The organism is Microbacterium sp. MTN4-26, assembly GCF_042846595.1.
GTDB classification, from domain to species: domain Bacteria; phylum Actinomycetota; class Actinomycetes; order Actinomycetales; family Microbacteriaceae; genus Microbacterium; species Microbacterium luteum.
In genome coordinates this window covers 1-113,090 of record NZ_BTGO01000005.1, presented here as the reverse complement: position 1 = coordinate 113,090, position 113,090 = coordinate 1, and the positions used below count along the sequence as shown (strand labels likewise).

The window sequence follows — 113,090 nt, the reverse complement described above, 5'->3', positions numbered from 1 at the left end:
CCAGCTGCCTCCGCACCTGCGACGAATTGCCGTCATCGAGCGGGACCACGGGATGGAGGCGCTGGGGCTGTTCGTCGGTCGAGGCGGTTTGCCGATCAGCCGCAGGCAATGGCACGCGACGTTCGAGGCTGCAAGCGGGCGTGCTCTGAGGCTCGCTCAGGACGAGATGGGCGGTCGCCGTGCACGGATCACTCCGCACGATCTGCGCCACACTTTCGCTGTCGTGCTCCTGAAATCGCTGACCGATGTGGCGCTGGCCCGCGAGGCGGAGCGACGGGCAGGCAACGTGGGACCAGCCACGATCTCCGAGCACATCGCCATCAACCCGCGACTTACAGTGCAGCGGCTGCTGGGGCACTCGAACCCGGCGACGACCATGGTCTACCTGCGCTACATCGAGGACACCGATGCGCTCATCCAGGACGTATTCGAGAGCTGGAGCGACGAGGGCATGACATACGCGGACGCAGTCCTCGCTGATCGGAACGTCGCGTGACGAACATCGACCTCACCCCGCGGCAGATGCTGTTCGTTCTTCCGACCGCGAACGTCGATGGAACACTCGCCCCGCTCGACTTCGCACACCCCGTCCTTGCGGCTGAGCTCGCGGACGCGCTGATCGACATGCGTCGAGCCATGGGTCACACCGACGGCACCGCGTATCAGTACCGCCGGGCGCTGATGAGCCTTCTGCGCGGTCTACCTGACGCTTGCCCGCGAACTGTGAGTCTCGCAACGCCGGGACTCGCCCTCATCGACGCGTTGCACGCGTGGGAATCCGCGTTGGCCGGCAACTACCCGCCAGAGAGCGCGATCCCGTACAAGTACGGCAGACAGATCCGCGCTCTCGTCCGCGTCCACGCAGCGAACGGTCGTGACGTCAGCGACGCCACGCTCCGTTGGGCGCAGGCGCACGTGCTGCACCAGGGCGGCGACTCCACGCCGCTCGATGAGTTCTCGAACGCGGAGCGACTCGCGATTCGCAACGCCTGCCGCGCCCGAATCCGCGAATTGGAGGCTCGTCTGGCAGTCGGACGTCGGCTGCTCGCCAGCGCAGACGATCCCCGAAGCACAGGGTGGGAACGAAGCGCCGATGTCCTGTGGGGCATTCGCCATCTCGGACGACGTCCCGGAGCATCGATCGAGGCTGATGTCCTCCGCGCGTGCGCATCGGGTGTGCTCGACGACCTCCACGACGACTTCGCGCTCGAACAGTCACCGGTCCGCGCCAATGCCGGCCGGATCACGCGACGACTACTGACCCACCTCTATCCGTCCAGCGAGGACCTCGTTGCGTTTCGCACACTCCTGCAGTTGGAGAGTGGTGCGGCGCCGGAAGAGTGGTCGGACGTTCGACTCACAGACATCGAGCACACGACAGACTCGGTCCGCGTACGGCTCCACAAGGCGCGAGCCCACCGAACTCGAACCGTGCGATGCGCGATCACCGGGTCTCGCGATGGCACCGGGTGGAGAGCAGGGGATCTCATACTTCGCCTGATCGCTGTCACCGAGGCAGCTCGGGAGGAGGCAAAGGAGGTGGGCGGCTCCGACGCGGACGCCTTGTTCATCACCGTGCAGCGCACCGCGTCCAGGCATCTCGTCGCGCGCCAGGAGTCATTCTCGCGCCGCCCCTTCACGTCGCTTCTGATGGCGATCTCGCCCGAGATATCAAAGCCATACGATTCCCGCCGGCTACGCAAGACAGTGAAGAGTGTTCGTGCAGCAGTGCTCCGCAGCGCTGACGCCGCGGCGGGAGACGACCACAGCATCGCTGTCTACCAACGCCATTACGCGCAGTCGACAACCGTGCATGTTCTGGCCGGCAACGCAGTCAACGCGGCGCAGAGTCAGGTGTTCGATCGAGTACGAGGGCCGGTCTTCGTTCGTGCTGCGGCCAGCACCGTCGACGACGCAGCAGGCGACCTGGGTGCTGCCGCAGCCGCCGAGTTGGCCTCGAGCGCCACTGACCAGGGAATCAACGTGACTCAGTGCACGTCACCGTACGAATCGCCCTTCACGCCGGCGGGGCGGCTCTGCGAGCATCGGCCATCGATGTGCTTCGCGTGCCCGAACGCGATCGTGTTCGCAGATCACCTGCCGCGAGTCCTCGCGTACCGAGAGATTCTCCGCGGTCACGAGAACGAGATGCCCCCGGCCCAGTTCGCGGCGGTACACGGTCAGCAGTTGGTCAACGTCGAACGCATCCTCCACGAGTTCTCCCCGACGGAGATCGAGAACGCGCGGACGGCGTGCGAGACCGCCTCTGTCCATGTGCCGCTCACCCAGAGAGGAGTCCACCTGTGAGCGTCGATCGCGAGTACTCTGCCGAGCCGGTGTCGCTGTTCGCGAGCGACTACTGGGCGAGCGACACGGCGGTCATCTCAGATCGACACCTCGAACATGACTTCCCCATCCCCTTCTTCGGAGATGAGGATCGCTGGGACCTCAGCGCCCTGGGGTGGAACCCTGCTGCGGGCCGCCATTCCGCGGTGCTGTTGTTCGACTCGTTCATCGGTGAGTGGAACCTTCGTGCTCGCGAACTCGCAATGGCACTTCTCAACCCTGTGCATCCCGTGCTGCGCGGGCAGATGATCTATCTGCGAGCAACGCCCGCCCATGTGAAGACGATCCGTTCCAAGCTCGAGGGCCTGAAGCGGTTCGCCGCGTGGTACGCCGACAACCTCCCTGACACTCCACTCCGTGATCTCCATCAGTCGCACCTCGACGGCTTCCTCACTGAGGTCAAGACGATGGGGATCCCCTCCAGAACGCGACAAGCAGTCGATGCTGTTCGCGAACTGCACACCTACGCGGCAGTCCTCTCTGGCGGAGGCATCCCATTCCGTCCATGGGGAGATCTCCACACGATCGCGCTCAGCGGGCAGAAGTCCAGCGCCGAGCTGAGCACGCCGGTGATTCCACCGCAGGTGTGGTGGCCGCTCCTGCGGGCGTGTTGGCAGTACATCAACGTGTTCTCGCACGACATCTTTGCGGCCGCCGCGGAATGGTCGGCGCTCGACCGCCCCAAAGCCGAGCGCGTGAAGGTACGACACCCCGAGGACACGCTCGCGCGATGGATCGTAACGCCCGGAAATCGGGTGCCCCTGCATCGGATGACGTACGGCAGATTCCGCGAGGGCGAGATCCACTGGACACTTCTTTCCTTGCTCGTCTCCGATGGGCACAGCAAGCAGATGTTCTCCGAGTTGGACCGTCCTGACGTCCTCCGCCGACGTCAGGACATCGTCGACGCGATCGGCTCCGGCACGCTCGCGACCGCGCGCGGTGGGCTCGCCACAAAAGCGACGGCGATCGAACGCGCCGATGGATCCGTCGGTCCGTGGATCGACGGATTCGACCCGGCGACGATCCGAGTCCAACTGAAGCTCCTCCGCAACGCGTGCTACGTCTTCTGCGCGGCTCTCACGATGATGCGCGACTCGGAACTGCTGAGCATCAAGAAGGGAGCGCTCACCACTTCGTACGGGGCGCCCGCCGTCACCTCCCAGCTCCGGAAGGGTCGGCGTGGGACCCAGCGACGCAACTGGTGGATCATCGAACCCGTTGCGCAAGCAATCGCCGTCGCGGAACGACTTGCTCTCGGCGACGACGTCTTCAGCTCTGTTCGACGTGAACATCGAGCGCACGACGGAGCAGGTCGGTTCGATCGTCACAGCGAGCTGAAGCAGTTCATCTCTCAGCTCAATGGTCAATCCGCGGATGCCGGTCTCGAACCGATCCCCGCGTTCCAGCTTGCACCGCACATGTTCCGGCGGACGATGGCCGTGATCACCGCGCAACAGCCAGACGGCGAGATCGCCCTCGGCATCCAGCTCAAGCACGCAGCGCGACGCGCCGTCGCGAACGGCACGACCTCCGGGTACGCGAGCGAGACGCCGGAGTGGGCCGCGGAGTTCGAGCATGAGCTTCAGGAAGCTGTCGCGTCACGGTTGGTCGGCGCCTGGTCTTCTCACCAAGACCACGAGATGAGGCTCGCAGGCGCAGGCGCACAGCGCTTCCGAGACGAGCTCGAGAAGGTCGAGGCCGTCGCAAGCAACGAGGTCAAAGTCGGCGACGAGCGCACACTGCGCGCACTCCTGCGCGATCGCTTCAGCACGCTCCGATGGGGAACCGTCAACCACTGCCTCGGCATCCCTGAGCAGGCGGCGTGCTTGAAGGGGCTGCCCGCCGAAGCGGCCGCAGGAGGCGTCATGCCTAATCGCTGCCAACCCACCGCCTGCGGCAATTCCGTCGTCACCGAGGAGCACGCGCCGATCTGGATCGCGGAGGAACGCGACCTCGTCGCGAAGCTGCGCGACCGAAAGATGGCACCACACAATCGCGAACAACTCGAGACAGAACTTGAAGACGTTCGCCGTATCACGAGGAAGTTCACGGATGCCTGAGATCTCTGCCGCGACCGAACGCCGACTGCGCGACGCGATGGAGCGCCTGCTCACCGGCGCGGCGATCCGCACCGACGGACGCCTCATCAAGGAGAACCTCTATCGCGAAGCTGGCGTCAGCCGCGCCACCATGAACCGTGCGACTGCGGTCATGGATGAGTGGGCACGTCGCGTCGACGGGTCCCAGCCGCGAGATCGTGAGATCGAGTCGTTGCGAAGCTCGCTGGCCGATCGTGCAGCCCAGATCAAACAGCTCCGCGAGCGAGTGAGCAGCCTCGAAGCACAGCTGACGATCGCCGCGACCGCCATCGCCGAGCTGCACGTCGAGAACCAGTTGCTGCGTGGCGATGACCCGAGCCACAACGTCACTCCGATGAAGCGCCCGAACGCGGACTCACGCCGGGGATGACGGGCGCTGCTGCTGCTCGTGTCATCGCCACTTCGGAGGTCGGGTGTACGTGGTCGCGCCGACGGTGAAGCTCTCGGGCAGAAGAGCCTGGCGGATCTTGTCGCGACCGATCTGCGACGACGCGGGCATCAGCTGCTTGAGTTCGCTCGAGAACCGCTTGGGTGGGAAGGCGGCGCCGATGAACATGTGCGGGCGGAATTGTTTGGCCGCCCTGACCGCGGGCGCAAGATCGCTGTCGGCGCTGATGATCAGTGCCGAGTCCATCGCGTTCGCAGCGGCGTCGCCCACAAGAGCAACGGCGATGTTGACGTCGGTCTCCTTCTCCTCGTGCACCGTACGCGTTGCGCGACAGTTGAAGCACGTCACGGTCTTCGCTTGATATCGGCCCTGCGTGACGCTGAAGACGTTGGTGTGACGCGCAGCGACGGCTGCCTGATGGTAGGCCTGACGACTGGCCGCGCCCGCATCGCCCAGCACAGGTGCGGTGAAGTACTTCACCGCGACGATGTGGCTGCGTGGGCGCAGGCTCTGCGCGAGTGCGACGAAGTCGATCCAGAGCGTCGAGCGTCCGAACTTGTCGTGCATGCCGTGATAGAAGTTGAAGCCGTCGATGTAGACGATGAGGCGCTCGTGCGGCGGTCCAGGAACGGGTGAGGCTGACAACAGACGACTCCAAATCGGTGCACGAGGTGATCACCTTCCTACCAGCGATCGTGTGTATAGTGTGGATACACCCCGCCCGGTTGTTCATCCCAACCGTGGCCCGACGCCCTCCCTCGTGGAGGGCGTCTTTGTGTCCGAGCCGGGTTGTCGAGCCATCGAGATTGCCATACAGATTAGGCCTTACTGCAGAGGCCTACTCGTGACGCTTGATGGGTGCCTTCCCCCGCGACCTCGCCTGATGCGTGGGACCACTACGCTCGCGAGCTCGGCCAGAACATCCAGCGGGAACGAGCGCGTGTCGGATACAGCCAGGACCGTGTGGCGTACGAGTCCAACCTGAGCCGCTACACGTACCAGAAGCTCGAGAAGGGTGAGTCGAAGCCCGGAACTCCCGCGAATCCGACCGTCAAGACTCTGCTGGCGGTAGCTCAGGTGCTCGACGTTCAGCTCACCGACCTCTTGCCCAGCGTGACGCCCGACCTCACGATCCGCTGAGGCACTTCGGCGTTGCGGGTGACAGCCCGCGACTACCAGGAGAGGCCTAATCTGTATGGCATTCTGCACTGTATGGGCGCTGCGGAACTCAACCAGGAGTCGTTCGTCATGGCGGTGGAAGATCCCTACCTCACCGCCCTGATCGGAACGATCGAGGAGCCCGCCGGATCCAGCACCGCAGCCCAAGCCGGCAGGCTGACGATCGCATGGTGGGACACACATGGCACTGGGCCGTCGTGCGCCGAACTCTTGAACGCGATGTTCACGAGCATCGCGTGGGACGACGTCATCGAAGACCCGGGACGGACACTCCTCGAACGCCGTGAACAGACCGAGCTCATCCAGCGCTGGCTGATCAGCTACTGGACCCGACTGGGCGCGATCGCCTTCATCCCCGGACACGACGACGTCGTACGGCCGGGACGAATCTATCCCGAGCCGGAGACTGACTGATCCATCACCGCCTGATAGGTTGGCCGGTTCTACGTCGAGGAGGAAGCATGCGCGAGATCTCAATCGCAGGCCGTACGGTCACGGTCTCGCTCGTCGCGACCACGCACGGCGAGGATGGCGATATCCAGCGCTACCTCGTCGAGGTGTCGGGCTCGGACGCCGCGACCCACCTCTCGATTCTCCGCATGACCAGCGCAGTCGATGCACGCGCAATGGCGTCGGCGATCGAGACCGAGCTCCTGCTCGACTATCCGGGCAGTCGTGACGACGGAGTCCTCCGCGATCCGAGCGTTCGCGCCTGGCGCGACGAGCATCGGACCGCAATCGAGGCCGCTCTCGGTCAGCTGCGTGACGAGATCGCTGGGATGCCGCCGGAGCCGGTCAGCGACCTCGAACGAACGCTGCTTCGCGCCTTCGAGATGGATCCCGACGCCCCGGATCCTGGCGATGCGTGAGTACCCCTGGTTCGACTTCGACCAAGTCGACTTCGTGACCTCTGACACCCACTTCAGTCATGCCCGCATCAGCGAGCTCGCCGACCGTCCCTTCTCAACCGTCGCGGAGATGGATGCCGCGCTGATTGGCCGGTGGAACGACGTTGTCGCTCCTGACTCCGTCGTGCTGCACCTGGGAGATCTCGCGCTCGGAGCGATCGCTGAATCCCTTCCGCTCACCGCACACCTGCACGGACGCCGACTCCTCGTCCCCGGCAACCACGATCGTGTCTCGCCCGCGACGCAGTCGAAACGGGCGATCGAGCGATTCCTGCCCATGTACGAAGCGGCGGGCTGGGAGATCCTCCCAGAGGTCGTCGAGGGCACCCGCCGCGGGTACCGGATCATCGCTTCGCACTACCCCTACGCCGGCGACAGCCAGGAACAGGATCGACACACTTCGCATCGCCCGCGCTGGGACGACGGCATCCCGCTCATCCACGGGCACACCCACGCACGGGACCATGGCCCGAATGGGCATCAGTTCCACGTCGGCGTCGACGCCCACGACTTCTCACCAGTCCCGTTCAGCGTGATCGACGGCTGGATCCTGAGCCTGCCGGGAATCGAGACTCGGCTGCAGACAGCGGTCCGCGAGGCTCGAGAGGTCCTCGCCGACCTGGACGATACGCCCCCACTCAACATGGACTTGATGTTCTTCATGCAGGCGTACGACGAAATTCACATGCACCTCGAAGAGCTGCTGGCGGCCGTTGACGAAGTCGGGCACCTTAATGGCGACGAGGGCAAGGGGTCCCGATAGGATCGGCCATACCCGGATAAATCCGGTTCAATCCGCATGGGGGCGTGAATGTCCGAGCCGTGGCTCTCTGCCGACGACATCGCTGAGCACTTGGGCGTGACCAAGGACACGATCTACGCCTGGATCTCCGACAAGGGGATGCCGGCGCACAAGGTCGGGCGTCTGTGGAAGTTCCAGGCGAGCGAGGTCGACGACTGGGTACGCAGAGGGGACGCAGGATCTCCGGACTGACCCAGTCGGCCGCGATGTCGGCGGCACGACGTATCCTGATCGACTTGCCATTTTCCAGGGGAGGAACCACGTGGACGCACCTGCGGTGACGCTGGCATCGCTGCGCGCCGGGCAACGCCTGCGCGGTGTCCTGCCCGGGCAGCCGGTGACACTCGTCGGCGTGACACCGCTGGACGACGCGCTCGTCGAGATCTTCTTCCGCGATGACTCGGGTCGGACCGGCGAACGCACCATCACCGAGCTCGATGCCGGCAAGCTCGAACTAGTCACGGAGCTGGGTAACGCGCCCGCGTTCGACGGCGACCCTGATGAGTTCCGCCTCGCGGCCGAGGCGCTCCGCATCAAGTACGCCGCGCTCTACGACCCGATGGCGGCGGTGAATAGCTCGGACGTCGATCCGTTGCCGCATCAGATCCGCGCAGTGTACGAGGAACTCCTCCCGCGAATCCCGCTGCGGTTCCTCCTCGCTGATGACCCCGGCGCGGGCAAGACGATCATGGCCGGCCTCTACCTCAAGGAGCTCATCCTCCGCGCCGACTGCGAACGAGCGCTCATCGTCGCGCCCGGCGGCCTCGTGGAGCAGTGGCGGGAAGAGCTGTCGCAGAAATTCGACCTCTCGTTCGAGATCTTCAACCGTCAGATGGTCGACGACGCGCAGGGCCGCAATGTGTTCGACGAGCACCCGTTCCTCATCGCACGGATGGACCAACTCTCCCGCAGCGATGACCTGATCGAGCAGCTCTCCGACGTCACCTGGGACGCTGTCGTCGTCGATGAGGCGCATCGCATGTCCGCGCACTACTCGTCATGGGCGGGTCAAGTCGACGAGACGAAGCGGTTCCGGCTGGGGCGGCTGCTCGCCGAGACCGCGCACAACTTCCTCCTCATGACCGCGACCCCGCACGCAGGCAAGGAAGAAGACTTCCAGCTGTTCATGTCCTTGCTGGACCGCGACCGGTTCGAGGGCCAGTTCCGCGCCGGCGTGCACCGCACTGACACGCGCGGCCTGATGCGGCGCATGGTGAAGGAAGAGCTCCTCACCTTCGAGGGCAAGCCTCTGTTCCCCGAGCGTCGCGCGTACACGGTCGAGTACGAGCTGAGCGACCCCGAGCGTGAGCTATATGAGCTGGTGACCGGCTACGTGCGCACCGAGATGGGTCGTGCGGAACGGCTCGCGCAGGCGGGCGACAAGAAGCGCGGCAACAACGTGGGGTTCGCGCTCACCGTGCTGCAGCGACGCCTCGCCTCAAGTCCGGAGGCGATCCTCCGATCGCTCGAGCGACGCCAAGTGCGACTCGAGACCCGTCTGCGGGAATGGCAGCGCGCGACCGACGAGGCCCGCTACAGCACCTCCATGACTGCGTCTATTGACGAGTGGTCAACCGGCCGCGTCGCACTCGACTTCGAGGACGCCTCCGCTTCGGCGCCAAGCTTCAACCCCGACGAGTTCGATGACCTCGATGAAGAAATCTCCGAAGAAGAACGAGCACAGTTCGAGGCCCGTGTCGACCAGGTGGTCGACCTTGCCACTGCGGCCGAGTCGATCGGTGAACTCCGCGCTGAGATCGCGATCCTCGAAGACCTCATCCGCGTCGCGCGCCGCGTCCGGTTGCTGGATGACGACAAGAAGTGGGTGGAGCTGCGCACGATCCTCGACGACCAGCTAGCCGAGGTTCTGCAAACGCACTCGCCTGTGAACATGCGCGTGCGCGCGGTTTCAGTCTACTCCCATCTGTGGACGGTGACCTTGCCGACTGTGCGGCCGTTCTCGACCAACTCGTGCGCCTCGCGGAGTGTGGTCGGTGAGATCGGCGCGAGTGTCGTTGTGGCCGTGGTGCGGATGCGGCCCTGATCTACAAGGTCAGCGACAGTGTTCAGGAGCTGGTGCTGTTCAATCATGTCCGGGGTCTGCCTGAGCGGGCGGGTGAACATCAGTTCCCAGTGCCAAGCGATGCTCTTGCCCTTGAGCGGGAACACGTCGCGCGGACCGTCGTCAATGGCGACAATATGCCCGAACGCTCGAACGATCCGCGCATAGGTTTCGATCTGCCCCGCGGAATGCGCGGTGAACAGCCAGTCCACGCCATCCTGCGCGACGGCGAGCACCTGCTCAGCCAGGTCGTCGCGGTGGTTCACCACATGCTCCGCGCCCAGGTTGCGCACCCAGGCGGAGCGTTCATCGTCGGAGGCGGTGGCGATCACGGTGACGTTCGGCAGGAGCGCGTCGGCCAGTGCCAGCATGATCGATCCGACTCCGCCGGTCGCGCCGATCACCAGCAGGGTGCCGGTCGAGTCCTCGGTAAGGGCGAGCCGCTCGAACAGGGTCTCCCAGGCGGTGATCGCCGTCAGCGGCAGCGCAGCAGCGTCGGCAAACGACAGCACCTGCGGCTTGCGCCCCGTAATCCGCTCATCCACAACATGCAGGCGCTGGTTCGTACCTGGCCGGTCGATGCTGCCCGCGTAGTACACCTCGTCACCCGGAGCGAACAGCGTCACCGCTGAGCCGACCTCGCGCACCGTACCGGCGGCGTCGAAGCCGAGCACCTTGAACCCGTTCGCAGGAGCGCCTTCCCGCAGTTTCACATCGACCGGGTTCACCGAGACCGCCTCGACCTCGACCAACAAGTCATGCGGTCCAAGTTCGGGCACCTCGACCTCGCGGGCGGTCAGCGCCTCGGGGTCGGTGGCGGGGAGGTTCTTCTCGTATCCGATCGCAGTCGTAGCCGTCATGCCAATTATGGTTCCCCAGACCTACTGGTTACCGTCAAGGCAACCTAGTACCCATCGGATACCATGAACGTATGAGTCAGACCGTGGATGAGTGCGACCGGAACGACGTGTACGCGGCCATGTGTCCGTGCCGCGACATGCTCGACCTGCTCGCCAACAAGTGGAGCGCCCTGGCCATCGGTGCGCTCGAAGACGGGCCGCAACGCAACGGGCAACTCAAACGACGCTTGGAAGGCGTCAGCCCCAAGGTGCTGTCCCAGACCCTCAAGCGTCTCGAAGACCACGGCCTGCTCACTCGCACCGTCTACCCCGAGGTTCCCGCTCGCGTGGAGTACGAACTTACTGACCTCGGACACAGCGCAGCCGCCCCGTTGAAGCATCTGCGCGACTGGGTTGAACACAACGTCGGAACCGACCAGTAGCGACCCCCTCGGCGCTACATCGAGCCAGGAGTCCCGGCCTCCGCGTAATACCGCGTCAACACAGACGAGGCGTCGCGGTCGCCGTCACCGGACACGACAGAGTTCAGCAGGTACCGGTACCCGTCACCGGTCGTCATCACCCTAATTGATAACGTCACACCTAGAAGGTGCGAAGTAACCGACGCGCGAGCACAGGAGCGCTTCTGTCATTTCGAAGGCGAGACTTCGCGCGATTGGGATTCGCCGGGCCATCCTTCTTCTCTTTCGTCGAACGTCACCGCAACACCGTGTCGCTGGGGTTCGTGAAATCTTCTTCCGGAAGCGAAACCCAGGTACTGCGCCATGAGGAACTCGCCGCAGCGATGCACAGGCGTTCGACAGTTCGGTCGCACGAACCGATCGTTTGTTAACGGACGGCACTGTACGTCGATCGAAAGTCGCGCCGACACCCCCTGCGAATTCGCGTCGCGGGATAGTTTGCCAGGATCCGGCGATCAGCGTGGTGCGCATCAAGGAGGTGCGCAGCGGCCTCAGCACGAGGAGCCTGCCCGCGAGGCCGACCACCCCGCCCCTAGGAACGGTAGGAGTGCGACGTCGGGGCGAGCTGGGGGCCACCCCCCGAGACCGAAAGTAGCACCGCAGCGACGATAAGCGCCACGCCAACCAGGGTGGTCGTCAGCTCCCCGACCAACGAACCGATCCATCCGCGTTCCTGGAGGTCTCGGAACATCCTTATGCTCAGCCCGAACGTTCCGTTCGAGCTGCGAACCGATCGTCTCGATGCGTCGTGGCAGACGCCTCAGCTGTCCACCGATGACCTGGAGTTGCACGCGGCCGTCGGCGAACATCTCCCTTGAGTCCATCGCCAGACGTATGAAATGAGGAGTTCGAGCAAGGGCCCGATCGACCAAGTCGTAGTCGGCAACGAGCTGGCACAGCGTTCCCTCGAGTGACACGAAGGAAACGACTGGCGTTCTCCTCCGCTGTTGGGGACGTCGGGTCGGCTGAAATAATGGCCGGGACGATACGGTGGCGAGTCAGAGCGCCGTGATCCACCGCGCGATCTCGTCAGCGAGCTCGTCGCTATTGTCTTCGACCATCAGCATGTGGCCGTTCCCAGCGAGAACAGGCAGTTCGGACGACCAGAAGGTGACGGCGGCGCCCTGATCGGTGAGCCAGGCCACGATGTCCTGATCCAGCTGCGAGGGGTGGTCGGTATCGGCTCCACCCGTGAAGACGAGAATCGGCTTGTTCGTGAACGCGTCGGTCGGCCCGATCCTCATTTGGCTCCCACCGATGTTCTGACGCTGATAAAGCATCCGGGCCGGGATCGGCCGAAGGGTGCGGCGGAACACCTCGATGCACTCGCGGGGGAACCGCCGGCTGGGTCCGATGGCCTTGTCGTTCACGAAGGCGCTTGTGGGTTCCCAGAAACCCATCTTCGGGATGGTCCAGTCGATGGCCGCTCCACGGATGGAGACCTCCTGGTCGGACTCCCTCACGATCTCGGGCACCGCCTGTACATTTCCAGGCGGGCCCGGAGCGACGGCTACGAGCCCGTCGATGAGATCGCCATGCGTCTCTAGGAGGCGGAAGCCAATCGGACCTGCCATCGAGTGCACGACCAGCACGACGTTCCGGCCGAGACCAGAGAGGAACACGCCCATCCCTCGGCACACGCTCTCATAGTCCAGCCGCGCAGACGCCGCACGATCATCGACGTGTTGGGCCGCCTCATAGGACAACCCCAGCCAGTCCACCACCAGCACACCGTAGCCAAGCGATACCAATCGTGCCGCCCAGCCCTGTCGGCCGTCGGGCGTCTCGAGATAGCACTCCTTCGAGACACCACCCCCGTGCACGAGGACGATCCACCGAGCAGGCGCACCCGACGGCGCCAGTTCGGTGTACGAGATCGGCGCGACGTCGTCTGGGCGTGAAATCGAATCCATAGCTTCCCCAGGCCTGTTAGGCAATGACGGCGTCGAGGGCCCGTGCGAGCCTCTCCGGATGCGTGAGCATCACCAAATGGCTTCCGTCGATCTCGATCGTGCGCGGACTATCAAGCCGCCCGGCCGCGGCCTGGTAGATCTCAGCGGGAACGGCCTGGTCCTGAGCGAGGAACACATAACTTGACGGGATGCTGCTCGCCCAGAACTGGTCGAGGCGGATCGGCTCATTGGACCAGCCTGCCGGCGTTGGGACGAGCCTCGGCTCGAGCGCGGCGAGCTGCTGCTGCTCGAACGGGGACATGTCCTGCATAGACGCGGCCCAGAGCTCAGGCGGCATGACGATGGTGTTGTCGTCGGACTGACTCGCAAGCGCCTTCATCGCTGCGACCAACGGATCGGGGAGCACGTCGTTAATGGTCTCGCCGTCGCGCAGCACCCAGGCGTCGACGAAGACGACCCGGCCGATGCGCTCGGGCATCGCCTCAGCGACGAGTTGGATGAGCGGACCTCCGCCGCTATGACCGACGAGCACGATGTCGAGCTGGGTGAGCTCTCTTACCTGATCGATCAGATCGCGCGCCATCATGCTCATCGTGACGCCGGAGCGGTCCACGTCACCGTCTTCGAGACCGCGCAGCGTCGGCGCGATCACCTCGTGCCCCATTCTGCGCAATTCGTCGGCGACGCCGTCCCACGCCCAGCCGCCTACCCATCCGCCGTGCACCAGTACGATCTGCATTGATCATCCTCTTCGCATATTTATCTGCTGAGCAGAACTTGTTCCTAACTAGAAGACACAATAGCTTGCGCGGCGCCAACAGTCCAGCATGGCTCGAGCTCTCTTCAGAACGCGCCGAACGACCCCTGCACCAGGTCGCAGGGGAAAGAGACGACGAGCCTTCAGGAGGTCAGGTCGGCCAGACGTACGGCTGCCTCATCGAGGAGTGCGACGAGGGTCTTCACCTTGCGGGGAGGCAAGCGGAACACCGGGGCAGATGCGTTGATCGCCAACCGCAGCCCGCTCGCCGAGGGAACGGCCACGGCCACCGAGGCCACGCCCTCCTCGCTCTCCTCCCGGTTCGTTGCATAGCCCTGCTTCGCGACAAGATCCAGTTGTGCGAGGAGCTCGGTCTTGGTACGGATCGACTGCGGAGTCACCTGTGAGAGTTGCTCGTCGGGGTAGAGACGGTCCAATTGTTCTCGCGGGAGCTGCGCCAGGAGAACCTTTCCCGTGGAGGTGCAATGGGCCGGCATCTCCTTGCCCAACCGTGAAGCGACTCGCACCGCCGTCGTCGGTTCCGCGACCGGGGTCGTGCCCGACGTGAACCAGATCCAGCTCAGCCCCGACATCGCCCGTACCGTTCCTCGACGCGCGCACGAGGTGCTCGGTATCGTGACCGAGAGCTGGAGCCCGCTCGGCCGCGGGCCCGAGCTGCGGGAGAACCCGACGATCGTGCAGATCGCGGCGGACGTCGGACGAACGGCGGCACAGGTGGTGCTCCGCTGGCACGTGCAGCAGGGCCTCGTGCCGGTGCCGAGATCGTCAGACCCCAAACGCCTGGTCGAGAACCTCTCGGTCTTCGACTTCCGCCTTAGCACCGACCAGATGGCCACGCTTGCGTCCCTCGACAACGGCGAAGCCGCCGCGCGGGACTCTGACCTGCCCGAGAACGGTCATTAGTCCACCAAGAACACCAAAATCGTCACCGATCTGGTAAATTCAGCGCGCTCTGGAGACGCAGCAGAACGCCTCGCGCGGCTCCTGGACATTCGACTACACGCAGGACCGGCTCTCCGCCATCATGCGCTGCACACACGACCGCTGCCTCGAGACCGCCGACGAATACGGCTCGCCAGGCTTGCCCGGTGGACTTCGGCGACTGCGCGAAGCAACTGACCGGCGGCGAAGGTGATGGCTCGAACGTAGGCGCGATCTGCCTTGCTCGCCTCACCTTCGGCTCGCTCGACAGCCGCGTCCAAACCATCGCGAAGTCGCGTGCACTGCAGATGGCGGCGAGGGAGAGAGTAAGTTCTGCAGTGTGCCCGATCGGGAACAGGGGGTGGGCTTTAGTACCCCTGCCCGAATTCGCGAAGTCTGGGCCACAGATCGCCGCCGACGACGCCGAAGACCCCTACGTCCGCCAGCATGCCGCCGAAGCCCTGCTTGAGATCAACGAAGACCGGAAAGTCAACGGCCGCTACCTCGCCGTCAAGACCCGACAGAACCTCGCCCGCCTCACCGACTTCGCCGAACACACCCGTCGGTTTCCCTGCCTCTTCCGCCTCGATCAACGCCACCTGTGCACCCCTATCAGCGGGAGCGAGGGTCTCGGGAAGCTTCTCAAGCCGACGGGCAACTCGCTCGGCAGTGCTTGCGAATCGGCGGTACGGACGACCCAACTGTTCGCTCGTGTTGGGGTCCTGGCCGTGCCCCATGAGACGGCGGAGCTGCTCCTCGCTGACCTCACCACCGGGTTCGACGGCGCCAGAAATGTACGCGAGACCCGATCCGAGCCATGAGCCCGGCGGCGTGCTGTTCAGTCGTTCAGCCGGTGGAGCCAGTAGCCGGGTTCGCGGCGCTCGTGGGCGTAGGCGAGGATCAGGATCGTGTCCGGCTCCACCGTGTAGACGATGCGGTACGGGTATCCGCGAACGGCCTTGCTGCGGATCACGGTGCCATCGTCAGCGGTCGTGAATGGTGGGGCGGCGTTCGGCCATTGGTCGAGGTCTTTCCGGGCTTGCCTTGCTCGGTCGATGAGCGCAAGGCCGATCCCTGGCTCCTGGTCTTCGTACCAGCGCACGGCGGCGTCGAACTCCGCGACGGCCTCGGGGTGCTCTCGCTGGGCCAAGGTCATGCGGTGAGCAAGGCGCGCAAACGCTCGTAGTGCTCGTCGGCATCCACCAGATCGACCGCACCCTCACGCACCTCGGCCAGTCGCCGGGTAGCCTCGGCACGCCAGGCTGCATCGACCTCGCTCTCGTCGTCTGCATCATGGAGGCTTTCGAGCAGGGCGTTAGCGACGACCGCGCGCTGATCGGCGTCGAGCGCGAGGCCGTCTCGGATCAGAGTTGCGGTGTCGGGTGTCATGTATTCAAGTGTACGTCGAACGGCCGACAATCGCGCTGGGCGTCTGTGGCTCGGGTTGCGGGGCTGCTGTGAACGTCACGCCGACGCGACGTGCTGCTGATGCTCATAGGCCGCGTGCTGGCCCGTCATGTCGCGGGTCGTTGCGCCGCGGGTCGCGTTCGGTCGGCTCGCGGAGTTGCCGTTCGCGTTCGGCGAGTGCTTGCTGCCTTGCTTCGTGCTCGGCGCGGGTGGTTTCGATCCGTGCGGCGGCGTCGCGGATCGGTAGCGCGCGGAGGTAGTCGGCCTCGGCTCGGAGCGCGGTGGCTTGCTGGTGCGCCTGTCCTGCTTGCTGTGCTGGGTTCGGCAGTCGCATCCCGACCCGGTGGCGCATCACCGCCTGCGGCCCGTACTCGCTGACCAGCAACGCCCGGCGTTCCTGCTCGTGCCGCTGCCGCAACTCGTCACGGTCGGCTCGCGCGGCCTCGACGTGCTGGGCGGCGTCGATCACGCGGGGATCGGCCTCGGCGCGACGCTCGGCCTGTCGTGCCGCCCACTCGGGCAGGGTGTCGGTGGTGCGGGGTGGTTCGCCCCATGTTTCGCGCACCCGTGCCCGAACCGTCCGGGTGTGCTCGCTCGTCTGGCGGTGCTCCGCGCGGGCCTTGCGCCTGCCGAGCCTGCCGACGGTGGCGAGTCGGCTGCTTGCGGCGGCCTCGCGCTCGACAGCATCGAGATAGGTGGTGCCGTCTGCCTCGGCCTGCACCGTCAACGGTTCCGCGATTTCGGCACGGATGCGCGCCGCCTCGTCCTCGGCGTGGCGGAGCACGTCGGCGTGCTCGTCGTCCTCGGTCTTGTGTGTTGCGCGCTGGGCGTCGAACCTGGCAGCGGTCTGCTCCCAGCGTTCCGCCGCACGTTCGGCTCGTTCGGCTTCGGCGGTGAGGCGGGCGAGTTCTTCGGTGATGAGCTGCACGGGGCCATCGCTGACGAGGCCTTGCACGGCGTCGATGGCTTGGGCGGTGGCGTGGTCGAGGCCACGGTCTGCCGGGTCGCGTTCCATCGCCTCAACGAACCGCGCCCGCGCATCCGCCATATCAGCGGCGACGACGTGGAGTTGGTTCTGTTGGCGGCCTCTCGTCATGCCGACGTAGACGCCTGCCGCGCTCGTCGCCTCCGACAAGGCCGTGTGGGAGGCATCGACGGTTGCGCCTTGGACGCCGTAGGCGGTCGCGGCATACGACAGGTGCGCCCACTCGCTCACGTACTCGGCGGGGAGGGCGACGGTGCGGCTGTGCTTGCCTCCGCCGCTGACTTCGCGGGCGTAGACGCTGCCCTCGTCGGTCACATGCTGCACGATCCATTGCTGCCGGTTTGCCACGCCGAGGTCGCTGCTGTTCTTCCGGGTCTGGATCAGGTCGCCAGCGCCGATGCTCAGCCCGTCGCTGCCGGTCGTCGTCATAGTGTCGTCGACCTCGCCGCGCTCGACCCGCCCGGCGCGGATGTGCTCGTTCAGCTCGGTGGCCTCGTCGTTGGTGGCGACGGTGATCGCTTCGCCGTCGTGGGCGTGGGCGGTGATGTGCTCGCGGGCCGCTTCCTCGTCGGCATGCAAGGTCACGAGGCCCATCGTGGCGAGTCGGTCGAACACGTCGCCGGGGTGCTCCCGGTCACGCATGACCAACGTCAACGCCGCATACTCGGCATCGGTGAACCTGTGGAGTTCGGTCATGTCGTAGGTACGGCCACGAATCTGGGCGGCCATGTCGAGCACCCCGCCGCGCCCGACCGCCGGGAGCTGCGCCCGGTCGCCCACGAACGCGACCGACGCGCCTGCCTCGGCGGTGACGGTCAGCAGAGCGAGGGCGGTGTCCTGGTCGAGCATCCCCGCTTCGTCCACGATCACCCGCTCACCCCGCGACAGCACGGCGTCGTTTGGTGGGCCGGTGTAGATGTTCCCGGTTGCAGGGTCGGTGTCGCCGGGTGCGAGGCGTGTCCATACGCCGTCCTCGTTCCACCGCCACCCATGCGCATACACGAGCGCCGCGACGGAGGTTGCGGGCACGCCGAGTTCTTCGTGGGCGACCTGCGCCGCACGCAACGTCGGCGCAACCACCCGCGAGGATCGCCCGTGCTCGGCTGCAACCTCGATGGCGACGCCGAGCATGGTGGTCTTGCCTGCGCCCGCCGCGCCCTCGACAATCACGAGCGGGTTGGTCGAGGCGACGGCAGCGGCGGCCACGGTCTGCCCGGTGTCGAGTCCGGCGGCTTGCGCAGCGTCGGTCACGTCGGGGTGCTTCGGCTCCCGTTCCGGCGTCGCGGCGGTGAGTTGGTCGCGGAGTGCGGTCTCGGCGGCGACGACGCCAAGGCTGGTGAGGTGGGCGACGTGCTCGGGTTGCACCATGCCCGGCGGCAGCACCGAGAAACAATCCGAGGCGGCGAGTCCGGTGGCGAGGTCGATGAACTCGCGCAACTCCGCCGGGGTCGCTTGCACGCCTGCCTCGGTGGTGATGCGGGTGACGTGCTCTCGCACGGTGTGCGGTGTCCAGGTCGATGCAGCCGCCGCGCAGCGATCCAGCGCACGACTGGCGACCTGTTGCACGCTGAGGTCATCCAGCGATGCCGGCGCAACGGTGTCGGGGTGCTGCAAGCTCTCGGGGTGGTAGCCGGCGTCTCGGAGTTCCTGCTGCCACCACTGCTCGTTCTTCAAGTCCGCCGGTTTCTTGCCGGGCCGCTGGAACGCCCACGCCGCGTCCTGCATCCGAGCGGTCAACACCGGGCCGGGCGTCTCGCCGGGATGCTTCGCTTGCCACTCGGCCTCCATGCGTTCCAGGTTGCGTCTGATCTGCGCCGACCGCTTCGACATGACGGCGTTGAACGGCTCCAACTCCACAACCTCACCGCTTACGGGGTCGAGGGTCAGGCCATGCTCGGAGAGCGTGGCGGCGAGCTGGGGGTGCGCGGCGATCACCGCCGTACCGAGAGCACGGATCGCGCCCTGCTGCTGGAACAACGCCGCCGTGGTCAGCGCCCGCCACTTCCCGCCCGCCCACACCCTCGTGCCAATCTGGAAATGGATATGCCGGTGCGGATCACCCGCACGACTCGTCTTGTGCGTGATCGCGACGGTCTGCATGTGCTCGACCGGCAGCACCTCCTGCGCGCCGCGCGGCCCCGCCAACGTGACCGAATGCTGACCAAGGAAGTGCTGAATCTCCCGCGCCGCATCCCGCTGCGTCGCGTCCAACGCCTCGGACACGTCCGGGTGGAGTGCGGCGGCGACCGACAGGCTCTTCGGCGCGTTGATCGTCATCTCCGCGAACAACGGCGACCCCCGACGCACCTTGCCCGGCTTGCGCGGGGTACCCATCGACTCCCCGGTGTCCGGGTTCACCCAATCGACCCAGGCTTCGTACTCATCCGCCGACAGCGACCGAGCAGCGGTGACCTCGCCGGTCGCGTCGATCACGGCGTACTCGGCCACGGCCTGGTCTGCGCCGAGGTAGTACTCGTCAGCGCGGGAGCGGTCGGCCTCGACATAGGCGCGCGCGGCAGCACCGCTGCCGTGGAACAGCTTCACTCCACCCTTCACTCTGGCCTCCCTCACGAGTCGTCTCGTGAGAGAGGTGCGCACTACGGCCCCGCCGTAAAATACGTGCCTCACTGAGATAGGGGGCAGATGACTGATGGAGCCGAGCGTCAGCGCGAGAGCGTCGCACAGAGTGTCGCTGGCAAGAGTTGGCGTCACAAAGTTCGAGGGAACTTTCGGAGTTCGGTTCGATGAAGTGACTAGTCTTCTCGGCGAACTTCGTGACCTGATTACTGCCCGATGAGTCTTCGGGCAGCGGTGACGACGGAGGCACGGCGGCGTGCGTGTTCGGCGTCGCTCTCGGCTCCGGTGATCATGCGGGCGACCTGCGGTACCGCTGACCACCATCCGGCGAGTGAGAGCACGAGGAACATCAGGTGGTCGGCGTCGAGGTCGCTCGTTACTGTGCCCTTGGCCTGTCCGTCGGTCATGGCGGCGACTTTGTATCCGTAGTATTCGCGCCGCTCGGCCTCGTCGGGTACTTCGGTGTCGAAGACGAGCCCTTCCCAGCGCATGAGCCTGCCGAGTTCGGGGTGCTCGCGGTGGTAGTCGTAGACGCGCCCGGCGTAGTCGCCCACGTCCTCGGTTGCGAATGATTCGACGGGCACGTCGCGGGCTACCTTCGCCAGTTCCTCGCGCAGTACGGTGGCGAAAAGTCTGTCCTTGCCCCCGAAGTGCGTGTAGACGCGCTCCTTGTTCACCCCGGCGGCCTTGGCGATGCGCTCGATGGTCGTGCCGTGCGGCCCGTGCGCGGCGAACTCGGCCACCGCCGCGTCGAGGATGCGGCGCTTCCTGCCCTCAACATCCCAGCCCATCGTTCCCACCTCCCGTCTCGTGCGGTAAACCCAACGCTCACGTTGCGTCTTCGCGGTTAGCCTACTACAGTCAAATCCAACGGAAACGTTGGATTTGGAGTGGTGGTGTCTGCGAACTCGACGGAACAGATAGCGGGAGCAGGCGAGGCGCGCGAGCACCCGGCAGGGAACGGCGTGGTCGTGCTGCTCGTGGTCACGGCGCTGCTGGTGCTCACGCAGTTGTACGCGGCAATCCCGCTGATCGCCCCGATCGGTGCGGAACTCGGCTCTGATGTGACGTTCGCGCTCTCGACGGTGTTCAGCGTGTGCTATGCGGTCGGGTTCCTGATCTGGGGGCCGTTGGCCGATCAGTACGGGCGGAAGCGGATCATGCTCATCGGCCTGGTGTATCTCACCGTCGCGACCATCGCCTGCGGCTTCGCCTCCACGGTGCCGATGCTTGCTGCGCTGCGCGGGGTGCAGGGGGTGATGGCGTCGAGTTTCGCGCCGGTTGCGCTCGCGTATCTGGCCGAAGCGACCCCGCTGAAGCGTCGGGCAACGGCGATCGGGGCCATGTCGACGGCATTCCTCGTTGCCGGGATCGCAGGCCAAGTACTCGCCTCCGCGCTCAGCCTGACGTTGGGCTGGCAGTGGGTGTTCATCCTCTCCGGCATCATGCTCGGCCTCGGCATGATCGGCGTCGCCGTGCTCGTCACCGAGCCGCACAGTCGCAGAGACGATGCGAGCCTGGTGCGTCGCTTCGCCGTAGTCGGGAGGGTCGCCACACGCCCCTCGGTGCTGCTACTGAGCCTCGCGCACCTAACGCTGCTGTTGTCGTTCGTCGGCATGTACACCGGCCTCGGCCCGCACCTGACCGACCTCTGCCTGGACTCATCGCAGGTGATCTGGCTCCGCCTCGTCGGGCTGCCGGGCATGTTCGCCTCCCTCTTCGCGGGCGCTATTGCGAAGCGTCTCGGCGGCGCGGGGGTTGCACGTGCCGGGTTCGCCCTCGCCGCGATTGGGCTGCTGATCGAAGCCGCACTCTCGGCATCCCTCGCGGGCACGGCGCTGGCGAGTCTCGTGTGAGTCACTGGGGTCGCGCTCGCGGTGCCCGCGATGATCACCCTGTTCGGCGAGACCGCCGCCCCGAACCGGGCCGGTGGGATGGCGCTCAACGGATTCGTGCTGTTCCTCGGTGCCAGCGTCGGCCCACTCACTGCCTACCTGGGCTTGGACTTCCCGATCCTGCTCGTCAGTCTCGCCGCGCTCATGGTGCTCGCCGTCGCCAGCCTCACCGGGTTCGCCCGACTCACCCGCACGCCCGCTTCGGAGGTACCTGTATGACTCGCATCCTGATTCTCGGCGCGACCGGGCGCACCGGAGCCGCCATCCTCGCTCATCTCCCCGCAGGCATCGAGGCGACCGCTGCGCTGCGCGATCCGGCAGACACCACGCGGCTCGCCAAGACTGCTGCATCGCTGACCTCCACGGTCGTGAACATCGCTGAGAACGCCAGTCTCACGCAAGCAATGCACGGCATCGACGTCGTCATGAACGCGATCCGACTGCGTGAGGACATCGCCCCGACCGAACTCGTGGCCGTACATGATCGACTCATCGAGGCAAGCACCAAGGCCAACGGCGCTCCGGCCCGGATCGTCACGGTCGGCGGAGCAGGAGCACTCCGACTCCCTGGAGACAGACGGTTCTGGCAAGACCCCCGGTTCCCAGAACCCACACTGCCGCGCGGGAGAGCACACGCCATGCTGCGCGACCACCTCGAAGCGGGCAACGCAGGATCAGAATGGGCGTATCTGATCCCGCCGCCCGTCTACGAACCGGAGGGGCCGACGACAGCACGCTGGGAACGAGTCTCCCCTTCCACAGACGAGACTGCGTTCACCCGACAAGCGATCAGTTATGCCGACTTCGGAGCGGCAGTCGCGGAGACTTCCACCAAGGACGACACTCGCACGCAACTCATCGCATGGCCCAGTGAACTGACAGAAAAGCACCCGATGAGTGGATAGGCGCATCTCCCCGCCGTTGTCGGCTCGGACACGGACGACGCATCGACCTGTGGGCCTGGCGGCGTACAACGTTGTCCGGCTCGTTGTGATCCGTGACGGCACGGCCATCGTGTTCAGCGAGTTCGGACAGCAACCCGTCAGCTTTGGCGACGCGGTGCTGCTGGGGCCGAGCGTGCTGTTCGGCGTCGAACCCGAGGGGCGGGTCACCTATACGACGGTCTACATCGACACCGACATGGCGCTGGATCAGTTCTTCTGGCAACACTCCGCGATCTTGCACGACCGCCTCGACGCCCACGACTTCGCGGGAAAGGTGTACACCGAACCTGCCCAGGTACTGCACCTGGGCCGGGATCGAGCCGGGCGGTTGTTGCCGTGGCTGGACGAGCTGGTCGCCCTCACCGTCGAGGGCAAGTACCTGGAACGGTTCCATCGGATGCAGGCGCTCTGGTTCCTCATCACCGATGTGATCGCGCCGTGCATCCGCGTCTCGACGGTGCGGCTGACCCGGCTGCAACGTGCCCGCGCTCGCCCGTTCTCCGCTCGAAGTCGGGTGCCTGAACCGTTGCGTCGTGAGGCGATGCTGGTGCGCGACGCGCTGCACAGCCGGATCACGCACCCGTGGACGCTCGCGGAACTGGCAGCCCTGGTGCGGCTCTCTCCGAAGCACCTGGTGCGCGTGTTCACGGACACGTTCGGGAAGACCCCGACCGCCTACCTGGTGATGCTCCGCGTGCAAGAGATGGCGCGGCTCCTACGCGAGACGAACATCACCGTCACCGCCACCGGGCAGCGGGTGGGGTGGCGGAGCCGGTCGCGCGCGGTAGAAGCATCCACAGCGCACACCGGAGTGACACCGAGCCGCTACCGAGACATGCGCCCGCTCATGACCGACCTCCCATGACCGAGCCGGTCGCGCTGCCCGGCAAAGTGCCGGAGTGACCGGGAAACGCCCGGCCTGCTCGTCTCCTGCTTCGCCGCGACCGCCGGTGCTTGGTAGGCCGGTTCTTCCCCCTGGTTGCTCGGGGGTGGTCAGAGAAGGGAGGTCGTCATGTCGCTGCTACTCGAACGCCCGGCGACCACGCCGACCGGTCATGAGCCTACAAGGACGCCGCAGTCGCCGCACCCCGCGATAGTGCAGCCGGTCGAGCCGTGGAGTTGCGTCTATGTCACCAGCATCCGTCACCGTCGCATATTGGCGGCGACCGCCTATGACTGTGTGCGCTTCGTGGTCGTGCGCGACGGCTCGATCATCCTCACCGATGCCGATGCCGATGCCGATGCGGGCGGGTCGGCGTCGGTGGGTGATGTGGTGCTGGTCGCCCCGAACGTCGAGTTCGGGTACGAACCCGAGGGCACCGTCACGGTGAGGACAGTGGCAGTGGATACCGATTACTGGTCGAGCAGTTGTTCTGGCAGCACCTCGACGTGCTCGCGGACGGCGAAGCCGCACGCGACCTCGCAACTCACCTGTATCCCGATCCGGTGCAGGTGCTGCGCGTCGGAGAATCGCAGGCCGAACGGCTCGGGCCGATCCTCGATGAACTCGCCACACTCACCGGCGAAGACCAATCGCCGCGCGGCTACTTCCGTGCGTATGCGCTGCTGTTCACGGTGCTCGCCGCCATCGCGCCGCTGGTTCGTCACGCGCCGGTGGAGGTGCCGCCGCTGACCTCTCGGCAGCGGGCCGTGCGGGTCGCGCCTCCCCGGTGGCGGGAGTTCAAGCCGGTGCGCCGCGAGATTATGCGCACGGCGGCGCTCATGCAGAGCAACATCGCCAGGCAGTGGCCGCTCACCGAACTGGACGCGCACGCCTGCCTGTCGCCGAGTCAGCTCAATCGGGTGTTCAAGGACTCGTTCGGGGTGACGCCGCCGGTGTACCTGTCGATCCTGCGCGTACAGGAGATGGCGCGCCTGATCCGCGAAACCGATCTGCTCATCGGCACGATCACCGAACGGGTCGGCTGGTGCCACCACTGCGGGCAAGCCTCGCGCATCTTCCGCCGCTACATGGGCGTGACCCCCATCGAGTACCGGCGCTACGGCCCACCGTCCGCGAGCCGGGCGGGGCCGGGCGTCGGCATCGCCACCGCACGCGCCGACGACTCCCGTGGGAACGGGTGCGCACCTACCTACTGACACCTGCCCACACGACCGGAGGAACCCGACGATGAGCACCGCCACCACGCGACCGCGATACGCTCCGGCGCGCCTGCATGTCGGGGTGGGGGTGACGGTTCCGGCAAATTGCCGGAACCGTGCGACCAGGGCTTTTACTCCCGGCCGGGGTGGTTCCGTCGAATCGGCGGCACCACACTCGCGGGGCGACGGTCGGGGAAAATTTCCCACACCGTCCAGCCTGCGACCTCGGCCCGCTGTGCTGCTCGTTGTGGTTCTCGTGACGGTGGTGGCAAATTGGCACCACCGTCCGACCAGGAGTTTCGCCGTTGCCCCCGCGAACCAAGCCGCATCCGCTGCGACCTCACCGCGACCGTTCACGGTGGTGTCGAATCGCCACCACCGTCGGACCTGCGCTTTCGCTCCGCTCGGCTGGCCGTCACGGGCGCGAACGGTGCCGCAAAATTTGCGGCACCGTTGAGCCGGTTCACGAGGGTACCGAATCGGCACCCCCGTGACATACCCCGTTTGGGGTCGGTCGCAGGTAGCTCCCTGTGGATAAGTCTGCATATAGTACCTCAACTCGATGCCAGGTACTAGATGTACCCGGCCATGAGGTTGGTGGCGTTTCCGGTCTTGTGAAAGGGGAGAACCTCCGGGCTTAGTGGAGATGTCTGACGTCTTCACGAACTCGGAGGTTCTCGTGTCCCACCGTAATGCCCGCTTGACCGTGCACGGCAGGCTGCTCATCGTCCATCGTGCCGGTGCCGGGTGGAAGCAGGCGCATATCGCCGCGGCAATGGGCGTGTCCCGACGCTGCGTGAAGCGGTGGCTGGACCGCTACCGCGCCGAGGGTGAAGCCGGTCTCTACGATCGCTCCTCGCGGCCTCACCACGTCGCCAACCGCACCCCCGATGCCAGGGCCGCGGCGGTGGTCGCGATCCGGAAGAAGGAACGAGTCGGCCGTGACGAGGTCGCGGCCCGCACCGGGGTGCCGGCGCGGACGGTGTCGCGCATCATCGCCCGGTCCGGGCTGCCTCGTCTGGTCGATCTGGACCCGATGACCGGGGAGCGGATCCGCGCGTCGAAGACCACAGCGGTCCGCTATGAACGCGAGCAGCCCGGCGAGCTGGTGCACATGGACGTGAAGAAGCTCGGTCGCATCCCCGACGGCGGCGGGTGGAAGGCGCACGGCAGAGCGATGGGCTCCACAGCCGCCCGGAAACAGACCGTCGTCGGCTACGACTACGTGCACTCCGTCGTCGACGACCACTCCCGGCTCGCATACTCCGAGGTCCTCCCCGACGAGAAGGGCCCGACCTGCGCCGCGTTCCTCGAACGCGCCATCGGCTACTTCGCCGCGCACGGCATCCCCCGCATCGAGCGGCTGATCACCGACAACGCCTGGGCCTACCGATGGTCGCTGCGCGGCGTCTGCGGCGCGCACGGCATCCGGCAGAAGTTCATCAAACCGCACTGCCCGTGGCAGAACGGCAAGGTGGAGAGGTTCAACCGGACCCTGCAAACCGAATGGGCCTACCGGCAACCGTTCACCTCGAACGACGACCGCACCGCAGCACTTGACCCCTGGCTCGAGCACTACAACACTGGACGACGCCACTCAGCCCTCGGAGGCAACCCCCCGATCAGCCGACTGCAACCAACGTCCTGACCCCGTACAACTAGATGTTGTGGTTTGCCTGTCGTACCTGTCTACATGGATACCTCGACGCAGACCACCACAACCACGCCCGAACCAGCCTCGACCGATGCCCCCGAACCACTCGGCGCACGCCTCGCGCGGGAGAGCCGCGCAGCGCAGGGCCTGCCTCCGGTCATCGCTGACCCACGGGTGCGTGAGCAACTGCAAGCCCTCTGCGGCCTGCCGAAGGCGCGGGGGCGTTAGGCGCGCCAGACGAACTCGACCCGATGTGCGAGAATCCCCGCCCGGTACACCTCACGGCGGGCATGAAACGCTTCGACGGTCTCATTGCGCCGCCTCGCCGGTGTCGCGCCGTTCATCCCCCTGGGCAGGGCGTGAACGAGGACGGCTTCAAGGACGAGACTGGCGGCCTGGTGCTGCCACATCGGGGTACGGTCGGCCCACTCCTGTGCGACGGTCGTCATATCAATCGACGGGCCAGTGTGCTCCGGCACCGTGGCGGCGTACTCGCGGCGGGTGCGTTCGATGCGTTCGGCGATCCGTGAGCGTTGCCGCACCCACATCGACTTGTCGATCAACCCGTCGTAGTAGTCATCATCGAGCCGGGCGAGGCGTTCCCGGTCGGCATCGAGCGTCGCGGCAAGCCCCACTCGTGCGGCCTGATCCGCGCCCGGAGACTGGCGCTTGGCGGGGTTGAGGGTGATCTGCTCGAACGTCGCGAGCACGGCTTCCTCCACGAGTTTGGTGAGGTCGCCGGAACGGATCGAGCGGTTGCACCCGCCCGGCACCTGTTGCACACACTGATACACCTGGCCGCGATGCAGCATGGCGCGTCCGCAGGTCGAGCAGCGGATCAGACCCGAGAACGGATACAGCCGTTTCGCCGCCCCACTGCCGGGCTGATGGAAGTTTCGGGCCTGCTTGCGGGCATCGAGCACATCGGAGACCTGCTGCCAGGTGTCCTCGTCCAAGATCGCGGGCCACGCGGCGGTCGTCTGCATCAGGGAGGTTTTCGACCGGGTGCCGTCCGGCAACAACGGTCGATACTCCCGTACCCCCTTGATCGAGGGGTTGCGCAGCACCAGTTTGAGTGTCCGATCCGACCACCGGCACCCGTGCGTCGTACGGATACCCCGCCGGTTCCAGTCGGTGAGAATCCGGTACAACGTCTCTCCGGCCAGCACCCGCCGCGCGGCTTCCCGCACCAACTCGGCAGCCTCGGGGTCGATCACGAGCGTGTGGTTCTCGGCGCGGTAGCCGAACGGCACCTGCCCACCATGCCAAGTGCCCTCGATGGCCTGCTGCTTCGCCGCCCGAGCGACACGGCGGGCGGTGTCGGCTGAGGACTTGTTCGCCATCGCGACCAGCACCCGCGCCATCGCCACATCAGAATCCGTATCCAACCTCAGCGAGCCGGTCACGGAGCGGACGCTGAAGCCGTTGAGTACCTTGGCGTCGATCAGGTCTTCCAAGTCTCTCGGGTCGCGCACCGCCCGATCCAGGTCGTAGGCGATCATCACCCCGGCGCGCTGCTCGCTGAGGTGCTTCAACATCGCGCGGAACTCCGGGCGCACCACGCGCCGCACCCGCTCACCCGTCGGGAGTGTGATCGTGCGCTGCTTGAACGCCGACGTGTCGTTCTCCCGGTACACCTGGGCGACTTCCCACCCGTGCGCTGCCGCATACGCCCGGCAGTCAGCTTCCTGCCGGTCAACACCGCGCTCGGTGCCCTCGGGATCATCACTGATCCGCACATACACCACCGCCCGCAACGACGGCGACGCCTGCGCCGTCGCCTGGTCGTTCGGCTCATTGCCTGCGGTTCGTTCCTGCTGATCGTGGCTCATCTCAGCCACCGCCTTCCTAGCTCTCATCGAGAGGTAGGTGCGTTTACAGAACCTCGGCTACTCGTGCACGACGACTCGGGCGAACCGCGCAAGATCATCATCTTCACCGAGCACAAGGACACCCTTGACTACCTGCGGCAGAAGATCACGACGCAGCTGGGTCGCCCGGAGTCGGTCATCACGATTCACGGCGGCACGCGCCGCGAAGACCGCAAGGCGGCGCGCGAGCAGTTCACCTACGACCGCAACACCGTCGTGCTCCTGGCGACGGATGCCGCGGGCGAAGGCCTCAACCTGCAGCGGGCGCACCTCATGGTCAATTACGACCTGCCGTGGAACCCGAACCGGATCGAGCAGCGTTTCGGCCGCATCCACCGCATCGGCCAGCGGGAAGTGTGCCACTTGTGGAACATGGTCGCGAAGGACACACGCGAGGGGGACGTGTTCACGCGGTTGCTGTCGAAGATCGACCAGATGTCGATCGCGTACAACGGCAACCTGTTCAACGTTCTCGGCGACGCGGATGCTTTCCAGGAGAAGTCGCTCCGTGAACTGCTGATCGAGGCGATCCGGTACGGCGACGAGCCGGAACGCAAGGCCGAGCTCGACCGAGTCATCGACGCGAGCGTCGCCCACGGGCTCGACACCATGGTCGCTGAACGAGCCTTGCACCCCGAGATGTACTCCTCGCTCAATCTCGAAGAGATCCGTGAGCGGATGGAGAAGGCCCGCGAGCGACGCCTGCAGCCCGGATACATCGCGGCGTTCTTCCTCCCCGCCTTCGAACGCCTCGGTGGCCGTATCCGTCGGCGCGAGAAGGGCCGATACGAGATCACGCGGATACCACAGCGCGTCATCGACACGGCACGCCGACTCAACCGGTGGGCACCTGTGCCGGAGCGGTACGAACGAGCCACGTTCGAGACTGCACACGTTCGCCCCGAGAATCAGACACAGGCGGCACTTCTCGCCCCCGGCCACCCGCTCCTCCAAGCGGTCATCGAACTCACGATCGAAGACCTCGGGCCCGTGCTCAAACGAGGAACCGTGTTCGTCGATCGCCGTGAACAGCAATCCGAGCACACTGCACTGCTGTATGCCGTCGAGCAGCGCATCCAGAACGCCACCACCGATGCCGACACCGTGTCGCACCACTTCGACTACCCCGTCCTCGACACCACGGGGGCTGTCACGCTCGCTGCTGCGCCGCCCTACCTCGACTACGACGCACCACACGCGGGTGAGGCTGCGGCAATCGCCGAGGTCCTCGCGGACGAGTGGGCAAACAGCGACCATGAACGCTCTATCCGGACGTGGGCGTATCGAGACGGACTCGCACCTCGCATGGACGAACTCGCCGCGCGGATAGCCGTGGATGTCGACCGCACCCGCGTGCAGGTCAAGGAACGCCTCCTGGCCGAGATCAACCATTGGGACCGCGAGCACAATCGCCTCGAAGCGCTCGAACGCTCCGGCACCATAGGCCGCCTCCGCGCCGACGCCGCGCTCCAGCGAGCCCGCCAGCTCGACGAACGACTCGACAAGCGGCTCCGCGCCCTCGACGAGAGCACGCAACTCGTCGCACTTCCCGCCGTTGTCCGCGGGTCAGCACTCGTCGTGCCGAGCAAACGACTGTCGCCTGGCGACGAGGATGCCGCGCCTCAGACCTTCGCGCGCAACACCGAGCTCGTCGAACGCCGAGCCGTCGAAGCCGTTCTCGCTACCGAACGCGCACTCGGCCGCACGCCCCACGAGATGCCCAGGAACAATCCCGGATACGACATCCAGTCCTTCGATCCCGACGGGCGCATTCACTACATCGAGGTGAAGGGGCGGATCGAGGGGTCCGACACCTTCACCATCACGACGAACGAGGTCACGTTCGCGCAGACGCAGGGCGACCGTCACCGACTCGCCCTCGTCCTCGTGTCGCCGGACGGCGAGAAGCGGGACCGACTTCGCTATGTCATGGACGCGTTTACCCACATTGAGCCGTCCGCGACAACACGGTCGTACAACGAGGAATGGCACGACTACTGGGATCGCGGAGGCCCACCGCGATGACAGATTCAGGCGACACGACTAACGGACCCACGAGAGATGCATCAGTGAACGCAGCACCCAAGAAGAAGCTCATCGAGACGTCTCTGCCGCTCGAAGCCATCAACTTCGCCGCCGCTCGTGAGAAAAAGTCGATCCGCAAAGGGCTACCTCTGATGGTGCACCTTTACTGGGCGCGCCGCCCTATTTCGGTCGCACGCGCCGTTCTCTTCGCCCAGCTGGTCGACGACCCTGCGTCTCGTCCGGAAGAGTTCCCCACAGTCGATGCGCAGGACGCGGAGCGTGCACGACTGCATCGACTGCTCGAGCGGCTGATCATCTGGGAGAACAGCAATGATGATGCGCTTCTTGCCCAGGCGAGAGCGGAAATCCGCAAGAGCAACGATGGCAAGCTACCCTCCGTCCTGGACCCGTTCGCCGGCGGTGGGGCCATTCCACTCGAAGCGCAGCGGCTGGGGCTCGAAGCGCACGCGAGCGACCTAAACCCCGTCGCGGTCCTCATCAACAAGGCGCTCATCGAGATTCCGCCGACCTTCGCCGGCCGACCACCTGTCCATCCAGGCGCTGCTGGGACCCGCAATGCGTGGGGCCGCTCCGAGGGATTGGCGGAGGATGTTCGCGCGTACGGCAACTGGATGCGAGACCAAGCCGAGCGGACCATCGGGCATCTTTACCCCAAGGTCACCGGACCAGACGGTACGCAGCACACTGTCATTGCCTGGATCTGGGCCCGCACCGTCAATAGCCCGAATCCGGCAAACCCAATCGAGGTTCCGTTGGTTCGCTCCTGGTGGCTGAACAAGAAGAAGGGTAGCGAGGCGTGGATCGAAGCCCGGGTTGTCGGCAGAAAGATCCACTACGAGGTGCACAATGACGCCAACGGCCCGAAGGGTGATGACGACGGCACCATCAAGCACGGGAAAGGCGCCCGCTCGGTTGCTGATGGCACACCCTTCACGTATGACTACGTCCGCGAAGCGGGGAAGCGGGGCGAGCTTGGAGCACACCTCATAGCCGTAGTGGCGGAGGGCGCGCGCGGCCGACTCTACCTATCGCCCACTGCAGAGCAGGCCGCGGCCGCGGCGGTCGATCGTCCGGATTCATCTATCGATGCCGACGTACCAACGAACCCCCGTTGGTTTTCGCCACCGGCCTATGGATTGACGAAGTTCTCCGACCTCTTCACCAATAGGCAGCTCGTTGCGCTGACCACGCTGAGTGATCTCGTCGCGGACGCCCGCGAGAAGGTCCGCGACGACGCGCTTGCCGCGGGTCTCCCGAAGGGCGACCGACTCGAGAATGGAGGGACTGGCGCGGAGGCTTATGCAGATGCCGTCGCAACGTATCTCGCGCTGGCGGTCAGCCGAGAAACCAACGCCTCGTCATCAAGTTGCGGCTGGGACAGCAGTCTCCAGAAGATCCGAAACGTGTTCTCTCGTCAGGCCATTCCCATGGCGTGGGACTACGCAGAGGCGAATGTGTTTTCGACATGGTCTGGAGGGTTCATAACCCAGATCGATGGAATGGCCGACGCCATCGACCGTCTCCCGGCGGGACGTCGAAGCACCGCACGTCAGGCGGATGCCTCGACACGTGACTACTCGGGCGCCGTCATCTCCACCGACCCGCCCTACTACGACAACATCGGTTACTCGGACCTATCGGACTTCTTTTACGTCTGGCTGCGACGATCTCTTTCAACGATCCACTCGAAGACGGTTGGGACTATGCTCACTCCGAAGTTCGAGGAGCTTGTCGCTAATCCGTACCGACATGATGGCAAAGCAGGAGCGGAGAAGTTCTTCATCGAGGGCTTCAACTCGGTCTTTGCCCGAGTCCGCGAGGGCGCAGACCCGAATGTCCCGCTGACTGTCTATTACGCGTACAAGCAACAGGAGGCCAACGCCGAGGGGACCTCCTCTACCGGCTGGCACACGCTACTGGACGGTCTCATTGACTCTGGGTGGGAGATAACCGCGACGTGGCCCATGCGAACCGAGATGAGCGGAAGGCTAATCGGTTCAAATGCCAACGCCCTGGCCTCTTCGATTGTCCTGGCTTGTCGCCCCCGCCCGAGCGATGCGCCTACGACGACCCGACGAGCGTTCGTGGCCGCACTGAAGGCGGAGCTCCCAGAGGCGCTACGCACGTTGATGCAGGGCGCGATTGCACCCGTCGATCTCGCGCAGGCGGCAATTGGACCCGGCATATCCGTGTTCTCCCGGTACTCGCGGGTGCGGGAGGCGGATGGCTCCGACATGAGTGTGAAGGACGCACTCCTGCTCGTAAACGCCACGCTGGACGAAGTAATCGGCGAGCAAGAGTCGGACTTCGATCCCGACACTCGGTTCGCAGTCAAGTGGTATCGCCAATACGGCTGGACCCAGGAGAACTCCGGCATTGCTGACCAGCTTGCGCGCTCTTCCGATACGTCGATCGGAGCGCTTGAGCGCGGGGGCATCTTCGAGGCAAAGGGCGGGAAGGCGCGACTTCTCTCGCCGACCCAGCTTGAAGGCGCATGGGACGTGAGCGCCGACGAGCGCGTCAGCGTGTGGGAGGCGACGGTTCGCCTTGCGGCGGTGATGGCAAAGCACGGAGCCGATCAGGTCGCTTCCCTGCTTCCTTCAGTTCAGACGCGGGTGAATCTCGACGCGGTGAAGGAGTTGGGATTCCTGCTATTCCACGAGGCCGAGAAGAAGCGCGACACCAAAGACGCGATTCTCTTCAACGGGCTGGTGAGTGCGTGGGGTGACGTGAACGAGCAGGCGCGAAAGCACGCCGGTACGCCGCGGGCCGTTCAGCAGGCGTTCGACTTCGATGAGGATGGGGACTGAGCTCGATGGCGATGAACAACCGTGATCGCGTGGGAAAGGCCTTCGACCTGTTGTCGGAGGGTCTGCTCGATTCCGTCGATGAAGTGATGACCGCAGCCTACGGTACGTCGGATTGGCCTGCCGCGTGGGCACAAGAAGACGCGCAGCGCCGGGGTGGACTAGCCCGAACGCTGACTAAGCATGATGTGCAGGTGCAGCTTCGCGCGATCACCGAGCAGGGCTACCGGTTCAAGGACGTGCTGTCGCGTGCGCAGCAGGGTTTCGGCTCAGAGCTCCGCGAGACGCGAAATCTGTGGGCGCACAACGAGCCGTTCAGTTCTGATGACGCGGCGCGCGCGCTCGACACGATCGAGCGACTGCTTCATGCCGTTGGAGCGGTGGACTCGGCCGAGGACGTCCGTAAGCTCCGGGTCGACCTACAGCGCACGGTCTTCGAGGATCAGACGCGTAAGCAGGTCAAGCGGACGGCAGTGACGCTCGACCCGGGTTCGGGGTTGCGGCCGTGGCGCGAGGTTATCCGCCCGCACGATGATGTGGCACGCGGCGAGTTCACGGCATCCGAGTTCGCTGCCGACCTGCATCTCGTGCGAACCGGTCAGGCGACGAGCCCCGAGTATGGCGACCCGGTCGAGTTCTTTACCCGCACCTACCTCACAGAGGGTCTGCGGGATCTGCTGTCGCGCGCGCTCCGACGCGTGGGCGGCGGGGACGGCAACGCGAGTCCGGTCGTCAACCTGCAGACCAACTTCGGTGGTGGCAAGACGCACTCGATGCTCGCTCTCTACCACCTCTTCAGCGGCACCCCCGCAAAGGACTTCCCGCAGGAGCTGCAGGAGCTCATCGCCGAGACCGGAAACCCGGATCTTGCGGCGCTGGGCGTGAAGCGCGTCGCGCTCGTCGGCACGTACTTGAAGGCGGGATCACCTCTCATTAAGGACGACGGGACCGAGGTGCGCACGCTCTGGGGCGAGCTCGCGTGGCAGCTCGGCGGCCGCGCGGCGTACGACCTCATCGCAGACGATGACCGTGCTGGGACGAACCCCGGTGAAGCGCTGCGGACGCTGATCGCGAAGTACTCGCCGGCGCTGATCCTGATCGACGAGTGGGTCGCGTACGCCCGGCAGCTCGTCACGGACAAGGAGCTTCCGTCAGGCTCGTTCGAGACACAGTTCACGTTCGCGCAGTCGTTGACGGAGGTCGTGCGGTCAGTGCCCGGCGCGATGCTCGTCGTCTCGATCCCGGCATCTGATACCGGTGATGCGGGTAGCGGTAGCGACATCGAGATCGGTGGCGCCAACGGCCAGCTTGCGCTGGAGCGCCTGCAGAACGTGATCCGCCGGGTCGCCGACCAGTGGCGACCGTCGAGCAAGGACGAGTCGTTCGAGATCGTCCGCCGCCGGATCTTCCAGGCGCCGAACGCTGAGGGCTTGACCACGATCTCCGCCGTAGCTCGCAGCTTCGTCACTCTTTATCGGAGCAACACCGCCTTATTCCCCCGGGATGCCGCGGCACCGAGTGACGACTACGAGCAGCGCATTCGCGCGTCGTACCCGCTGCACCCCGAGCTGCTGGATCGCCTCTACGAGGACTGGTCAACGTTGGAACGGTTCCAGCGCACCCGCGGCGTGCTCAAGCTCGTGTCGTCCATCGTGCACGAGCTGTGGGCTTCGAACGACACGTCCCCGCTGATCCTCCCCGGCAACGTGCCGCTGGAAGCGACGACGGTCAACACCGACCTCACTCAGTATCTCGAGGACCAGTGGAAGCCGATCATCGACTCGGACATCGACGGTCCGGGGTCGATGGCGCAACAGATCGACCTCGACCGCCCCAATCTGGGCCAGCGGTTCGTGACGCAGCGGATCGCGCGAACGATCTTCATGGGAGCTGCCCCGAGGATCAAGGCGTCGCGGAAAGGCTTGGATAAGCAGTACGTCTGGCTCGGAACCGCGGCGCCCGGTGACACGCTCGGCAACTTCGGCAGTGCGATCGAGCTGCTCGCGCAGCGGTCGACGTACTTCTACGAGGAACAGGGCCACTATTGGTTCGACACTCAGCCGTCGGTGACGAAGACTGCGAACGACTATGCCGAGCGACTCCGCGAAGACGTCGAGACCGTGTGGAACGAGATCACCGAGCGACTTCGCAGCGAGGAACGTGCGCGCGGTGTCTTCGATCGAGTTCACGTCGCGCCGGCATCCAGCGCCGACATCCCCGACCTCGAAGACGCGCGCCTGGTGATCGTCCACCCGCGCCACTCGCGGCGGAAGTCCGACGGTGCCAACTCCTCAGCCCACCAGTGGGTGCGCGAGGCGATCGAGACCAAGGGCGCCAGCCAGCGCGTGCACCGCAACACTCTCGTGTTCCTGGTGGCCGATAAGAGCGAGCTGGAGAGCCTGGAGGCCGCTGCTCGCAGCTATCTCGCGTGGAAGCGCGTGCAGGCGACCAGCGAGAGCCTCAACCTGTCGGTACAGCAGCGCAAGCAGACCGACGACTGGGTCACGCGCCTGGATCGGACCGTCTCGGATCGAATCCGCGACACCTTCGTGTGGGCGGTCTACCCCGAGCAGTTCGACGCCACCAAGCCGTTCGAGCTGATCACCGACAAGGTGCCGGACTCGAGCGGCCGCTCGCTTGCCGAGCGCGTCGCCGCAAAGCTGTCCCGCGACGATCAGCTTGTGACCGAGCTGGGTGCGCCGATCCTCGGAGCGACCCTCCATCAGGAGCTTGGGCAGCTGTGGCGCGACAAGGGCGAGATCAGCGTTGGCGAGTTGTGGGGCTACTTCACGCGCTACGTCTACCTGCCGCGCCTCGTCAAGAGGGAGACGCTCGACTCCGCGATCGAACGCTCGCTCAACTCGGTCCTCGTCGACGGCGAGAAGTTCGCGATCGCGTCAGCGAAGGACACTGAGGCCAGTCGCTACCGCGGACTGATCGTGCCGCCTGCGCAGAACGCCGCGCTCCAGGTGACCGACAGCACGCTCCTCGTGGACTGGAACAAGGCCGACGAACAGGCCTCTGCAGATCGTGCCGCCGCCGCTCGAGAAGCCGCCCGGCGCGCAGCAGAGGACGGCGCCGCCGAGGTCGGCCCGGTGGACGTCGTCTTGATCGATGACGAAGCAGACGAGGAGGGATCGAACGAAGAGAGCTCCGCGCCGCGACGCCCGAGCCGCTACTTCGGCTCCGTGAAGGTCGACCCCGACCGGTACTCGCGCGACATCGGAAACGTGACTCGCGAAATCATCGACCGCCTCGCCGGCGCCGGCGCCAAGCTCGAGATCACCATCGACATCCAGGCCAGCAAGAGCGACGGATTCGACGAAGGCGAAGTGCGCACGATCTCCGAGAACGCGCGCGTTCTCAAGTTCGACCCGAGCTCCGGTTTCGAGAACTGACCAGAGTCTGGACACGATCAATGACCCGATTCCTCGTGTCGGCGGTAGCGCCGAATGGTGGCAGTATCGACCGTCAGCAGGTTGACGCGGGCAGTGAGCGGGAAGCTGCAGATCAGTTCCTCGCCATCCACACCTGGGACCCTCCGCTCAAGGTGACGTCCATCAGTCGAATGCCGACTGATGGTGACAAGTTCCCCGACTCGGTCACCATCAGACGAGCTGGCGTCTTTGGGATCGACTCGGTTGGCTCTGAGCACGAATTCATCGAGATCTCGGACTGGTCGCACCCAGTCCAGTACTTCGTCGGGCGAAATGGCAGCGGAAAGTCAAAGGCCGCTCGCGCGATCGCCTTGGCCACAGGCGAGCGGATCCTGACAACCGATCGCCTGGTCGGGTTGATGAACGTTGTTAACCACGGCTGGGGTTCAACACCCACCGAGTACCGCGGCGTCCCAATCGGCGAGGAAGAACGCCGACAGATCCTCGAGATGGCAAGGCTCGCTGGTCTCGCGACCACTGAGCTCTATGCGCTTCGTGAGGAGCCAGAGGTCCTGCTACGCGTTGCAGCTTTCACCCGTCGCGCTCTCGGGCGATCCATCGAACTGCGCGAAACAGCCGGATTCCTAGACCCGTACGTGCGCATGGGATCAGTCGAGTACTCGTTGCTTCGAGACGAGGGTCACGGTCTTCGCGAGCTGGTGGTCCTCCTCGCCGCGGTCTATCGAGATGACTGGCGGTTGCTTGTTGTCGATGAGGCGGAACTCCACCTGCACCCCTCCATGGCCAGGCTGTGGCTCGCCGAGCTGAACAGAGAATGCGAGCAGTCGGGACGATCCGCGATCGTAGTCACACACGAGCCGAGCTTCTTGCGGCCACGACTCGCCAGCGACTTGGCGTCGATTTGGGTCTTCGGCGCCGGATCGCCGCCGCGCCGGATGAGCGAGAGCGTCTTGGATGTGCAAGCGGACCGCGTGGAGGCTTCGCTCGCACAGAATCCACAACTGGTAAGCGACATCGTGTTCTCGCCCCGACCTGTTCTGCTCGAGGGTGTGACGGATGTCGCCGCGATGTCTACAACTCTTACACGCGTCGCGTCGGCGGAAGTGGTCGCGCAGACAGATCTCGTCGACTGCGGCGGGAGCGGCGGTGTGGCGTTATGGCTGGAGATCTGCACGAAGCTGGGCTTGGACGTACGCGCGGTGTGTGATCTTGACGCGCTGTTCGACCCCGAGATGCAGCGCACCCTCGACTCACTGCCGGGGCTCTCAAGTGCAATCACGGAGACGTTCGCCGAGAGCCCCGGTCGGATCTCAACGGTGCTGCGTCCCCTAATCCGCAAAGCGGATGAGGCTAAGGTTCCGAGCGATCCCGCATCGAGGGGAGCTTGGTTGGCCGGTCTCGATGACGAGTCGACTGCGGAGGGCATCCGAAAGGCGCGGCTCCTCACTTTGCTTGCGGACCACGGGGTGTGGGCGCATCCGCAAGGCACGTTGGAGCAGGTTCTAGCTATCGATCGCAAGGGCGTCGCTGAGGCACGTGCCGCAGCCTCGGTGACCTGTGACCTCGACCCCGCCGCGGTGTGGTCCGCCTACGAGCTTGACCTCCATGGCGACGTTGAAACGCTTCTCGCAGTGGCCGTGGAAAGAGTCGCGCACTCGATCATGGAAGCCCTCAGAGAGGACCCATCGGCCCAGTTTGGTTCGCCGGTCGGAACATCCGCGCAGGCTGACGCGCGCCTCGTCAAGGTCCTTCCGGTTGGCGAAGGCGTGCACAGGCTGGAAGTGATTGCGCCGGCTGCCTTCGCAGGGTGGTGGCTCGAGTTCTCACGGGAGAGCAGAGCGACCGACTTGAACCTCCAAGCACCAGCCTGACCGGCGCTTGGATGTCTCTTGAGACATCCGACTTGCGCATAAACGCGGGGTCGAAGACCTTGATCTGTGCGATGCGCCGCAGCAAGGCCTCAAGCTTCGGCGCGCTGTCGAAGGCGGCGTCGAACTGCTCCTTGAGTCCGTCGAGGAAGAGCGGCTCGATGGTCTTGAGTATGTTCGGCACCGAGGTGTAGTGCTGCCCGAGATCAGAGCGCTGTCCGGGAGTCACGACAGCTTGGAACATAGAGCCGAAAATATCGGGGTTGATCTCGTTCCAGAGCAGCCGACCGCTCTCCAGCAGCAGATCACGAGCCTTCTTGTTGAAGGCCGGCACCGTGTGATGCTCCTCGACGGTGAACAGGCGCCCGTTGACGTAGGGGAAGCCTGCAAGATGCGTCGGCTTCTCGGCGGCATCCGCCGTGTCGAGAGCAGTGAAGAGGTCGGTCAGGAAGTGGCTGACATCCGAGCCGTCGGGCTGTGTGAGCGTACCGACCGCCGCCGTGAACTGTCCCTCGTCGAAGATGCCCGTGTCCTCCGCAAAGAAGCAGAACAGCAAACGTGTGAAGAAGACGTTCAGGGCGTGGCGACCGAGCGTCGTGGTGTTGAGCTCGGGGTTGATCGCCAACAGCTCGTCGAACAACCGTGCCATGCGCTCGGCAGCCTTGACGTCGGCATGGGCCTCGGCGACGTACTGCGCCTTCTCCATGCCCGCCCAGGGCAAGAAGAAGGTGAAGTGCTTGTCGATGTCTGAGATGGGGATGGCGAGCGAGTCGTTCGTCTTCGCGTCGAAGGCCAGCAGCTCGGAATAGTCCGTGACGATGACGAATCGGGTGCTGTAGCGCACAACCGTCGGTGCACTGCGAAGCTCGTCGATCACTCCCAGTGGATCGTCTGTCGTCTCCTTGAAGTAGACGACATTCTTCTGCGCGACCTCGGTGGCCGGGTCGTCGGCGACGTTGAGCGAGCCGTTCCGCAGCCGCGTGATGTTGCTCGACGAGCGCCCATAAGCAGCGAGCAACTCGAAGATGAACTCACGGTCGTAGCTGCTGCGCCCGCCGAGCGGGCGGACGCGCTCCTCGACTGACTTCAGGTTGAGCCTCATGCCGCGCCGCCTTCGTCCCCAGCGCGACCGCTTCGCACCCATTGATCGACTTCGGACGCCTGGAACTTCCAGAGCCGCCCCACCCGGTGCGCCGGCAACGACTTCTCTGCGATCCAGAGATAGACGGTGTCCTTCGTGACCCCAAGATGAGCAGCGATCTGCTCAGCCGATAGCCACACCTCGGCCACGTTGCCTCCTAGCGATTTCACCCGGTTTGACCGATCCTAGCCGAGGCGCGCAGAGACGAGTCAGTACCCATTCAGTCGTCATCAGCACCCATTCCAAACGCGCGGATCAGTGTCCGTTCGATCTCGCTCACTGGTTCATCAGGGAGCTCGAGAATCTCGTCATCGAGGTCGCGCACGACTCGCTCGAGAAGCGCACGGTTACGATCGCGCCAGGCTCGCGTGTAGGGATCCTGAAGCAGCCCGTGCTCGCGACTGCCCTTGTAGTCCCACAGAAGCTCGTTCTCGACTACCGACCTGAGAACCCTGGCGTCGACCGCGGCGCTCATCTGCAGAATGGCGATACGGGTCGCAACATCGGAGTAAGAGATCCTCACGCTGTAGTCCTGGATCTCGCCGTATCTGGTGGTCTCAACACCATCGTGCCGGACCGTGATGGTTCGGTCGCCAACGGCGATGTCACGCATGCGACCTCCTTGATCAGAACGGACCAGCATACTGCGAACAACTTGCGGGCCGCGAGGGCCGCTCCCGTGCGAAGGTCAGCGGACGGTAAGGTCCGGCACCCCTTCCGGCAGAATCTCGGCAAGTCCGATGCCAAGTACCTGCGCCACGGCGAGGAGCGTCCGCACCGTCGGGTTCGCGGGGGTACCCGGGCGAGACTCTCCCTTTTCGAGCTTCTGGTAGGTGTACCGGCTCAAGTTCGCCTCGTACGCAACGCGGTCCTGGCTGTACCCGCGAGCCAACCGCTGTCTCTGGATGTTCGTTCCGATGGCCCGGGCGTAGGCATCCCACTCCGGGCTCGAAGACGATGCGCTGCGCACCTTCTCAGGTTCACGGCGAGGCTTGCTCGGTATGGCCTAGTCGGTATGGCAATCTGCGATCATGACGCGCGAACTGGCGGAGCACCCGGCCTTTCGCACGTTGACGCCGGATCCATTCCTCGAAACCCTGTTGAGTCTTCTCTCGGAACCCAATGGCTCGTCTCTCGCAGCGCAGGCGTATGAGACCGCACGGGACTGGTGGGACGAGCACGCACAGGGCCCAACCTGTGACGAACTCCTGGCCGCGATGTTCGAGCCGGATGACTGGCTCGAAGTCATTGACGACCCGTCACGCCCGCTTCCCGAGCGAAGACACCAGCTCGCGCTCGTGCGCCAGTGGCTCATCGTGTCCTGGGCGCGCGCCGGCGCCATCAGCCTCGTGTTCGGGCACGACACGGTGATCCGGCCCGGCTTCTCCATCACCCCCAGCTGAGCGTCCTGGGTCGCGCGACACTGCAGGTAGCGGACGATCGAGGTCGTCGGGCAGCAACCGCGCGCGATTCAGGATCGAGTTGCGAGGCGCTCCCCACGATGTCGGCGCGTCCCAACTGCTCGGCATGCGCACGGTGTCGAGGTGACGGAGAAGGCATGCCCGCTGGGAACGGGCCGACGCGAGGAGCGCCTTGTCGAGGCTGCAACTGATGGTCTTCACGCCGTATGCCTTCTTGGCGCCGTACGCAGCCATGACGGCATCCTGGCTTCGCTCCACGACCAAGCGCGAGGTTTCTCGCAGGTGTCGACCACCGGTCCCTCCCTGCACGCCTGCTACCGCCGCCTGCATGATCTCGACTTGATCGCGCGACTTGTATCGCGGACTCAGCAGGTAGCGCAGGAACTCCGGATCGATGAGTATTCCGGTCAGTGCGACAGCCTCGGGGTAGACGCAGAGCAGTGAGTCCTCGTAGGAGCTGTCCAGCGAGGCGCCGAACTCTTCTGCGCGAGTTTGAGCGCGCTCCGCGGCTTCGGGCGAGTCTCGCAGCGCTGCGAGGAGGAGTCGCACCGCGAGTTGCAGTTCTCCGGTGTGGAGCGCGATTCCGTGAAACCAAAGCGTTCCACTCACCCACCGTTCCGCGCGACCGAACTCCGGATGCATGGCGAGGTCGACATCGCGGCCGTCGAGATGCCAGCGTCGATGACGCAGACAAACACCCGCCCCACGCCTTCGAGTCGTCGTCGGTGTTCCCGCTGCGCACCGCAGACACTCTGTCCTCGACGATTGGGGTTGCGAACATCGGCGACACCTGCCGTGGCGCCATCCGTAGTGGCTGCATCGCACGAACATGCCATGTTTCCGTGCGTCCCGTTCGAAGTAGCCCGGCGCCAGCCCACCGAGTGTCTCGACGAGTCCAGGTACCTTTTCGACGTCAGGATTGGTCTCCGACAGCCGGCCAAGGTCGCGGATGTGAAGTCGCAGGTCGCGAAACGTGAGACCGTTCGCTGGAGCAAGCCGCCCGACATAGCCGACGACCGTCTCTCCGGGAAGCGGTCGGATGGAGACCGGCAGCGCGACAGGCCGGGTCATTCGCCAAGCCCGTCGTTAAGCTCGCGCCGCGCGCGGCGGCGTCGGTCGTCGTCCATCACCGCGCGCAATCGACTGAAGTTGAGGCGCTCTGATTCCGTCTCCATTGCCTCGATGACGGCCAGCTCAATGATGCCGGCCACCTCTCCGACGCGACCGTGACTGGCTTCCCAGAGCAGCTCGGCGTCGTCCACGATGGATCCTGGCTCCTGCGCCACGAGCTTTGCATTGGCCTCCAGATCCTCCAAGAGCGCGCACCATCGATCGCGATTGCGTTGATTGTTCAGCTGGTGTGCGTCGAGGTCCATGATCCTGAACCGGGTCGCCACCTGGGCTGCCCAACCTCCGTCCAGGAGCCCAGTGTCTTCGACGTTGGCGCCGACGTACACGAAGGTCGCCTGGCACTTCTCGGACAACTGCTTGAGATAGTTCGTCGCATCCGAGGCACCCTGCCGGTCCTGATTCAGGTTGTGGATCTCGTCGATGATGATGAGTTCTGTACCGCACCGCTCTACGACATCTGCGAGACCGTTGAGCAGTTCCGGGGCGGTCATCCGCGGGCGTGTCGGCCGTCCGAGGAAGTGGTGGAACTCGACGAGCAGCGACTTCGGGGTGCAGTCCGAAGGTGTCGACACGTAGATCACTGGGATCACACTCCGTTGGCCACGCGGGTTGCCGCGGACCCGGCGTTGAATCTCGAACTCCTTCGCAAGGCGGGTGACGGTCGTCGACTTCCCCGCGTTGGGGACACCGTTGATGATGAGACCGAACTTGCCGCCGCGCTTGCGAGCGTTTGCCACCATCCGCAGTCGAAGCTCGTCCCGGATTGCCTTGACCTCCGCGGTGAGAGAGATGCGGCCGTTCGCCATGAAGTCCAGTCGCCGTAGGCAGTACGCGGTTCGCTCCTCTTCGGTGAGTGCATCGAGCGCGCTGCGAGTCATGACCTCCGGTTCGACGAGTTGCTCGCCCACGAAGTCGGACCAGCCCTCCTTCGTCTGCCAGTTGGGCTTCTTCAGCGAACCGATGCTCAGATCAATCATCGAGCCGTCCTCGCGTTTCTTCCGTCTGGCTTGTGAATCCGCCCGACTCTGCCCACAGGCCCTCATCGTCGCCGGGCTCGAGGAACCCGTTGCCGCCGGTGCGCCTGAACCGCCCGTCAGAGGCCCCAGTATGTTCGCCCGCATTCTCGCCGGTCGATGGTTCTGCGAGCGGGCTCGACAGCGCCATCGGATCGGACATCGCGGCGCGCACGCGCGCATCCGCACGCTCGGCGTTCGGGGCGCCGAACCGGCCGCGGCGAATGCCTTCTTTGAGGGCAGCCGAAACGCGACGCGTATCAACGCCTGGTGTTCCGTCGCTTGCCCGGAGCTGGCGATGCACCTCATCACGGAAGGGCATCTGGGCGTCGCCGGCCTTCCAATGCAGCGGGATGAACTCGTCGCCGTACTCGAGCCAGACGGTGTAGAGATTGAACGGGTCGCTCCGAATGGTCCACTTTTGGCCAACAGTGCTCGGGGTCGCCGCCACAATGTCGCGCAGGCGACGCGACGAGTATCGACGCCGACCGATATTGACGCCGTAGTCCTGGATCGTCCGCCCCTCTCCCGGGAGCAGACTGATGTACTCCTCGCGTCCGAACGGGATTGGCAGGTCTGGCGTGACCTCACGAAGCAGGGTCACTGTCTCCATGGGCGTGAGCGCGCGACTCGGACGGAGAGGATCTCGCAGCCCGTCGTGGGGACGGTGCATCCAGTGCACAGCGATCCAGTCGTCGAGCAACTCCTGAGCTTGCAGGAGCGTCGGAGGGGGATGCGGTGCGTCATCCTTTCCTCGGTGCTCGACGCTTCGACCCACGTGGCTGCGAAGGTACTGCGCGAACTGTTCGGCGACTGAACCGAAGTTCGCCTCGACATGCGGCTTTCCGGTGGGTGTGTACGGGTTGCACTCGATAATCGAAATACCCAACCGCTCGCACGCCTCAGTGAATGCGGTGGACGTGAAGATCTTGCCGTGGTCGACAGTGATGTTCTCCGGAAAGATCACCGGCACCATCGATCGGTAGCGATCGAGCTCCTGCTGACTGATCCCATGCGGATCGGCCCACGCGGCCGACACCAACTCCCGCGTCTCGCGCGCACCCTGAGGCCGACGCTCGTACGGTGTGAGGGCGCGGGCGAGCAGGGTCACGAGATCGACAGACTTCGTCCCGCCCGCCCGCAGCACCGCGGCCATCGGAGTGCGACTTCGGATCTCGAGCAGGATGGTCATCTCCGGACGCTCAACCCCATTTCGCGTCGTCACACTCCCGTTGTCCAGCGTGATCTCCGCGTCGAACTTGGTCGTATCGATCTGGGTGTGCTCACCGAGGCGCGGCGACTCGTGCTGCTGGAACTCGCGCTGGGGACGGTTCGCGAGGGAAGCGCGCGTCTTGGCGGACCTCGTCAGGTGCTTCGCTCGAGGCATTTCGCTCACGATGCGGTCGAGGGTGCGTTCACTCGGAATTGCGAACGGCGGATCCGCTCCGTAGCGATCTGCGATGGCGTACAGGATGTCGTCGACGATGCGCCCGCGCGTCCCGGTGGATTGCCTAGCTGCTTGGCGACACACATCGGCGACGATTTCGAGGAGGAGAGGGTCTCGACTCTTCTGCGTCTTGGTCCGGTATCGCTTGTCGATCAGTCCTAGCGCACCGAAGTCGCGGTAGCCCTGGAGCTTTCGCCAGACAGTGCGCGGGTCGACCGAGCCTCCAGGTGTCTGCTGGCCAATGCTGTGCGCTATCTCGGCAATGATTCGGTTCGTCTCATCAGCGTCTCTTCGCGCCGAGCTGAGGAACTTATCGAGCCGGGTCACGTGCGGCAACCACAGCTGGATCTTCGCCTGTTGGGGCAACGGCAGCGCCTTCAGCGACTGTGGATCGAACGTCCGAACCTGACGAAGTTCTCGTTGCGGCCACTCAATGGATGGGTCCCTCTGCAACTCATTGATGAGGACCACGCGCACGTACCCCTCATCCACGGCACGCAGGCGGGCTGACGCCGCGTCGTACGCGATCAGCTCGAAGGCCACTCCGTCCCAGACCAACCGGTCACCGAGCTCCAGATTCATCCCCATCCCCTCCCCACGCATACAGCGACGGATTCGAACTCGAGTCGGCTCCCGAGGTCCACCTCGAGGGCGCCGTGCCAGATTGCGGCGAGGAGCAGTCCTCGCGCGGGGCTGCTTGTTCCGGCCAGCAGGGGCTCCCAGTCCCGGAGCGCGCGCGCCTCTCCGCGGCGAGCGGTGAGCATCTCCGCGACCTGGGTCGGGCAAGCCCATCGAGGATGGCGATAGCCAGCGAGAAGACGGATGTTCCAGTCCTGAACCCTCGCGAGGTCAGCAAAGAGCCTGTAGTCCATCTCCAGGGAGGCGGCCCATGCAGCGGTAACCGCGAAAAGTTCGGCGTCACGCGCCTTGATCCGTCGGCGGGGACGAACGTCGACGATAAGCCGTGACCCGTCCGACCTGCGGATCAGGAAGTCAGGGAAGTGCATCATGCCCAGGCGGCTCCAGCGAAGCTTGAACGGCTGAGTGGCAATGTCGACTACGTCGGGATCGCGATCGAGAACCGACAGTGCCGTCTTCTCGTATAGCGACTCGAACCAGTGGTGGCGTCCCGTCGTCGCCGACCAGTACACGCCGGAGTAGTTCTCCCGCCCCGGATATGCCTTGGAGATCCGGATGGGAGCGACGCGCGACAGATCGAGTTCACTCACCTGCTCGGACCCGATGTCGCACACCCGGCCGTCGTACTTCACCTCGACGGTCACTGCCGCGAGCTGCGTGACGGTGTGCTCGGATGGCGCGAACGTTGTCAGGATCACCGTGCGAGGTCTCTCGTGGTCGAGGGTCGTGAGCCTGACAATGCGTACTTCGGATACGTGCTCGGCGCCAAGGTACGTCGGCGGATGCTCGGCGCGTCGCGCGACGCGCCGAGCGACTGACAGATTCGATGGCACGGCTGACAGGCGCCTGACTCCGCTGACAGATCGCGTGGCGCGACTGACAACTTGCACGGCGCCGGACAGCTGACGCCTGCGAGGAAAATCACAAAAAGGTCTCGAAAAACCCTTCCCCTCGTTACCTTTCCGTTATAGAGTGTGAGCACGGTGATCGTTTTGCTGTGGCGATCACCGGCATGTGATTGCAGGACACTCTTGGTGCAAGGGACAAGGGCCGGTCGGAAGCCTCTCCGACCGGCCCTTCACCGTGTCGGCACGGCTCCCCCGGGATACTCCGCGCCGAAGCCCACGAGGATCGACACCTCCGCGGCCATCGTGTGCACCGCGTCCGACAACTCCGCGACGCGGGGACGCATCTCATCCGACGCCCCCACGAGGCACGCTGCCGCGACGACCGCTCCGCTGGAATCCCGGATCGGCGCGGTGAACGCGGTCTGACCCGCCTCCTCGAAGGATTCCCGCGCCATCACGCCGTCTTTGCCGAGCAGGTGGACGCGACGGAAGAACTCGGCCGACTCCCGCGCATCCGCCCGTGCCGGAAGAAACGCGCCGATGTCGTCGTCGTCGAACGCAAGCATCAGCGCCGGCCCGCCATCGGAGCTGAGGATGGGGCACGGCCGCCCGAGCCACGGCGTCATCTCCAGGCCGGGGCCGATGTGACGCAACTCCTCCACAAGGGTGACCGACCGCATTCCCCGCAGCACCGTGATGAAGGCGCACACGCCCGCGCGATCAGCCGTGCGTGCGACGACCGGCGTTCCTTGGGTGACGAGCCTCGAAGCCAGCGCAGCCCGCTGCCACCCATGGATCGACCACTCGAGGCTCACCAGCCCCTCACCCTCCTCGATGCGGACCACCCCGCTGCGTCGGCAGGTCTCCAGCAGACGTACGGCGCGATCTCGACGGATCCCCGCCGCCCTGGCCAGCTCCGCGAGCGGCCGTGGCCCCGACGACAGCGCCCACAGCATGTCGAGCGTCGCCGCGAGGGCGGGTGCGGGCGGGGATGCCGGTGGGGAACTCATCGCCGCCGGCACCGACGGCGATGCAGTCTGACCTCGCGCGTCGACGACCCGTTCCACCGCGCGTCGCGCCTCGAGAACCGCCTTGCGCGCGACCGCGATGCCCTGCCTCGCCCGGTTCATCGGCAGGCGAACGGCGACAACGGCGAGCGCGTCGCCTCCCGGCGCCAGGATCGGCACGGCGATCTCGACGGACTTGCCGACCGTCGTCTCGACGACACGTCCGCCGCCCGACGTCGTCTCCTCCTCAGATCCCGCTCGTGCGATCGCACTCGGGCGGTCCACGACGAGCTCACCGACCTCGGCGGGCGAGTGCAGCGTCCAGGGCGAAACGACGGCCCCGACCACCCTCATGCCCTCGGGCGTGGGTGCCGCCAAGACCGCCGTCTCGCCCGTGCGGTGGGCGATGCGGGTCAGCACGGTGCGGCAGACCCGGGCGTACGGTGACGACGCGCGCCCGGACAGCGCCAGGGCGACCTCGCCGACCCGGTAGGAGCCGTATGCGTCGCCGCGGGCGAGCAGACCCAGCCCGACCAGTTCCGCGCACAGTCGCGACACGGTGCTCAACGGCATGGCGATCGTCCGTGCGATCTCGCCGGCAGCCACGGAAAGGGTCGGATCCGTACGACCCGCGACCGCCTGCAGAGCCCGCAGACCTGCGGCGACTCGAGCGGTCATCCCGCCTCCCGACGCAAGAACAGCAAACCTCCCACCGACGGTTTGCACGTGGCGAGCACTGTAACACAGCCGCGAGACGCACTTCCCATAATGGCCACACTCGCTCGGAACCCCGCCGAACCGCCCTCTCACCAGGGCTGATCGTGGCGCCCACCGCCCGCTTGACCCCAAGAAACGAGAGCCAAATGGAGAAGTTCGACGTCGCCGTCGTCGGCATGGGAGCGCTCGGGAGCGCAACCGCCTACCACCTCGCCCGCAGAGGCGTGAAGACCATCGCGTTCGAGCAGTTCGAGCTCGGGCACGTGCGCGGCGCCTCGCACGACACCTCCCGCATCATCCGCACCTCGTACGGCTCACCCGAGTACGTGCGCCTGGCACGGTCGTCGTATCGGGACTGGGCGGAACTCGAGGCGACGACGGGTGAGCAGCTCACCGTCATCACGGGCGGACTCGTCTTCATCCCCTCCGACGGGCCCTTCGCGGCATCCCACTTCGCCGACAGCCTGACCGAGGTCGGCATCCCCTACGAACTCCTCACGCCCGCGGAGGTGCACGAGAGGTGGCCGCAATTCCGCTTGCCCGACGGTGTCGAGACGATCTGGACGCCCGACTCCGGCATCGTCCACGCGGCGCGATCCGTCGCGGCCCTGCAGATGCATGCTCGGGTCGGCGGGGCCGACATCCGCGACCGCACACCGGTGCTCGCGCTCGACCCGACCGGCGACGGCGTGATCGTACGCACGACGAAAGGCGACGTGCTCGCCGACAAGGTCGTCGTCACGGCGGATGCATGGACAAACACTCTCCTCGAGCCCCTCGGCGCCGCGATACCGCTCATCACCATGCAAGAGCAGGTGACGTACTTCAAGCCCGATGATGCCGCACCCTCGACCGCGACCGCTTCCCCGTCTGGATCTGGGAAGACACCAACTGCTTCTACGGCTTCCCGACCTATGGCGAGCCGACGATCAAGGCCGCCCGGGATCGCTCCGACAACCTCATGACACCCGAAGAGCGCACCTTCGTGCCCTCACCCGAACTCCTCGCGCAGCTGACGGAGTTCATGGGTGCGACGATCCCCGCCAGCGGAGAGCCCCTGCGCACGGTCACGTGCCAGTACGCCATCACTCCCGACCGCAACTTCGTGATCGGTCCCCTGCCCGAGCATCCCGACATCCTCGTCGGGCTCGGTGCAGGGCACGCCTTCAAGTTCACCCCCACGATCGGCCGCATCCTCGCCGAGCTGGCCGTCGACGGCGAGACCGGTGACGACATCTCGACGTTCTCGGTCACCGCCGCGTCGCATCCCGCGGGCGGCATCGGATTTTAGCGGTCGAGCGACGCGAAGGGAAAGCGCACGGCGGGGTGGGTCGAGCCCCCTACGCTGAGGCTTCACACGACCTGTTCCCTCGCCCGACAGGACGAATCGCTCGCCGCCCGACGCGATCCGCCCATCCGAACGACCCTGCGCTCCGAACTCTCCTCAGAGCGGGTCCTCCCCTACGCCCGCCGCCTCGACCCAGGAGACCACCATGAAGGAGCACTCCACCGCGCCGCTCGTCGACATCGACGATCACCGCAACGTCACCGACCTCTTGGTGCGCCGCGCCGCCGCCGACCCCGACCACGCGGCGTTCGACGTCGCCACCGGGGATCCCGACGCCCCGTGGCGCCAGGTGACCACGGCGGAGTACCTCGGCGAGGTGACCGCACTGGCCAAGGGCCTCATCCACGCCGGCGTCGAGGCCGAGGACAGCGTCGCGATCATGGCTCCGACGCGATACGAATGGGCCGTCGCCGACCTCGCGGCATGGTTCGCCGGTGCCGTGGTCGTGCCCGTCTACGACACGTCGTCCCCCGAACAGGTCGAGGCCATCATCGCCGACGCGCAGGTCACCCTCGCGATCGGCGGCGGCGAGCGCCAGGCATCGCTCCTGCGGGCGGCGTTCGACGCCGTCGGGTCGGAGGACCTCGGCGTCTGGACGATGGATCCCGGCACCAACGACCTCATCGCGCTCGCTGCCGGCGGCGCCGATGTCGCAGACGACCTGCTCGAGCTGCGCCGCACCCAGGCCGACCTGGATTCACCGGCGACGATCGTCTACACGTCCGGCACGACCGGGGAGCCCAAGGGCGCGATACTCACCCACCGCAACTTCGTCGGCCAGGTGCGCAACGTCGCCGCCGCGTACCGCGAGGTGGTTCGCGCGGACGGGAACACCGTCATCTTCCTGCCGCTCGCTCACGTGCTGGCACGCGGACTGCAGCTGATCTGCCTCGCCGGCGGGATGCGCATCGCCCACGTCTCCGACCCGACCGAGGTCGTCGACAGCCTCGGTGTGCTGCGCCCCACCTTTCTCGTGGTCGTGCCGCGAGTGCTCGAGCGCATCCGGAACGCCGCGGCGGAGAAGGCCGACGAGGCGCGCCTGGGGGCACTGTGGCGCGCCGCTGTGCGCACCGCCGTCTCGTGGGCCGATGACCTCGAGGCGGGCACCCGCCCCGACGCGGCGCTCCGCGCGCGTCGCGCCGTCTTCGACGCCCTGTTCTTCCGACGGCTGCGGGCCCGGATGGGCGGCCGCCTCGACTACATCCTCTCCGGTGGCGGCGCGCTCGATCCCGATCTCTCGCGCCTGTTCCGCGGTATCGGCGTGCCCGTCATCGAGGGCTACGGTCTCACCGAGACGACCGCTCCCCTGACCGGGAACCTGCCCGACGACATCCGCTCGGGAACCGTCGGCTACCCGCTCCCCGGCTCCACCGTTCGCATCAGCGAGCACGGCGAGATCCTCGCTCGCGGGGTCGGCATCTTCTCGGGCTATCGCGACCCGGCGCACACCGCCGAAGCATTCGTCGACGGCTTCTTCCGCACCGGCGACCTCGGCCGTCTCGACGACGACGGCCGCGTGGTGCTCGAGGGACGCCTGAAGGACGTCATCGTCACCAGCAACGGAAAGACGGTCGTGCCGCAGCCGTGGGAGACGCGCGTCGAGGCTGATCCGCTCGTCGCGCACGCGGTCATGGTGGGCGAAGGCCGCTCGTACCTGTCGGCGCTGCTCGTGCTCGACCGCGCCGCGACCGAGGCGTGGGCGGACGCGCAGGGAATCCGCCTCGACGCCGTTTCCGGCGAAGGTGTCACGCCGATCTCCGAACCTCGCCTGATCGCCCACCTGCAGCGCAGCGTCGACGCCGCCAATGCCCGCGTGTCGCACAGCGAGGGCGTGCGCCGATTCGCCCTCGTCTCCACCGACCTCGACGACACCCGCCTGGTCACTCCGACCATGAAGATCAAGCGACGCGCCCTGCTGGAGCGCAGCGGCAACGCCGTCGACGACCTCTACCGCTGACCCCTCGAGAGGACCCCCATGACTTCCGCCACACGCGCGTCGCTCGTCGCGATCGTCGTCGCCCTCGCCCTCGGTGGCCTGGTGGCCTGGGCAGGCAGCCAGGGCACCGCGCTCGTCGCCGGCATCCCGCTGTTCGCCCTCGCCGTCGCAGCCGCCTTCGCCGTGCAGGTGATCGTGTGGATCCCGTCGCAGCTGGCCCGCACGGAGAAGTTCTTCGACATCACGGGCAGCCTGACGTTCATCGGCGTCTCGGTGGCCGTGCTGCTGCTCGCGCCGGTCGCGGATGCGCGTGGGTGGGTGCTCGCCGCGATGATCGTGCTGTGGGCGGTGCGCCTCGGTGCCTTCCTGTTCGTGCGAGTGCACCGCAGCGGCGGCGATGACAGGTTCGACGACCTGAAGACGAATCCGGTGCGCTTCCTGCGGGTGTGGGTGCTGCAGGGCGCCTGGGTCTCGCTCACGGCCTCGGCGGCATGGATCGCGATGAGCAGTGAGACCCGCGCTCCGATCGGCTGGCTGGCCGTGGCGGGAATCGCCGTGTGGGTGCTCGGCATGGTCGTCGAGATCACCGCCGATGCTCAGAAGACCGCCTTCAAAGCCGACCCCGCGAACAAGGGGCGGTTCATCCGCAGCGGACTGTGGTCGCGCTCACGTCACCCCAACTACTTCGGCGAGATCGTGATCTGGCTGGGTGTCTTCCTCGTCGCCGCGCCCGTTCTCACGGGATGGCAGTGGGTCGCGCTGATCTCTCCGCTGTTCGTGATCCTGCTCCTCACCCGCGTCAGCGGCATCCCGCTGCTCGAGCAGAAGGCCGACCGCACCTGGGGCGGTGAGGACGACTACGAGGCCTACAAGAAGCGCACGCCGACCCTCATCCCGCGCCTGAGCTCGCCCGCCTGAGACGACACGCCGAACGGGGCTTCCGCAGCGTTACCTTTTCGTTATAGAGTGCTCGCACGGTGATCGTTTTGCTGTGGCGATCACCGGCATGTGATTGCTCTTGGTGCAAAGGGAAAGGGCCGGTCGGAAGCCTCTCCGACCGGCCCTCACTCTCGCCGCCACAGTGCGACGAGAACCGCGGCCGTGATTCACACCCCGCCGCCACCGCCGCCACCGCCACCGCCACCGCCACCGGCTGAACCGCCGCCGCTGGAGCCGCCCGACGTCGACGACGACGATGCGGCCGCCGTCGACAGCGACGCGATGCCGCTGGAGAACGACGAGGAGTCGAACCCGGCGGTGCCGTAGTACCAGTACGGCGCGACACCCGCGCCGTACATGACGGCGAGCTGCTGCGCCCACGCCTTCTCCTGACCGAAGACGACCGCGTACGGAAGCAGCTTCTCGTACAGGCGGATCATCTGCACCCGGTCACCGGGATCGACCGACACCCGCTCCGCGCCCGCGGGCGACTGAAGCATGCGGATGCGGTCGGCTTCGGCCCACTCGATGAACATCTCAAGGCCCTTGAGGTGGTCCCGCACCTCGGCGCCCTCCGCGCTCAGCGGCTTGCGTGCGACCAGGACCATCGTCAGCACCGCCAGCGCGATCGAGGCGAACATCACCAACAGCGGGATGCCCGCATCCACCCCCGACGAGATCGCCACGACGCCGAGCACCACCGTGAGGGCCATGACGCCGAGCGAGACGAGGATCGGCAGCACACGCGCACGCCCAGGGACCGGGCGACGCAGGCCGGTGCGTGTCAGCTCTCGATTCGCGGCCTTGATGATCTTCTGCGCCGCCGTCGAGAAGCGCCGGTCCTGCGAGCCGAACTCGTACTCCGCCCCGGGTGCCCCAGACGACCCGAACAGTCCGTCAAGAAGCATGCGCCCGTCGCCGTCAGCCCGGCTGCGGTCCAGCAGCTGGGCCTTGAGCTTGGTGCCGCCGAAGAACTTCTTGTCACCCTCGACGATCCGGATGCTCCCGACGATCGCCTGTTCGAGAACCTCGGCGGGGATCGCCTTCGTCGTGCGCCCGAGCATCACGGCCGACTCGAGCGCATCCACCTGCCGCGGCGGGGTGAACTCGGCGATGATCGTCGGGCGACCGGGCGCGTCGGCGAGCGAACGTCGACGGTGCACGATCGCGAAGACCACAGCCCCGATCATCCCGAGCCCCGACAGACCCTGTGCCCACCCCCACGGCGAGGCGAGGTAGCTCGTATCGAAGAGCACGAACGTGTCGTCCTCGAACCCGACCGCAATGGTCACCGTCTCGAACCGGTCCAGCGCAACACCGCCGGCCTCGATCACGACGGCTCCATCCTCGCCCTGGTTCGTGCTGATCGGGCAGGCGTCGGCAACGCCGTCGCGACCGAAATAGCACGCCTGTTCGCCCGCGAGGGAATCGGCGAGCTCGGGTTCGACGGTGAGCGTGACCGAGACGTCTCCGAACGGCTGACGCCAGTCGAGGCCGTTGATGTCCCAGTAGAACTCGTCGCCGGTGTCGGGGAAGCGCCACGTGACGTTCTGGAGCTCGTACGTGAACACGTAGGTCTGCTCGCCGTGCACGTAGTCGTCGGCGGCGGAGGTCATGACGAACGATCCGTCCTCCTGCTCAACCTCGACGGCGCGCGCCTGCCCGTCTGCATCGGTGACCGACAGGAGCTCCGGGAAGAGCGGCTGACCGTTGTAGGTGTCGGGGATGATCCGCCGCATGCCACGGTTCTGGTCGGAGTCGGGGAACTCGGCGACGAAGGTCTCCACGACGCGCAGGGTGCTGTGGCCGTCCTCGTCGAGGCCGAGGGTGTAGTCGGCGTGCATGCTCGCGAACGAGAAGTCGTCGACGTCGGCGGCGGCTGCCGGGGCCGAACCGACGGCGACGAAGGCGATCGCGAGCGCCACGGCGGCGACGCCGCTCCGCTTCAGACGCGCGCGAACATGCTGGACCGCCCCCGTGACAGACATGTCTCCAGCCTAGGGGGCACGATTCGGCCTACTCTTTCTCCATGACCGATCGCCGTCTCGCCGTGGAAGCGTGGGAGAGCCTGTTCCGCGCCCAGCACGAGATCCTCGACGAGATCAGCGCCGATTTCCACGACGACGAGCTCGGCCAGGGCGAATACGACGTGCTGCTGACGGTCACGCGCGGGCCCGAGATGACCGCACGCCTGCGTGACATCACCGCCAACATGCTCATCAGCCAGCCGAGCGTGTCGCGCCTGGTCGACCGGATGGTGCAGCGCGGCCTGATCTCGAAATGCCCCGACCCCGACGACGGTCGCGGCTCGCTGGTGCGCGCGACGGAGCGCGGTGCGACCACCTTCCGTCGCGTCGCCTCGCAGCACGCCCGCTCCATCGCGGACCGGATGTCGTGCCTCGACGACGACGAACTCGCGCGCCTCCGCGACATCACCGCCAAGCTGCGAGCTCGCGCCTGACTGCTGCCCTCCAGGAGTGTTCGGTTGCCCCTCGATGTCGTTCGAGAGTGTTCGGTTGCCGCTCATCGTCGGTTTCGGCCCCGGATGCGACATCCCGCGACCGGTGAATGGCGGGATGCGACATCCTGCGCCATATGAATCGGGGGGGGCGCACCGCTCCTCCACAGGGCGGGAGGAGACAGCATCCATCCCCGGATGCCGGGAAGTGGCGGGTGCGGCGCGAGCGGTGACGCGATAGTCGGGTGCATGCCACGGCGACCGGAACCGATCGATCCGCGGCTGGACGTCGCCTTCTCCGTCGCAGAGGCCCGCCGGATGGGCGTGAGCGCACGACGCCTGCGCGGACGGGACCTGGAGATGCCGTTCATCGGCGCTCGAATGCGTGCGACCGGCGCCGTCGACATCGCGTCGGAGACCGCGACGCCCGGCGCTGAGGCCGCGCGACGAAGACGGCAGGACATGGCGAGGAGGGCGGCCGCCTACAACACGGTGATGGCGGACCACGCGTTCTTCAGTCATGGCACGGCGGCCGCGCTGTGGGGGCTGCCCCTTCCGAGCGGCGCTCTCGAGCCGGACGCCCTCGACGTCTCCGTCGCCGCGCCGCACCGCGCGCCGCGCGCGGCAGGGGTCCGCGGTCACCAGCTGGCGGCTCACCTCGTCTCGGTCCGGATCCGCGACGGGATGCGCATCGCGTCGCCCGCGGCGACCTGGGCGCAGCTCGGCGGCATCCTTTCGCTCGACGACCTCGTCGCCGCCGGAGATGCACTCCTGCATAGACCTCGCACCGAGGATGGGCATCGCACCGGACCGGAGACCGCTCTCGCGACGTTCGCTCAGCTCGAGGCCTCGATCGAAGCCGGTCGCCGGATCGGCGCATCCGCACTCCGCCAGGCACTGCCGCTCGTGCGCGAAGGGGTGGCGAGCCCCACCGAGACGGCGCTTCGCCTCGGGCTGTGGCGCGCGGGGCTCCCCGATCCGGTCCTCGATCACGATGTGCGAGACGATCGCGGACACCTCGTCGGGTGCACGGAGTTCGCCTATCCGACCTTCGGCCTCCTGATCGAGTGCGAGGGCGACCACCATCGCACCAACCGCCGCCAGTGGAATCGCGACATCGAGAAGTACGGGCGATATCAGGATCTGGGATGGACCGTGCTGCGGTTCTCAGCGATCCACCTCGCCCCGAGTGTCAGCCCCGCCGTGACCCGCATCCGCCACCATCTCGCACAGCGCGGCTGGGCATGCGATCCGTCCGCGTGACCTCGCGCGGACGTGGTTTTCGGTTGTCATTGGATGCCGATTTCCGGAGCGGATGCGACATGTGGTGACACGTGAACCGGAGGATATGGCATCCCGTGACAGGTGAACCGGAGGAGGCGGCATCCGGTGACAGGTGAACCGACGGATGCGGCATCCGGCGGGTCAGCACTCGATGACGTTCACCGCGAGACCGCCCTCGCTGGTCTCCTTGTACTTGTGGGACATGTCGATGCCGGTCTGACGCATCGTCTCGACGACCGCATCGAGCGACACGAAGTGCGAACCGTCCCCGCGCAGGGCCAGCCGCGCCGCGGTGACGGCGGTGGATGCGGCAATCGCGTTGCGCTCGATGCAGGGGATCTGCACGAGCCCACCGACGGGATCGCACGTCAGGCCGAGGTGGTGTTCCATCGCGATCTCCGCGGCGTTCTCGATCTGGCGGTTCGTGCCGCCCATCACCGCCGTCAGTCCGCCGGCCGCCATCGCGCACGCCGACCCGACCTCGGCCTGACAGCCGCCTTCGGCACCCGAGATCGACGCGTTCGCCTTGAAGAGCGACCCGAGAGCGGTCGCCGTGAGAAGGAAGCGGCGGATGCCACGGCGGCGGTTCGCGTCCGCGACGGCGTCGTCGTCCCCCGCGTCGGCGACATCGCCCGCGGTGCCGAACCCCAAGAGGGCACTGCCGACCAGTTCCCCGTGGGGCGTGACGGCGTTTCCGGCGCCGAGTCCCGAGTCGGCCAGGAAACGCCACCAGTACATCGCGACCGCCGGCAGGATTCCGGCCGCACCGTTCGTCGGCGCGGTGACGACCCGGCCTCCGGCGGCGTTCTCCTCGTTCACGGCCAGGGCGAACGCGCCGAGCCACTCTCCCGGCAACTCGCGACCACCGGCCGCAGTGGTGTCCTCGAGCTGTGCTCGGATCACGCTCGCGCGCCGCTTCACCTTCAGCATGCCCGGCAGCACGCCGTCGGCGTGCAGACCCGCCGTGACACAGTCGGCCATCGCATCCCAGATGCGATCGAGGCCGGCCGCGACCTCGGCCTCCGAGCGCAGCGCCGTCTCGTTCATGCGCGCAGCCTCGGCGATCGTCAGGTGGCGCTCGTCGCAGATCGCGAGGAGCTCCTCCGCCGAATCGAAGCGGATCGGTGACGGAGTCGCTTCGATCCTCGGAGCCTCGCCGTCGCGCCGGATGAAACCGCCGCCCACGGAGTAATAGGTCTCCTCAGCCAGCACGCCGCCCTCGTCGTCGCGCGCGACGAGCGTCATCGCGTTCGGATGCTCCGGGAGGCGCGTCCGAGGTTCGAAGCTCACGTCCGCCTTGGCGAAGGGCACCGGTCTCATGCCGCCGAGGAGCATCCGGTCCCCGTCCGCCAGGTTCGACCAGGCCCCGCGGATCGCTCCCGGATCGGCCGTCTCGGGATCGAGCCCGGAAAGCCCGGCCACCACCGCATCCGGAGTGCCGTGGCCGATTCCTGTCGCCCCGAGGGACCCGTAGAGCGCGCACGTAACCCCCGTGACCCGGTCGAGAAGCTTGCTCTCGCGCAGGCGGACGGCGAACTCACGCCCGGCGCGCATCGGGCCGACGGTGTGGGAGCTCGAGGGTCCTATTCCGATGGAGAACAGCTCGAACGCCGAGACATAGGCGCTCATCGCTCCAGGCTACGCCCCACGGACTGCTCCGCGCCGAGACAGAGCGACAGCCCCGGCTCGTGGAGTCGGGGCTGTCGCCGGAGGGAGGTCTACTGTTCGACGGGCGTCGGTCCGTCCGCGGATGCCGCGGAGTGGGACTCATGCGCCTGCAGCACCGAGCGCTGGGCCTCGGTCGCGACCTCGATCTTGCGCGGCTTCGCCTTCTCGCTGACCGGGATCGTCACCGACAGCACGCCGTTGCCGTAGCTCGCCGAGATGCGTTCGGTGTCGATGCCCTGTCCGAGGTTCAGCTGCCGCACGAAGCTCGCCGCCTCGCGCTCCCGTGTGATCCACTTGACGCCGTCGCCCGACGCGAGGGTCCGCTCGGCGCGAATCGTCAGCAGCTGGCCGTCGACGTCGATGTCGACCGAGCCCGGGTCGATGCCGGGGAGGTCGGCGTTCAGGACGTAGTGGTCGCCATCGCGATAGAGGTCCATCGGCATGCGGCGGGGTCCACGTCGCGCGTCGAGGAGGCTCGACGCCATGCGGTCCAGCTCACGGAACGGGTCGTAGGTTCCCATTTCTGCTCCTTCGTAGCGGGTCGGATGCGGCCATCCGACAGTGTCTTGTCCAAGTTGAGTCACATTGACTCAAGTAAGCCCAGATTAGCACTCTCCTCCTGCGAGTGCCAGATCTTTCGATCGCCCTGGGCGAACGGAACGACAAGCATGCCGAAAGGGTCGGGATCAGCCGGCAGCGCCGACCTCGGGACGCCATCGCGCCCGTGTGCCATACGGGCCGACCGCCGCCGGAAACGCGAAAATCCCCCGCCCGATGGGCGAGGGATTCCTCACTGTCTCAACACAGTGCGCGCCTCGAGGGACTCGAACCCCCAACCTTCTGATCCGTAGTCAGATGCTCTATCCATTGAGCTAGAGGCGCAGGACCTCCGCGCGAAACGGCGCGAAGGCCGAGGTTCAGACTACCTCACGATTCGGTCGGTGGCGAATCGATGGCGGCGGCGACGTCTTCCGGTTCGTCCACCGCTCCGACCGTGACGTCGCCGATACGACGGCGGTGGGCTGCCAGGCGCGGCAGATCGACGAGACGCAGAGCCTGCATGCGTGCGGCCCGCATCTGCCCGTAGTCGGGTTCGAGGTCGGGACGTGCTCCCTCGACGACCAGCCGCCGCTGCAGATTCGACTCGACGTCGCCCCAGGCGGCCTGGCGTGCACCGGCGACGAGTTCAGCGACGGCCTCGGCGTCGTCGGCCCGCTCGCGCAGCACCTTCGCGACGCCGGTGTACTGCCGCTGTCGACGTCGAAGGTTGCGGGTGTCCCGATCGCGGTAGTCGTGCGTGCCGTCGGGATCGGAGTACTTCCCCCACGCCTTCTTGCGCTGCTTGCGGGTGAGGTCGGCCGCGGCCTCCTGCTCGGCGGCGAGCGCCAGAAGCGTCTCCCTGGCGAAAGGGGCGACCCGTTCGGGATCGAAGGGCTCGTTGCGCGCGATCGTGTCGACGAGGATGCGGTTGCGCACCGCGAGCCGTGCCGCGGCGTCGGCGATCGAGACACCTTCCGCGATCGCGTCTGCGTTGCGCCCCATCCGCACACCTCCCGTCCACACGAGATCGTATCGTCCGCACCTGAGCCGGATCTGGCATGCGCCGTGTGCGATACCCGTCGCCCGAAGCCCGCGCAAGCCCATCCCCAAGCCCGCACGCGCGCAATAGCGTCTCAACCGGGCCCAGACAGGGACCCGGTTGCCTTTCGAGAAGAGGAGTGACTCATGGGATTCATGGATGACGCGAAGGATGCCGCGGAGACCGCCGGTCGCAAGGCCGGCGAAGCGTGGGAAGACACCCGGGACCGCATCGACGACAAGCTCGACGAGATGCGCGCGGAATCCGACGTCAAGAAGGCCGAAGCAGAGCGCGACTCGGTGAAGGCGAAGAACGAGGCCAACGAGAAGATGCGCGGCGACAGCTGACCCGCTCGCTCCGGGCCCGCGCGACGCAGCGGACCCGGGAGTTTCCGCGGACATCGGCACCCGCGGGCAATCCGAAAATGCCGATACTGCGAATCACCTGTGCGACACCCCGTTGCACAGATTCAGGAGGTTACACATGTCATCGTCACCGAACCGCCTCGTCGCCTCGATCTTCGGCGCGGTCTACATCGTCGTAGGTCTGCTCGGTTTCCTCGTCACCGGCGGCGTCGGATTCATCGCGACCGAGGGTGGGCTGCTCCTCGGCATCTTCGAGGTGAACCCGCTGCACAACATCGTCCACGTCGCGGTGGGAGCCGTTCTCCTCATCGGCGGCCTGTCGTCCGTGGCCGCGGCCAAGGGCATCAACATCGCCGTGGGAGCTGTCTACCTCCTGCTCGGCGTCGTCGGGTTCTTCCTGGTGGGAACCGCGGCGAACATCCTCGCCCTCAACACGTTCGACCACTTCCTGCACCTGGCGAGCGCCATCGTGCTGCTCGGCGTCGGCCTTGCCGCGGACCGGAGCACGTCTGCTCGCGGCCGCCTCGCCTGAGCCGGACAGATGTCGAGCTCGCACGACGCTCGTCGGCGCACCCCCGCGATCGCGTGGACCGTCACGGTTCCCGCGATCGCGGCGTGGGGCGCCGGCCTCATCCAACTCGCCCTCGCGGCGGGCGCGATCACGGCCGACGACTCGTCGCTCGCATCGCGAGCCATCGGCGTCGCCCTGCTCCCTCTCGGCGCGGCGGCGATGGTGTGGGGCGCCGTCGTCCTCGCGCGTGGCGTCCTGCCGCTTCCTCGCGTCACGATCGCCGCATCGATCGGCGCCATCCTGGCGATCGCCGGCGCCCTGATCGTCGACGCGGCGCACACGAGCGCGTTCGCCGCCGCCGCCGCCGTCGCGCTCATCATCGTGGTCGCCGCCTCGAGCGCCCGCGCCCTGCGGCGCACCGGCCGGCGCCCGAGCGGGAGCACGGGTGGCGCCGTCATCGGCCTCGTCGCGGGGGCCATCGTGGTGTCGGCCCTCGTCACCCCCGCGCTGTCATCCGTCGAGGCGACACGCCTCGCCGATACTCCCGGCGGCTATCAGCCGGCGACGCACGACCACCACTGACGATCGAACGCCGCGGTCAGGCGAACGCAGCGGTCAGGCGATCGCCGCGATCCGCCACGATGCCGTCGACTCCTGCCCCGGCTCGATCACGATGAGTCCCGCGTCGTAGTCGTAGCTGTCGGCATTGTAGGCATCGGGCGCACACGTCATCGGCTCGACCGCGAGCCCGAGCCTGCTCTCGTCGGGGTCGGGCCGATCGGCCGTGTGAACCTGCACCCACGGACATGACGCATCCCACTGCATGAGCACGCCCGAGCCGTCCTCTGCGGTCAGCGTCACGGTCGCGTGACCGTCGCCGTCGCGCACGAGGTCCGTGTAGGCGTGATCGATCTCGACGGCGCCGATGCGCCGTGCCGCGCGGAAGTCGAACCGCGCCGGATCGTCGGCGTCGACGGGGCGGAGGGTCGTGGGGATGAGCCGCTCCGGCGTGACGGCCAGCACCTGGTCGGCGGGCAGCGTCAGAGTCCACTGATCGACCCGGCCCTCACCCGCCACGAGATAGGGGTGCGGGCCCGTTCCCCACGGTGCCGGCGCATCCGATTCGTTGTGCACCGTGACCGACTGGGTCAGCCCATCCGCCCCGAGGGCGAACGACGCGCGCACCAGCAGACGCCACGGATAGGCCGTCTGCGGCGGGATGACCGCCTCGAGCACGACGTGATCGGCGCCCGCGTCGACGGCGTCGAAGTCGAGCCACGTGGCCAGCCCGTGCAACGCGTGTGCGCGTGCCGGCTCGGTCAGGGCGAGCTGGAATTCCCGGCCGCCGAACGAGTACGCACCGTCGACGACGCGATTCGGCCACGGCGCCAAGGTCGCGCCGCGATGCGCCGGGCGCACTTCGTCGGCACCGAACGGCACGACCAGGTCTCGGCCCGCGAAGGTCAGCGAGCGCAGGGTCGCGCCGACGCTCGCGATGACGGCTTCGTACTCACCCGCCCGGATGGTGTGCTGGATGCCGGACGCGGGGATTCGTGCCATGGTTCTAGAGTCCTTGTGCGAGTCGGTAGTACGCCTGGTTCCACCGCAGCTCCTGCTGGAAGCCGCGCACCGTGGTCTGCTCGTCGATGACGGCGAGCTCGGTGCGCGCGATCTCCGCGAAGTCGCGGAACACGTCGAGGCTGACGGCGGTCGTCATCACAGTATGGTGCGCCGCGCCGGCCGCGAGCCAGCAGGCCGCCGACGTCGCGAAGTCCGGCGCCGGCTTCCACACCGCGCGTCCGACCGGGAGCTTCGGCAGATCGGGCGCGTCGACGTTCTCGACCACGTTCGCCACGAGGCGGAACCGGTCGCGCATGTCGCTCATCGCCACCACCAGGGCGGGCCCGGGGTCCGCGGTGAAGACGAGCCGTACCGGGTCGTCCTTGCCGCCGATCCCGAGCGGATGCACCTCGAGGCGCGGACGCTGCGTTGACAGCGACGGCGACACCTCGAGCATGTGGGCGCCGAGGATCTTCTCATCACCCGGCACGAGGTCGTACGTGTAGTCCTCCATGAGGGAAGCCCCGCCGGGGAGCCCCGCACCCATGACGTTCGCGATGCGCACGAGCACGGCGGTCTTCCAATCGCCCTCTGCGCCGAACCCGTAGCCGTCGGCCATGAGGCGCTGGACGGCGAGTCCCGGCAGCTGGGTGAGGGCCCCGAGGTCTTCGAAGCTCGTCGTGAACGCGCCGAATCCGCCCTCTTCGAGGAACGAGCGCAGGCCGATCTCGATGGCGGCGCCGTCTCGCAGCGCCGCGTGGCGCGCGCCACCCGGCAGCAACTCAGGCTGCACGTCGTAGAGGTCGGCGTATTCCTGCACCAGGGCGTCGATGGCGTGCGGCTCAGCCTGCGTTACGGCACGGGCGAGGTCGTTCACGCCCCACGTGTTGACCTGCGCGCCGAACCGCAGCTCGGCTTCGGTCTTGTCGCCTTCGGTCACCGCCACGTAGCGCATGTTGTCGCCGAAGCGGGCGAGCTTGAGGGTGCGGGATGCCGCCCACCCGGCGCACGCGCGCTGCCAGTCCTCGACCTGCTGCAGCACGTCGGGATTCGAGACGTGACCGACGACGGTCTTGCGCGCGACGCCCAGGCGGGTCTGGATGTAGCCGAACTCGCGGTCGCCGTGCGCGGCCTGGTTGAGGTTCATGAAGTCGAAGTCGATGTCTGCCCACGGCAGCTCGACGTTCGCCTGCGTGTGCAGGTGCAGCAGCGGCTTCTGGAGGGCGTCGAGGCCGGCGATCCACATCTTCGCCGGACTGAAGGTGTGCATCCACGCCATCACGCCGATCACGTCGTCGCGGGCGTTCACCTCGAGGGCGAGACGGCGGATGCTTTCGGCGTCTTTCAGCACCGGCTTCCACACGACGGTCACGGGCAGGCGGGACAGGCCCGCGACGACCGCCTGCGACTGCTCGGCGACCTGGCGCAGGGTCTCGTCGCCGTAGAGGTTCTGGCTGCCGGTGACGAACCAGACCTCGTATCCGTCGAGCGTGGTCGCGAGTGCGTTGCGAGTCATGGGTGTCCTTCTGTCACAGGGCGGAGACGGCGGCGGCCTCGACGGCCAGGCCGGCGGCGTAGCGGTCGAGGTAGGCGGCGAAGCCGGCGACGTCGTCGGGGTGCGGATGCGCCGTGTCGGCCTCGACACCGGCGAAGACCTCGTCGTGGAGATACGTCGACAGATCGCGATCGCCGCCGTGCACGCGGTAGGCGGCGAGCACGGCCATGCCCCACGCGCCGCCCTCGGCCGCCGTCTCGCCGACGGCGACGGGAGCGTCGAGGGCCGCCGCGAGGAAGCGCTGAGCGACCCCGGCGGTGCGGAACATGCCGCCGTGCGCGAGCATCCGGTCGATCGCGACGCCCTCGCCGGCGAGCACGCGCATGCCGAGGGCGAGGGTGCCGAAGACGCCGTAGAGCTGGGCGCGCATGACGTTCGCGAGGCTGAAGGAGCTGTCGGGGGTTCGCACGAACAGCGGGCGTCCCGCGTCGAGTCCGGCGATGGGCTCCCCCGCGAGGTGGTTGTAGGCGAGCAGGCCACCGGCATCCGGAGCGCCGGACAGCGCTTCGCGGAACAGCACGTCGAACACCGCGTCGGAGGCGAGCGGCGATCCCGCCGCGGCGGCGAAGCGCTCGAACATGCCGGCCCACGCCGCGAGCTCGCTCGCCCCGTTGTTGCAGTGCACCATCGCGACCGGGTCGCCGGCGGGGGTGGTCACGAGGTCGAGTTCGTGATGCGCCTCGGCGAGCGGATGCTCCAGCACGACCATCGCGAAGATGCTCGTGCCCGCGCTGACGTTGCCGGTGCGCGGCGCGACCGCGCCGGTGGCGACCATGCCCGTTCCGGCATCTCCCTCGGGCGGGCACATCGGAATGCCGGCGGGGATGGCACCATCGAGGTCGAGGAGCGATGCGCCTTCGGCGGTGAGCCGGCCCGCGTCGGCGCCGGCGGCGAGGGGCTCGGGCAGCAGGGCGAGCAGATCCACCTCGGGCGCCAGCTCGGCGTACCGCGCGACGAGATCGGCGTCGTAGGCGACACCGCCCGCGCCGATCGGGAACATGCCCGAGGCATCGCCGACGCCCAGCACGTGCCGTCCCGTGAGCCGGCGGTGCACGTATCCGGCGAGGGTCGTGACGGCGGCGATGTGCGGAACGTGCGCCTCCCCATCGCGCAGAGCCTGGTGGAGGTGGGCGATCGACCAGCGCAGCGGGATGTTCACCCCGAACGCCTCGGAGAGCTCGGCCGCCGCCGCTCCCGTGTTCGTGTTGCGCCATGTGCGGAACGGAGCGAGCAGCCGGTCGTCGGCGTCGAACGCGAGGTATCCGTGCATCATCGCCGAGATCCCGAGCCCGATGATCTCGGGGGCCTCGCCGTCGCCCGAACGCGCTTCCCGGAGCAGCTCTGCGACTGCCGCACGCACTCCGTGCCACACCTCGTCGAGGTCGTAGGTCCACAGGTCGTTCTCGAGGCGGTTCTCCCACGCGAAGGATCCGGTCGCGATCACCGCGGTCGGATCCGTCGCCTCGACGAGACACGCCTTGATACGCGTCGAGCCGAGTTCGATGCCCAGTACACCCTTCATCGCGCGTCCTCTCCCCGGTCGTGCGCATCGGCGGAGTCGCGCCGTTCGTCCGAGGTCTGCCCGTACACGTTCTGGTAGCGGGAGTAGAGCGCGTCGATCTTCTCCGGCGGGATCGGGATGAGCGGCCCCGCCTGTCGGGCCAGGTGCACGGTGCGCGCGGCGTCTTCGCACATCACGGCGGCCTTGACCGCATCCTTCGCGCTGACCCCGATCGTGAAGGGCCCGTGGTTCTGCATGAGCACGGCTCGGGATCGGTGACCGCGCAGGGTCTCGACGATGCCGCGGCCGATCGAGTCGTCGCCGATGACCGCGAACGGTCCGATCGGGATGGGGCCGCCGAACTCGTCGGCCATCCCGGTGATGACGCACGGGATCTCCTCGCCGCGCGCGGCCCACGCGACCGCGTAGGTGGAGTGGGTGTGCACGACGCCGCCGACCTCGGGCATGTTCCGGTAGACGTAGGCATGCGCCGCGGTGTCGCTCGACGGACTGCGCTCGCTCCCGGGAGTGCCCGGAACGACCGCCCCGTCGAGGTCGCACAGGATCATGTTCTCCGGCGCGAGATCGTCGTAAGAGACCCCCGAGGGCTTGATGACGAACAGGTCGGCTCCGGGCACGCGCCCGGACACGTTTCCTCCGGTCCAGACGACCAGGCCGTAGCGGACGAGTTCGCCGTGCAGGCGGGCGACGTCCGCGCGCACGGCGTCGATGGATGCGCTGATCTCGGCGCTGAAATCGGTCACGGGTCCTCCGTCGGGTCTCGTGCGGCTGGTCGACGTGCACCGACCGTGCGCAATGTTACCGGTAACAATTCTCCGGCGCCAGTCGTATGTCAGGGAAGCAAGATCTCGCGCGGTGCCGCCGCGGACGCCCGCGGCACGACGATGGGCGGCGCCGAAGGCAGGACGGGTGCGCCGAGCACCGCCGCCACGACACGTCGGGCTTCTCCCGCGAGGTCGATGCGCACCGTGGTGAGCGGCGGTCGGTAGAAAGCCGCGTCGGGATTGTCGTCGAAGCCGATCACGCTCACCTCTCCCGGAATGTCGAGTCCCGCTTCTCGGAGGCCGGCGATCAGACCCAGCGCCATCTGGTCGTTGGCGGCGACGACCGCCGACGGGCCGTCGGCGCGGGTGATCGCCGCGGCGATGTCGGGGGCGAGCGCCGCCGCGGAGACCGCGGTCCAGTCGCCCGTCCACATCGGCCCCGTCGTCCCGCGCGCGGCGAGCGCTTCGCGGACACCGTCGATGCGGGCGCGCGCTTCGAGCCAGTCGGCGGGGCCGGCGAGGTGGGCGATGCGACGATGCCCGAGCTCCCACAGGTGCGCGACGGCGAGCGCTGCACCCTCGCGCTGCCGCTGGTATCCCTCGCCGGCGTGCAGCGCCTCGACGGGCACGTCGGCATGAGCGGCGACCACCGCGTCGAGCGAGCGCTCGTGCGGGGCGAGCACGATGATCCCGTCCACCCCCTGGGCGCGCAGCCGGCCCGCGGCCTCGACGACCGACGCCGTGTCCTCGGCGTCGGCGTAGGCCGTCGCGATCCACCGGTCGGCGGCTCGGGCGGCCGTCTCCAGCGCCGCGATCCCCACCGCGGGACCGTACAGGGTCGCGTCGGAGGCGATCACGCCGAGGGTGCGGGTCGTTCGCGTGCCGAGCGTGCGCGCGGCGTTGTTCACCCGGTAGTCGAGCTCGGCCATGGCGGCGAGCACGCGCTCTCGCGTCTCGGGGCGGATGTGCGGATGGTCGTTGATCACGCGCGAGACGGTCTGCGTCGACACACCCGCCCGCTCGGCGACCTGCCGCACGCCCGCACGCGCGGTATCGGTGCGTCCGGAGCGGGACGAGTCGGTCATGACCCCTCACAGTAGTGGCGGCTCGCCGCGCGCGACGGAGCGTCGCTCACGTGAAGGCGAGCACCTCGTCGCCCCAGCCGGCGCGAAGCGTGGCGTCGAGGTCGTCGACCACCCGGTCGACCCCGTCGATCACGAGGGTCGCGCGACGCTGCTCGTCGAAGGCCGGCCACGCGGTCGCGTCGGCGGCATCGGGGGCGCCGCCGTGCGCGAACGCCGCCCAGCGACGCATCACCCGGTGCGAGATGCGCTGCGCCGCGTGCCGGCCGCCGAGGCGGAAGACCGGTCCCTTCGTCGGCCCGTCGACGGCACCCCACACATAGGGCAGCTCGCTGCCGTGGGTGGCACCGAGGCCGATGAGCCGCAGGAACGGCGTGGCGTGGTCGAAGCGGTACAGGTATGTCGGGGCGATGCGGGAATGACCCTCCACCGTCCACAGCGTGGGCATGCGGAAGCCGACGTCCCGCGCGATCCCGAGGCCCATGGCCCGATGCCGCGTGTCTTCGTAGGCGGTGCGCACCTGTTCCATCTCGGGGAGGGTGAGAAGAGGATCCTCCACCTTGAGGTCGGCGAACATCCGATCGATCTGATCATCGGTGATCGGCAGGAGCGGCGACTTCATGAAGCGGAAGAACGACGCCTCGTCCTTGTTCGTGCCGATCAGGAGCGGGATCGGAAGGGCCCGCCCCTCCGAGAGCACGGTGATCGGCGACTCCGGCACCAGGTCGCCGTCGATGATCGGCGAGAACGCGATGGTGCCCGGGTCGGCTGCCGGGATCTCCGCGAACACGCGCGTGGCGGCATCCACGATGCGCTCGGCCGGCACCCGTCGCAGCTTCGCGGGGTCGCGCTCGCCGAGGATCGTGAGGAAGCGGTCGGCGACGCGCTCGGAGCGCTCACGCCCGTACACGCTCGAGACCGGCGACGACTCCGCGATGACACGGTGCACCAGCCCTTCGGCGCGAGGCACAGCGAGCAGCGTCGTGACCAGGCCCCCTCCCGCGGATTCGCCGAACACCGTCACGCGAGACGGGTCGCCCCCGAACGCCGCGATGTTCGTCTGCACCCACGTGAGGGCGGCCAGCACGTCCTTGAGGGCGAGATTGCCGTCGAAGACGTGCTCGCCGTCGCTGAATCCGGAAAGGTCGAGGAAGCCGAGTCCGCCGATGCGGTAGTTGATGGTGACGACGACGACATCGCCGGTGCGCACCAGGCGGGCAGCGTCGTAGAGGGGCTGGCTGCCCGCGCCGAACGTGTAGGCGCCGCCGTGCACCCACACCATCACCGGCCGCGTCCGCGGGTCGGCGCCGTCGGGCACCCACACGTTGAGGAACAGGCAGTCCTCGTCCATCACCGGGTCGGGGCCGAGATCCATAGCCCTGTTCACCTGCTGCGGCGCGACGGCCCCGAACGCCGAGGCTGCGGTCACACCTGTCGGCACCGCGGCGGGCCGCGGGTCGCGCCACCGGGCTTCGCCCGTCGGCGGCGCGGCGTAGCGGATGCCGGCGAACAGGCGCACGCCGTCACGCTCGACGCCGGCGAAGGCCCCAGCGGCGCACGACACGATCGGCGCGTCCGGCATCGGCTCCCCCGCGTCGTCCATGCTTCCTCCGTCCCCGGCGCCCGGGCGCGCGAGCCTCCATTGTGACGGCTCGGGCACCGCTCCCGCCATCCGGGCAACCGACTGTTCACCCCCGCGCTCTGCCCAGGGCGTGCCCAGGCGTTCCGGCTACAGTGTCGTGGTCATCCCGTTGTGTAACTACCTGGCGGCCCGCGGTCGGCCAAGGCGGCACGAGTCGTCGCAGACCGCGGCGCACATCCACGGCATCCGGCCGTGGCAGGAACACAGGAAAGATGTATACGAGCGCCACCCCCAAGACGCCGGCACCGTCGCCGGCGTCACTTCTCCGACAGACCGGCGCGGGCTACTTCCCGATCGCCCTCATTGCCCGCCTCCCGTTCGCGATGATGGTGGTCGGCGTGCTGACCCTCGTCGTCGCCGCCCGGGACTCGATCGCCCTCGGCGGGGCGACCTCGGCCCTGACGGGCCTCGGCACCGCCCTCATCGGCCCCCTGCTCGGGGCCGCCGCCGACAAATGGGGTCAGCGGCCGGTGGTGCTGATCGCCGGCCTCGTCAACAGCGGACTCCTCGCGCTGATCGCGTGGCTGGCCTTCTCCCCCGCACCGACCTCGACGCTGCTCGTGATCGCCTTCCTCATCGGGGCGTCCACGCCGCAGGTCGCGCCCCTCTCACGCAGCCGGCTGGTCGGCATCATCACGCGCGTGTACCCGCGCCCGCGGGCGGCTCGCGTGCTCAACGGCACGATGGCCTACGAGTCGGCCGCCGACGAGATGGCGTTCGTGTTCGGACCGGTGGTCGTCGGGCTGCTGGCCGCGACCGCGGGACCGACGGCACCGGTGGTGGGCGCCGCCGTGCTCGCGGTCGTGTTCGTCACCGCCTTCGCGCTGCACCCGACCGCGACAGTGCGCGCGGCCGACGCAGCACCCGCCCCGCGGGCACCGGTGCGCGAACTCTTCCGATTCGAGGTGCTGGTGCCGGTGGCCGGCACGCTCGGCATGGGCCTGTTCTTCGGCAGCGCGCTCACTGCGCTCACCGCCTTCATGGCTGAGCGCGGGGCGCCGGAGCAGGCCGGCCTCGTCTACGGCGCCATGGGGCTCGGCTCGGCCGCGCTGGCGCTCGCGGTGGCCCTCTTCCCCGCCCGCTTCACCCTCGCCGCCCGGTGGACGACGTTCGGTGCCGTGCTCGCGGCGGGCGCCATCGCGCTCGGTCTCGTCACATCGGTCGCCGGCATGCTCGTCACGCTGCTGGTCGTCGGCATCGGGATCGGGCCGACCCTCGTGACGATGTACACCCTCGCCGCCGGCCGCGCACCGGCCGGACGCTCGGCCACGGTGATGACCATGCTGGGTTCCGGTGTGATCGTCGGCCAGTCGGCAGCATCCGCACTCGTCGGCGCACTGGCGGAATCGACCGGCGCGGGTACCGCCCTGTGGGCGCCGCTCGCGGCCGCCGCACTCGTGCTCGGCGCGGGCGTCGCGAACGCGCTGCACACGCGCGGGCGCTGACCGCCGACGACGCTGGTCGGGCCCGGGGTCAGAGATCAGCCGGGCCGATGTCTCCTTCGCCCTCCTCGCCGAGTTCGGCGACGACCGGGTCCTCCCCCTGCGAGTCGGGCTGCCCGGCACGGCCGGGAAGGTCGTCGACGGGGATCTGATCGATGTCGCCCGGGATCTGATCGGGGTCGTCCCCCGTCGCCGCAGGCGAGGGGTCGAGCACGTCCGGGTCGCCCTCGTCGCGGCGTTGCGTCATCTCCCATTCCGCCTGCGCCGGGTCTGCCGCAGGGTCCTGCTCGATGGTCGTATCGCGTCCCGCGACGGGCTGCGCTCCGACGGTCGCTTCCTCGTCGCGCTCTTCCGGGATGTCATTCGCGGTGCTCATGCCGCCTCCTTCTCGTCGTCTCCACGTTCCCTCGGCTGCCCCGCTCGCTTCACCCCCTTGCCGTCCGGGCGCGCATCCGTTAGGCGTTGTCAACCCCCTGGGTCAGGCCCGCCGCGCGGCGCACAGTAACCAGACCGGACGAGATCCGGCACGGAGGGGGACACACCATGACACCGAAGACGGATCAGCTGCCGGCTCACGACGACGATGTGATCGCTTCGCTGCGCGCCCTTCCGCCCCGCGCACCAGTCGAGCCCGCCCCGGCGCGCGAGAGGGTGCAGTGGATGCTGGTGGATCTCGACCGGTACGTGGTCTCGGTCGATGGACGGACCGTGGGCTTCATCGACGTCGTCGGCGCCGTCTTCGTGGCGCTCGGCGGCGCACGGTACGACCAGGCGGTGGAGATCGTGCAGACGCTGAGGTTCGAGCACGCCGTGGACACCCTCGCGAAGACAGAGCCCGCGTAGCACTGTGCTCCGGTCGCTTCAACCCCCTCGGGCCGGTTCCGGGCGACGCCTAGCGTCGTGAACCCGACGACGAAAGGACTCTCATGGCTCAGATCACCGAGAACATCGACGTGGACGTGCCGGTCACGGTCGCGTACAACCAGTGGACCCAGTTCGAGAGCTTCCCGAAGTTCCTCGACGAAGTCGTGGAGATCACGCAGACCGGCGACACGCACACCCACTGGAAGGTGAAGGTGGGCGGAGCCGAGCGCGAGTTCGACGCGGAGATCACCGAGCAGCATCCCGACGAGCGCGTCGCGTGGAACAGCACGGGCGGCGACACGGAGCACGCCGGGGTGGTGACCTTCCACAAGCTCAGCGACACCACGACCCGCGTCACCGTTCAGCTCGATTGGGAGCCGCAGGGCGCGCTCGAGAAGATCGGCGACCTGGTCGGCGCGGGCGGCCACGCGGTCAAGAAGGACCTGAAGAACTTCAAGGAGTTCATCGAGGCTCAGGGCGCCGAGACGGGCGCGTGGCGCGGCGACGTCCCGCGCTGATTCACGGCTTCGGCGCCGGTGCGGCGATGCTCGCGAGGGATGCGGGTCGCAGCACCGGCGCCTCGTCGTCTCCCAGCACGGTGAACAGCGTGTGGGTGCACGCGCGGCAGCGCACGATCGCAGCCTCGTCGTCGAGTTCGACGACGGCCTCGGCGAGCGCTCCGCTCGCTCCGCACGCGCCGCACACGACGATGAGAGTCGTGACCTCCACGGCGAAGAGGGCACCGAGGCGGCCCGCGAGCACGTTGCCGTCGACGGGCGTGACCGGGTCTACCGGTCCTGCGGGATGATGTGCGCTCATCAGCTCAGCTCCCTCCGAATCGTTCGGTCCGCACGCGCCCCGGGTCGTGTCCTGAGACGACCAGCGCATCGGCGACGGCCTCGACGAAGCCCGTCGGACCGCACACGAAGATCAGCGGGTTCATCGACGGCGACCACACCGCGTCGGCCAGGAGGTCGGCGTCGACGCGGCCCGTCCGGCCGTTCCAGCCGTCCGGCGCCGTACGCGTGTACACCCAGCTGGTCGTGACCCCTCGATCCTCGAAAGTCGAGATCTCCTCGGCGTAGAGCGCGTCTCCGGCGGAACGCACCGAATAGAGCAGCCGCATCGGTGAGACCGAAGCGGATGCGGCGATGCGGGCGCGAGCGATCGCGACCAGCGGCACGACGCCCGATCCGCCGGCGATCAGCTGCACCGGCGACGGGTCGTCGGTGCGCCAGACGAAGTACGCCCCGAGCGGACCCTTCACCTCAAGTTCGTCTCCGGCGCGCACCTCGCGGACCAGATACGGCGAGACCTCGCCGTCCGGGATCTCGTCGACCGCGAGCTCGACCCTCGCCCCGGCACCCGAGGAGGCGAGGGAGTACGACCTCTCCGCCTGGTAGCCGTCCTCGGCGGTGAGCCGCACATCCAGGTGCTGACCCGGGAGATTCCCCGGCCATCCCGGAACGTCGAGCATCAGCACCCGGGCGTGCGGCGTGGTCGGCGTCACCGACACCACGCGCGCCGGGAGCCATGCGGAAACGGTCACCAGTAGCGTTCCTCGCGCCACGGATCCCCGTGCATGTTGTAGCCGTTCTGCTCCCAGAAGCCCGGTTCGTCGCGCTTGTGCATGACGATCCCGCGAACCCACTTCGCCGACTTCCAGAAGTAGAGGTGGGGGACCAGAAGGCGCGCTGGGCCGCCGTGCTCCGGCGTCAGCGGCGCCCCGTCGAACTCGAAGGCGATCCACGCCTTGCCGCCCAGCAGGTCGGCCATCGGCACGTTGGTGGTGTATCCGCCGTAGGAGTGGATCATGGCGTAGGCGTGGTCGGTGTCGACGTCGGCGAAGACCGCATCGAGCGAGACACCCCGCCAGTTCGTGCCGAGCTTGGACCATCGGGTGACGCAGTGGATGTCGGTCTCGATGGTCTCGACGCCGAGCGCGAGGAACTCCTCCCACGTCCACTGCGTGACCATGTCCTTCTCGGTGCGCACCGAGAACCGCCACTCGTCGGTACTCACCTTCGGCGTGGGCCCCGCGGACAGCACGGGGAAGTCCTCGGTGAGGTATTGACCGGGCGGGAGGCGCGGGTCGGCCTCGCGCCGACGGGAGCCGAACCCGCGGGAGATGATCGCCATCGCCGAGCCTTTCTGCAGAGGTGTCGGGCGGATGTGATCAGGGTAGGGCGCGGCGCCGCCGCGCACCACACCGCGACCGCTCGGCGCGGCGGGTCATCGCCGGGCACGCGCGTCAGAGGCCGAGGATCTCCTTCAGCCGACGCGCGTTGCGCACCGCATGCCCCTCGCCGTCGTTGTTGAAGTACGCAACGAGCGAATGCCCGCCATCACGCCACTCCGTGATCCGCGCAGCCCACCAGCGCAGGTCGTCGTCGCTGTAGCTCCCGGCGTAGAGGTGCTCGGTGTCCGGTCCGTGCAGCCTCACGTAAACGGTCTCCGCGGTGGCGCGCAGCACACACGGCAGGTGCGCGCCGCTCATCACGCAGGAGGCCGCGCCGTGCGATTCGAGCAGGCGGTACACCGCCTCGTCATCCCACGACCGATGCCTCAGCTCGACGGCGACGGGGACTCCACGCGGCATCGCCTCGAGCGCACGGGCCAGGCGCTCGTCGTCGCGCTCGAAGTCCGGTGGCAGCTGGAACAGGAGGAAGCCGGCCGCGTCACCGAGAGCGTCGAGCCCGTCGCCGATCCGACGACCCCATTCGTCGGGGTCGCGCAGCTTGCGGGCGTGAGTCAGACCCCGAGGCGCCTTGACCGCCATGAGGAACCCGGGCGGTACCCGCTCGCGCCAACCCTCGAACACGGAAGCACGCGGCCACCGGTAGAAGCTGCCGTTGAGCTCGACGGTGTCGAACTCGGCCACGTACGCCTCGAGCCGCTTCGAGGAGGCGCCGGGCGGATACAGCACGCCCTTCCAATGGTCGTAGCTCCATCCCGATGTCCCGATCCTCACCTCGCCGGGTGTCATGCGTCTCATCCTGGCCCTTATACGTCGAACCGGTCGTGGCGGTCAATCCCCTTCGCCGAACGGCCCAACGCTTCTTACGTTCTCCCCACCGCCCACTTCTCCGGGTGGCTTTCCGCTCGTCGAGAAGGAGCACCCATGCCCCCGTCCCTCCGCCGCCGCATCGTGGCTTTCGGCTCTCTCGTCGCGGGCGCAGCGCTCCTGTCCGCGTGCGCCGTCGGCACCGGCGGCGCTGACGACGCCGACGCCGACTATGACGCCGCGGCGGAGCTGACCGGCACGCTCACCGTGATGGGGTTCGGCGGCGTCGACGAAGTCGCCACCTCGCGCATGGAGCTCACCGAGCAGGAACTCGGCGACGTGGACGTCAGCCTCATCGAGGGCGACCTCGACATGCAGCAGTTCCTGTCGTCTGTCGCCACCGGAACGCCGCCGGACATCGTCTATGCCAATCGTGATCAGATCGGCTCTCTTGCAGCACGCGGCGCCATCGTGCCGTTGGATTCGTGCATCGAGGGCGAGGCCATCGACACCGGCATGTATCGTCCCGCGGCTCTGGATCAGGTGACCTTGGACGGGTCGGTATACGGCATCCCCGAGTTCAACGGGATTCAGCTGACGATGGCGAACGCCGATCTGCTCGAGGATGCCGGACTGACGCTCGACGATGTCAACGGTTCGAGCTGGGCGGCGGTGAGCGCGGCGAACGAGACGCTCGAGCGGTCCGAGGGCGGTGACCTGCAGGTGATCGGCTACGACAGCAAGCTACCGGAGTTCATGCCGCTGTGGGCCAAGGCCAACGGCGCCGACCTCATCTCCGACGACGGCCGCACGGCGAGCCTCGACGATCCGGCGGTTGTCGAGGCTCTCGAGTGGGCGGTGTCGATCTACGACGCGCAGGGCGGGTTCAGTGCGGTCAAGGCCTACCGCGACTCGGCGGACTTCTTCGGCGAAGGCAATCAGTTCGCCGTCGGCACCCTCGGCGCGATGCCGATGGAGCAGTGGTACGTCAACGTGCTCAACGACGTCAGTCCGGATGCACCGATGGCATTCGACACGGTGCGAGATCGCAGCGGCGAAACGCTCGCGTATGCGTCCGGCTCCGCGTGGGCGATCCCCTCCGGAAGTGGAAACCCCGAGGCAGCCTGCCGCTGGGCGCGGTCGATGACGTCCCTCGAGGCCTGGGAGGCAGCCGCCGATGCGCGCCTGGAGGCGCGGGAGGCCGAGGGCAAGCCGTTCACCGGCATCCTCACCGGAAACGTCGAGGCGGACGAGATGATCGAGGGCATGGTGACCTCGGGCGGCGAGCCGTGGGACACCGCGGTGAGCAAGATGTACGAGGCCAACGAGGCGACCTTCTCGCTGCCGGCGAACCCCGCCGACGCGGAGTTCAAGACAGCGATGCAGGATGCCGTCAACGCCGTACTGAACGGGCAGTCGACACCGGCCGAGGCCCTCGCCGACGCGCAGCAGGTTGCCCAGCGAGCGCTGGACGAGGGGTGGGCAGAGCTCGAGTCGGACCAGTGAGCGCGGCACGCGACACGCTTGGCGGCGCTCCCGTCTCGGCCGAGCGACGCCGGTCGCGACGCCGGGCCAGTCGGCGCAACGTCGGCGCCGCCCTGCTCTTCCTGTCGCCATGGCTGGTCGGTTTCGGGGTCTTCACCGCCTGGCCAATCGTCTACTCGGCGTACCTCTCCTTCACCGACTACGACGTCATCAACGATCCGAACGCGGTCGGCTGGTCGAACTACCAGGAGCTCTTCCAGGATCCGAAGATCGCTTTGGCACTGTCGAACACGTTCTTCTACACGCTCGTTCAGGTGCCGCTGTACGTCGTGGTCTCGCTCTCGCTCGCCCTGCTGCTCAACCGAGCCGGGCGCAGCGCCGGATTCTTCCGCACGATGTTCTTCCTGCCGAAGATGACGCCCCCGGTTGCCGTCGGCATCCTCTTCCTGCTGCTGTTCAACGGACAGGACGGTCTCATCAACACGGTGCTGGGGTGGATCGGTGTCGACGGGCCCGCCTGGACGACCGACCCGGCGTGGGTCAAGCCCGGATTGATCATCATGAGCCTGTGGACGGTCGGTGCCTCGATCATCATCCTGCTGGCGGCCCTCCAGGACGTGCCGGAGGAACTCTACGAATCCGCCCGTCTCGACGGCGCGGGGTTCTGGCGCCAGTCCCTGAGCGTGACCATCCCGATGATCAGTCCGGCGCTGTTCTTCATCGTCGTGGTCAACACGATCGGCGGTCTGCAGACCTTCGACGAGGCGTACACGGCGTTCTTCGGCGGCGGCAACACGACCTACAGCAACGACGCCGCACTGTTCTACGTCATCTATCTGTTCCAGCAGGCGTTCGAGTTTCTCAATATGGGGTACGCCTCGGCGATGGCGTGGGTGCTGTTCGGGCTCATCATGGCCGTCACGGCGGTACAGCTGATCGTGTCCCGGCGTCTGGTCTACTACGAGGGCGAGACCGGACGATGAGCCGCGTGCTTCCCGGCGACACCGACGCGCAGGCGGCCGAGGATCGGCCGGCCGAGAGCGGGTCCGCGCTTCCCGACCCGGCGCGCGCGGTGCGCCGCGTCGCCGATCCGAAGCAAACCGCCCGGCGACGGCGCGGCCTGCGCCGGACGCTCGTGATCGCCGCGCTGAGCGTGATGACCGTGATCTACGCCTACCCTTTCATCTGGCTGGTCAGCGCATCGTTCAAGCCGCGAGGCGAGGTCTTCGACAATCGGCTCATCCCCGAGACCTTCACGCTCGACAATTACGTGCAGGTATGGGTCGATGCACCGGTGGCGCTGTGGCTGCTCAACACCCTCATCGTCACCGTGCTGGCCTCGGTGACGGTGACCTTCTCCAGCGCGATGGTCGCATGGGGGTTCGCGTACTTCCGCTTCCGCGGCCGCGGCTTCCTCTTCGGCCTCGTGCTGGCGACGATGATGCTGCCGGGCGCCGTCACGATGATCCCGACCTTCCTCATCTGGAACGCCCTCGGCTTCGTCGGCACGCTCGTCCCGCTGTGGGGTCAGAACCTCTTCGCGAGCGCGTTCTACGTCTTCCTCCTGCGCCAGTTCATGCTGGGCCTTCCCCGTGATCTGTTCGATGCCGCCCGAGTGGATGGGGCCTCTCAGTGGGCGGTCTTCTGGCGCATCGCGCTGCCTCTGTGCAAGCCTGCACTCGCGGTGACCCTGGTGTTCGAGGTGCAGGCGGTGTGGACCGACCTGATGCGGGCTCTCATCTACCTGCGCGACTCGTCGACGTTCACGATCCCCCGGGGCCTGAAGTCCCTCGTGGACGCCTTCGGCTTCGGCGGGGAATGGCACTGGGAGATCATCGTAACCGCCAGCGTCATCGCGACCATCCCCATGATCATCGTGTTCTTCCTCGGTCAGAAGCAGATCATCCAGGGCGTGAGCACGAGCGGGATGAAGGGGTGATCACCGCGTCGCCAGGGTTTCCGCCTCCGGCGGGATCTCGTCCACCGGGACGATGACCACGTCCGGCATCTTCCAATCCAGCGCCGCGACCCTCTCCCGCGCCCGCCCGATATCGCCGAGGTCGGCGCGCCCGCGACGCGGCACCACGAACGCCTCCACATGGAACACCTGACCCATGTCCCGCAGGCGGATGCCGGCAGACCGCACCCACCGCTCACCCTCGAGGGTGCGCAGCACGTCCGTCGCCAGCGGGTGCACCCGCGAGTCGTCCTCGGTGCGCGCACGCTGATCCATCAGATCCAGCACGGCGGCCCGCGTGTTACGCCAACCGTCCCACACGATGCTGGTCGAGATGAAGAGGGCGGCGGCCCCATCGAGCCACCAGACCCCGAAGGCGATGCCGAGGATGCCGATGACGGTCGAGAGGGTCGTCGTCCAGTCCGCCTTCGCCATGTCGGCGTCGGCATAGAGCAGCTTGTTGTGCAGGGTCGGGGCGATCTTCAGCTTCGCGCGGGCGAAGACGATCGGGCCGATCCCGGTGAGGACGGACACGGCGATCATGAGCCACCCGAGCCAGATCGTCTCTCCGAACAGCTGCACCGTGCCGATCGCGGGATGCTCAAGCCGCACTAGCCCGAGCACCGCCTCCACGGCCAGCGTGCCCCCCACACCGATCAGGGTGACACCCGCGACGAGGTGCCCCACTCCCATCGCCCGATGAAGGCCGTAGGGGTAGGCACGGGAAGGGCGTTTGCGGATGAGGAGGAGAGCAATCAGGAACGTGATCTGCGGGATCAGCGACAGCATGTCTTCGATCCAGGCCGTCTTCAGCGCCTGCGAACCGCCGAGCACGAGCGCTATCAGGACGACGGCGACGACCATGTGGAGGATCGTGATCCACTCCCAGCGGATCGCCCGCCGCAGCGCGTCCTGCTGTTCGGGCGGCAGGTCGGTGCGACCGAAGCGCCTCACCGCGTCTCCTCGTCGAGGTAGGTCTCCAGCGCCGCCTGCAGGCCGTTCTCCCCGAGCGGGAGCAGGAACGCGACGTCGGCGCCCTCCGACCCCGCGATGGCAGGGTACCCGCGGGTCACCGATGCCAGATCGGTCCACGGCGAGCTCGTGGTCATTCCGCCCACGACGACATCCAGTCGCCCGTCGGCGAGCCCCTGCACCAGATCCTCCTCGCTGTCCACGTGCCACGACACGCGCGCGCCATACTGCTCGGCGAATCCGTCGACCAGATCGACGAGCGCACCGCTCGGACCCGGGTCGTCGATGATGACGAGCTCGCCGCTCGGGCTCGCCCCCGCACGCAGGAGGCCAGACTCCGTGATCCGATCCAGGGATCCGTCGGGGTCGAGCGGGGGTGCCGCGCACGCCGTCAACGCCAGGGCTAGCACGCCGGCGGAGACGAAGCTCCGTCGGCGGCCGCGCGCCGATGGCGGGCTCACGGCCGCAGCACGACCTTGATGCACCCATCCTCCTTCTTCTGGAACGTCTCGTAGAGCGAGGGAGCGTCTTCGAGCGATGCGTGGTGGGTGACGAGGTCGTCGATCCCCAAGGGGTCGGCGGCGTCCTCGACGAGCGGCATGATGTCGTCGATCCAGCGCTTGACGTTGCACTGCCCCATCCGCAGGCTCAGCTGCTTGTCGAACATCGTCTTCATCGGCAGCACGTCGGCATCGCCGCCGTAGACGCCGCTGATCGACAGGGTGCCGCCGCGGCGCACCATGTCGATGCCGGAATACACCGCCGCCAGGCGATCGACACCCGCCTTGTCCATGACGGGCCGGGTGACCGCGTCGGGCAGGTGGCCGAGGGCGTGGTGGGCGGCTCGGATGAACGGTGCGCCGTGCGCCTCCATGCCGACGGCGTCGATGACGGCATCCGCCCCGCGCCCGGCGGTCTCGCTGAGCACCCGCTCGACCGCGTCGTCGTCGCCGTGCGCCTCGACCCCGTGCCGGGCCGCCATGTCGCGCCGTTCGGCGACGGGGTCGATCCCGATGACCCGAAAGCCCCGGTGCGCACCGATCCGGGCAGCGAACTGCCCCACCGGGCCGAGCCCCAGCACCGCGAGGGTTCCCCCGTCCGGCACGCTCGCATAGTCGACGCCCTGCCAGGCCGTGGGGAGGATATCGCTGAGGAACAGGTATCGGTCATCGGGCAGGTCCGCGCCGACGGGCACCGTGTTGTAGTCGGCCAGCGGAACGCGCAGCAGCTCGGCCTGACCCCCGGGAACCTGACCGTAGAGCTTGGTGTAGCCGAACAGCGAAGCACCGGTGCCGTACTCGGTCACCTGCGTCGTCTCGCACTGCGACTGCAGCCCGCGGCGGCACATGAAGCATTCACCGCACGAGATGTTGAACGGGATGACGACCCGCTGGCCGGGCGACAGGTTCGTCACCGCGGCGCCGACCTCTTCGACGATGCCCATGGGCTCGTGGCCGAGCACATCGCCCGGATCGATGAACGGACCGAAGATCTCGTAGAGATGCAGGTCGGATCCGCAGATCGCCGTGGACGTGATGCGGACGATCGCGTCGGTCGGCTCCTCGATCCGCGGGTCGGGCACCGTCTCCACCGAGACGTTCCGCCGGCCCTGCCAGGTCAATGCGCGCATGTCGATCCTCTCGTCGTGTCTGACCAGTCCAGTCGAACCGCCCGCGCGGGCTCTTGCGAGGGGGTTGACATCACACCCGCGGCGGAGGGTGGCGGCATGATCGCGCACCGGGCAGTCTGGAGGCTCACCCACCCGAGGAGAACCTGCATGACCGACACGGCCGCTCGTCCCGACGATGTCTCCCGCACCGAACTCAACCCGCTCTTCGCCCGCGACGGCGAGGCGACGGACTTCCCGATCGACCGCCTTCCCGACGGCGAGTCCCTCCCCGACACGGCGTATCAGGTCGTGCACGACGAGTCGATGCTCGATGGGAACGCGCGCCTGAATCTCGCGACATTCGTCGGCACGTGGATGGATGCATCGGCGGAGAAGCTCTACAAGGAGTCCGCCGACAAGAACATGATCGACAAGGACGAGTATCCGCAGACCGCGGAGATCGAGTCACGGTGCTGGAAGATGATCGCGAACCTGTGGAACGTGCCCGACGCGGACGACGCGATCGGCACATCCACCATCGGCTCCAGCGAGGCGTGCATGCTCGGCGGACTCGCCCTGAAGCGCCGCTGGCAGCACGCGCGACGCGCGAAGGGACTGCCCACCGACAAGCCCAACCTGGTGCTGTCGTCGGCCGTGCAGGTGTGCTGGGAGAAGTTCTGCAACTACTGGGACGTGGAGCCCCGATACGTGCCCATCTCCCGCGAGCACAAGGTGCTCGACGGACACGACCTGGCCGACTACGTCGACGAGAACACGATCGGCGTCGTCGCGATCATGGGTGTGACCTACACCGGCATGTACGAGCCGGTTGCCGAGATCGCGAAGGCCCTCGATGCGATTCAGGCCTCGACCGGGCTCGATGTCAAGATCCACGTCGACGGCGCCTCGGGCGGGATGATCGCCCCGTTCCTCCAGCCCGACCTGGAGTGGGACTTCCGCGTCGAGCGCGTCGTGTCCATCAGCACGTCCGCTCACAAGTACGGCCTGGTCTATCCGGGTCTCGGCTGGGTCGTGTGGCGCTCGGTCTCCGACCTTCCCGAGGACCTCGTCTTCGACGTCACCTACCTCGGCGGCCACATGCCGACCTTCGCGCTGAACTTCTCCCGACCGGGGGCCCAGGTTCTGCTGCAGTACTACCTGTTCCTGCGTCTCGGGTGGGATGGCTACCGCCGCGTGCAGCAGGCCTCCCAGGATGTCGCGGTGTACCTGGCGACCGAGATCGGCAAGATGGACGCGTTCGAGCTGTGGAACGACGGCACCGACATCCCGGTGTTCGCCTGGCAGCAGGCCGACGGCCACACCGACACCTGGAACCTCTACCACCTGTCCGAGCGGCTGCGCCTCAAAGGATGGCTCGTGCCCGCCTACCCCATGCCCGACGGTCTCGCCGATCTCGTCGTGCAGCGCATCGTCGTGCGCAACGGCCTCTCGCACAGCCTCGCCGACGCTCTCCTGCGCGACATCCGCGAGGCCGTCGATCACCTCGACCGCCTCGAGACGCCGATGCCGGTGGAGGGCCAGACGACCACTTTCACGCACTGAGCCGGGCCGCCGCCGCTCGGTGTCGCACGCCGCGCGTAGATTGCGCGCGTGACCAGTGCGACACCGGGCCGTGCGATGCGGACGGCGCCGGGTGCGATGCCGGGGCCGTGCCTCCTGTGCGGCGGCACCCGCGGCACCCGCGCCGACGACGGATGGCGGTGCGCGGTGTGCCTGTGGCGCTACGGCGACGCACCCGACGCCGACCTCCCGCCGCCGCGGGTCGACGTGGTCTACTACCTGCGGTTCGACGCGAGGGTGAAGATCGGCACGTCCGCCCGTCCCCGGCAGCGGCTGGCAGCGATCCGGCACGACGAACTCCTCGCCTTCGAACCGGGTGATCGCGCCCGCGAACGCGAGCGCCACATCCGGTTCGCCGCCCTGCGCGAAGGGGGCGAATGGTTCCGCGCCGACCGCGACCTGCTGTCCTTCGTCGCCGACCTGCGCGGTGACACCGACCCGTGGCATGCGTATGCGCGCTGGATCGGCGACGCGTATCGGGCCCGAGGGTGATACCGGCGTGGTGGACTGGACGCATGGCCTCCTCCACCCCCACGCCCGTCGCCCTCGTCACCGGCGCCTCGTCCGGCATCGGCCTCGCGACCGCCCTCGCCCTCCTCGAGAAGGGCTGGGCCGTCTACGGGGGCGCGCGCCGCGTCGACCGGATGAACGCCATCAGCGACGCCGGCGGAACAGCGATCGAACTCGACGTGACCGACGAGGCGTCGATGACGGCCGCGGTCGACCGCATCGTCGGCGAGCGCGGCCGCATCGACGTGCTGGTGAACAACGCCGGCTACGGCTCCTACGGGGCCCTCGAAGACGTTCCGCTCGACGAAGCGCGGCGGCAGTTCGACGTCAACATCTTCGGCCTGGCCCTCCTGACCCAGCTCGTGCTGCCGACGATGCGCCAGCTCGGTCGCGGGCGCATCATCAACATCTCCTCGATCGGCGCGCACATCTACGAGCCCCTGGGCAGCTGGTACCACGCCACCAAGTTCGCCGTCGAGGGGCTCAGCGACTCCCTGCGCCTGGAACTGGCACCGCACGGCATCGACGTCGTGATCGTGCAGCCGGGCCCGGTGCGCACCGAGTGGAACACCATCTCGCGCGAGAGCCTCCTCGAGCACTCCGGCGATGGCGCGTATGCGGGGCAGGCCCAGCGGATGTACGCGAACTACACGCGCGTCGACGAGGGACCGATGTCGGCCTCGCCCGAGGACGTCGCCCGGACGATCGTGACGGCCGTGACGACGAGCCGCCCACGCAGCCGCTACGCGGTCCCGTTCTCGGCGGGACTCATCGTGAGACTGCGGCATACGCTTCCCGACCGGGTCATGGATGCGATCCTCTCCCGGATGGCGTGAGGACGACCCGATGACCCGCTCACTCGACTCCCTGTCCGCCGACGGCCAGGCCTTCCTTGCCGACTACCACCTCGCCACCCTGTCGACCATGGCCAAGGACGGCGGCATCCACGTCGTCGCGGTCGGCTACACCGTGCACGAGGGCGCGGTGCGGATCATCACCTCCGACGGCAGCCAGAAGGTGCGCAACATCGAACGCGATTCCCGGGCGAGCGTGGGTCAGGTGGCGGGGCCGCAGTGGATGTCGATCGCCGGCCGTGCCGTGATCGAGCGCGATGTCGATGCCGTCGCGCTGGCTGAGCGTCTCTACGGCCTGCGGTATCGCACGCCGCGCCCCAACCCGCAGCGCGTGGTCATCCGGCTCACCCCCGACCGCGTTCTGGGTTCGGCGCCGCTCTTCACCGCCTGACCGCGCCCGTCGGCCCCGCAGGCAGAGGTGCCGAGACACCCCGAACCGCGCGAGACACGCCGCGATGCGTGGTGTTTCGCGCGGTTCGGCGTTTCTCGTGCGGCCTCGGTCAGCGAAGGCGCTCGGGACGGAATCCGTATCCGACGATGCGCGCGGCGAGCGGCCGCAGCAGCGGCAGCGCGAGGCGCATCGCGATGCGCTGCCGGCGGGTCGGCGGGTCATCCAGGATCTTCACGCCCCGGCCGGTCGCGATCCGGGCGTGCACGGCACGCTGGATGCGCTGCATCATCGCCGTCGGACGCTCACGCCGACCCTGCACCGCAGCCGCCGCGCGGTCGATCACCGATTCCGCGCCGGATCGGAGGGCGGGTGCCAGCAGGCGCGCGGCGGCCACGGCGTCCTGCACGGCGTAGTTGATGCCCACGCCGAACGCGGGAGACATCGCATGCGCCGCGTCGCCGATCAGCAGGGCACCGGGCGTGTGCCACCGGTCGAGACGGTTGATCTGCACCGAGAGCAGCTTGACGTTCTCGAACGAGCCCAGTTCGGCCGCCTGGGCGGCCAGTCGCGGCACGGCGCGCGCGATCCGCGCCCGGAAGGCGTCGATCCCCTCCGCACGGAGCGCGTCGAAGGACCCCTTCGGGATGAGCATGCCGCTCTGCAGGTATCCCGGCCGGGGAAACGTCACGAGCATCGTCTCCTCGCTGATCCACGCCAGCGTGTCGGGCAGAGGCGTCGGTGGTTCCGGCAGCCGGAACCAGGCCACATCGGCCGGTACGCCATAGTCCCGCGGCTGCATCCCGAGCGCCTCGCGCACCGTCGAATCGCGACCGTCGGCGGCCACGGTCAGCGAAGCCTCGACCCCGAGGTCGCCTTCGGCCGTGCGCGCGTGCACGCCGGAGACCCGGCCATCCGCATCTCGGCGCACGCCCGTGACCTCCGCCCCCATGATCAGGTGGAACGACGGATGCTGCCTCCCGGCCTCGGCGAGCATGTCGAGCAGGTCCCACTGCGGCATGAGGGTGAGGAAGCGGTTCGGCTTCGGCAGCGAGGTGAAGTCGATCGCGTGCACCCGCACGCCGTTGACCACCGCGTCGAGCTTCGGCAGCGGCTTGTGCGCGATGGCGTCGAACGCCGAGCGCAGGCCGAGGTCGTCGATCAGGTTCAGCGTCGACGGATGGACGGTGTCACCCCGGAAGTCGCGGAAGAAGTCGTCGTGCTTCTCGAGCACGACGACATCCACTCGCTCGCGGGCGAGCAGCAGTCCGAGCAGGACCCCTGCCGGTCCCCCGCCGGCGATGCACACCTGCGTGCGGAGCGTCATGCCGCCACGCTATCGCGAGGCCGCCATCGGGGTAAGGCAGCGTCACGACGATCGACGGGTGTGGGTTCAGCCGAGGGTGCGCTCCAGCGCCGTGGTGATGTCGGCGACGAGATCATCGACGTCTTCGAGACCCACTGAGAGCCGCAGGTGCCCGAAGCGCCGGAACGCCTCGGGGTAGTTCTCCGCGCCGCCTCGCGTCTCGGTGCCCACGTGCACGATCAGCGACTCGTCGTGCCCGAGGGAGAACGCCGAGGTGATGACGCCCAGCTGCGACACGAACGTGTTCTGCAGGTCGGCGTCGCCGTCGAGCGCGAACGCGAGCATGCCGCCGTAGCCGCGCCCGACGAACTGCCGGGTCGCGACCTCGTGGTCGGGGTGGTTGCTGAGACCCGGATAGGCCACGAACGCGATGCGCGGCTCCGCGTCGAGCAGCCGGGCGATCGTCGTCGCGGAGGCGAAGTGCTGCTGCAGGCGCAGGGGCAGCGTCACCGATCCGCGCAGGATCAGCCAGGCGTTGAACGGCGAGATCACCCCGCCCACGTCGACCAGCGCATCCCGCCTGACGCGGTCGACGAGCCCGGCGTCGCCGATGACCGCACCGCCGAGGGCGTCACCGTGGCCGTTGATGTACTTCGTGAGGGAGTGGATGACGAGGTCGGCCCCGTCGTAGAGCGGCCGGTAGAACGGGGGCGGGGTGAAGGTGCTGTCGACCGTGAAGATCGCGCCCACCTCGTGCGCGATATCGGCGAGACCCCGGATGTCGGCGACCTGCGTGGTGGGATTGGCGATGGTCTCGACGTGGATCATGCGCGTCTCGGGCCGCAGCGCCGCCCGCACCGCAGCGGGATCGGACACGTCGACGAAGGTCGCCTCGATGCCGTACCGCTCCGGCAGCAGCTCACTGAACAGGCGCCACACGGCTTCGTATCCCACGTCGGAGACGACGACGTGATCGCCGCTCTTCAAGAGGGTGAAGAACACCGCGTGCAGTGCCGCGACCCCCGACGCGAACACCGCCGCCGCCTCGCCGCCCTCCATCGCGGCGAGCTTGCGCTCGAGCGCGATCTGGTTGACGCCGCCGTTCCGTGTGTAGACGAGCCCCTCGGTGTCGGACCAGTCGATGGTCGAGGGATCCTCCGGGAGCACGTAGGAGTTCGCCATCACGAGAGGCGTCCGCAGGGCGCCGGTGCCGGGGTCGGGCGCGTTGCCGCCGTGCACCGCCCACGTGGCGTCGCGCACGGAATCGGGATCGCTGCGGTTCGGACGGATCGTCATCCCCCGATCCTGCCGTCGGCTCCCGATGGTGTCCACACGACCGCGCGTGCAGCGGCGACCGTTGACGCCGGGCGCTCGGCTGGGTACGTTCAGGCGGCACAACGAGAGGATGTCCCATGATCGAATCCGCACCGTGGCTGACGGTGATCCCTCCGGTCGTGGCGATCGTCCTCGCGATCGTCACGAAGAAAGTGATGATCAGCCTGGGCGCCGGCGTTCTCGTCGCCGCGCTGCTCATCGCCGAGTTCGATCCCCTGCGCACGCTCGCACTCGTGTGGGATTCCTTCGCGGTGCTGTTCTGGGAGGACGGCGCCCTCAACACCTGGTACATCTACATCCTGCTGTTCATCGTTCTCCTCGGGGTGATCGCGGCCTTCATCCTCATGTCCGGCGGCACCCAGGCGTTCGCCGATTGGGCTGTGAAGCGCATCCGCACCCGCCGCGGTGGGCAGATCCTGCCGGCGATCCTCGGCATCGTCATCTTCATCGACGACTACTTCAATGCGCTCGCCGTCGGCCAGATCAGCCGGCCCGTCACCGATCAGCACCGCATCTCGCGGGCGAAGCTCGCCTACATCGTCGACTCGACCTCGGCACCCATCGCGGTCCTCGCCCCGTTCTCCAGCTGGGGCGCCTACATCATCGGCATCCTCGCCCCGATCGTCGCCGCCTCGACCCTCGGCATCAGCAGCGTCGAGGCGTTCCTCGGCGCCGCGGCGTCGAACTACTACGCGATCGCGGCCGCCCTGCTGGTGTGGCTGGTCATCGCCTTTCGCGCGGACTTCGGCGCGATGCGCCGTGAGGAGCGGCGCGCTCTCGTCGAGGGGCGCCCGTACGCCGACGGCGAGGTGATCCCGGGGCAGCTCACCGACAACCTCCCGGTGCACCGCCCGGGAGCCAAGCGAGCGATCATCGTGCCGTTCGTCGCCCTCGTGATCGGCGTCTTCGCGGGCATCGTGTGGACCGGATACTCCGCGTCGGGATCATGGGCGCCGGTGGACATCCTGGCCTCGACCGATACGAGCCTCGCCCTCATCTACGGCGGCATCCTCGGGCTCGCGTGCGCGATCTACTACTACGTGCGCTACACGACCGACAACCCCCGCTTCGGCTGGAGCAGCTTCGGGCAGGGATGGCTCGGCGGCCTCAAGGCGATGTCTCCGGCGATCGGCATCCTCATCCTGGCGTGGATGCTCGGCGGTCTCATCGACACGCTGGGCACGGGTGCATATCTCGGTGAACTCGTCGAGGTGTCCGACGTGCCGCCGGCCTGGCTCATCCCGATCGTGTTCCTGCTCGCCGCGGCGATGGCCTTCTCGACGGGCACGTCGTGGGGATCGTTCGGGCTCCTGCTGCCGATCGTCGGCGGCATCGCCAACGCGGTGGATGCGCCGGAGCTGCTGCTGCCCATGCTCGGCGCCGTGCTGGCCGGTGCGGTCGCGGGCGACCACAGCTCCCCCATCTCCGACACGACGATCCTGTCCTCGACCGGAGCCGGCTGCAACGTGATCACCCACGTCGTCACGCAGCTGCCGTTCGTGGCCGTCGCCGCCGTCTCGGCGCTGCTCGGCTACGTCGTGCTCGCCGCGACGACGCTGGTGTGGCTCGGGCTGATCGTCACCGTCGCGGCCCTGGCCGGCGGCGTCCTCGCGATCCGCGCGATCAGGAAGCCTGTGGAAGAGGAAGCGGCTGCGCGGCCCGACGAGGCTCAGCCAGCTTGACCAGCACGACGCCGACGAGCACGAGCGCGCCGCCGACGACCTGAACCGCCCGCGGGGCCTCACCGAGCAGCAGCCACGCCAGCAGCGCTGCCGCGAGCACCTCGGTGAGCCCCACGAATGACGCGAGGCGGGCGCCGAGGCGCCGCGCGGCGGCGATGCCGCTGACGTACGACACTGCCCCGGTGACCACGCCGAGCACCAGCACCACACCCCACCAGGGCGCGGAGAAGGAGGCGAACTCCACCATGCCGGTGCCGACACCCATCGGCAGGATGCCGGCGCCGGCCGCGACGGCGAGGATCACCACGGCGACCAGAAGGCCCCCCGCGGCGAGGGTGACCGGCGGGAGGCCGTGCGCGTCGTCGCCCGAGACGAGGTAGTAGACCGCGAGCCCGACCATCGCCCCGAGCGCCCACGCGACGCCGCCGATGCTGACGGACACGCCGCCGAGGACGCCGAGCAGAAGGAGCAGGCCGACCGCCGCGACCACCGCTCCCGCCAGCGTCAGAGACGTGGGTCGCTGCCCACGTCGCAACCACAGCCACAGCACCACCGCGACGGGCGCGGTGTACTCCACCAGGAGCGCCACCCCCACGTCCATCTGCGCCACGGCGAAGAAGAAGCACAGCTGAGCGCCCGCGACGGCGAACAGCCCGTACAGGAGCACGGTCGGCAGCGCGCGGCGCACCGTTCCCCACCGGCCACGGAGGGCCATCGCGCCCGGGATCGCGAGCAGGGCCGCGGCGATCGCCACGCGCGCGAGCGTCGCAGATCCCGCGGTCCAGCCGATCTCGAGGAGCCCCTTTCCGAGGCTCCCCGACAACCCGAACGCAACCGCGGCGACGAGGGCGAAGGCCATGCCGCCGGCCACGGTCCCCACGCGGGTGTCATGTGCGAAGGAGCTCATGGCTCATGACACTACGATCACTGTTGGTAATGTGTCAACATGACGTTCGCTCCTGACACGGTCGAAGCGCTGGAGTCGTCGGTGCACCTGGCGAACTCCGCGCTCGCTCCCGACACGCTCACGACGATCGAGGCGCTGCAGGAGTTCTACGTGCGCTTCGCCTACACCGGCGCCGCCCCCACCGCGGCCGACCTCGAGCCGGTCCGCGCGATCCGCCCCCGGCTGCGTGCGCTGTTCGTCGCCGACCGCGACGATGCGGTCACCCTCGTGAACGCGATCCTCGCCGAGCAGGGCGCCGTGCCGCAGCTCACCCGGCATGGCGATACCGACTGGCACATCCACGCCACGACCGATGACCGCCCGATCCACGAGCGGATCCTCGTGGAGACGGCGATGGCCATGATCGACGTCATCCGCGCCGACGAGACGAGCCGGTTCGGCCGGTGCGCCGCAGAGGACTGCGACGGCGTCGTGATCGACCTGTCGCGCAACCGGTCGCGTAAGTACTGCTCGACCGCGTGCACGAACCGCGAGGCGGTCGCCGCCTACCGCGCGCGCCGGCGGGCCTGAGCGACCCGGCGGCCCAGGACGGCGCGCGTCACTCGTCGGCGGTCTCCTGCTTGCCGCGCATGACCAGCTGCGGATCGGGTTCACCGATCACGTCGTGATCCTTGCCCTCGTAGTCGAACTGATTGAGGAAGAACCGCATCGCGTTCAGCCGCGCTCGCTTCTTGTCGTTGGAGCGCACGATCGTCCACGGTGCGTGCTTCTTGTCGGTGCGGCGGAACATCTCCTCTTTCGCGGCGGTGTAGTCCTCCCACCGGTCGAGCGAGGCGATGTCCATCGGCGACAGCTTCCACTGGCGCACCGGATCGAGCTGACGCATGGCGAAGCGGGTGCGCTGCTCGGTGCGCGAGACGGAGAACCAGAACTTCGTGAGGTGGATGCCGCTGTCGATCAGCATCTTCTCGAAGGTCGGCGCCTGATCCATGAAGGTCTCGTACTCCTCGTCGGAGCAGAAGCCCATGACGCGTTCGACGCCGGCACGGTTGTACCAGGAGCGGTCGAACATGACGATCTCACCCGCGCTCGGAAAGTGCTTCGCGTAGCGCTGGAAGTACCACTGGCCCTGCTCGCGCTCAGTCGGCTTCGTGAGGGCGACCACCCGCGAGGAGCGGGGGTTCAGGTGCTCGGTGAAGCGCTTGATGGTGCCGCCCTTGCCCGCCGCGTCACGTCCCTCGAAGAGGATCATGGCGCGTCCGCCGGTGTCTTCGAGCCAGTACTGGAACTTCAACAGCTCCACCTGCAGCCGGTACTTCTCGATCTCGTACTCGTCGCGATCCATGCGCTCGGCGTAGGGATAGCCCTCCTGCCACGTGTAGACCGGATTCCCCTCGGGATCGATCAGGTCCGGGTCGGGTGTGTGCCCGTTCGCGACGGAGTAGCCGCTCTCGCGGAGGTGCTCGATGTACTCGCGCAGGCTCTGGGTCCGCGGGTCTTCCATGATTCGGGATCCTGTCAACGTGTCGTGGCGAACGGGTTAACGACATCTTGCCGCCCGGCGGAGCGCGTCGGCGAAGCTCCGTGACGAGGATGAGGCCCCCAGCGCCCTCCATGACGACATATTCGCCACCCGCGTCCGGCGACGGCTTATTTTCGTCGTCATGACCGACTCCCCCGTTCCCGTCCTCGATCTTTCCCTGCTGGACGACGGCCCCGAGGCCGCCGACCGCTTCCGCGCCGAGCTGCGTCGTGCCACCCACGAGGTGGGCTTCTTCAGCCTCGTCGGACACGGCATCCCCGACGAGCTGCAGGAGCGCCTGCTGACGACCTCTCGTGCGTTCTTCGCCCTGCCCGACGAGGCCAAGCTCGAGATCGAGAACCTCACCTCACCGCACTTCCGCGGGTACGCCCGCCTCGGCGGCGAGCTGACGCAGGGTCAGGTCGACTGGCGCGAGCAGATCGACATCGGCCCCGGTCGTGAACCGATCGAGCGCGGCCCGGAGGACCCGGCCTACGTTGTCCTCGAAGGGCCGAATCTGTGGCCGAGCGCGCTCCCCGAGCTGCGCGAGGTGGTCGAGGAGTGGTCCGAGACGCTCACCGCAATCGGACGGCGCCTGCTCGAGGCGTGGGCGCAGTCGCTCGGCGCGGAGCCGCACACGTTGCTGGACCTCTTCGCCGAGGACCCGCAGACCCACCTCAAGATCGTGCGCTACCCGGGCGTACCCGATGACGCGCCGTCTCGCCAGGGCGTGGGCAAGCACAAGGACGCCGGTGTTCTGACGCTGCTGTGGATCGAGCCGGGCGCCGGCGGGCTCCAGGTGGAGTACGAAGGGGAATGGTACGACGTGCCCCCGGTCGAAGGCGCCCTCATCGTCAACATCGGCGAACTGCTGGAGTGGGCGACCGACGGATACCTGCGCGCGACGGTGCACCGGGTGATCGCTCCCGCCGAAGGCACCGAGCGCATCTCGGTGCCCATGTTCTTCAACCCCGCGCTCGCGGTGCAGATGCCCCGTCTCGACATCGACGAGCAGTACCGGTCGACCTCCCGGGGCATCGAGCAGGACCCCGACAACATCATCCACGGCACGTACGGGGAGAACCAGCTGAAGTCGCGGCTGCGGGCCCACCCCGACGTGGCTGCCATCCACCACCCGGAGCTCCTCGAGGAGTCCCGCAAGGCCTGAGGACGTCGCGACAGAGTTCGTTCGCCTCGATGTCGCACGCTGGCAGTACCATCCCGGCATGGCGTTCATCGAGGCGAACGAACTCGTCAAGACGTATCGACCCAAGGGCGCGCCCGCGCTGCGCGCCCTCGACGGACTCGACCTGTCCGTCCCCGAGGGGACCGTCGCGGCCCTCCTCGGTCCCAACGGCGCCGGCAAGACGACGACCGTGAAGGTGCTCACCACCCTCATCCGGCCCGATTCCGGCTCGGCCACGATCGACGGGGTCGATGTGCTCGCAGACCCCCAGGCGATCCGGCGCATGAGCGGCGCGAGCGGCCAGTACGCCGCCGTCGACGAGAACCTCACCGGGTTCGAGAATCTGCTGATGGTCGGCCTGCTCTACCACCTCGGGCGCCGCGAAGCGACGCGTCGCGCCCGGGAGCTCATCGAGCTGTTCGACCTGGTCGAGGCGCAGAACCGTCCCGTCAAGGGGTTCTCCGGCGGCATGCGGCGTCGCATCGACCTCGCCGGCGCCCTCGTGATCAATCCACCCGTGCTCTTCCTCGACGAACCGACGACGGGGCTCGATCCCCGCAGTCGCCTGGCGCTGTGGGATGTCATCGAGTCCCTCGTCGACGGCGGCACCACGGTGCTGCTCACCACGCAATATCTCGAGGAGGCCGACCGGCTCGCGGACTCGATCTCGATCATCGACGCCGGGCGCGTGATCGCCGAGGGCACCGCCGACCAGCTCAAGGCCTCCGTCGGCGGACAGCGCGTCGCCGTCACGGTCGTCGACGACGCCCAGGTGGCGGCGGCGCGCGAGATCCTGCAGCGCTACGGCACGGGCCCGGTCGCGACCGACGGCGATCGCACGGTCGTCGCACCCGTCGCCGACGGCGCGGAGGCCCTCGCGCGCATCATGGCCGACGCGGCGGATGCCGGCATCACCCTGCACGACGCCGGCATGCGGCGCCCCACGCTCGACGATGTCTTCCTGCAGCTGACCGGCCATGCCGCCGAGGGCGACGACGAGGAGACGGCGGCATGACGACCGCCGGCCACGGCACCGGGCACGGCACCGAACGCCCGGCTCGCAGCACCCTCGAACCACTCCCCGGTTCGCCGCTGTCTCGTTTCCTCTCCGACGGCTACGTCGCGACCTGGCGCAACATCAAGAAGATCGTGCGCGTTCCCGACATCCTCGTGTTCACGCTCATCCAGCCGATCATGTTCGTGCTGCTGTTCACCTTCGTGTTCGGATCGTCGATCGACGTGCCGGGCGAGGACTACACGTCGTTCCTCATGGCCGGCATCTTCGCGCAGACGATCGTCTTCGGTTCCACGTACTCCGGCTCCGCGATGGCGCAGGACCTGAAAGACGGCATCATCGACAGGTTCCGCACCCTGCCGATGAACCCGTCGGCGGTGCTCATCGGCCGCACGCTCGGCGATCTCGTCATCAACGTGCTCTCGCTCGTGGTCATGATGCTCACCGGACTCGCGGTCGGATGGCGCGTCGAGTCCTCGGCGGCGGACTTCGCGATCGGCGTCGGGCTGCTGGCACTGTTCTCCTACGCGTTCTCATGGGTGATGGCCTTCCTCGGCATCCTGGTGCGCAGCCCCGAGGTCATCAACAATGCGTCCTTCCTCATCCTCTTCCCGGCCACCTTCATCTCCAACGCCTTCGTCCCCAGCGAGAACCTCCCGGGCCCGCTACGCATCTTCGCCGAGTGGAACCCGGTCTCCGCGCTCGTGCAGGCGGTCCGCGAGCTGTTCGGCAACGCGCCGACCAGCGCGGCCTCGACCGGCTCGTGGCCCCTGGAGCATCCGGTCGTGTACGTGCTGATCTTCACAGCGGGCATGTTCCTGGTGTTCGTGCCACTCTCGGTGCGCCGGTTCCAGTCCCTGGACCGCTGAGATGCGATGTGTCGTCATATGACGACACCGGTTCGCCAGGCGAGGCGCCGGCGTCGCAGAATAGCCGGGATGTTCTCGACGTGTCACTGTTGTCTGTAGCGCATACGCGCTTCTTCGACGACCCATCCTCCGCGCGACCGCGCGCGGACACGACACTCCAGGATCCCCCGTGCGCTATGCCGAATCGATCGCCGAGCTCATCGGCAACACCCCGCTGGTCCGCCTCACATCCGTGACCGAGGGCATCCGCGCCACCGTTCTCGCGAAGGTCGAGTACCTCAATCCGGGCGGCTCCGCGAAGGATCGGATCGCGCTCGCGATGATCGACGAGGCTGAGCGCGCGGGGCTGCTGAAGCCCGGCGGCACCATCGTCGAACCGACCAGCGGCAATACCGGGGTCGCCCTGGCGATCGTCGCCCAGCAGCGCGGCTACCGCATGATCTGCGTCGTGCCCGACAAGTTCGCCGGCGACAAGGTCGCCACCCTGCGCGCCTATGGCGCCGAGATCGTCGAGGTCCCGACGGCGGTGCCGCCGGAGCACCCCGACTCCTACTACTCCGTCTCCGATCGACTCGCCCGGGAGATCCCCGGCGCGTTCAAGCCCGACCAGTTCTCCAACCCGGCCGCCCCCCGCAGTCACTACGAGACCACGGGGCCGGAGATCTGGCGCGACACCGACGGCCGGGTGACGCACTTCGTCGCCGGCGTCGGCACCGCGGGCACCATCTCGGGAACCGGCCGCTACCTGCACGAGGTCTCCGACGGCCGCGTGCAGATCATCGGCGCGGATCCTGTCGGCTCGATCTACTCCGGCGGCCCCGTGCACGGCTTCCTCGTGGAGGGGGTGGGCGAAGACTTCATCCCGCCGAATTTCGACCCCGACGCCGTCGACGGCTTCGAGCGCGTCTCCGACGCGGAATCGTTCGAGATGACGCGGCGCCTCGCCACCGAGGAGGGCCTGCTCGTCGGCGGCTCGAGCGGCATGGCCGTCGTCGCCGCCCTCCGCACCGCGCGCGACCTTCCGGAAGACGCCGTCGTCGTGGTGCTCCTGGCCGACGGCGGCCGCGGCTATCTCAACAAGCTCTTCGACGACTCGTGGCTCGCCGCCCACCTGCCGTCATCCGAAGACACAGACCCCGAGGACACCCCATGAGCTCTCCCCTCGCCCGCGACTTCAACAGCCTCGCCGTGCACGCCGGTCAGGAGCCGGATGCCACCAGCGGCGCCGTGATCCCCCCGGTCCACTTCTCGTCGACGTTCGTGCAGGACGGCATCGGCAACCTGCGCGACGGCTACGACTACGGGCGCGCCGGCAACCCCACCCGCACGGCGCTGGAGCGGCAGCTCGCCGCGATCGAAGGCGCCGACTTCGGTTTGTCGTTCGCGTCGGGCCTCGCGGCGGAAGACGCGCTGCTGCGCGGTGTGCTGCGCCCGGGCGATGAGATCCTCCTCGGGAACGACGCCTACGGCGGCACGTATCGCCTGATCTCGAAGATCCTCGTCCCCTGGGGCGTCACGGTGCGCGTCGCCGACCTCAGCGACCCGAGCGCGGTCGAGCACGCCCTGTCGGAGGCGACCCCGAAGCTGGTCTGGGTCGAGACGCCGAGCAATCCGCTGCTGCGGGTGACCGACATCGCCGCGCTCGCGCGCTCCGCGCATGAGGTCGGCGCCCTGCTCGTCGTCGACAACACGTTCGCGACTCCGGCACTGCAGCGCCCGCTCGCTCTCGGCGCCGACGTCGTGGTGCACTCGGCGACGAAGTACCTCGGGGGGCACTCGGATGTCGTCGGCGGCGCCGTCATGACCTCCGACGCCGACATCCACGAGAAGACGAAGTTCCTGCAGTTCGCCGCCGGCGCCGTCTCGGGGCCGCTCGATGCCTGGCTCACCACGCGGGGCATCAAGACGCTCGGCATCCGCATGGAACGCCACAGCGCCAACGCCCAGCGCATCGCGGAGGCACTCGCCGGCGACCCGCGCGTGACTGCGGTGCACTACCCCGGACTGCCCTCGCATCCGGGCCACGACATCGCAGCGGGCCAGATGTCGGGGTTCGGTGGGATCGTCTCTCTGGATCTGGCGACCGGCGCACAGGCGCGGGCCTTTTCCGAGGCGACGAAGCTGTTCACCCTGGCCGAGTCGCTCGGCGGCGTGGAGTCGCTCCTGAACTATCCCGATGCGATGACCCATGCCTCGGTGCGCGGCACCGAACTTGCCGTACCCGAGACCCTGGTGCGACTTTCGGTGGGCATCGAAGGTGTCGACGACCTGCTCGCCGACATCGACCAGGCCCTGGAGGCCGCGACCTGACCCGCGCACGCGCAGGATGGGCCCCACCTGGGAGACCCACCCGATCTCGCGGCGTGTGCGACGATGACGGCATGGCGAAAAGGCCTCCTGTCTCCGACATCGACGAATCCCGCCTGCGCGTCTCCGATCGCAAGAGCACAGCAGTGGGGATTCCCGCCGTCCTCCACGCGCTGCAGATCTCGCAGCAGCAGATGGGGACGGTGCGATCGCTGCGCACGCTCTCGCGGGTGAACCAGAAGGACGGCTTCGACTGCCCCGGCTGCGCGTGGCCGGAAGAGGACAAACGCCACCTCGCGGAATTCTGCGAGAACGGCGCGAAGGCGGTCGCCGAGGAGGCCACCGTCCGCCGCGTCGGGTCCGACTTCTTCGCCGATCATTCGGTTGCCGAGCTGCGTGCGCACGACGACTGGTGGCTGGGACAGCAGGGACGCCTGACCGAGCCGATGTACCGGGAGGAGGGGGACACCCACTACCGCCCCATCAGCTGGGACGCCGCGCTCACCATGGTCTCCGATGCTCTTCGCGGGTTGGACGATCCCGACCGCGCCGTCTTCTATACGTCCGGTCGCACCTCGAACGAGGCCGCCTTCCTGTATCAGCTCCTCGTCCGCGGGATCGGCACGAACAATCTTCCCGACTGCTCGAACATGTGCCACGAGTCCAGCGGCTCCGCTCTGACCGAGACAATCGGCATCGGCAAGGGCACCGTCTCCCTCGAAGACATCCATCAGGCCGACCTGCTCATTGTCGCCGGCCAGAACCCCGGCACAAATCACCCTCGGATGCTGTCCGCCCTCGAGAAGGCGAAGCACCGAGGTGCGCGGATCATCGCGATCAACCCCCTCCCGGAGGCGGGTCTGCTGCGCTTCGAGAATCCGCAGACGGTGCGCGGAGCGCTCCTGGGCGGCACGGCCATCGCCGATGATTTCGTTCAGGTGCGGCTCGGGGGCGATCAGGCTCTCTTCCACGGCATCGCCAAACACCTCCTCGAGGCTGAGAACACCACCGGCGGCGTGCTCGATCACGAGTTCATCGCCGCGCACACGAGCGGGATCGATGCCTTCCGCGCGCTCATCGACGACGTGTCGTGGGCCGACCTCGAGGTCGCGAGCGGTCTCACCGAAGACGAGATCCGACGCGTCGGCGAGGCGGTGCGCGCGTCGCGGTCGACGATCGTGTGCTGGGCGATGGGGCTGACGCAGCACAAGCATTCCGTCGCGACGCTGCGCGACGTCGTGAACGTCCTCCTCCTGCAGGGCAACATCGGTCGCCCCGGTGCCGGCGTGTGCCCGGTGCGCGGGCACTCCAATGTGCAAGGCGATCGCACCATGGGGATCTACGAGAAGCCCTCGGAAGACTTCCTCCGCGCGCTGGGCGAGGAATTCTCGTTCACCCCGCCCCGCGAGCACGGATACGACACCGTCGAGGCCATCCGGGCGATGCGCGACGGGCGCGTCGACGTCTTCATGTGCATGGGCGGCAACTTCGTCTCCGCCACGCCGGACACCGACGTGGTCGAGGAGGCGATCACTCGAGTGGGCTTGACGGTGCAGGTATCCACCAAGCTCAACCGATCCCACGCGGTGACCGGTCGCCGCGCGCTCATTCTTCCCACCCTCGGCCGCACCGACGGCGACCGCCGCGGGGGTCGCGATCAGCGCGTCACGGTGGAGGATTCGATGGGTGCCGTGCACGCGTCGCGCGGTCGGCTCGCACCCCCGTCGAAGGATCTTCTCAGCGAGGTGGCGATCCTCGCGAGGCTGTGCGGGGCGCTGTTCGAGGCCGATGACGCCGGATCGAACGCAACTCCGCGTGCCGACTGGGGCGCCATGGAGTCCGACTACGCGCTGATCCGCGCGCATATCGCGAAGGTCGTCCCCGGTTTCGAGCAGTACGAGGAGCGCATCCAGAGGGGTCGCAGCTTCTTTCTGCCGAACGGCCCGCGCGATGGTCGCCGGTTCGCGACGGTCGACGGGAAGGCGCGCTTCACCGCCAACTCGCTGGAGTACCCCCGCATCCCCCCGGGACGCCTCCTGCTGCAGACGCTCCGATCCCACGATCAGTACAACACCACGATCTACGGCAAGGACGACCGCTATCGCGGCGTCTACGGCGGCCGACGCGTGGTGCTCATCCATGCCGAAGATGTGGCGGAGTTGGGCTTCACCGACGGGGACATCGTGGATCTCGTCTCCGAGTGGACCGCGCCCGACGGCTCCGTGCGCGAGCGCCGCGCCGAGGCGTTCCGCATCGTGCCCTACCCCACTCCGCGAAGGAACGCCGCGGCTTACTACCCTGAGACGAATGTGCTGGTTCCCCTCGAGTCCGTCGCCGACGTGAGCAACACGCCGACCTCGAAATCGGTGATCGTTCGCCTCGAGGCCCGGCATCGGGATTCGCAGCGGGCGAGCTCGGCGACGCCGTCGACATGACCGGCGACGACGGCCGCGCCCGCGTCCTGATCGTCGACAACCACGACTCCTACACCTTCAATCTCGTCCAGCTCGTCGACCGTCTGACCGGGACCCGACCCGACGTGGTCACGGTCGACGACTTCGACCTCGACGACGAGTCGGCGTACGCGGCCATCATCGTCTCCCCCGGCCCCGGGCACCCGTTGACGGAGCCTCACTTCGCACGATGCCTGGCCCTCTTCCGACGGCGGACGCGCCCGATCCTCGGCGTGTGCCTCGGTCACCAGGGCCTCGTCGCCGCGCACGGCGGCAGCATCGAACGGGTCGACCCGGCCCACGGGGTGCTCAGCCGCCTCGAGCACGACGGGACGAGCGTGTTCCGGGGCGTGCGCGACGACGTGCACGTCGTGCGCTACCACTCGCTCGCCTGCCGCGACGTGCCGGGGGTCCTGCGCGTGACAGCGCGCACGCCCGACGGCCTCGTCATGGCCGTCGAGCACCGGCATCTCCCCCACGTCGGTGTGCAGTTCCACCCGGAATCGATCCTCACCGAAGACGGCGCGAGGATGATCGCGAACTTCCTGACGCGAGCCGGCGTCTCCCTCGACGGCGCCGATGCCCCGGGCACGGCGCCGACCCCCCCGCGCACGCCCGATCGGGGAACGCTGGTGCTGTACCCCCGGTGGATCGAGCCGGTCGACCTCGCCCCCCTGATGCTTCGCGGACGACGGCGCGCCTTCTGGCTCGACAGCGCCGATCGCCGCGAATGGTCGGGCCGATACTCCGTCATGGGCTACCTCGACGACGACGACACCAGCGTCGTCGTCGGTGGACCCGAGCACGAGACGCCCGGCGCGCAAGCCGTCGCTCGACGCGACTTCCTCGGCCGCCTGCGCGAGCTCGGCGCGGACAGTCCCGGCGAGGATTCCGGCATCCCCTCGATGGATTCCTGGGTGGGCGCCGCCGGCTACGACACTCAGGAGATCCTCGAATCGACGGAGGTGGGTTCACCGGCGGACGGCTTCTTCCTGCGCATCGATCGCGTCGTGGTCTTCGATCACCTCGAGCGCACGGTCCGTTACGGGGCGAGCTCGGTGGCACGGTCGGACGGCGTGCGGGCGCTGCTGGATGCGGCCACGGACGCCCCGCATCCCGAAACCGAGCTCGGAGCCATCGTCGCGGAGACCGACTCGCCGTGGGCTGCGTACGCGCGGGCGTTCGACCGTCTCGACGAAGCCCTCCGAGCGGGCGATACGTACGAGGCCGTGCTCACGTTCCCTCTGCGCTACACGATCCCGGGAGACCCGCTGGATCACTACCTCGCGCTGCGCGCGCGCAGCCCCGCGCCCTATGCGGCGTACCTGCGGCACGACGAGCACGTCGTGCTGTCGGCATCCCCGGAGCGGATGCTGCGCGTGGGAGCCGACGGGCGTGCGGAGGTGCGCCCCATCAAGGGCACGCTCCCCCGCGACGCGGATCCCGAGCGCGACGCCCTGGCCCGGTGGCGCCTGGCCACGGATGAGAAGTTCCGCCGCGAGAACCTGATGATCACCGACCTCGTCCGCAACGACCTCGGCCGGGTGTGCCGACGCGGATCGGTCGCCGTCACCCAGCTCATGGGCGTGGAGTCCTACCGCGGTGTGCATCAGCTCGTCACGGTCGTCGAAGGCTCCCTGCAGGAGGGAACGACCCCGGTCGACGCGCTTCGGGCCGTCTTCCCCGCCGGCTCCATGACCGGGGCGCCGAAGCGGCGCACGATGGAGCTGATCCGCGAGGTCGAGCGCGAGGACCGGCACCTCTACGCCGGCGCGATCGGCTGGTTCGACGCCCGGCAGGCCGATTTCTCGGTCATCATCCGCACTCTCTGGGGTTCAGACGGCCACTATCGCCTCGACGTGGGCGGGGGCATCATCATCGGCTCCACCGCGGAGGCGGAGTTCACCGAGGCGCTGGGCAAAGCGCGCTCGGTCGTCGACCGCCCCCTGCGTGAGGTCACTCCCGATCGTCATAGCGGGGTGCGCGGACCCGACTCGCTGCCGCCAGCGCGTAATTGACGGCGATCATTGCACCGGGCGAGCTGACCGTGCTGCCAACGGCCATCGAACTGATAGACTGAACAGCCCCATCGGGCCACTCATCTTGTTCTCGCGACGCCACCGACGCACCAGCGCAGGTTGACGTTCTCTCCGCGGATTCCCCGAATCCCTGGCCGTCGCACTCGTCGAAAGCTCTCTTGTCCTCTTCTTCTGCCGCGCTCGCGGCCCCTCTGTCCACACCCGTCCTGTCTTGGGCGCAAGCCGATGACGACGTCCACGTCGCCACGCAGTCCGGCGAGTACGCCGGCTTCGTCGCCTCGTCGTCCGGCGGGCGATACGAAGCGCAGAACGCCCGGGGCGACGACCTCGGATGTTACCCCAGCGAGCCTCTCGCCCGCGCTGCCGTCGCCGCATCCGCTGCGCCCCCCACGCGACGACCCACGACCACCCACCACACCCGTCGCGGTCTCACTCGGAGGCCGCACATCCTCGGCCGCTCACGCGGCCGGCACACGAGAAGGAAGAACACGATGGCCACTGGCACCGTGAAATGGTTCAACGCCGACAAGGGATACGGCTTCATCGCCCCCGACGATGGTTCCGCCGATCTGTTCGCGCACTACAGTGCGATCACCGGCAACGGGTTCAAGGAACTGCGAGAGGACCAGAAGGTCGAGTTCGACGCGGAGCGCGGGCCCAAGGGCATGCAGGCCGCGAACATCCGTCCCCTCTGACGGCACGCCATCCCGGGTGTCGTCGGCAGAGCCTGACCGGCACCTGGGAGTACCGCCGTATTCCGCCGCCCGGATACGACACCCCGTAGCGTTCCCCTCAGCGTTCGGCGACCGCCGTTGGCTTCATCGGCCGACACGGTCGCGATCGAAACGCAGGTAGGGACATCTCCTCCACCGCTGCATCCCGTCTGAGACCCGTCAGGCAGACGTACGCCCGCACCGCCGACTTCCCCCGATCGCACGCGCGTACACCGACGGGTCGCAGGTCGTGCGCGAGAGCAGGCTCCTCGGTCGAACACGCTGGTTCTACGGCTTCGTCGGGATCGCGCTGGCGCTCGCGCTCGGGGGCTGCATCACCGGATTCATCCTTCTCGGCGACAGCTGGTTCCAGCTGCTCACCGCCGGAGCACTCGGCATCCTCTTCACACAGGTCGCTTTCCTGGCTCACGAGGCCGCGCACCGTCAGATCCTCGTCACGGGCCCTTCCAACGCGGGTGGGAGATCGCCCTCCTCCTCACGCGATTCGCCCTCATCTGGACGCCGGTGTTCGTCTTTCTGCCGATCGGGATGGCGTTCGCCTTCCTCGGGGTACAGCTCGCGGTGTTCGGCATCTACATGGGCGCCTCGTTCGCACCGAACCACAAGGGCATGCCGGTGATCGACGCGGACGCCAAACTCGACTTCTTCAGCAAGCAGGTGCGCACCTCGCGAAACGTCTCCGGCGGGTGGTGGGCGACCTGGCTCATGGGCGGCCTGAACTATCAGGTCGAGCACCACCTGTTCCCCAACATGCCGCGACCGCACCTCGCACGGGCACGCCAGATCGTGCGCGAGCACTGTCGCACGCTCGAGGTGCCCTACACCGAGACAACGCTGTGGCGCTCCTATGGGATCGTCATCGCCTACCTCAACCGCGTCGGGCTCGCCGCTCGCGACCCGTTCGACTGCCCGGTCACCGCCACGTACCGACGGGTGTGACGGGCCCGCCCGACTCGGGACCGGGTCAGTCGGGGTGAACCGGCTCGCGCCGTCGGAGGCGGGAGACGGCCAACACGATGCCGGCGATCACGAGACCGACGGCCAGCCCGAAGACAGCCGACATCGCGGTCTCCGCGATCCAGACCACGACGACGCCGGCGCCCTCGATGAGATGAGTCGCCGCGTGAACCAGGTCATGCGGGCCGCTCCAGAACGTCTCACCCAGGTTCTCGATGAGCAGATGTCCACCGACCCACAGCATCGCGACGGTGCCGATGATGCCGATCACACGAAAAACCGTCGGCATGGATGCGACCACGCGTGCCCCGGTGCGCCGCATCCCCCGCTTCGGGCTCTTCATCAGACGAAGACCGATGTCGTCGATCTTCACCAGGAGCGCGACAGCGCCGTAGACGAGCGCCGTCATCGCCAGCCCGATCACGAGCAGGGCTCCGAGCGTCATCCAGATGTCCAAGCCCGGATCGAGGCTCGTCAAGGCGATGAGCATGATCTCGGTGCTGAGGATGAGGTCGGTGCGCACCGCCCCGAAGACGAGCTTGCCCTCGTCTCGAGGGCCGTCCTCTGCCGGACCATGATGCAGGCCGAACCACTCCAGCACCTTCTCCGCACCCTCGAAGCATAGGAAACCCCCACCGAGGATCAACAGGTACGGAAGCACCCACGGAGCGAACGCGGTCAGCACGAGCGCGATCGGGATGATGATCACGAACTTGTTGACGAGGCTCCCGAGCGCGATCTTCCACACGACGGGCAGTTCGCGCGCCGGCGTGATTCCCTGCACGTACTGCGGCGTGACGGCGGCATCGTCGATGACCACCCCGGCCGTCTTCGCGCTCGCCTTCAGCGCCGCGCTCAGGATGTCGTCGACGACGGCCAGAAGTCCAACCGACATGTGCGCTCCCCCACCCGTTCCCGCACTCACGCTAGCAGCGCGAACTCTTTCACGACGCCTGACCGGTTCCGTGGCGTCAGCTGGAGGCGGTGGTCGTCCGCAGAGCCCACGCCCGCACCGAGATCATCGTCCTGATCCACAACGACCACGCCATCATCAGCGCCCGCAGCAGCGGCGAAATCCTCGCCAGCTCCACCATCGACCCCACCTCACTTCGCGTTCGTGTTCGGACCTCCGCCATGATCTCGGCAGCCTTTGCCTTGCTCACACTTACGCTCGCGTGGACGAAGACAGGGGAGCTTCCCGCGAGGAGGTTTCCCCCGTCGTTCCCTGACTCATCACATGCGACAACGAGTGGCTGCGTTGTTCCGCTAGTTGATACGTCCTCCGGCACTTGCTCATCGTGCCACTAGGGGTGCAGCTTTGTCGCAGTGTCCGGGGCGCGGTTCAGCGGAGGATGCCGCGCCGCCGGGCGGCTGACACCGCGGACGTGCGGGAGGTGACATCGAGTTTGGTGAAGATGTGGGCGAGGTGGGATTTCACGGTGGGTTCGCTGACGTAGAGGTCGGTGGCGATCTCGGCGTTGGAGCGGCCGTCGGCGACGCGTTCGAGGACTTCGATTTCGCGGGAGCTGAGGCTGATCTGTGGGGATCGCATGCGACCCAGCAGTCGGGAGGCGATGACGGGGGCGAGTGCGGATTCGCCGGCGGCGGCGGCGTGGACGGCGGTGACGAGTTCGTGTGGGGGCGCGTCTTTGAGCAGGTATCCGCTGGCGCCGGCTTCGACGGCGCCGAGGATGTCGGCGTCGGAGTCGTAGTTGGTAAGGACGAGCACGTAGGGGGCGGCATCGAGGGCGCGGATGTGGCGGGTGGCATCGGCACCGGTTTCGGCGCTGTTCCCGAACTGGAGGTCCATCAGGACAACGTCGGGGTTCTCGCGTTGTGCCGCGGCGATGGCTTCTTCGGGGGTCGCGGCTTCCGCGACAACGGTGAGGTCCGCTTCTTGATCGAACAGTGCGGTGAGGCCGGCGCGGACGATGGGGTGGTCATCGGCGATGACGAGGCGGATCATGCGGCTCTCACTGGGCTGAGAGTCACGGTGAGGGTCGTTCCGTGGCCGGGTGTGGAGTCCACCAGGAGGGTGCCGCCGAGCTGTTGCACGCGTTCGTGGGTGGCCTGCAGGCCGAAAGAGTCGGATTTGCCGTGGCGGGTTGCGGGCGAGCTGGGGTCGAATCCGATGCCGTCGTCGCTCACGGTGAAGACGAGCTCGTCCGGGGTCGTGGCGAGAGTGATGGTCGCTGTGGCGGCCTCTGCGTGTTGGAGCACGTTGGCGATCGCGCCTTGCGCGATGCGCAGCAGCGCCGTCTGCAGATGCATGGGCAGCTCGATCGTGTCGGACACTCGCACATGGACGGTGAGTCCTTGGTTGGACCACTGGCCCTTGGCGAGGCGTCGGAGGGCGCCGCCGAGGCCGTGGCTGTCGAGGTCGGGCGGTGTGAGCTCGCGGATGAATCGGCGTGCGTCGGCGAGGTTCGTGGCGGCGGTTTCCCGGGCAAGCCGGATGTGTTCGACGCCGGGCCGGTCGGGGTCTGCGCGTTCGGCCGCGTACAGAAGCATCTGGATACTGGAAAGTCCTTGGGCGAGGGTGTCGTGGATCTCTTTGGCGAGGCGGGCTCGTTCGGCGAGCACCCCGGATTCGTGTTCGATCGCCGCGAGTTGGCCACGGGTAGCGAGGAGTTCCTGCATCAGAGCTTCGCGTTCGGCAGCTTCCCTTGCCAACGCCTGATACCCCAACCCGATCAGCAGGGCGACCCCGGCTCCGACGATCGGGCCGACGACACCGCCGATGCTCCACCCTCCGTGTGCTCCCAACGCGGTGATCGCCACGGCCGTCGCGGCCACGATCGCCGCGGATCCCCACCCCGCACCGAGTAGGTGCAGGTAGAGGAAGAACAGCGGGAACACCAGGTACGCGGCCTCGGGGATCAGCCACATCAGCACGACCCATTCCAGGGTCAACGCGACCAGCCAGATCAGCCGCGCCGCGCGTCCCCGGGAGCGGCGGGCCAGATAGGCACCGGACCCGTAGGTGGCGAGCGTGAGCAGAGCGAGACCGATCACGGCCGCGCTGGCGTCCGCGGGGGCGAGGATCGCCCGTCCGATGATCAACGCGATGAGCGCAACGAAGAGCACATGCAGGCCCGTGCGCAGGCCCGCGAACACGGGTGTCAGCACGGAGTGAGGCATGCCCGAATTTTATGTCCCGGCCCTGGACCGCGAATCATCCGAAAGGTCCACTCCCCCGTCCTTCGTTTGATGCTCCGCAGCCGTGCCGAGGACCGATGCCTCACTCCCCTCCCCGGCGGGACAGTGGTGATGTCACAGATCAGCCGGTCACCGGAAAGGACCACACCATGTTCGTCGCCTTGCGCGATCTGCGTTTCGCCCGAGGGCGATTCCTTCTCATCGGTTCCGTCGTCGGGCTCATCACCGTGCTCGTGGGCTTCCTCAGCGGCCTCACCGGTGGGCTCGCAATCCAGAACATCTCCGCTGTTCTCGCGATCCCCGGCGATCGGGTCGTGTTCTCCGCGCCGTCTTCTGGCGAGCCCGGAGCGAGCTTCTCTGATTCGGTGATCACCGAGCAGCAGGCCACCGACTGGGCCTCCACGGCCGGGGTGACCGCGGCTCAGCCGATCGGGATCAGCCAAACCCGCGGTGAAGCCGGTGACACCCGCACCGCGATCGCCGTGTTCGGCGTCCAGCCCGGATTCAACGACACCGCCCCGACCGCTGACGGGAAGCTCGGCCTCTCCACACCCGCCGCTGACGCCCTCAATGTCACAGCAGGTGACACGGTCACCATCGCCGGCACGCCCTTCACCGTCGACACCATCGCCGGTGACGCCTGGTACAGCCACACCCCGGTCGTCGAGATGACCCTGACCGACTGGCAGGCATACTCCGCGGCCACCGGCAACCCCGACGCCTACGCAACCGTGCTTGCCGTCTCCGGGAGCCCGGACTGGGATGCTGCGGACACCGCCCACCAGACCGTGTCCGAGAGCGTTCTCGGGTCGCTCACCGCGCTAAGCGCGTTCCGCTCCGAAATCGGGTCGCTTCTTCTGATGGTGGCGATGCTGTTCGGCATCTCCGGGCTGGTCATCGGCGCGTTCTTCACCGTCTGGACCATGCAACGCAAGGGCGATATCGCGGTCCTGAAAGCACTTGGTGCCAGCACCCGCTCCCTCGTCCGAGACGCCCTTGGGCAAGCCCTCATCGTGCTCCTTCTCGGCATCGGTGTCGGGCTCGGGCTCGTCGCCCTCTTCGGAGCCCTCGCAGGCACCGCACTGCCGTTCCTGCTCAGCCCGATCACGACCCTCCTGCCCGGGGTGATCATGATCGCTCTCGGTCTCGCCGGGGCCGCGTTCGCCCTCCGATCCGTCACCTCCGCCGACCCCCTCACCGCCCTCGGGAGCAACCGATGATCCGCCTCGACAACATCCACCTCACCTTCCCCGACGGAGACGCCCGCGTCACCGCTGTCAACCACGTCACCCTCACCGCGCACCCCGGAACGGTCACCGGCATCACCGGGCCCAGCGGCTCCGGCAAATCCAGCCTCCTCGCCGTCGCCGCTACCCTCATCCGGCCCGACTCCGGCACCGTCCTGATCGACGACATCGACGCCACACGCCTCGACCCAAAAGCTGCGACCGAGCTGCGCCGCGACAAGATCGGCATCGTGTTCCAGCAGTCCAACCTCGTCCCCTCCCTCACCGCGATGGAACAGCTCGCCGTCATGAACGAGCTCGGCGCCCCACACTCCCGCCGCCACCGCGCGAAAGCAACCGCGCGAGCCGGTGAGCTCCTCGATGCGGTGGGCCTCGCCGACCAGCGCGACAAGCGGCCGCACCAGCTCTCCGGCGGGCAGCGGCAGCGCGTGAACATTGCCCGGGCCCTGATGAACGACCCCAGCGTGCTCCTCGTTGATGAGCCCACCAGCGCCCTCGACCAGGAGCGCGGAGCCAGCATCATTGAGCTGATTCTGCAACTCACCGACCAGCTGAACACGTCCACACTGCTCGTCACCCACGACCTCGTCCACCTCCCCCGCATGCACGGTGTCGTCCACCTCGTCGACGGGAAACTTGTCGACACGGCAGTCGGCGCCTAGCCGGTCCTGCACCGGATCAATCCGGCGCGCGATCGCCCGGCCCGTAGCGCGAATCCGGGACCGACGTACGTCGTTGATGCACAACGGCGTGCGCCGGTCCGCTTCCATTCGAGACGATTCCGGGTGACTAGCGCGGGGCGCATACCCCCACGGTGAGCCGTTCACCCCCCACGGACCACCTAGGCCGTGTTGATCAAGTCTGATTTGATCCAGATCAGCGTGGCGGCGAGGCTGATGGCGGCTCGGTGTCGGTCGTCCTCTACCCGGCATTCGCCGCGCTCCTCCTGCGGCGGGCCGGAGCACTCGGCGATGCCGGCGCCGTCTCACAGGTGGCGACCTGGGTGCTGTTCGCATACTTCGGCATCGGCGTGCTGCTGAACGCCATATCGAGGAGCCGACCGGAACGCATCGTGATGTGACGGTGTCTGCGGTGCTGACTGCCTGCGCGGTCGTGATCGCGCGGGGCTGAAGAGACCAAGCGCTCCGCTGATCGGCGTCATCGATCGACCGCTCGGGTCAACCGCCCGCCCCCGGTGATCGCCAGGGTAGTAGGTGCACGGTACTCCGCTTTCGCTCAGCGACGTGGGTGGCGCGCGTCATCATCGCTCAGCTCGGACCCGCGCCATCCGCGCTCTGCATTTCGCGAGTCGGCGGAAGCGATGAAGCGCGGTTTCGGTGTACCCGTTCGGATGGTCGGCCCATTCGAAGATGAGGCTTCGCGCCGCGCGGAAGGCATACGAATCCGAGTCCAATGGCACGTGTGCGGGTTCATTCGCTGACTGGTTGTCGACGAGGCGGGCCATTCGGTCGAGCGCCTCGTCGACCTGCGCCGGGCTCACGAGATCGTGGTGGAGCCAGTTCGCGACGAGCTGACTCGAGATCCGTAGTGTCGCTCGATCCTCCATTCGTCCGACGCCATCGACGTCGGGGACCGTGGAGCAGCCGATGCCCTGGTCGACCCAGCGGGACACGTAGCCGAGGATGGCCTGCACGTTGTTGTCGAGCTCGCGCTGCACGTACTCGGTAGAAAGGTCGGCGGGGTCGACGACGGAGGCGGTCAGCAAGGCCGAGAGGTCGTCGCCCCCGGTGCTCTCAACGACCAATTTACGCTGACGTGAGCGCACGTCGACATCCCAATAGTGCAGCGCGTGCAGGGCGGCGGCCGTGGGGGACGGGACCCACGCGGTGCTGGCGCCGGCGGTTGGGTGCGCGATCTTCTCCGTCATCATTCGGCCCATCTCGTCGGGTTGAGCCCACATGCCCTTACCGATCTGACCGCGGCCCGAGAGCCCGGCCCGCAGCCCGGCCGCAACGTTGCGCGATTCGTACGAAGCCATCCATGCTGCACTGCGCAAGCTATCCCGACCGGGAACGACTCCCGCGTTCATGACGCTGCGGATCTCGTCGCCCGATCTGTCGAGGAACCCGGTGTTGATGAACACGACACGATCGGAGGCCGCAGCGATGCACGCACCGAGGTTCGCCGATGTTCGGCGCTCCTCATCCATGAGGCCGAGCAGCAGAGTGTGCTCGCGCAAGCCGAGGAGCGCTTCCACGCGTGCGAACACCTCGACAGCGAGCGCGACTTCGGTGGGGCCATGGAGTTTCGGCACAACGACGGCGAGGGTTTGTTCGGTTCGGCCGCCGCGGCTGGCGAGGGTCGCGCACAGTGCCGTGATCGCGATGTCGAGGATGCCCTCCGGCACCGGCTGCCCGTCGGCGTCCAGCACCGCGTCGGTGGTCATGTGGAGCCCGACGCCGCGGACGAGCATGTGAGAGCGGCCGGGCAGCTGGGTCAGTGCACCACCGGGCGTTCTCAGCACGATAGGCGGGGCGAGGCTCCTGTCGATGACGGAGCCGGCCTTGAGGAACCGCGCGGTGAGGTCGCCGCGGCACAGTCCCCACCAGTTGCGGTAGGCGAGCACCTTGTCGTCGGCATCGACGACCGCGACGGAGTCCTCGAGATCGACGATCGTGGTGGGAGCCGCCTCGATACGAACATCCGAGATGCCCGCGGCGTCGACGGCGCCGAGGGTTGTCGACCGATCGATGTCCACGAGAAGACGCAGCCCGTTGTGCTGCAGTGCGATCATCGTCGGCTGTTCTGGTTCGCCCGAGAAGCCGACGAAGCCGTCCGGCGACAGGAGCCCCGTGCGCGCGCCCCTGGCGTGCACGATGAGAGCGCCATCGACGACGGAGAATCCGGTGGTGTCGGCGTGACTGCCGGTTTCGAGTGGTACGTGATGGTCCAGCAGCTCGCGCACGGTTCGCACGACTGTCGCCGGGCGATCGGAGATCTGCTCCTGCGGGATGAGGGCGTCGGTTCCGTATATCGAGTCGTACAGGGAAACCCACCGCGCATTCACGGCGTTGATCGCGTATCGAGCGTTCGTAACCGGGACGACGAGCTGAGGGCCACACTGTGCCGCGAGCTCGGGAGCCGCGTTCGCCGTCGTGACGCTCGGGTCGCGGTCGGGCACGAGGTAGCCGATGTCTCGCAAGAACGCCGTGTACTCCTGGCTGCCAGCGCGACCCGGGTGTGCGGCATGCCACACATCGAGCCGGTGCTGCAGACGAGCCCGTTCGGCGAGCAGACCGTGGATACGTGGCGCGACGGCCTCGAAGATGCTTTCCAGCCCCGACCAGAACCCCTCCCGTGTCAGGCCGGTGCCGCTGAGCGCGTCACTGACGAACGCATCGAGCCCGGTTGCAACGGTGAGGCTTCGGTCCGTGGGCATCACGACGTCGCCTCCGCCGCGAGCGGATTGCCCTTGTCGTCGAGGTAATTGCGCCAGGAACGGCGCGGCGACCATCCGAACAGGGCCTCGGCCTTACCTGAGTCGATTCCCGAGGCATCCGTCCGCGACAGCGGGGCGACCGGGACACCGGGATGTAGCCGTGTCATCTCCTTGGCGAGGTCGCGCCCGCCGATGTTGTCCGCGGCGGCGGCGAAAACCGTTTCGTGGCCGCCGTTCGGCCTCTCGACGCACGCGAGGAGCAGATCGGCGAGATCGTCGACATCGATGTACGACCAGAAGACCGCGCTCGTGAGATCGGGGTCGTCGAAGAACGGGCGGAGATTCGATGCGTAGGTGTCGGCTGTCAACACCCACGTCGGTCGTACCGAGACGGCGGACCCACCCGTGCGCGTGACAAACGCCTCGCAGAGCATCTCTCCCACTCGCTTCGAGAGACCGTACGCGTCGTGCGCGAGTTCCGGATGCGTCTCGTCGATGGGGCAACGCAGCCCCTCGAACGGCGCATGCGCCCAGGTCATCCCGGTGACCGAATCGCTGCTGAGGTTCACGACACGGGGGACGCGGTTCGCCGTCGCCGCCTCGAGCACGGCGAACGTTGCCGCGACGTTCGTGAGGAAGACCGTGTGCGCGACGTTGCGGGTCGGTTCCGGAATTCCTGCGGCGTGGACGACCGCGTCAACGTCGCGAACGATGGCGAAGGCGTCGCCGGGCTGGGTGAGATCGGCCTGAACATATCTCACGTTCGACCCGTCGGCGTCATACGTCGGGCGACCCAGATCGGTGGCGATGACCTCGTGTCCGGCCCCGGCGAGCGCGGCAACGGTCGCAGCGCCGACCTTTCCTCCTGCGCCGGTGACGAGAACGCGCTGCGGCGTTGAGTTGCGATCACGCGTCGACATACGTGCGGTGTCCTTCCATGAGTACCTCTTCGTCGACGTCGATGCCGAGCCCCGGGCTGTCCGGAATTGCGATCCTGCCGTCCTCGATCGAGGCGATCCCGAAGCCTGCGGCGGGGGCGACCCGCTCGAGCATGGGGGACAGATGGAAGGGATACTCAATGAGGTCGACGCCCGGCAGCCCTCCCGCGACGAGCGCATTCGCGGCGATCGTCACGGGGCTGCCGTGCAAGTGCATGACGACGCGGGCCCCGCGGGATGCGGCCGCTGTTCCCATTCGATGCGCTTCCGTCAGCCCGCCACAGATCGACGCATCGGGTTGAATGACGGAGATTGCGCTCGACTGCAGCGCATCGAGCGCCTGCGCGGTGCTGAAGAGGTGCTCCCCGTAGGCGATCGGGACCGGGGACGCGCCGGCGATCCGCGAGATCGCTGCGTGTTGCGTGCTGGGCACAGGCTCTTCGAACCAGGACACGCGAAGGTCGGCCAGCACCAGTGCCATCTCCATCGCTTCGCCCACGCTGAACAGCTCGCTGCCGTCGACCATGATGTCTGTCTCGACCGGGAGCAGCGGACGCAGGTCTGTCAGTATGCGCATCGCATCCCGCCAAGCCGGCCCGATGCGCATCTTCACCTTGCGCACGCCGCGCTCGAGCAGCGGAGCGAGCAGTTCGAAGTGAGCTGACGCGGCGCGGGATTCCAGGAAATGGCTGTTGCCCGCGTACACCTCGACATGATCACGAAGCCGCGGTGCGGGTGCGGCGCTGCGACCGTGTTGTTTGCCGGCAGCATCGGCGATGGCGATTTCCAGTGCGCTCAGCGCCTGAGCCGACGCGTAGGTCGAGCCGAGCGTGCGTGCCGTGGCCGAACGTACTGCTGCAAGGCGGGCGGGTGCCGAATCGAGGGGATGGCCGATCACCGCAGGCCCCCACACGTCGTCGACGATGCGTTCGAGCACCGTCGGGTACGAGACGCCGAAGCTGTCGCAGCTCTCGCCCCAACCGACGACGCCGTCGGTCGTCTCGACGCGGACGAAGAAGAGGGACATCCGCGCGTAGTCGGTGCTGAGTCGTGCGGGCAGCGCGGAGATGCGCGAGATGATCATGGTGACGCCTTTGAATCGAAGCGGGTGGTGACGGTGAGGGGACGGCCGTGCCGCCCCCTCACTCGCTAGTCGAGCGTGATCGACGGGTCGAGGAACTCGTTTGTATAGATGTCGTCGGGGGTGAGGTCGGCGGCGATCTCCACGCCGGTCTCGCTGAAGACTCCAGTCAGCAGTTCGGTCATCCGCTCCATCCGAGCGGGGTCGAACGAGCCGAAAACGCCGTCCGTGCCGTCGGTGACGATCCCCTCGTTCAGCATGACGCTGTGCACCTCGCTCGCCATCTCGGGGGTGATCTGGAAGAACTGGTCCATCTCGATGAGGTAGTCGGAGATGGCCTGGTTGACCGCTGTCGGGTCGTTCATGTAGTCCACCTGCGCCTGCTGCATAGCGGGAATCAGCTGGGCGAGACAGTCCGCCTGCGCCTCGACGACATCGGGCTTGGCTGACCATGCCGCGGGGTAGATGTCGTATCCGGAGTCGGCAATCAGGAAAGAATCGACCTCGCGTCCGTAGTCGGGGTAGTCGACCATGAGGCGATAGGGCTCCTGCGTGATGTAGCCCTGCATCACGACGGGCTCGCCCGCCACGAGCCGGGTCACCGAGCCGTCGAACGAGCCGTCGACCTGATCGGGGCGCACGTCGCCCTCAGCCAGCAGGTAGTCCATGTAGGTCGCGCCCTGGAAATAGAGCACAGTCGCGTCGGCGTCACCGATATCGGAGATCGAGTCGAACGAATACCGCTCGGGATCCCACAGCAGAATCTGAGGGTTCACTTGCAGCGGGGTGTAGACGGCCTGCGTCGGCTGGCTCTCGGAGAGCTTGACCGACTCGTCGGTGTCGATCATGGCGAGCATGATCGAGTCGTCTGAGTAGAGCACCGCCGTTGACTGCTGGAAGCCGATGAAGGGGCCACCGCTTCGCACCTCGATCGTGACGTTGTCATCGGCGATGGCGGGTCCGGAATACACTCCGGCGTCCGCGTCGATCGTGGCGTCGGCCGGGTCGATCATCGCATAGGCGGCGGAGTGTTCGGGCTCGGGGTACCAGTTCGTCTGCAACACGACGGTGCTCGGGCACGCGCTCAGCGCGCCGTCGCCGCCGGCCGACTCTGCCTCCGCAGCCGTCGGCGTCGAAGATGCGCAGCCCGCGAGGCTGAAGGCGGTGAGTGCGAAGACGCCGGTCGCGGCGAGGGAGATTCTGCGAATGGGCATGGGTCCTCCGGGTTCGTGAGTCGGGTGGTGCTGGTCGTGGTTGGAGCGTGGGTCAGCGGCGGTCGGGCTGATGCCAGGCGCCGACGGCGAGCTTCGAAAGCAGGCCGAAGAGCCAGAAGACGACGAGGCCGAGCGCGGAGGCGAGGATGATGGCGCCGTAGAGCATCTCGCCATCGAGCAGATTGCGATACGTGTCGATCGCCAGCCCGATTCCGGACTGCCCGCGTCGGAAGAAGAAATCGGCGACGATGGCGCCGACGACGGCCATCCCTGCAGAGATCCGCAGACCTGTGAAGATCGCGGGCAGCGCGGCCGGAAACTCGAGGCGGCGCAGCGTGGTCCACCGTGAGCTGTGGGTGATCTTGAACAGATCGCGCATCTGTGGAGACACCGACTGCAGGCCGAAGAGCGTGTTCGTGATGATCGGGAACAGGGCGATCAGGACGACGACGAGGATGCGGCTGCCGAAACCGTAGCCGAGGGCGAACGCGATCAGCGGCACGATCGCCAGAATCGGCACGCTCTGCAGTGCGACAGCGTAGGGGTACAGGGTCGTTTCGACCCACCTCGCCTGGCTCATGAGGGTCGCGGTGACGATTCCGATGACGGCCGCGATCAACAGGCCGATGAGGGCGACGCCTGCCGACACCGCGAGGGGTCGCAACAGATCCATGAGGTTGTTGCCGTCGAGGAAGGCGACGACCACGATCTCGTGGGGCATCGGCAGGATGAAACGACGGCTGGGGGAGAGCAACAGGCCGCTGATGAGGTACCAGATCGCCACGACGCCGGCGGCGAACGCGACGGGCAAGAGTACGCGTGCGGTCATCCGGCTCATGACATCGCTCCCTTCAAGACGTCCGATATCTCGCTTGAGAGGGCGGCGAACTCCGCTGAGTATCGTGTGTGCTCATCGCGTTCAGCGCCGAAGGGGACGTCGTATTCGCGGATGATGCGGCCGGGATGCGCGCCCATCACGACGACGCGTGTGCCCATGTAGATCGCCTCGGCTATCGAGTGCGTGACGAACACTCCCGTGAACCGCTCGCGTTGCCACAGAGCGCGGAGGTCGTCGTTGAGACGTTCCCGGGTGAACTCGTCTAGGGCGCCGAATGGCTCGTCGAAGAGGAAGAGCTCAGGGTCGCGTACTAGCGAGCGTGCGAGGGATGCTCGCATTCGCATACCACCGGACAGTTGATGAGGGCGGTTCTGTGAAAAATC

At 67.4% G+C, this 113,090-nt stretch carries 106 protein-coding genes, 1 tRNA gene and 4 pseudogenes (1 of these 111 running past the window's edge); 58 read left to right on the top strand and 53 right to left on the bottom strand.

Going from position 1 to position 113,090, the window contains the following annotated elements; genetic code table 11:
* The 4 genes from ACGG9C_RS05790 to ACGG9C_RS05775 form a co-directional block, all read left to right on the top strand.
* Positions 1–496, top strand: the 3' end of a protein-coding gene (locus tag ACGG9C_RS05790) for a tyrosine-type recombinase/integrase (RefSeq protein ID WP_195692253.1). 920 nt of this gene lie to the left of the window's left edge; the window shows 496 of its 1,416 coding nt (coding positions 921–1,416); the start codon falls outside the window, past its left edge; its stop codon occupies positions 494–496.
* Positions 497–636: 140 nt separating this feature from the next.
* A complete protein-coding gene (locus tag ACGG9C_RS05785) occupies positions 637–2,307 on the top strand; it encodes a hypothetical protein (RefSeq protein ID WP_390178392.1) in 1,671 nt (556 codons plus the stop codon).
* Positions 2,304–4,409, top strand: coding sequence for a hypothetical protein (locus ACGG9C_RS05780; protein ID WP_195692255.1), 2,106 nt, complete (start codon positions 2,304–2,306; stop codon positions 4,407–4,409). Before ACGG9C_RS05785 ends, ACGG9C_RS05780 begins: the two co-directional genes overlap by 4 nt.
* Positions 4,402–4,818, top strand: coding sequence for a hypothetical protein (locus ACGG9C_RS05775; RefSeq protein WP_195692256.1), 417 nt, complete (start codon positions 4,402–4,404; stop codon positions 4,816–4,818). Before ACGG9C_RS05780 ends, ACGG9C_RS05775 begins: the two co-directional genes overlap by 8 nt.
* A gap of 21 nt (positions 4,819–4,839) precedes the next feature.
* On the opposite strand, the gene ACGG9C_RS05770 is transcribed toward ACGG9C_RS05775, so the two are convergent.
* Positions 4,840–5,481, bottom strand: coding sequence for an NYN domain-containing protein (locus ACGG9C_RS05770; RefSeq protein ID WP_036295197.1), 642 nt, complete (start codon positions 5,479–5,481; stop codon positions 4,840–4,842).
* A 213-nt stretch (positions 5,482–5,694) separates the two neighbouring features.
* Here ACGG9C_RS05770 and ACGG9C_RS05765 point away from each other — a divergent pair, with 213 nt between their 5' ends.
* From ACGG9C_RS05765 to ACGG9C_RS05740, 6 genes and pseudogenes are all read left to right on the top strand, one after another.
* Complete coding sequence (locus ACGG9C_RS05765; protein WP_036295200.1) at positions 5,695–5,976, top strand: helix-turn-helix domain-containing protein; 282 nt, start codon at positions 5,695–5,697, stop codon at positions 5,974–5,976.
* Positions 5,977–6,048: 72 nt separating this feature from the next.
* Entirely contained in the window at positions 6,049–6,429 is a 381-nt protein-coding gene (locus tag ACGG9C_RS05760; protein ID WP_195692257.1) for a hypothetical protein, read from the top strand.
* Between the two features lie 47 nt (positions 6,430–6,476).
* Entirely contained in the window at positions 6,477–6,884 is a 408-nt protein-coding gene (locus ACGG9C_RS05755) for a hypothetical protein (protein ID WP_195692258.1), read from the top strand.
* Positions 6,877–7,686 carry a hypothetical protein gene (locus ACGG9C_RS05750; RefSeq protein ID WP_195692259.1) on the top strand — a complete coding sequence of 270 codons (810 nt, stop codon included), beginning with the start codon at positions 6,877–6,879 and terminating at the stop codon, positions 7,684–7,686. The genes ACGG9C_RS05755 and ACGG9C_RS05750 overlap by 8 nt, the downstream gene beginning before the upstream one ends.
* A 48-nt stretch (positions 7,687–7,734) precedes the next feature.
* Entirely contained in the window at positions 7,735–7,917 is a 183-nt protein-coding gene (locus ACGG9C_RS05745) for a helix-turn-helix domain-containing protein (protein ID WP_036294314.1), read from the top strand.
* Between the two features lie 367 nt (positions 7,918–8,284).
* Positions 8,285–8,872: pseudogene (locus ACGG9C_RS05740) on the top strand (DEAD/DEAH box helicase); the annotation flags it as partial.
* A 767-nt stretch (positions 8,873–9,639) separates the two neighbouring features.
* On the opposite strand, the gene ACGG9C_RS05735 reads toward ACGG9C_RS05740, so the two are convergent.
* Positions 9,640–10,647: a zinc-binding alcohol dehydrogenase family protein gene (locus ACGG9C_RS05735; protein WP_024476678.1), complete on the bottom strand. Its 1,008-nt coding sequence runs from the start codon at positions 10,645–10,647 to the stop codon at positions 9,640–9,642.
* Positions 10,648–10,718: 71 nt separating this feature from the next.
* Between ACGG9C_RS05735 and ACGG9C_RS05730 the strand changes: the two genes are divergently transcribed.
* Entirely contained in the window at positions 10,719–11,069 is a 351-nt protein-coding gene (locus ACGG9C_RS05730; RefSeq protein WP_024476679.1) for a helix-turn-helix domain-containing protein, read from the top strand.
* Between the two features lie 1,037 nt (positions 11,070–12,106).
* On the opposite strand, the gene ACGG9C_RS05725 is transcribed toward ACGG9C_RS05730, so the two are convergent.
* The 3 genes from ACGG9C_RS05725 to ACGG9C_RS05715 all read right to left on the bottom strand — a co-directional run bounded on the left by ACGG9C_RS05725 (position 12,107) and on the right by ACGG9C_RS05715 (position 14,275).
* A complete protein-coding gene (locus ACGG9C_RS05725) occupies positions 12,107–13,021 on the bottom strand; it encodes an alpha/beta fold hydrolase (RefSeq protein WP_024476680.1) in 915 nt (304 codons plus the stop codon).
* Between the two features lie 16 nt (positions 13,022–13,037).
* Positions 13,038–13,760, bottom strand: a complete 723-nt coding sequence (locus tag ACGG9C_RS05720) for an alpha/beta fold hydrolase (protein WP_024476681.1) — start codon at positions 13,758–13,760, stop codon at positions 13,038–13,040.
* Positions 13,761–13,921: 161 nt separating this feature from the next.
* Positions 13,922–14,275 (bottom strand): IclR family transcriptional regulator, encoded by a 354-nt coding sequence (locus tag ACGG9C_RS05715; RefSeq protein WP_229382131.1) that lies wholly within the window; start codon positions 14,273–14,275, stop codon positions 13,922–13,924.
* On the opposite strand from ACGG9C_RS05715, the gene ACGG9C_RS05710 reads away from it, so the two are divergent.
* Positions 14,253–14,702 (top strand): aldo/keto reductase, encoded by a 450-nt coding sequence (locus ACGG9C_RS05710; protein WP_024476682.1) that lies wholly within the window; start codon positions 14,253–14,255, stop codon positions 14,700–14,702. The two genes, ACGG9C_RS05715 and ACGG9C_RS05710, sit on opposite strands and share 23 nt — an antisense overlap.
* 46 nt (positions 14,703–14,748) lie before the next feature.
* Positions 14,749–14,880 (top strand): annotated as a pseudogene (locus ACGG9C_RS05705) (hypothetical protein); the annotation flags it as partial.
* 208 nt (positions 14,881–15,088) lie between these two features.
* Here the strand turns inward: ACGG9C_RS05705 and ACGG9C_RS05700 are convergent.
* From ACGG9C_RS05700 to ACGG9C_RS05680, 5 genes are all read right to left on the bottom strand, one after another.
* Positions 15,089–15,514: a hypothetical protein gene (locus ACGG9C_RS05700; protein ID WP_231734932.1), complete on the bottom strand. Its 426-nt coding sequence runs from the start codon at positions 15,512–15,514 to the stop codon at positions 15,089–15,091.
* Between the two features lie 44 nt (positions 15,515–15,558).
* The gene (locus ACGG9C_RS05695; protein WP_024476684.1) at positions 15,559–15,876 is read right to left on the bottom strand and encodes a type II toxin-antitoxin system RelE/ParE family toxin; all 318 of its coding nucleotides are present in this window, start codon (positions 15,874–15,876) and stop codon (positions 15,559–15,561) included.
* Complete coding sequence (locus ACGG9C_RS05690) at positions 15,873–16,109, bottom strand: addiction module protein (RefSeq protein WP_024476685.1); 237 nt, start codon at positions 16,107–16,109, stop codon at positions 15,873–15,875. The genes ACGG9C_RS05695 and ACGG9C_RS05690 overlap by 4 nt, the downstream gene beginning before the upstream one ends.
* Positions 16,110–16,212: 103 nt before the next feature.
* A complete protein-coding gene (gene mobF / locus ACGG9C_RS05685) occupies positions 16,213–19,656 on the bottom strand; it encodes a MobF family relaxase (protein WP_200951266.1) in 3,444 nt (1,147 codons plus the stop codon).
* 239 nt (positions 19,657–19,895) lie between these two features.
* Positions 19,896–20,480, bottom strand: coding sequence for a TetR family transcriptional regulator (locus tag ACGG9C_RS05680; protein WP_024476687.1), 585 nt, complete (start codon positions 20,478–20,480; stop codon positions 19,896–19,898).
* A 105-nt stretch (positions 20,481–20,585) separates the two neighbouring features.
* Here ACGG9C_RS05680 and ACGG9C_RS05675 point away from each other — a divergent pair, with 105 nt between their 5' ends.
* The 6 genes from ACGG9C_RS05675 to ACGG9C_RS05650 all read left to right on the top strand — a co-directional run bounded on the left by ACGG9C_RS05675 (position 20,586) and on the right by ACGG9C_RS05650 (position 26,279).
* Positions 20,586–21,545: an MFS transporter gene (locus tag ACGG9C_RS05675; RefSeq protein ID WP_199732620.1), complete on the top strand. Its 960-nt coding sequence runs from the start codon at positions 20,586–20,588 to the stop codon at positions 21,543–21,545.
* Between the two features lie 30 nt (positions 21,546–21,575).
* A complete protein-coding gene (locus tag ACGG9C_RS05670; protein ID WP_197425747.1) occupies positions 21,576–21,803 on the top strand; it encodes a hypothetical protein in 228 nt (75 codons plus the stop codon).
* On the top strand, positions 21,800–22,489 hold the full coding sequence (locus ACGG9C_RS05665) for an NAD(P)-dependent oxidoreductase (RefSeq protein ID WP_024476688.1): 690 nt from the start codon (positions 21,800–21,802) through the stop codon (positions 22,487–22,489). The genes ACGG9C_RS05670 and ACGG9C_RS05665 overlap by 4 nt, the downstream gene beginning before the upstream one ends.
* 49 nt (positions 22,490–22,538) lie before the next feature.
* Positions 22,539–23,393, top strand: a complete 855-nt coding sequence (locus ACGG9C_RS05660; protein ID WP_024476689.1) for an AraC family transcriptional regulator — start codon at positions 22,539–22,541, stop codon at positions 23,391–23,393.
* Positions 23,394–23,896: 503 nt separating this feature from the next.
* On the top strand, positions 23,897–24,628 hold the full coding sequence (locus ACGG9C_RS05655; RefSeq protein WP_051317669.1) for an AraC family transcriptional regulator: 732 nt from the start codon (positions 23,897–23,899) through the stop codon (positions 24,626–24,628).
* Positions 24,629–25,310: 682 nt separating this feature from the next.
* Complete coding sequence (locus ACGG9C_RS05650; protein ID WP_101852925.1) at positions 25,311–26,279, top strand: IS481 family transposase; 969 nt, start codon at positions 25,311–25,313, stop codon at positions 26,277–26,279.
* Positions 26,280–26,509: 230 nt separating this feature from the next.
* On the opposite strand, the gene ACGG9C_RS05645 is transcribed toward ACGG9C_RS05650, so the two are convergent.
* The gene (locus ACGG9C_RS05645) at positions 26,510–28,117 is read right to left on the bottom strand and encodes a recombinase family protein (RefSeq protein ID WP_024476692.1); all 1,608 of its coding nucleotides are present in this window, start codon (positions 28,115–28,117) and stop codon (positions 26,510–26,512) included.
* A 63-nt stretch (positions 28,118–28,180) separates the two neighbouring features.
* Here ACGG9C_RS05645 and ACGG9C_RS05640 point away from each other — a divergent pair, with 63 nt between their 5' ends.
* From ACGG9C_RS05640 to ACGG9C_RS05625, 4 genes and pseudogenes are all read left to right on the top strand, one after another.
* Positions 28,181–30,181 carry a helicase-related protein gene (locus ACGG9C_RS05640; protein ID WP_195694482.1) on the top strand — a complete coding sequence of 667 codons (2,001 nt, stop codon included), beginning with the start codon at positions 28,181–28,183 and terminating at the stop codon, positions 30,179–30,181.
* 44 nt (positions 30,182–30,225) lie between these two features.
* Entirely contained in the window at positions 30,226–33,012 is a 2,787-nt protein-coding gene (locus ACGG9C_RS05635; RefSeq protein WP_228177893.1) for a DUF1156 domain-containing protein, read from the top strand.
* A 29-nt stretch (positions 33,013–33,041) separates the two neighbouring features.
* Complete coding sequence (locus tag ACGG9C_RS05630) at positions 33,042–36,407, top strand: DUF499 domain-containing protein (protein ID WP_390178391.1); 3,366 nt, start codon at positions 33,042–33,044, stop codon at positions 36,405–36,407.
* A gap of 20 nt (positions 36,408–36,427) precedes the next feature.
* Positions 36,428–37,609, top strand: a pseudogene (locus tag ACGG9C_RS05625) (hypothetical protein); the annotation flags it as partial.
* 538 nt (positions 37,610–38,147) lie between these two features.
* Here the strand turns inward: ACGG9C_RS05625 and ACGG9C_RS05620 are convergent.
* The 4 genes from ACGG9C_RS05620 to ACGG9C_RS05605 form a co-directional block, all read right to left on the bottom strand.
* A complete protein-coding gene (locus ACGG9C_RS05620; RefSeq protein ID WP_390178390.1) occupies positions 38,148–39,377 on the bottom strand; it encodes a type IIL restriction-modification enzyme MmeI in 1,230 nt (409 codons plus the stop codon).
* Positions 39,374–39,565 carry a helix-turn-helix domain-containing protein gene (locus ACGG9C_RS05615; RefSeq protein ID WP_390178389.1) on the bottom strand — a complete coding sequence of 64 codons (192 nt, stop codon included), beginning with the start codon at positions 39,563–39,565 and terminating at the stop codon, positions 39,374–39,376. Before ACGG9C_RS05615 ends, ACGG9C_RS05620 begins: the two co-directional genes overlap by 4 nt.
* A 71-nt stretch (positions 39,566–39,636) precedes the next feature.
* The gene (locus ACGG9C_RS05610; protein WP_390178388.1) at positions 39,637–40,029 is read right to left on the bottom strand and encodes a hypothetical protein; all 393 of its coding nucleotides are present in this window, start codon (positions 40,027–40,029) and stop codon (positions 39,637–39,639) included.
* A gap of 75 nt (positions 40,030–40,104) precedes the next feature.
* Positions 40,105–40,386: a helix-turn-helix domain-containing protein gene (locus tag ACGG9C_RS05605; RefSeq protein WP_390178387.1), complete on the bottom strand. Its 282-nt coding sequence runs from the start codon at positions 40,384–40,386 to the stop codon at positions 40,105–40,107.
* A gap of 61 nt (positions 40,387–40,447) precedes the next feature.
* Between ACGG9C_RS05605 and ACGG9C_RS05600 the strand changes: the two genes are divergently transcribed.
* Positions 40,448–40,819: a hypothetical protein gene (locus ACGG9C_RS05600; protein WP_390178386.1), complete on the top strand. Its 372-nt coding sequence runs from the start codon at positions 40,448–40,450 to the stop codon at positions 40,817–40,819.
* 141 nt (positions 40,820–40,960) lie between these two features.
* Positions 40,961–41,281 carry a hypothetical protein gene (locus ACGG9C_RS05595; RefSeq protein WP_390178385.1) on the top strand — a complete coding sequence of 107 codons (321 nt, stop codon included), beginning with the start codon at positions 40,961–40,963 and terminating at the stop codon, positions 41,279–41,281.
* Between the two features lie 623 nt (positions 41,282–41,904).
* Here ACGG9C_RS05595 and ACGG9C_RS05590 read toward each other — a convergent pair.
* The 4 genes from ACGG9C_RS05590 to ACGG9C_RS05575 form a co-directional block, all read right to left on the bottom strand.
* The gene (locus tag ACGG9C_RS05590; protein WP_390178384.1) at positions 41,905–42,945 is read right to left on the bottom strand and encodes a TniB family NTP-binding protein; all 1,041 of its coding nucleotides are present in this window, start codon (positions 42,943–42,945) and stop codon (positions 41,905–41,907) included.
* A complete protein-coding gene (locus ACGG9C_RS05585) occupies positions 42,938–45,010 on the bottom strand; it encodes a Mu transposase C-terminal domain-containing protein (RefSeq protein WP_390178383.1) in 2,073 nt (690 codons plus the stop codon). Before ACGG9C_RS05585 ends, ACGG9C_RS05590 begins: the two co-directional genes overlap by 8 nt.
* Entirely contained in the window at positions 45,007–45,711 is a 705-nt protein-coding gene (locus tag ACGG9C_RS05580; RefSeq protein ID WP_390178382.1) for a TnsA-like heteromeric transposase endonuclease subunit, read from the bottom strand. The genes ACGG9C_RS05585 and ACGG9C_RS05580 overlap by 4 nt, the downstream gene beginning before the upstream one ends.
* 434 nt (positions 45,712–46,145) lie before the next feature.
* The gene (locus tag ACGG9C_RS05575) at positions 46,146–47,600 is read right to left on the bottom strand and encodes a helix-turn-helix domain-containing protein (RefSeq protein WP_194384630.1); all 1,455 of its coding nucleotides are present in this window, start codon (positions 47,598–47,600) and stop codon (positions 46,146–46,148) included.
* A gap of 185 nt (positions 47,601–47,785) precedes the next feature.
* Here ACGG9C_RS05575 and ACGG9C_RS05570 point away from each other — a divergent pair, with 185 nt between their 5' ends.
* The 4 genes from ACGG9C_RS05570 (at position 47,786) to ACGG9C_RS05555 (ending at position 51,841) form a co-directional block, all read left to right on the top strand.
* Entirely contained in the window at positions 47,786–48,604 is an 819-nt protein-coding gene (locus ACGG9C_RS05570; RefSeq protein WP_194384629.1) for an FAD-dependent oxidoreductase, read from the top strand.
* Positions 48,514–48,930, top strand: coding sequence for an FAD-dependent oxidoreductase (locus tag ACGG9C_RS05565; protein ID WP_336510693.1), 417 nt, complete (start codon positions 48,514–48,516; stop codon positions 48,928–48,930). The genes ACGG9C_RS05570 and ACGG9C_RS05565 overlap by 91 nt, the downstream gene beginning before the upstream one ends.
* A 202-nt stretch (positions 48,931–49,132) precedes the next feature.
* Entirely contained in the window at positions 49,133–50,944 is a 1,812-nt protein-coding gene (locus ACGG9C_RS05560; protein WP_390178381.1) for an AMP-dependent synthetase/ligase, read from the top strand.
* Positions 50,945–50,962: 18 nt separating this feature from the next.
* Positions 50,963–51,841, top strand: coding sequence for a DUF1295 domain-containing protein (locus ACGG9C_RS05555; RefSeq protein WP_194384628.1), 879 nt, complete (start codon positions 50,963–50,965; stop codon positions 51,839–51,841).
* A 188-nt stretch (positions 51,842–52,029) separates the two neighbouring features.
* Here the strand turns inward: ACGG9C_RS05555 and ACGG9C_RS05550 are convergent, their stop codons facing one another.
* A complete protein-coding gene (locus tag ACGG9C_RS05550) occupies positions 52,030–53,850 on the bottom strand; it encodes a DUF2207 domain-containing protein (RefSeq protein ID WP_390178380.1) in 1,821 nt (606 codons plus the stop codon).
* Between the two features lie 41 nt (positions 53,851–53,891).
* On the opposite strand from ACGG9C_RS05550, the gene ACGG9C_RS05545 reads away from it, so the two are divergent.
* Both ACGG9C_RS05545 and ACGG9C_RS05540 read left to right on the top strand, forming a co-directional pair.
* The gene (locus ACGG9C_RS05545; RefSeq protein ID WP_071043982.1) at positions 53,892–54,323 is read left to right on the top strand and encodes a MarR family winged helix-turn-helix transcriptional regulator; all 432 of its coding nucleotides are present in this window, start codon (positions 53,892–53,894) and stop codon (positions 54,321–54,323) included.
* Positions 54,324–54,569: 246 nt separating this feature from the next.
* Positions 54,570–55,583, top strand: coding sequence for a hypothetical protein (locus ACGG9C_RS05540; RefSeq protein WP_194384626.1), 1,014 nt, complete (start codon positions 54,570–54,572; stop codon positions 55,581–55,583).
* Positions 55,584–55,745: 162 nt separating this feature from the next.
* On the opposite strand, the gene ACGG9C_RS05535 is transcribed toward ACGG9C_RS05540, so the two are convergent.
* The 4 genes from ACGG9C_RS05535 to ACGG9C_RS05520 form a co-directional block, all read right to left on the bottom strand.
* Positions 55,746–57,233, bottom strand: coding sequence for an L-serine ammonia-lyase, iron-sulfur-dependent, subunit alpha (locus ACGG9C_RS05535; RefSeq protein WP_071043984.1), 1,488 nt, complete (start codon positions 57,231–57,233; stop codon positions 55,746–55,748).
* Positions 57,234–57,322: 89 nt separating this feature from the next.
* Positions 57,323–57,793 (bottom strand): Hsp20/alpha crystallin family protein, encoded by a 471-nt coding sequence (locus ACGG9C_RS05530; RefSeq protein WP_071043985.1) that lies wholly within the window; start codon positions 57,791–57,793, stop codon positions 57,323–57,325.
* Positions 57,794–58,081: 288 nt separating this feature from the next.
* A tRNA-Arg gene (locus tag ACGG9C_RS05525) sits at positions 58,082–58,154 on the bottom strand.
* A gap of 45 nt (positions 58,155–58,199) precedes the next feature.
* Positions 58,200–58,814, bottom strand: coding sequence for an asparagine synthase (locus ACGG9C_RS05520; RefSeq protein WP_228480936.1), 615 nt, complete (start codon positions 58,812–58,814; stop codon positions 58,200–58,202).
* Between the two features lie 183 nt (positions 58,815–58,997).
* On the opposite strand from ACGG9C_RS05520, the gene ACGG9C_RS05515 reads away from it, so the two are divergent.
* The 3 genes from ACGG9C_RS05515 to ACGG9C_RS05505 all read left to right on the top strand — a co-directional run bounded on the left by ACGG9C_RS05515 (position 58,998) and on the right by ACGG9C_RS05505 (position 60,309).
* Positions 58,998–59,198: a hypothetical protein gene (locus ACGG9C_RS05515; protein WP_071043987.1), complete on the top strand. Its 201-nt coding sequence runs from the start codon at positions 58,998–59,000 to the stop codon at positions 59,196–59,198.
* Positions 59,199–59,334: 136 nt separating this feature from the next.
* A complete protein-coding gene (locus ACGG9C_RS05510; protein ID WP_071043988.1) occupies positions 59,335–59,748 on the top strand; it encodes a DUF4383 domain-containing protein in 414 nt (137 codons plus the stop codon).
* A gap of 9 nt (positions 59,749–59,757) precedes the next feature.
* The gene (locus ACGG9C_RS05505; protein ID WP_071043989.1) at positions 59,758–60,309 is read left to right on the top strand and encodes a hypothetical protein; all 552 of its coding nucleotides are present in this window, start codon (positions 59,758–59,760) and stop codon (positions 60,307–60,309) included.
* A 33-nt stretch (positions 60,310–60,342) separates the two neighbouring features.
* Here the strand turns inward: ACGG9C_RS05505 and ACGG9C_RS05500 are convergent, their stop codons facing one another.
* From ACGG9C_RS05500 to ACGG9C_RS05475, 6 genes are all read right to left on the bottom strand, one after another.
* Positions 60,343–61,287: an aldose 1-epimerase family protein gene (locus ACGG9C_RS05500; protein WP_194384625.1), complete on the bottom strand. Its 945-nt coding sequence runs from the start codon at positions 61,285–61,287 to the stop codon at positions 60,343–60,345.
* Positions 61,288–61,291: 4 nt separating this feature from the next.
* Positions 61,292–62,803, bottom strand: a complete 1,512-nt coding sequence (araA, locus tag ACGG9C_RS05495) for an L-arabinose isomerase (RefSeq protein WP_194384624.1) — start codon at positions 62,801–62,803, stop codon at positions 61,292–61,294.
* Between the two features lie 13 nt (positions 62,804–62,816).
* Positions 62,817–64,364, bottom strand: a complete 1,548-nt coding sequence (locus ACGG9C_RS05490) for a xylulokinase (protein WP_194384623.1) — start codon at positions 64,362–64,364, stop codon at positions 62,817–62,819.
* On the bottom strand, positions 64,361–65,107 hold the full coding sequence (locus ACGG9C_RS05485) for an L-ribulose-5-phosphate 4-epimerase (protein WP_194384622.1): 747 nt from the start codon (positions 65,105–65,107) through the stop codon (positions 64,361–64,363). The genes ACGG9C_RS05490 and ACGG9C_RS05485 overlap by 4 nt, the downstream gene beginning before the upstream one ends.
* Positions 65,108–65,196: 89 nt before the next feature.
* The gene (locus tag ACGG9C_RS05480; RefSeq protein WP_194384621.1) at positions 65,197–66,213 is read right to left on the bottom strand and encodes a LacI family DNA-binding transcriptional regulator; all 1,017 of its coding nucleotides are present in this window, start codon (positions 66,211–66,213) and stop codon (positions 65,197–65,199) included.
* Positions 66,214–66,259: 46 nt separating this feature from the next.
* Positions 66,260–67,813 carry a carboxylesterase/lipase family protein gene (locus ACGG9C_RS05475; RefSeq protein ID WP_228480935.1) on the bottom strand — a complete coding sequence of 518 codons (1,554 nt, stop codon included), beginning with the start codon at positions 67,811–67,813 and terminating at the stop codon, positions 66,260–66,262.
* Positions 67,814–68,064: 251 nt separating this feature from the next.
* Here ACGG9C_RS05475 and ACGG9C_RS05470 point away from each other — a divergent pair, with 251 nt between their 5' ends.
* A complete protein-coding gene (locus ACGG9C_RS05470) occupies positions 68,065–69,297 on the top strand; it encodes an MFS transporter (RefSeq protein ID WP_194384620.1) in 1,233 nt (410 codons plus the stop codon).
* A gap of 28 nt (positions 69,298–69,325) precedes the next feature.
* Here the strand turns inward: ACGG9C_RS05470 and ACGG9C_RS05465 are convergent, their stop codons facing one another.
* Positions 69,326–69,670, bottom strand: a complete 345-nt coding sequence (locus ACGG9C_RS05465) for a sugar ABC transporter ATPase (protein ID WP_071043997.1) — start codon at positions 69,668–69,670, stop codon at positions 69,326–69,328.
* A 167-nt stretch (positions 69,671–69,837) separates the two neighbouring features.
* On the opposite strand from ACGG9C_RS05465, the gene ACGG9C_RS05460 reads away from it, so the two are divergent.
* Together ACGG9C_RS05460 and ACGG9C_RS05455 are read left to right on the top strand one after the other, a co-directional pair.
* Positions 69,838–70,137, top strand: coding sequence for a hypothetical protein (locus ACGG9C_RS05460; RefSeq protein WP_194384619.1), 300 nt, complete (start codon positions 69,838–69,840; stop codon positions 70,135–70,137).
* Between the two features lie 83 nt (positions 70,138–70,220).
* Positions 70,221–70,676, top strand: coding sequence for an SRPBCC family protein (locus tag ACGG9C_RS05455; protein WP_071043999.1), 456 nt, complete (start codon positions 70,221–70,223; stop codon positions 70,674–70,676).
* Between the two features lies 1 nt (position 70,677).
* Here ACGG9C_RS05455 and ACGG9C_RS05450 read toward each other — a convergent pair whose 3' ends face one another.
* The 4 genes from ACGG9C_RS05450 to ACGG9C_RS05435 form a co-directional block, all read right to left on the bottom strand.
* Positions 70,678–70,977: a DUF6510 family protein gene (locus ACGG9C_RS05450; protein ID WP_194384618.1), complete on the bottom strand. Its 300-nt coding sequence runs from the start codon at positions 70,975–70,977 to the stop codon at positions 70,678–70,680.
* Positions 70,978–70,981: 4 nt separating this feature from the next.
* Positions 70,982–71,707: an FAD-binding oxidoreductase gene (locus ACGG9C_RS05445; protein ID WP_194384617.1), complete on the bottom strand. Its 726-nt coding sequence runs from the start codon at positions 71,705–71,707 to the stop codon at positions 70,982–70,984.
* A complete protein-coding gene (locus ACGG9C_RS05440; RefSeq protein ID WP_194384616.1) occupies positions 71,704–72,297 on the bottom strand; it encodes a sulfite oxidase-like oxidoreductase in 594 nt (197 codons plus the stop codon). The genes ACGG9C_RS05445 and ACGG9C_RS05440 overlap by 4 nt, the downstream gene beginning before the upstream one ends.
* 112 nt (positions 72,298–72,409) lie before the next feature.
* Positions 72,410–73,144, bottom strand: coding sequence for a DUF72 domain-containing protein (locus tag ACGG9C_RS05435; RefSeq protein WP_194384615.1), 735 nt, complete (start codon positions 73,142–73,144; stop codon positions 72,410–72,412).
* Between the two features lie 135 nt (positions 73,145–73,279).
* Here ACGG9C_RS05435 and ACGG9C_RS05430 point away from each other — a divergent pair, with 135 nt between their 5' ends.
* From ACGG9C_RS05430 to ACGG9C_RS05420, 3 genes are read left to right on the top strand one after another with little or no spacing between them, the layout of a single operon-like run.
* A complete protein-coding gene (locus ACGG9C_RS05430; RefSeq protein WP_194384614.1) occupies positions 73,280–74,668 on the top strand; it encodes an ABC transporter substrate-binding protein in 1,389 nt (462 codons plus the stop codon).
* Complete coding sequence (locus tag ACGG9C_RS05425; RefSeq protein ID WP_194384613.1) at positions 74,665–75,630, top strand: carbohydrate ABC transporter permease; 966 nt, start codon at positions 74,665–74,667, stop codon at positions 75,628–75,630. Before ACGG9C_RS05430 ends, ACGG9C_RS05425 begins: the two co-directional genes overlap by 4 nt.
* A complete protein-coding gene (locus ACGG9C_RS05420) occupies positions 75,627–76,586 on the top strand; it encodes a carbohydrate ABC transporter permease (RefSeq protein ID WP_194384612.1) in 960 nt (319 codons plus the stop codon). Before ACGG9C_RS05425 ends, ACGG9C_RS05420 begins: the two co-directional genes overlap by 4 nt.
* Here ACGG9C_RS05420 and ACGG9C_RS05415 read toward each other — a convergent pair whose 3' ends face one another.
* The 3 genes from ACGG9C_RS05415 to ACGG9C_RS05405 are packed head-to-tail and all read right to left on the bottom strand — an operon-like array spanning position 76,587 to position 79,206.
* Positions 76,587–77,558 (bottom strand): cation diffusion facilitator family transporter, encoded by a 972-nt coding sequence (locus ACGG9C_RS05415; RefSeq protein WP_228480934.1) that lies wholly within the window; start codon positions 77,556–77,558, stop codon positions 76,587–76,589.
* Positions 77,555–78,037 carry a hypothetical protein gene (locus ACGG9C_RS05410; protein ID WP_228480933.1) on the bottom strand — a complete coding sequence of 161 codons (483 nt, stop codon included), beginning with the start codon at positions 78,035–78,037 and terminating at the stop codon, positions 77,555–77,557. The genes ACGG9C_RS05415 and ACGG9C_RS05410 overlap by 4 nt, the downstream gene beginning before the upstream one ends.
* Positions 78,034–79,206 (bottom strand): zinc-dependent alcohol dehydrogenase, encoded by a 1,173-nt coding sequence (locus ACGG9C_RS05405; protein ID WP_071044003.1) that lies wholly within the window; start codon positions 79,204–79,206, stop codon positions 78,034–78,036. The genes ACGG9C_RS05410 and ACGG9C_RS05405 overlap by 4 nt, the downstream gene beginning before the upstream one ends.
* A 147-nt stretch (positions 79,207–79,353) precedes the next feature.
* Between ACGG9C_RS05405 and ACGG9C_RS05400 the strand changes: the two genes are divergently transcribed.
* Genes ACGG9C_RS05400 through ACGG9C_RS05385 form a run of 4 tightly spaced genes read left to right on the top strand, consistent with a single transcriptional unit; the run spans position 79,354 to position 82,521 of the window.
* On the top strand, positions 79,354–80,748 hold the full coding sequence (locus ACGG9C_RS05400) for a glutamate decarboxylase (protein WP_194384610.1): 1,395 nt from the start codon (positions 79,354–79,356) through the stop codon (positions 80,746–80,748).
* A 48-nt stretch (positions 80,749–80,796) separates the two neighbouring features.
* Entirely contained in the window at positions 80,797–81,258 is a 462-nt protein-coding gene (locus ACGG9C_RS05395; protein WP_228480932.1) for a GIY-YIG nuclease family protein, read from the top strand.
* Between the two features lie 23 nt (positions 81,259–81,281).
* Positions 81,282–82,112, top strand: coding sequence for an oxidoreductase (locus ACGG9C_RS05390; RefSeq protein WP_194384609.1), 831 nt, complete (start codon positions 81,282–81,284; stop codon positions 82,110–82,112).
* Between the two features lie 10 nt (positions 82,113–82,122).
* A complete protein-coding gene (locus tag ACGG9C_RS05385) occupies positions 82,123–82,521 on the top strand; it encodes a TIGR03618 family F420-dependent PPOX class oxidoreductase (protein WP_194384608.1) in 399 nt (132 codons plus the stop codon).
* A gap of 109 nt (positions 82,522–82,630) precedes the next feature.
* Here ACGG9C_RS05385 and ACGG9C_RS05380 read toward each other — a convergent pair whose 3' ends face one another.
* Together ACGG9C_RS05380 and ACGG9C_RS05375 are read right to left on the bottom strand one after the other, a co-directional pair.
* Positions 82,631–83,845 carry an FAD-dependent oxidoreductase gene (locus ACGG9C_RS05380; RefSeq protein ID WP_194384607.1) on the bottom strand — a complete coding sequence of 405 codons (1,215 nt, stop codon included), beginning with the start codon at positions 83,843–83,845 and terminating at the stop codon, positions 82,631–82,633.
* A 66-nt stretch (positions 83,846–83,911) separates the two neighbouring features.
* Complete coding sequence (locus ACGG9C_RS05375; RefSeq protein WP_286795464.1) at positions 83,912–85,120, bottom strand: PLP-dependent aspartate aminotransferase family protein; 1,209 nt, start codon at positions 85,118–85,120, stop codon at positions 83,912–83,914.
* A 116-nt stretch (positions 85,121–85,236) separates the two neighbouring features.
* Here ACGG9C_RS05375 and ACGG9C_RS05370 point away from each other — a divergent pair, with 116 nt between their 5' ends.
* On the top strand, positions 85,237–86,841 hold the full coding sequence (locus tag ACGG9C_RS05370; protein ID WP_286795465.1) for a Na+/H+ antiporter NhaC family protein: 1,605 nt from the start codon (positions 85,237–85,239) through the stop codon (positions 86,839–86,841).
* On the opposite strand, the gene ACGG9C_RS05365 is transcribed toward ACGG9C_RS05370, so the two are convergent.
* Positions 86,783–87,748 (bottom strand): EamA family transporter, encoded by a 966-nt coding sequence (locus ACGG9C_RS05365; RefSeq protein WP_286795466.1) that lies wholly within the window; start codon positions 87,746–87,748, stop codon positions 86,783–86,785. The genes ACGG9C_RS05370 and ACGG9C_RS05365 overlap by 59 nt on opposite strands.
* Before the next feature lie 39 nt (positions 87,749–87,787).
* On the opposite strand from ACGG9C_RS05365, the gene ACGG9C_RS05360 reads away from it, so the two are divergent.
* Complete coding sequence (locus ACGG9C_RS05360; RefSeq protein ID WP_286720123.1) at positions 87,788–88,318, top strand: CGNR zinc finger domain-containing protein; 531 nt, start codon at positions 87,788–87,790, stop codon at positions 88,316–88,318.
* Positions 88,319–88,346: 28 nt separating this feature from the next.
* Here the strand turns inward: ACGG9C_RS05360 and ppk2 are convergent, their stop codons facing one another.
* Complete coding sequence (gene ppk2 / locus ACGG9C_RS05355) at positions 88,347–89,252, bottom strand: polyphosphate kinase 2 (RefSeq protein WP_286795467.1); 906 nt, start codon at positions 89,250–89,252, stop codon at positions 88,347–88,349.
* A gap of 160 nt (positions 89,253–89,412) precedes the next feature.
* On the opposite strand from ppk2, the gene ACGG9C_RS05350 reads away from it, so the two are divergent.
* From ACGG9C_RS05350 to ACGG9C_RS05315, 8 genes and pseudogenes are all read left to right on the top strand, one after another.
* Positions 89,413–90,438: an isopenicillin N synthase family oxygenase gene (locus tag ACGG9C_RS05350; RefSeq protein WP_286795474.1), complete on the top strand. Its 1,026-nt coding sequence runs from the start codon at positions 89,413–89,415 to the stop codon at positions 90,436–90,438.
* Positions 90,439–90,496: 58 nt separating this feature from the next.
* Positions 90,497–91,471, top strand: a complete 975-nt coding sequence (locus tag ACGG9C_RS05345; protein ID WP_390178379.1) for an ATP-binding cassette domain-containing protein — start codon at positions 90,497–90,499, stop codon at positions 91,469–91,471.
* Positions 91,468–92,340 (top strand): ABC transporter permease, encoded by an 873-nt coding sequence (locus ACGG9C_RS05340; protein WP_286795469.1) that lies wholly within the window; start codon positions 91,468–91,470, stop codon positions 92,338–92,340. The genes ACGG9C_RS05345 and ACGG9C_RS05340 overlap by 4 nt, the downstream gene beginning before the upstream one ends.
* Before the next feature lie 169 nt (positions 92,341–92,509).
* Positions 92,510–93,451, top strand: a pseudogene (locus ACGG9C_RS05335) (PLP-dependent cysteine synthase family protein); the annotation flags it as partial.
* Between the two features lie 38 nt (positions 93,452–93,489).
* Complete coding sequence (locus ACGG9C_RS05330; protein ID WP_390178378.1) at positions 93,490–94,650, top strand: cystathionine gamma-synthase; 1,161 nt, start codon at positions 93,490–93,492, stop codon at positions 94,648–94,650.
* A gap of 71 nt (positions 94,651–94,721) precedes the next feature.
* On the top strand, positions 94,722–97,082 hold the full coding sequence (locus tag ACGG9C_RS05325) for an FdhF/YdeP family oxidoreductase (RefSeq protein ID WP_390178377.1): 2,361 nt from the start codon (positions 94,722–94,724) through the stop codon (positions 97,080–97,082).
* Positions 97,079–99,118, top strand: a complete 2,040-nt coding sequence (locus ACGG9C_RS05320) for a chorismate-binding protein (RefSeq protein ID WP_390178376.1) — start codon at positions 97,079–97,081, stop codon at positions 99,116–99,118. The genes ACGG9C_RS05325 and ACGG9C_RS05320 overlap by 4 nt, the downstream gene beginning before the upstream one ends.
* A 512-nt stretch (positions 99,119–99,630) precedes the next feature.
* Positions 99,631–99,834, top strand: a complete 204-nt coding sequence (locus tag ACGG9C_RS05315) for a cold-shock protein (protein ID WP_071044020.1) — start codon at positions 99,631–99,633, stop codon at positions 99,832–99,834.
* A 97-nt stretch (positions 99,835–99,931) separates the two neighbouring features.
* On the opposite strand, the gene ACGG9C_RS05310 is transcribed toward ACGG9C_RS05315, so the two are convergent.
* On the bottom strand, positions 99,932–100,294 hold the full coding sequence (locus ACGG9C_RS05310) for a hypothetical protein (RefSeq protein WP_390178375.1): 363 nt from the start codon (positions 100,292–100,294) through the stop codon (positions 99,932–99,934).
* Between ACGG9C_RS05310 and ACGG9C_RS05305 the strand changes: the two genes are divergently transcribed.
* Positions 100,183–100,812 (top strand): fatty acid desaturase family protein, encoded by a 630-nt coding sequence (locus ACGG9C_RS05305; protein ID WP_390178406.1) that lies wholly within the window; start codon positions 100,183–100,185, stop codon positions 100,810–100,812. The genes ACGG9C_RS05310 and ACGG9C_RS05305 overlap by 112 nt on opposite strands.
* 25 nt (positions 100,813–100,837) lie before the next feature.
* Here ACGG9C_RS05305 and ACGG9C_RS05300 read toward each other — a convergent pair whose 3' ends face one another.
* The 4 genes from ACGG9C_RS05300 to ACGG9C_RS05285 form a co-directional block, all read right to left on the bottom strand.
* Positions 100,838–101,725, bottom strand: a complete 888-nt coding sequence (locus tag ACGG9C_RS05300) for a DUF808 domain-containing protein (protein ID WP_286720146.1) — start codon at positions 101,723–101,725, stop codon at positions 100,838–100,840.
* Positions 101,726–101,801: 76 nt separating this feature from the next.
* Positions 101,802–101,924, bottom strand: coding sequence for a hypothetical protein (locus ACGG9C_RS05295; protein ID WP_286720149.1), 123 nt, complete (start codon positions 101,922–101,924; stop codon positions 101,802–101,804).
* 248 nt (positions 101,925–102,172) lie between these two features.
* Entirely contained in the window at positions 102,173–102,796 is a 624-nt protein-coding gene (locus ACGG9C_RS05290) for a response regulator transcription factor (RefSeq protein WP_286720152.1), read from the bottom strand.
* Entirely contained in the window at positions 102,793–103,971 is a 1,179-nt protein-coding gene (locus tag ACGG9C_RS05285; RefSeq protein ID WP_286720154.1) for a sensor histidine kinase, read from the bottom strand. The genes ACGG9C_RS05290 and ACGG9C_RS05285 overlap by 4 nt, the downstream gene beginning before the upstream one ends.
* 167 nt (positions 103,972–104,138) lie before the next feature.
* Here ACGG9C_RS05285 and ACGG9C_RS05280 point away from each other — a divergent pair, with 167 nt between their 5' ends.
* From ACGG9C_RS05280 to ACGG9C_RS05270, 3 genes are all read left to right on the top strand, one after another.
* Positions 104,139–105,209 carry an FtsX-like permease family protein gene (locus tag ACGG9C_RS05280; protein WP_286720157.1) on the top strand — a complete coding sequence of 357 codons (1,071 nt, stop codon included), beginning with the start codon at positions 104,139–104,141 and terminating at the stop codon, positions 105,207–105,209.
* Positions 105,206–105,898, top strand: a complete 693-nt coding sequence (locus ACGG9C_RS05275; RefSeq protein WP_286720160.1) for an ABC transporter ATP-binding protein — start codon at positions 105,206–105,208, stop codon at positions 105,896–105,898. The genes ACGG9C_RS05280 and ACGG9C_RS05275 overlap by 4 nt, the downstream gene beginning before the upstream one ends.
* Positions 105,899–106,143: 245 nt before the next feature.
* The gene (locus ACGG9C_RS05270) at positions 106,144–106,317 is read left to right on the top strand and encodes a hypothetical protein (protein WP_390178374.1); all 174 of its coding nucleotides are present in this window, start codon (positions 106,144–106,146) and stop codon (positions 106,315–106,317) included.
* A 180-nt stretch (positions 106,318–106,497) separates the two neighbouring features.
* Here the strand turns inward: ACGG9C_RS05270 and ACGG9C_RS05265 are convergent, their stop codons facing one another.
* The 6 genes from ACGG9C_RS05265 to ACGG9C_RS05240 form a co-directional block, all read right to left on the bottom strand.
* Positions 106,498–108,636 carry a malate synthase G gene (locus ACGG9C_RS05265; RefSeq protein ID WP_390178373.1) on the bottom strand — a complete coding sequence of 713 codons (2,139 nt, stop codon included), beginning with the start codon at positions 108,634–108,636 and terminating at the stop codon, positions 106,498–106,500.
* Positions 108,636–109,556, bottom strand: coding sequence for an NAD-dependent epimerase/dehydratase family protein (locus ACGG9C_RS05260; protein ID WP_390178372.1), 921 nt, complete (start codon positions 109,554–109,556; stop codon positions 108,636–108,638). Before ACGG9C_RS05260 ends, ACGG9C_RS05265 begins: the two co-directional genes overlap by 1 nt.
* Positions 109,543–110,658, bottom strand: a complete 1,116-nt coding sequence (locus tag ACGG9C_RS05255; RefSeq protein ID WP_390178371.1) for a mandelate racemase/muconate lactonizing enzyme family protein — start codon at positions 110,656–110,658, stop codon at positions 109,543–109,545. Before ACGG9C_RS05255 ends, ACGG9C_RS05260 begins: the two co-directional genes overlap by 14 nt.
* Positions 110,659–110,723: 65 nt before the next feature.
* Complete coding sequence (locus ACGG9C_RS05250) at positions 110,724–111,869, bottom strand: ABC transporter substrate-binding protein (RefSeq protein ID WP_176759393.1); 1,146 nt, start codon at positions 111,867–111,869, stop codon at positions 110,724–110,726.
* 52 nt (positions 111,870–111,921) lie between these two features.
* Entirely contained in the window at positions 111,922–112,707 is a 786-nt protein-coding gene (locus ACGG9C_RS05245) for an ABC transporter permease (RefSeq protein ID WP_071044175.1), read from the bottom strand.
* A partial coding sequence (locus ACGG9C_RS05240) for an ABC transporter ATP-binding protein (protein WP_390178370.1) occupies positions 112,704–113,090 on the bottom strand: 387 nt, incomplete at its 5' end. The genes ACGG9C_RS05240 and ACGG9C_RS05245, both read right to left, overlap by 4 nt.

Excerpts from the sequence above, each read along its gene's own strand:
- ACGG9C_RS05725 (WP_024476680.1), bottom strand. The coding sequence starts at position 13,021 with ATGGATTCGATTTCACGCCCAGACGACGTCGCGCCGATCTCGTACACC.
- ACGG9C_RS05385 (WP_194384608.1), top strand. The coding sequence starts at position 82,123 with ATGACCCGCTCACTCGACTCCCTGTCCGCCGACGGCCAGGCCTTCCTT.
- ACGG9C_RS05285 (WP_286720154.1), bottom strand. The coding sequence starts at position 103,971 with ATGCCTCACTCCGTGCTGACACCCGTGTTCGCGGGCCTGCGCACGGGC.
- ACGG9C_RS05730 (WP_024476679.1), top strand. The coding sequence starts at position 10,719 with ATGAGTCAGACCGTGGATGAGTGCGACCGGAACGACGTGTACGCGGCC.
- ACGG9C_RS05585 (WP_390178383.1), bottom strand. The coding sequence starts at position 45,010 with ATGAATCTGGAGCTCGGTGACCGGTTGGTCTGGGACGGAGTGGCCTTC.
- ACGG9C_RS05735 (WP_024476678.1), bottom strand. The coding sequence starts at position 10,647 with ATGACGGCTACGACTGCGATCGGATACGAGAAGAACCTCCCCGCCACC.
- ACGG9C_RS05470 (WP_194384620.1), top strand. The coding sequence starts at position 68,065 with ATGTATACGAGCGCCACCCCCAAGACGCCGGCACCGTCGCCGGCGTCA.
- ACGG9C_RS05460 (WP_194384619.1), top strand. The coding sequence starts at position 69,838 with ATGACACCGAAGACGGATCAGCTGCCGGCTCACGACGACGATGTGATC.
- ACGG9C_RS05365 (WP_286795466.1), bottom strand. The coding sequence starts at position 87,748 with ATGAGCTCCTTCGCACATGACACCCGCGTGGGGACCGTGGCCGGCGGC.
- ACGG9C_RS05380 (WP_194384607.1), bottom strand. The coding sequence starts at position 83,845 with ATGACGCTCCGCACGCAGGTGTGCATCGCCGGCGGGGGACCGGCAGGG.
- ACGG9C_RS05535 (WP_071043984.1), bottom strand. The coding sequence starts at position 57,233 with ATGAGCGCCTATGTCTCGGCGTTCGAGCTGTTCTCCATCGGAATAGGA.
- ACGG9C_RS05480 (WP_194384621.1), bottom strand. The coding sequence starts at position 66,213 with ATGACCGACTCGTCCCGCTCCGGACGCACCGATACCGCGCGTGCGGGC.
- ACGG9C_RS05450 (WP_194384618.1), bottom strand. The coding sequence starts at position 70,977 with ATGAGCGCACATCATCCCGCAGGACCGGTAGACCCGGTCACGCCCGTC.
- ACGG9C_RS05440 (WP_194384616.1), bottom strand. The coding sequence starts at position 72,297 with ATGGCGATCATCTCCCGCGGGTTCGGCTCCCGTCGGCGCGAGGCCGAC.
- ACGG9C_RS05570 (WP_194384629.1), top strand. The coding sequence starts at position 47,786 with ATGGAGAAGTTCGACGTCGCCGTCGTCGGCATGGGAGCGCTCGGGAGC.
- ACGG9C_RS05465 (WP_071043997.1), bottom strand. The coding sequence starts at position 69,670 with ATGAGCACCGCGAATGACATCCCGGAAGAGCGCGACGAGGAAGCGACC.
- ACGG9C_RS05430 (WP_194384614.1), top strand. The coding sequence starts at position 73,280 with ATGCCCCCGTCCCTCCGCCGCCGCATCGTGGCTTTCGGCTCTCTCGTC.
- ACGG9C_RS05500 (WP_194384625.1), bottom strand. The coding sequence starts at position 61,287 with ATGGCACGAATCCCCGCGTCCGGCATCCAGCACACCATCCGGGCGGGT.
- ACGG9C_RS05530 (WP_071043985.1), bottom strand. The coding sequence starts at position 57,793 with ATGGGAACCTACGACCCGTTCCGTGAGCTGGACCGCATGGCGTCGAGC.
- ACGG9C_RS05670 (WP_197425747.1), top strand. The coding sequence starts at position 21,576 with ATGATCACCCTGTTCGGCGAGACCGCCGCCCCGAACCGGGCCGGTGGG.
- ACGG9C_RS05510 (WP_071043988.1), top strand. The coding sequence starts at position 59,335 with ATGTCATCGTCACCGAACCGCCTCGTCGCCTCGATCTTCGGCGCGGTC.
- ACGG9C_RS05390 (WP_194384609.1), top strand. The coding sequence starts at position 81,282 with ATGGCCTCCTCCACCCCCACGCCCGTCGCCCTCGTCACCGGCGCCTCG.
- ACGG9C_RS05515 (WP_071043987.1), top strand. The coding sequence starts at position 58,998 with ATGGGATTCATGGATGACGCGAAGGATGCCGCGGAGACCGCCGGTCGC.
- ACGG9C_RS05695 (WP_024476684.1), bottom strand. The coding sequence starts at position 15,876 with ATGACCTTGGCCCAGCGAGAGCACCCCGAGGCCGTCGCGGAGTTCGAC.
- ACGG9C_RS05370 (WP_286795465.1), top strand. The coding sequence starts at position 85,237 with ATGATCGAATCCGCACCGTGGCTGACGGTGATCCCTCCGGTCGTGGCG.
- ACGG9C_RS05250 (WP_176759393.1), bottom strand. The coding sequence starts at position 111,869 with ATGCCCATTCGCAGAATCTCCCTCGCCGCGACCGGCGTCTTCGCACTC.
- ACGG9C_RS05405 (WP_071044003.1), bottom strand. The coding sequence starts at position 79,206 with ATGCGCGCATTGACCTGGCAGGGCCGGCGGAACGTCTCGGTGGAGACG.
- ACGG9C_RS05325 (WP_390178377.1), top strand. The coding sequence starts at position 94,722 with ATGGCGAAAAGGCCTCCTGTCTCCGACATCGACGAATCCCGCCTGCGC.
- ACGG9C_RS05245 (WP_071044175.1), bottom strand. The coding sequence starts at position 112,707 with ATGAGCCGGATGACCGCACGCGTACTCTTGCCCGTCGCGTTCGCCGCC.
- ACGG9C_RS05315 (WP_071044020.1), top strand. The coding sequence starts at position 99,631 with ATGGCCACTGGCACCGTGAAATGGTTCAACGCCGACAAGGGATACGGC.
- ACGG9C_RS05560 (WP_390178381.1), top strand. The coding sequence starts at position 49,133 with ATGAAGGAGCACTCCACCGCGCCGCTCGTCGACATCGACGATCACCGC.
- ACGG9C_RS05320 (WP_390178376.1), top strand. The coding sequence starts at position 97,079 with ATGACCGGCGACGACGGCCGCGCCCGCGTCCTGATCGTCGACAACCAC.
- ACGG9C_RS05620 (WP_390178390.1), bottom strand. The coding sequence starts at position 39,377 with ATGAGGCTCAACCTGAAGTCAGTCGAGGAGCGCGTCCGCCCGCTCGGC.
- ACGG9C_RS05590 (WP_390178384.1), bottom strand. The coding sequence starts at position 42,945 with ATGATTGATCTGAGCATCGGTTCGCTGAAGAAGCCCAACTGGCAGACG.
- ACGG9C_RS05645 (WP_024476692.1), bottom strand. The coding sequence starts at position 28,117 with ATGAGCCACGATCAGCAGGAACGAACCGCAGGCAATGAGCCGAACGAC.
- ACGG9C_RS05575 (WP_194384630.1), bottom strand. The coding sequence starts at position 47,600 with ATGACCGCTCGAGTCGCCGCAGGTCTGCGGGCTCTGCAGGCGGTCGCG.
- ACGG9C_RS05265 (WP_390178373.1), bottom strand. The coding sequence starts at position 108,636 with ATGCCCACGGACCGAAGCCTCACCGTTGCAACCGGGCTCGATGCGTTC.
- ACGG9C_RS05775 (WP_195692256.1), top strand. The coding sequence starts at position 4,402 with ATGCCTGAGATCTCTGCCGCGACCGAACGCCGACTGCGCGACGCGATG.
- ACGG9C_RS05300 (WP_286720146.1), bottom strand. The coding sequence starts at position 101,725 with ATGTCGGTTGGACTTCTGGCCGTCGTCGACGACATCCTGAGCGCGGCG.
- ACGG9C_RS05435 (WP_194384615.1), bottom strand. The coding sequence starts at position 73,144 with ATGACACCCGGCGAGGTGAGGATCGGGACATCGGGATGGAGCTACGAC.
- ACGG9C_RS05550 (WP_390178380.1), bottom strand. The coding sequence starts at position 53,850 with ATGTCTGTCACGGGGGCGGTCCAGCATGTTCGCGCGCGTCTGAAGCGG.
- ACGG9C_RS05340 (WP_286795469.1), top strand. The coding sequence starts at position 91,468 with ATGACGACCGCCGGCCACGGCACCGGGCACGGCACCGAACGCCCGGCT.
- ACGG9C_RS05545 (WP_071043982.1), top strand. The coding sequence starts at position 53,892 with ATGACCGATCGCCGTCTCGCCGTGGAAGCGTGGGAGAGCCTGTTCCGC.
- ACGG9C_RS05720 (WP_024476681.1), bottom strand. The coding sequence starts at position 13,760 with ATGCAGATCGTACTGGTGCACGGCGGATGGGTAGGCGGCTGGGCGTGG.
- ACGG9C_RS05420 (WP_194384612.1), top strand. The coding sequence starts at position 75,627 with ATGAGCCGCGTGCTTCCCGGCGACACCGACGCGCAGGCGGCCGAGGAT.
- ACGG9C_RS05350 (WP_286795474.1), top strand. The coding sequence starts at position 89,413 with ATGACCGACTCCCCCGTTCCCGTCCTCGATCTTTCCCTGCTGGACGAC.
- ACGG9C_RS05455 (WP_071043999.1), top strand. The coding sequence starts at position 70,221 with ATGGCTCAGATCACCGAGAACATCGACGTGGACGTGCCGGTCACGGTC.
- ACGG9C_RS05690 (WP_024476685.1), bottom strand. The coding sequence starts at position 16,109 with ATGACACCCGACACCGCAACTCTGATCCGAGACGGCCTCGCGCTCGAC.
- ACGG9C_RS05345 (WP_390178379.1), top strand. The coding sequence starts at position 90,497 with ATGGCGTTCATCGAGGCGAACGAACTCGTCAAGACGTATCGACCCAAG.
- ACGG9C_RS05290 (WP_286720152.1), bottom strand. The coding sequence starts at position 102,796 with ATGATCCGCCTCGTCATCGCCGATGACCACCCCATCGTCCGCGCCGGC.
- ACGG9C_RS05280 (WP_286720157.1), top strand. The coding sequence starts at position 104,139 with ATGTTCGTCGCCTTGCGCGATCTGCGTTTCGCCCGAGGGCGATTCCTT.
- ACGG9C_RS05295 (WP_286720149.1), bottom strand. The coding sequence starts at position 101,924 with ATGGTGGAGCTGGCGAGGATTTCGCCGCTGCTGCGGGCGCTGATGATG.
- ppk2 (WP_286795467.1), bottom strand. The coding sequence starts at position 89,252 with ATGGAAGACCCGCGGACCCAGAGCCTGCGCGAGTACATCGAGCACCTC.
- ACGG9C_RS05785 (WP_390178392.1), top strand. The coding sequence starts at position 637 with ATGGGTCACACCGACGGCACCGCGTATCAGTACCGCCGGGCGCTGATG.
- ACGG9C_RS05755 (WP_195692258.1), top strand. The coding sequence starts at position 6,477 with ATGCGCGAGATCTCAATCGCAGGCCGTACGGTCACGGTCTCGCTCGTC.
- ACGG9C_RS05490 (WP_194384623.1), bottom strand. The coding sequence starts at position 64,364 with ATGAAGGGTGTACTGGGCATCGAACTCGGCTCGACGCGTATCAAGGCG.
- ACGG9C_RS05600 (WP_390178386.1), top strand. The coding sequence starts at position 40,448 with ATGACGCGCGAACTGGCGGAGCACCCGGCCTTTCGCACGTTGACGCCG.
- araA (WP_194384624.1), bottom strand. The coding sequence starts at position 62,803 with ATGACTCGCAACGCACTCGCGACCACGCTCGACGGATACGAGGTCTGG.
- ACGG9C_RS05520 (WP_228480936.1), bottom strand. The coding sequence starts at position 58,814 with ATGGGGCGCAACGCAGACGCGATCGCGGAAGGTGTCTCGATCGCCGAC.
- ACGG9C_RS05360 (WP_286720123.1), top strand. The coding sequence starts at position 87,788 with ATGACGTTCGCTCCTGACACGGTCGAAGCGCTGGAGTCGTCGGTGCAC.
- ACGG9C_RS05400 (WP_194384610.1), top strand. The coding sequence starts at position 79,354 with ATGACCGACACGGCCGCTCGTCCCGACGATGTCTCCCGCACCGAACTC.
- ACGG9C_RS05375 (WP_286795464.1), bottom strand. The coding sequence starts at position 85,120 with ATGACGATCCGTCCGAACCGCAGCGATCCCGATTCCGTGCGCGACGCC.
- ACGG9C_RS05275 (WP_286720160.1), top strand. The coding sequence starts at position 105,206 with ATGATCCGCCTCGACAACATCCACCTCACCTTCCCCGACGGAGACGCC.
- ACGG9C_RS05680 (WP_024476687.1), bottom strand. The coding sequence starts at position 20,480 with ATGGGCTGGGATGTTGAGGGCAGGAAGCGCCGCATCCTCGACGCGGCG.
- ACGG9C_RS05475 (WP_228480935.1), bottom strand. The coding sequence starts at position 67,813 with ATGGACGACGCGGGGGAGCCGATGCCGGACGCGCCGATCGTGTCGTGC.
- ACGG9C_RS05760 (WP_195692257.1), top strand. The coding sequence starts at position 6,049 with ATGGGCGCTGCGGAACTCAACCAGGAGTCGTTCGTCATGGCGGTGGAA.
- ACGG9C_RS05555 (WP_194384628.1), top strand. The coding sequence starts at position 50,963 with ATGACTTCCGCCACACGCGCGTCGCTCGTCGCGATCGTCGTCGCCCTC.
- ACGG9C_RS05665 (WP_024476688.1), top strand. The coding sequence starts at position 21,800 with ATGACTCGCATCCTGATTCTCGGCGCGACCGGGCGCACCGGAGCCGCC.
- ACGG9C_RS05505 (WP_071043989.1), top strand. The coding sequence starts at position 59,758 with ATGTCGAGCTCGCACGACGCTCGTCGGCGCACCCCCGCGATCGCGTGG.
- ACGG9C_RS05260 (WP_390178372.1), bottom strand. The coding sequence starts at position 109,556 with ATGTCGACGCGTGATCGCAACTCAACGCCGCAGCGCGTTCTCGTCACC.
- ACGG9C_RS05540 (WP_194384626.1), top strand. The coding sequence starts at position 54,570 with ATGCCACGGCGACCGGAACCGATCGATCCGCGGCTGGACGTCGCCTTC.
- ACGG9C_RS05715 (WP_229382131.1), bottom strand. The coding sequence starts at position 14,275 with ATGCCGGCCCATTGCACCTCCACGGGAAAGGTTCTCCTGGCGCAGCTC.
- ACGG9C_RS05610 (WP_390178388.1), bottom strand. The coding sequence starts at position 40,029 with ATGCGTGACATCGCCGTTGGCGACCGAACCATCACGGTCCGGCACGAT.
- ACGG9C_RS05750 (WP_195692259.1), top strand. The coding sequence starts at position 6,877 with ATGCGTGAGTACCCCTGGTTCGACTTCGACCAAGTCGACTTCGTGACC.
- ACGG9C_RS05330 (WP_390178378.1), top strand. The coding sequence starts at position 93,490 with ATGAGCTCTCCCCTCGCCCGCGACTTCAACAGCCTCGCCGTGCACGCC.
- ACGG9C_RS05255 (WP_390178371.1), bottom strand. The coding sequence starts at position 110,658 with ATGATCATCTCGCGCATCTCCGCGCTGCCCGCACGACTCAGCACCGAC.
- ACGG9C_RS05745 (WP_036294314.1), top strand. The coding sequence starts at position 7,735 with ATGTCCGAGCCGTGGCTCTCTGCCGACGACATCGCTGAGCACTTGGGC.